At 39.1% G+C, this 112,040-nt stretch carries 134 protein-coding genes and 1 pseudogene (1 of these 135 only partly in view); 108 read left to right on the top strand and 27 right to left on the bottom strand.

The window, feature by feature from the left end; all coding sequences use genetic code 11:
• The 3 genes from ACMGGO_RS13680 to ACMGGO_RS13670 all read left to right on the top strand — a co-directional run.
• Window positions 1-236: the final stretch of a sigma-70 family RNA polymerase sigma factor gene (locus ACMGGO_RS13680; RefSeq protein WP_048390395.1), read on the top strand. 271 nt of this gene lie to the left of the window's left edge; 236 of the gene's 507 nt are visible here — the last part of the coding sequence; its start codon lies beyond the left edge, outside the window; the stop codon is at window positions 234-236.
• A complete protein-coding gene (locus ACMGGO_RS13675) occupies window positions 229-1,419 on the top strand; it encodes a hypothetical protein (protein ID WP_374805986.1) in 1,191 nt (396 codons plus the stop codon). The genes ACMGGO_RS13680 and ACMGGO_RS13675 overlap by 8 nt, the downstream gene beginning before the upstream one ends.
• A 221-nt stretch (window positions 1,420-1,640) precedes the next feature.
• Window positions 1,641-3,089, top strand: coding sequence for a tetratricopeptide repeat-containing diguanylate cyclase (locus ACMGGO_RS13670; RefSeq protein WP_066037457.1), 1,449 nt, complete (start codon window positions 1,641-1,643; stop codon window positions 3,087-3,089).
• A 51-nt stretch (window positions 3,090-3,140) separates the two neighbouring features.
• On the opposite strand, the gene ACMGGO_RS13665 is transcribed toward ACMGGO_RS13670, so the two are convergent.
• Window positions 3,141-3,689, bottom strand: a complete 549-nt coding sequence (locus tag ACMGGO_RS13665) for a GNAT family N-acetyltransferase (RefSeq protein WP_374805985.1) — start codon at window positions 3,687-3,689, stop codon at window positions 3,141-3,143.
• A 165-nt stretch (window positions 3,690-3,854) separates the two neighbouring features.
• Here ACMGGO_RS13665 and ACMGGO_RS13660 point away from each other — a divergent pair, with 165 nt between their 5' ends.
• The 9 genes from ACMGGO_RS13660 (at window position 3,855) to ACMGGO_RS13620 (ending at window position 12,011) form a co-directional block, all read left to right on the top strand.
• On the top strand, window positions 3,855-4,325 hold the full coding sequence (locus ACMGGO_RS13660) for a DUF2975 domain-containing protein (RefSeq protein ID WP_374805984.1): 471 nt from the start codon (window positions 3,855-3,857) through the stop codon (window positions 4,323-4,325).
• Between the two features lie 10 nt (window positions 4,326-4,335).
• Window positions 4,336-4,557 (top strand): helix-turn-helix domain-containing protein, encoded by a 222-nt coding sequence (locus tag ACMGGO_RS13655; protein ID WP_004229042.1) that lies wholly within the window; start codon window positions 4,336-4,338, stop codon window positions 4,555-4,557.
• Window positions 4,558-4,676: 119 nt separating this feature from the next.
• A complete protein-coding gene (locus ACMGGO_RS13650; RefSeq protein WP_048390403.1) occupies window positions 4,677-5,327 on the top strand; it encodes a TetR/AcrR family transcriptional regulator in 651 nt (216 codons plus the stop codon).
• Window positions 5,328-5,383: 56 nt separating this feature from the next.
• Window positions 5,384-7,702 (top strand): ABC transporter permease, encoded by a 2,319-nt coding sequence (locus ACMGGO_RS13645; RefSeq protein ID WP_374805982.1) that lies wholly within the window; start codon window positions 5,384-5,386, stop codon window positions 7,700-7,702.
• 5 nt (window positions 7,703-7,707) lie between these two features.
• Entirely contained in the window at window positions 7,708-8,463 is a 756-nt protein-coding gene (locus tag ACMGGO_RS13640; protein ID WP_374805981.1) for an ABC transporter ATP-binding protein, read from the top strand.
• A gap of 103 nt (window positions 8,464-8,566) precedes the next feature.
• Window positions 8,567-9,085 carry a sigma-70 family RNA polymerase sigma factor gene (locus ACMGGO_RS13635; protein ID WP_004229035.1) on the top strand — a complete coding sequence of 173 codons (519 nt, stop codon included), beginning with the start codon at window positions 8,567-8,569 and terminating at the stop codon, window positions 9,083-9,085.
• On the top strand, window positions 9,072-9,734 hold the full coding sequence (locus tag ACMGGO_RS13630; protein ID WP_374805980.1) for a TIGR04104 family putative zinc finger protein: 663 nt from the start codon (window positions 9,072-9,074) through the stop codon (window positions 9,732-9,734). Before ACMGGO_RS13635 ends, ACMGGO_RS13630 begins: the two co-directional genes overlap by 14 nt.
• A 141-nt stretch (window positions 9,735-9,875) precedes the next feature.
• Entirely contained in the window at window positions 9,876-10,427 is a 552-nt protein-coding gene (locus ACMGGO_RS13625; protein WP_259419080.1) for a biotin transporter BioY, read from the top strand.
• Window positions 10,428-10,445: 18 nt separating this feature from the next.
• Window positions 10,446-12,011, top strand: a complete 1,566-nt coding sequence (locus tag ACMGGO_RS13620; RefSeq protein WP_319840221.1) for an amidohydrolase — start codon at window positions 10,446-10,448, stop codon at window positions 12,009-12,011.
• A 34-nt stretch (window positions 12,012-12,045) separates the two neighbouring features.
• Here the strand turns inward: ACMGGO_RS13620 and ACMGGO_RS13615 are convergent, their stop codons facing one another.
• Window positions 12,046-12,255: a hypothetical protein gene (locus tag ACMGGO_RS13615; protein ID WP_048390417.1), complete on the bottom strand. Its 210-nt coding sequence runs from the start codon at window positions 12,253-12,255 to the stop codon at window positions 12,046-12,048.
• A 212-nt stretch (window positions 12,256-12,467) separates the two neighbouring features.
• On the opposite strand from ACMGGO_RS13615, the gene ACMGGO_RS13610 reads away from it, so the two are divergent.
• The 23 genes from ACMGGO_RS13610 to ACMGGO_RS13500 all read left to right on the top strand — a co-directional run bounded on the left by ACMGGO_RS13610 (window position 12,468) and on the right by ACMGGO_RS13500 (window position 31,479).
• The gene (locus ACMGGO_RS13610) at window positions 12,468-14,237 is read left to right on the top strand and encodes a glycerophosphodiester phosphodiesterase (RefSeq protein ID WP_259419078.1); all 1,770 of its coding nucleotides are present in this window, start codon (window positions 12,468-12,470) and stop codon (window positions 14,235-14,237) included.
• Between the two features lie 216 nt (window positions 14,238-14,453).
• On the top strand, window positions 14,454-15,404 hold the full coding sequence (locus ACMGGO_RS13605) for a stalk domain-containing protein (RefSeq protein ID WP_305193788.1): 951 nt from the start codon (window positions 14,454-14,456) through the stop codon (window positions 15,402-15,404).
• Window positions 15,405-15,722: 318 nt separating this feature from the next.
• The gene (locus ACMGGO_RS13600) at window positions 15,723-16,514 is read left to right on the top strand and encodes a DeoR/GlpR family DNA-binding transcription regulator (protein ID WP_004229022.1); all 792 of its coding nucleotides are present in this window, start codon (window positions 15,723-15,725) and stop codon (window positions 16,512-16,514) included.
• A gap of 13 nt (window positions 16,515-16,527) precedes the next feature.
• Window positions 16,528-17,793 (top strand): aspartate aminotransferase family protein, encoded by a 1,266-nt coding sequence (locus ACMGGO_RS13595; protein WP_004229019.1) that lies wholly within the window; start codon window positions 16,528-16,530, stop codon window positions 17,791-17,793.
• Between the two features lie 43 nt (window positions 17,794-17,836).
• Window positions 17,837-18,856 (top strand): phosphotransferase enzyme family protein, encoded by a 1,020-nt coding sequence (locus ACMGGO_RS13590; RefSeq protein WP_269898676.1) that lies wholly within the window; start codon window positions 17,837-17,839, stop codon window positions 18,854-18,856.
• Between the two features lie 25 nt (window positions 18,857-18,881).
• The gene (gene eat / locus ACMGGO_RS13585; RefSeq protein ID WP_048390427.1) at window positions 18,882-20,288 is read left to right on the top strand and encodes an ethanolamine permease; all 1,407 of its coding nucleotides are present in this window, start codon (window positions 18,882-18,884) and stop codon (window positions 20,286-20,288) included.
• Between the two features lie 20 nt (window positions 20,289-20,308).
• On the top strand, window positions 20,309-21,052 hold the full coding sequence (locus ACMGGO_RS13580; RefSeq protein WP_004229012.1) for an HAD-IA family hydrolase: 744 nt from the start codon (window positions 20,309-20,311) through the stop codon (window positions 21,050-21,052).
• A 4-nt stretch (window positions 21,053-21,056) separates the two neighbouring features.
• A complete protein-coding gene (locus ACMGGO_RS13575) occupies window positions 21,057-21,347 on the top strand; it encodes a hypothetical protein (protein ID WP_004229009.1) in 291 nt (96 codons plus the stop codon).
• 15 nt (window positions 21,348-21,362) lie between these two features.
• Complete coding sequence (locus tag ACMGGO_RS13570; RefSeq protein WP_374805979.1) at window positions 21,363-22,844, top strand: aldehyde dehydrogenase family protein; 1,482 nt, start codon at window positions 21,363-21,365, stop codon at window positions 22,842-22,844.
• Between the two features lie 14 nt (window positions 22,845-22,858).
• Window positions 22,859-23,140, top strand: coding sequence for a BMC domain-containing protein (locus ACMGGO_RS13565; RefSeq protein ID WP_004229005.1), 282 nt, complete (start codon window positions 22,859-22,861; stop codon window positions 23,138-23,140).
• Between the two features lie 16 nt (window positions 23,141-23,156).
• Window positions 23,157-23,771, top strand: coding sequence for a phosphate propanoyltransferase (pduL, locus tag ACMGGO_RS13560; RefSeq protein WP_259419072.1), 615 nt, complete (start codon window positions 23,157-23,159; stop codon window positions 23,769-23,771).
• A gap of 5 nt (window positions 23,772-23,776) precedes the next feature.
• Window positions 23,777-24,397 (top strand): hypothetical protein, encoded by a 621-nt coding sequence (locus ACMGGO_RS13555; RefSeq protein WP_259948902.1) that lies wholly within the window; start codon window positions 23,777-23,779, stop codon window positions 24,395-24,397.
• 15 nt (window positions 24,398-24,412) lie between these two features.
• Window positions 24,413-24,700 (top strand): BMC domain-containing protein, encoded by a 288-nt coding sequence (locus ACMGGO_RS13550; protein ID WP_112117869.1) that lies wholly within the window; start codon window positions 24,413-24,415, stop codon window positions 24,698-24,700.
• Window positions 24,701-24,730: 30 nt separating this feature from the next.
• On the top strand, window positions 24,731-25,501 hold the full coding sequence (gene fabG, locus ACMGGO_RS13545; protein WP_259948904.1) for a 3-oxoacyl-ACP reductase FabG: 771 nt from the start codon (window positions 24,731-24,733) through the stop codon (window positions 25,499-25,501).
• An 18-nt stretch (window positions 25,502-25,519) separates the two neighbouring features.
• Window positions 25,520-25,795, top strand: a complete 276-nt coding sequence (locus ACMGGO_RS13540; RefSeq protein WP_326141473.1) for a BMC domain-containing protein — start codon at window positions 25,520-25,522, stop codon at window positions 25,793-25,795.
• Window positions 25,796-25,811: 16 nt separating this feature from the next.
• Window positions 25,812-26,654 (top strand): phosphate propanoyltransferase, encoded by an 843-nt coding sequence (gene pduL / locus ACMGGO_RS13535; RefSeq protein ID WP_374805978.1) that lies wholly within the window; start codon window positions 25,812-25,814, stop codon window positions 26,652-26,654.
• A gap of 6 nt (window positions 26,655-26,660) precedes the next feature.
• Window positions 26,661-26,930: a EutN/CcmL family microcompartment protein gene (locus ACMGGO_RS13530; protein ID WP_016995124.1), complete on the top strand. Its 270-nt coding sequence runs from the start codon at window positions 26,661-26,663 to the stop codon at window positions 26,928-26,930.
• Window positions 26,920-27,312: a BMC domain-containing protein gene (locus tag ACMGGO_RS13525; protein ID WP_112117870.1), complete on the top strand. Its 393-nt coding sequence runs from the start codon at window positions 26,920-26,922 to the stop codon at window positions 27,310-27,312. The genes ACMGGO_RS13530 and ACMGGO_RS13525 overlap by 11 nt, the downstream gene beginning before the upstream one ends.
• Window positions 27,313-27,346: 34 nt before the next feature.
• The gene (gene mdh / locus ACMGGO_RS13520) at window positions 27,347-28,285 is read left to right on the top strand and encodes a malate dehydrogenase (RefSeq protein WP_374805977.1); all 939 of its coding nucleotides are present in this window, start codon (window positions 27,347-27,349) and stop codon (window positions 28,283-28,285) included.
• Window positions 28,286-28,456: 171 nt separating this feature from the next.
• Entirely contained in the window at window positions 28,457-28,990 is a 534-nt protein-coding gene (locus ACMGGO_RS13515; RefSeq protein ID WP_103117891.1) for a cysteine hydrolase family protein, read from the top strand.
• Window positions 28,980-29,525, top strand: coding sequence for a GNAT family N-acetyltransferase (locus ACMGGO_RS13510; protein WP_066037479.1), 546 nt, complete (start codon window positions 28,980-28,982; stop codon window positions 29,523-29,525). Before ACMGGO_RS13515 ends, ACMGGO_RS13510 begins: the two co-directional genes overlap by 11 nt.
• Window positions 29,526-29,550: 25 nt before the next feature.
• Window positions 29,551-30,420: a DMT family transporter gene (locus ACMGGO_RS13505; RefSeq protein ID WP_374805976.1), complete on the top strand. Its 870-nt coding sequence runs from the start codon at window positions 29,551-29,553 to the stop codon at window positions 30,418-30,420.
• A gap of 636 nt (window positions 30,421-31,056) precedes the next feature.
• Window positions 31,057-31,479: a hypothetical protein gene (locus ACMGGO_RS13500; RefSeq protein ID WP_374805975.1), complete on the top strand. Its 423-nt coding sequence runs from the start codon at window positions 31,057-31,059 to the stop codon at window positions 31,477-31,479.
• Window positions 31,480-31,514: 35 nt separating this feature from the next.
• Here ACMGGO_RS13500 and ACMGGO_RS13495 read toward each other — a convergent pair whose 3' ends face one another.
• Window positions 31,515-32,588, bottom strand: coding sequence for a hypothetical protein (locus tag ACMGGO_RS13495; protein WP_054550935.1), 1,074 nt, complete (start codon window positions 32,586-32,588; stop codon window positions 31,515-31,517).
• Window positions 32,581-33,135 (bottom strand): sigma-70 family RNA polymerase sigma factor, encoded by a 555-nt coding sequence (locus ACMGGO_RS13490; protein ID WP_054550936.1) that lies wholly within the window; start codon window positions 33,133-33,135, stop codon window positions 32,581-32,583. The genes ACMGGO_RS13495 and ACMGGO_RS13490 overlap by 8 nt, the downstream gene beginning before the upstream one ends.
• A 163-nt stretch (window positions 33,136-33,298) precedes the next feature.
• Between ACMGGO_RS13490 and ACMGGO_RS13485 the strand changes: the two genes are divergently transcribed.
• The 3 genes from ACMGGO_RS13485 to ACMGGO_RS13475 all read left to right on the top strand — a co-directional run bounded on the left by ACMGGO_RS13485 (window position 33,299) and on the right by ACMGGO_RS13475 (window position 35,662).
• Window positions 33,299-33,856 carry a GNAT family N-acetyltransferase gene (locus ACMGGO_RS13485; protein WP_420281957.1) on the top strand — a complete coding sequence of 186 codons (558 nt, stop codon included), beginning with the start codon at window positions 33,299-33,301 and terminating at the stop codon, window positions 33,854-33,856.
• Window positions 33,857-34,032: 176 nt separating this feature from the next.
• The gene (locus ACMGGO_RS13480) at window positions 34,033-34,632 is read left to right on the top strand and encodes a hypothetical protein (RefSeq protein ID WP_054550937.1); all 600 of its coding nucleotides are present in this window, start codon (window positions 34,033-34,035) and stop codon (window positions 34,630-34,632) included.
• 46 nt (window positions 34,633-34,678) lie between these two features.
• Window positions 34,679-35,662 (top strand): hypothetical protein, encoded by a 984-nt coding sequence (locus ACMGGO_RS13475; RefSeq protein WP_048390459.1) that lies wholly within the window; start codon window positions 34,679-34,681, stop codon window positions 35,660-35,662.
• A gap of 251 nt (window positions 35,663-35,913) precedes the next feature.
• On the opposite strand, the gene fumC is transcribed toward ACMGGO_RS13475, so the two are convergent.
• A complete protein-coding gene (fumC, locus tag ACMGGO_RS13470; RefSeq protein WP_048390523.1) occupies window positions 35,914-37,305 on the bottom strand; it encodes a class II fumarate hydratase in 1,392 nt (463 codons plus the stop codon).
• Window positions 37,306-37,583: 278 nt separating this feature from the next.
• Window positions 37,584-37,799, bottom strand: a complete 216-nt coding sequence (locus tag ACMGGO_RS13465; protein WP_259948915.1) for a hypothetical protein — start codon at window positions 37,797-37,799, stop codon at window positions 37,584-37,586.
• Between the two features lie 310 nt (window positions 37,800-38,109).
• Between ACMGGO_RS13465 and ACMGGO_RS13460 the strand changes: the two genes are divergently transcribed.
• The 5 genes from ACMGGO_RS13460 (at window position 38,110) to ACMGGO_RS13440 (ending at window position 41,875) form a co-directional block, all read left to right on the top strand.
• On the top strand, window positions 38,110-38,322 hold the full coding sequence (locus ACMGGO_RS13460; protein WP_103119066.1) for a helix-turn-helix transcriptional regulator: 213 nt from the start codon (window positions 38,110-38,112) through the stop codon (window positions 38,320-38,322).
• Window positions 38,319-38,717, top strand: coding sequence for a hypothetical protein (locus ACMGGO_RS13455; RefSeq protein ID WP_103117896.1), 399 nt, complete (start codon window positions 38,319-38,321; stop codon window positions 38,715-38,717). The genes ACMGGO_RS13460 and ACMGGO_RS13455 overlap by 4 nt, the downstream gene beginning before the upstream one ends.
• A gap of 200 nt (window positions 38,718-38,917) precedes the next feature.
• A complete protein-coding gene (locus ACMGGO_RS13450; protein WP_259948919.1) occupies window positions 38,918-39,475 on the top strand; it encodes a hypothetical protein in 558 nt (185 codons plus the stop codon).
• A 448-nt stretch (window positions 39,476-39,923) separates the two neighbouring features.
• Complete coding sequence (locus ACMGGO_RS13445) at window positions 39,924-40,655, top strand: AAA family ATPase (RefSeq protein WP_048390527.1); 732 nt, start codon at window positions 39,924-39,926, stop codon at window positions 40,653-40,655.
• A complete protein-coding gene (locus ACMGGO_RS13440; RefSeq protein ID WP_259419067.1) occupies window positions 40,652-41,875 on the top strand; it encodes a GNAT family N-acetyltransferase in 1,224 nt (407 codons plus the stop codon). Before ACMGGO_RS13445 ends, ACMGGO_RS13440 begins: the two co-directional genes overlap by 4 nt.
• Window positions 41,876-41,905: 30 nt before the next feature.
• Here ACMGGO_RS13440 and ACMGGO_RS13435 read toward each other — a convergent pair whose 3' ends face one another.
• On the bottom strand, window positions 41,906-43,288 hold the full coding sequence (locus tag ACMGGO_RS13435) for a PLP-dependent aminotransferase family protein (protein ID WP_259419066.1): 1,383 nt from the start codon (window positions 43,286-43,288) through the stop codon (window positions 41,906-41,908).
• Between the two features lie 110 nt (window positions 43,289-43,398).
• On the opposite strand from ACMGGO_RS13435, the gene ACMGGO_RS13430 reads away from it, so the two are divergent.
• Window positions 43,399-43,839, top strand: a complete 441-nt coding sequence (locus ACMGGO_RS13430) for a GNAT family N-acetyltransferase (RefSeq protein ID WP_374806171.1) — start codon at window positions 43,399-43,401, stop codon at window positions 43,837-43,839.
• 104 nt (window positions 43,840-43,943) lie between these two features.
• Here ACMGGO_RS13430 and ACMGGO_RS13425 read toward each other — a convergent pair whose 3' ends face one another.
• Window positions 43,944-44,636 (bottom strand): class I SAM-dependent methyltransferase, encoded by a 693-nt coding sequence (locus ACMGGO_RS13425; protein ID WP_305193777.1) that lies wholly within the window; start codon window positions 44,634-44,636, stop codon window positions 43,944-43,946.
• Window positions 44,637-44,867: 231 nt separating this feature from the next.
• Between ACMGGO_RS13425 and ACMGGO_RS13420 the strand changes: the two genes are divergently transcribed.
• From ACMGGO_RS13420 to ACMGGO_RS13395, 6 genes are all read left to right on the top strand, one after another.
• On the top strand, window positions 44,868-45,470 hold the full coding sequence (locus ACMGGO_RS13420) for a CPBP family intramembrane glutamic endopeptidase (RefSeq protein ID WP_103117899.1): 603 nt from the start codon (window positions 44,868-44,870) through the stop codon (window positions 45,468-45,470).
• 72 nt (window positions 45,471-45,542) lie between these two features.
• A complete protein-coding gene (locus tag ACMGGO_RS13415) occupies window positions 45,543-45,728 on the top strand; it encodes a hypothetical protein (protein ID WP_048390683.1) in 186 nt (61 codons plus the stop codon).
• On the top strand, window positions 45,721-45,888 hold the full coding sequence (locus ACMGGO_RS13410) for a hypothetical protein (RefSeq protein WP_016993359.1): 168 nt from the start codon (window positions 45,721-45,723) through the stop codon (window positions 45,886-45,888). The genes ACMGGO_RS13415 and ACMGGO_RS13410 overlap by 8 nt, the downstream gene beginning before the upstream one ends.
• Window positions 45,889-45,896: 8 nt before the next feature.
• Window positions 45,897-46,529 carry a hypothetical protein gene (locus tag ACMGGO_RS13405; protein WP_103117900.1) on the top strand — a complete coding sequence of 211 codons (633 nt, stop codon included), beginning with the start codon at window positions 45,897-45,899 and terminating at the stop codon, window positions 46,527-46,529.
• Window positions 46,530-46,610: 81 nt separating this feature from the next.
• Complete coding sequence (locus ACMGGO_RS13400) at window positions 46,611-47,597, top strand: helix-turn-helix transcriptional regulator (protein ID WP_374806170.1); 987 nt, start codon at window positions 46,611-46,613, stop codon at window positions 47,595-47,597.
• A gap of 45 nt (window positions 47,598-47,642) precedes the next feature.
• Window positions 47,643-48,272, top strand: coding sequence for a type 1 glutamine amidotransferase family protein (locus tag ACMGGO_RS13395; protein WP_066037491.1), 630 nt, complete (start codon window positions 47,643-47,645; stop codon window positions 48,270-48,272).
• A 54-nt stretch (window positions 48,273-48,326) separates the two neighbouring features.
• On the opposite strand, the gene ACMGGO_RS13390 is transcribed toward ACMGGO_RS13395, so the two are convergent.
• Window positions 48,327-48,824 carry a hypothetical protein gene (locus tag ACMGGO_RS13390; RefSeq protein ID WP_066037492.1) on the bottom strand — a complete coding sequence of 166 codons (498 nt, stop codon included), beginning with the start codon at window positions 48,822-48,824 and terminating at the stop codon, window positions 48,327-48,329.
• 93 nt (window positions 48,825-48,917) lie between these two features.
• On the opposite strand from ACMGGO_RS13390, the gene ACMGGO_RS13385 reads away from it, so the two are divergent.
• On the top strand, window positions 48,918-49,658 hold the full coding sequence (locus ACMGGO_RS13385; protein WP_420281955.1) for a sulfite exporter TauE/SafE family protein: 741 nt from the start codon (window positions 48,918-48,920) through the stop codon (window positions 49,656-49,658).
• 12 nt (window positions 49,659-49,670) lie between these two features.
• Window positions 49,671-50,627 carry a PD-(D/E)XK nuclease family protein gene (locus ACMGGO_RS13380; RefSeq protein WP_420282327.1) on the top strand — a complete coding sequence of 319 codons (957 nt, stop codon included), beginning with the start codon at window positions 49,671-49,673 and terminating at the stop codon, window positions 50,625-50,627.
• On the opposite strand, the pseudogene ACMGGO_RS13375 reads toward ACMGGO_RS13380, so the two are convergent.
• The 3 genes and pseudogenes from ACMGGO_RS13375 to ACMGGO_RS13365 all read right to left on the bottom strand — a co-directional run.
• Window positions 50,581-50,868 (bottom strand): annotated as a pseudogene (locus ACMGGO_RS13375) (tyrosine-type recombinase/integrase); the annotation flags it as partial. The gene ACMGGO_RS13380 and the pseudogene ACMGGO_RS13375 sit on opposite strands and share 47 nt — an antisense overlap.
• 98 nt (window positions 50,869-50,966) lie before the next feature.
• Window positions 50,967-51,290, bottom strand: a complete 324-nt coding sequence (locus ACMGGO_RS13370; protein ID WP_066037494.1) for a tyrosine-type recombinase/integrase — start codon at window positions 51,288-51,290, stop codon at window positions 50,967-50,969.
• 189 nt (window positions 51,291-51,479) lie between these two features.
• A complete protein-coding gene (locus ACMGGO_RS13365; RefSeq protein WP_066037495.1) occupies window positions 51,480-51,665 on the bottom strand; it encodes a hypothetical protein in 186 nt (61 codons plus the stop codon).
• A 1,393-nt stretch (window positions 51,666-53,058) separates the two neighbouring features.
• Between ACMGGO_RS13365 and ACMGGO_RS13360 the strand changes: the two genes are divergently transcribed.
• Together ACMGGO_RS13360 and ACMGGO_RS13355 are read left to right on the top strand one after the other, a co-directional pair.
• Window positions 53,059-53,691 (top strand): hypothetical protein, encoded by a 633-nt coding sequence (locus ACMGGO_RS13360; RefSeq protein WP_258859267.1) that lies wholly within the window; start codon window positions 53,059-53,061, stop codon window positions 53,689-53,691.
• Window positions 53,692-53,742: 51 nt separating this feature from the next.
• Window positions 53,743-54,285: a hypothetical protein gene (locus ACMGGO_RS13355; protein ID WP_225340902.1), complete on the top strand. Its 543-nt coding sequence runs from the start codon at window positions 53,743-53,745 to the stop codon at window positions 54,283-54,285.
• Between the two features lie 186 nt (window positions 54,286-54,471).
• Here ACMGGO_RS13355 and ACMGGO_RS13350 read toward each other — a convergent pair whose 3' ends face one another.
• Window positions 54,472-54,705, bottom strand: a complete 234-nt coding sequence (locus ACMGGO_RS13350) for a DUF3923 family protein (RefSeq protein ID WP_420282326.1) — start codon at window positions 54,703-54,705, stop codon at window positions 54,472-54,474.
• Between the two features lie 224 nt (window positions 54,706-54,929).
• On the opposite strand from ACMGGO_RS13350, the gene ACMGGO_RS13345 reads away from it, so the two are divergent.
• The 3 genes from ACMGGO_RS13345 to ACMGGO_RS13335 all read left to right on the top strand — a co-directional run bounded on the left by ACMGGO_RS13345 (window position 54,930) and on the right by ACMGGO_RS13335 (window position 57,201).
• On the top strand, window positions 54,930-55,583 hold the full coding sequence (locus ACMGGO_RS13345) for a hypothetical protein (RefSeq protein WP_420281954.1): 654 nt from the start codon (window positions 54,930-54,932) through the stop codon (window positions 55,581-55,583).
• 125 nt (window positions 55,584-55,708) lie between these two features.
• On the top strand, window positions 55,709-55,861 hold the full coding sequence (locus ACMGGO_RS13340; protein ID WP_167444836.1) for a hypothetical protein: 153 nt from the start codon (window positions 55,709-55,711) through the stop codon (window positions 55,859-55,861).
• A 179-nt stretch (window positions 55,862-56,040) separates the two neighbouring features.
• Window positions 56,041-57,201: an MFS transporter gene (locus ACMGGO_RS13335; protein ID WP_048390548.1), complete on the top strand. Its 1,161-nt coding sequence runs from the start codon at window positions 56,041-56,043 to the stop codon at window positions 57,199-57,201.
• A gap of 68 nt (window positions 57,202-57,269) precedes the next feature.
• Here ACMGGO_RS13335 and ACMGGO_RS13330 read toward each other — a convergent pair whose 3' ends face one another.
• The 4 genes from ACMGGO_RS13330 to ACMGGO_RS13315 all read right to left on the bottom strand — a co-directional run bounded on the left by ACMGGO_RS13330 (window position 57,270) and on the right by ACMGGO_RS13315 (window position 60,326).
• Window positions 57,270-57,617: a VOC family protein gene (locus tag ACMGGO_RS13330; protein ID WP_048390551.1), complete on the bottom strand. Its 348-nt coding sequence runs from the start codon at window positions 57,615-57,617 to the stop codon at window positions 57,270-57,272.
• 107 nt (window positions 57,618-57,724) lie between these two features.
• Window positions 57,725-58,891 carry a Ger(x)C family spore germination protein gene (locus ACMGGO_RS13325; RefSeq protein WP_288580574.1) on the bottom strand — a complete coding sequence of 389 codons (1,167 nt, stop codon included), beginning with the start codon at window positions 58,889-58,891 and terminating at the stop codon, window positions 57,725-57,727.
• Between the two features lie 130 nt (window positions 58,892-59,021).
• Window positions 59,022-59,267 carry a YkuS family protein gene (locus ACMGGO_RS13320; RefSeq protein ID WP_004228871.1) on the bottom strand — a complete coding sequence of 82 codons (246 nt, stop codon included), beginning with the start codon at window positions 59,265-59,267 and terminating at the stop codon, window positions 59,022-59,024.
• Window positions 59,268-59,348: 81 nt separating this feature from the next.
• Window positions 59,349-60,326, bottom strand: coding sequence for a dimethylarginine dimethylaminohydrolase family protein (locus tag ACMGGO_RS13315; protein ID WP_288580581.1), 978 nt, complete (start codon window positions 60,324-60,326; stop codon window positions 59,349-59,351).
• A 118-nt stretch (window positions 60,327-60,444) separates the two neighbouring features.
• Here ACMGGO_RS13315 and ACMGGO_RS13310 point away from each other — a divergent pair, with 118 nt between their 5' ends.
• On the top strand, window positions 60,445-60,642 hold the full coding sequence (locus ACMGGO_RS13310; protein WP_054548795.1) for a transmembrane Fragile-X-F protein: 198 nt from the start codon (window positions 60,445-60,447) through the stop codon (window positions 60,640-60,642).
• Window positions 60,643-60,685: 43 nt separating this feature from the next.
• Here the strand turns inward: ACMGGO_RS13310 and ACMGGO_RS13305 are convergent, their stop codons facing one another.
• On the bottom strand, window positions 60,686-61,261 hold the full coding sequence (locus ACMGGO_RS13305) for a TIGR00730 family Rossman fold protein (protein ID WP_054548794.1): 576 nt from the start codon (window positions 61,259-61,261) through the stop codon (window positions 60,686-60,688).
• Window positions 61,262-61,340: 79 nt separating this feature from the next.
• Here ACMGGO_RS13305 and ACMGGO_RS13300 point away from each other — a divergent pair, with 79 nt between their 5' ends.
• Window positions 61,341-61,658 carry a MazG nucleotide pyrophosphohydrolase domain-containing protein gene (locus ACMGGO_RS13300; protein WP_054548807.1) on the top strand — a complete coding sequence of 106 codons (318 nt, stop codon included), beginning with the start codon at window positions 61,341-61,343 and terminating at the stop codon, window positions 61,656-61,658.
• Between the two features lie 10 nt (window positions 61,659-61,668).
• Window positions 61,669-62,112, top strand: a complete 444-nt coding sequence (locus ACMGGO_RS13295) for a GNAT family N-acetyltransferase (protein WP_288580590.1) — start codon at window positions 61,669-61,671, stop codon at window positions 62,110-62,112.
• A 33-nt stretch (window positions 62,113-62,145) separates the two neighbouring features.
• Here the strand turns inward: ACMGGO_RS13295 and ACMGGO_RS13290 are convergent, their stop codons facing one another.
• Window positions 62,146-62,598, bottom strand: coding sequence for an NUDIX domain-containing protein (locus ACMGGO_RS13290; RefSeq protein WP_288580593.1), 453 nt, complete (start codon window positions 62,596-62,598; stop codon window positions 62,146-62,148).
• Window positions 62,599-62,693: 95 nt separating this feature from the next.
• Here ACMGGO_RS13290 and ACMGGO_RS13285 point away from each other — a divergent pair, with 95 nt between their 5' ends.
• Window positions 62,694-63,194, top strand: coding sequence for a hypothetical protein (locus ACMGGO_RS13285; RefSeq protein WP_231595564.1), 501 nt, complete (start codon window positions 62,694-62,696; stop codon window positions 63,192-63,194).
• Window positions 63,195-63,464: 270 nt separating this feature from the next.
• On the opposite strand, the gene ACMGGO_RS13280 is transcribed toward ACMGGO_RS13285, so the two are convergent.
• The 3 genes from ACMGGO_RS13280 to ACMGGO_RS13270 form a co-directional block, all read right to left on the bottom strand.
• Window positions 63,465-64,169, bottom strand: coding sequence for a Fic/DOC family protein (locus ACMGGO_RS13280; protein ID WP_048390571.1), 705 nt, complete (start codon window positions 64,167-64,169; stop codon window positions 63,465-63,467).
• A gap of 3 nt (window positions 64,170-64,172) precedes the next feature.
• Entirely contained in the window at window positions 64,173-64,358 is a 186-nt protein-coding gene (locus ACMGGO_RS13275; protein WP_288580595.1) for an antitoxin VbhA family protein, read from the bottom strand.
• Window positions 64,359-64,662: 304 nt separating this feature from the next.
• Window positions 64,663-65,835 (bottom strand): multidrug effflux MFS transporter, encoded by a 1,173-nt coding sequence (locus tag ACMGGO_RS13270; protein ID WP_181574682.1) that lies wholly within the window; start codon window positions 65,833-65,835, stop codon window positions 64,663-64,665.
• A gap of 276 nt (window positions 65,836-66,111) precedes the next feature.
• Here ACMGGO_RS13270 and ACMGGO_RS13265 point away from each other — a divergent pair, with 276 nt between their 5' ends.
• The 4 genes from ACMGGO_RS13265 (at window position 66,112) to ACMGGO_RS13250 (ending at window position 68,892) form a co-directional block, all read left to right on the top strand.
• Window positions 66,112-66,963 (top strand): GNAT family N-acetyltransferase, encoded by an 852-nt coding sequence (locus tag ACMGGO_RS13265; protein WP_420281953.1) that lies wholly within the window; start codon window positions 66,112-66,114, stop codon window positions 66,961-66,963.
• A gap of 103 nt (window positions 66,964-67,066) precedes the next feature.
• Window positions 67,067-67,600, top strand: coding sequence for a GNAT family N-acetyltransferase (locus ACMGGO_RS13260; protein ID WP_066037504.1), 534 nt, complete (start codon window positions 67,067-67,069; stop codon window positions 67,598-67,600).
• A gap of 160 nt (window positions 67,601-67,760) precedes the next feature.
• Window positions 67,761-67,976: a hypothetical protein gene (locus ACMGGO_RS13255; protein WP_054548789.1), complete on the top strand. Its 216-nt coding sequence runs from the start codon at window positions 67,761-67,763 to the stop codon at window positions 67,974-67,976.
• Window positions 67,977-68,112: 136 nt separating this feature from the next.
• Window positions 68,113-68,892 carry a class I SAM-dependent methyltransferase gene (locus ACMGGO_RS13250; protein WP_374806165.1) on the top strand — a complete coding sequence of 260 codons (780 nt, stop codon included), beginning with the start codon at window positions 68,113-68,115 and terminating at the stop codon, window positions 68,890-68,892.
• Window positions 68,893-69,101: 209 nt separating this feature from the next.
• On the opposite strand, the gene ACMGGO_RS13245 is transcribed toward ACMGGO_RS13250, so the two are convergent.
• Complete coding sequence (locus tag ACMGGO_RS13245; RefSeq protein ID WP_048390581.1) at window positions 69,102-69,497, bottom strand: hypothetical protein; 396 nt, start codon at window positions 69,495-69,497, stop codon at window positions 69,102-69,104.
• A gap of 192 nt (window positions 69,498-69,689) precedes the next feature.
• Between ACMGGO_RS13245 and nagZ the strand changes: the two genes are divergently transcribed.
• The 8 genes from nagZ to ACMGGO_RS13205 all read left to right on the top strand — a co-directional run bounded on the left by nagZ (window position 69,690) and on the right by ACMGGO_RS13205 (window position 77,920).
• Window positions 69,690-71,378, top strand: a complete 1,689-nt coding sequence (gene nagZ, locus ACMGGO_RS13240; RefSeq protein WP_374806164.1) for a beta-N-acetylhexosaminidase — start codon at window positions 69,690-69,692, stop codon at window positions 71,376-71,378.
• Between the two features lie 66 nt (window positions 71,379-71,444).
• Window positions 71,445-72,242: a helix-turn-helix domain-containing protein gene (locus ACMGGO_RS13235; RefSeq protein WP_374806163.1), complete on the top strand. Its 798-nt coding sequence runs from the start codon at window positions 71,445-71,447 to the stop codon at window positions 72,240-72,242.
• A gap of 24 nt (window positions 72,243-72,266) precedes the next feature.
• Window positions 72,267-72,881 carry a hypothetical protein gene (locus ACMGGO_RS13230; protein WP_374806162.1) on the top strand — a complete coding sequence of 205 codons (615 nt, stop codon included), beginning with the start codon at window positions 72,267-72,269 and terminating at the stop codon, window positions 72,879-72,881.
• Between the two features lie 203 nt (window positions 72,882-73,084).
• Entirely contained in the window at window positions 73,085-73,792 is a 708-nt protein-coding gene (gene deoD / locus ACMGGO_RS13225) for a purine-nucleoside phosphorylase (protein ID WP_374806161.1), read from the top strand.
• A gap of 62 nt (window positions 73,793-73,854) precedes the next feature.
• The gene (locus tag ACMGGO_RS13220) at window positions 73,855-75,036 is read left to right on the top strand and encodes a NupC/NupG family nucleoside CNT transporter (RefSeq protein ID WP_036081191.1); all 1,182 of its coding nucleotides are present in this window, start codon (window positions 73,855-73,857) and stop codon (window positions 75,034-75,036) included.
• Between the two features lie 170 nt (window positions 75,037-75,206).
• Window positions 75,207-75,635 (top strand): hypothetical protein, encoded by a 429-nt coding sequence (locus ACMGGO_RS13215; protein ID WP_054548783.1) that lies wholly within the window; start codon window positions 75,207-75,209, stop codon window positions 75,633-75,635.
• 165 nt (window positions 75,636-75,800) lie between these two features.
• Window positions 75,801-76,739 carry a rhodanese-related sulfurtransferase gene (locus ACMGGO_RS13210; RefSeq protein WP_374806160.1) on the top strand — a complete coding sequence of 313 codons (939 nt, stop codon included), beginning with the start codon at window positions 75,801-75,803 and terminating at the stop codon, window positions 76,737-76,739.
• Window positions 76,740-77,026: 287 nt separating this feature from the next.
• Window positions 77,027-77,920, top strand: coding sequence for an SDR family oxidoreductase (locus ACMGGO_RS13205; RefSeq protein WP_054548781.1), 894 nt, complete (start codon window positions 77,027-77,029; stop codon window positions 77,918-77,920).
• 166 nt (window positions 77,921-78,086) lie between these two features.
• Here the strand turns inward: ACMGGO_RS13205 and ACMGGO_RS13200 are convergent, their stop codons facing one another.
• Window positions 78,087-78,578, bottom strand: a complete 492-nt coding sequence (locus ACMGGO_RS13200; RefSeq protein ID WP_288580617.1) for a DinB family protein — start codon at window positions 78,576-78,578, stop codon at window positions 78,087-78,089.
• Between the two features lie 227 nt (window positions 78,579-78,805).
• Between ACMGGO_RS13200 and ACMGGO_RS13195 the strand changes: the two genes are divergently transcribed.
• The 16 genes from ACMGGO_RS13195 to ACMGGO_RS13120 all read left to right on the top strand — a co-directional run bounded on the left by ACMGGO_RS13195 (window position 78,806) and on the right by ACMGGO_RS13120 (window position 92,102).
• Window positions 78,806-79,021: a helix-turn-helix transcriptional regulator gene (locus tag ACMGGO_RS13195; RefSeq protein WP_279494689.1), complete on the top strand. Its 216-nt coding sequence runs from the start codon at window positions 78,806-78,808 to the stop codon at window positions 79,019-79,021.
• A complete protein-coding gene (locus ACMGGO_RS13190) occupies window positions 79,011-79,502 on the top strand; it encodes a hypothetical protein (protein ID WP_279494690.1) in 492 nt (163 codons plus the stop codon). Before ACMGGO_RS13195 ends, ACMGGO_RS13190 begins: the two co-directional genes overlap by 11 nt.
• A 164-nt stretch (window positions 79,503-79,666) precedes the next feature.
• Window positions 79,667-80,260: a VanZ family protein gene (locus ACMGGO_RS13185; protein ID WP_281216586.1), complete on the top strand. Its 594-nt coding sequence runs from the start codon at window positions 79,667-79,669 to the stop codon at window positions 80,258-80,260.
• A 155-nt stretch (window positions 80,261-80,415) separates the two neighbouring features.
• Entirely contained in the window at window positions 80,416-80,727 is a 312-nt protein-coding gene (locus tag ACMGGO_RS13180) for a hypothetical protein (RefSeq protein WP_054548778.1), read from the top strand.
• Window positions 80,728-81,248: 521 nt separating this feature from the next.
• A complete protein-coding gene (tnpA, locus tag ACMGGO_RS13175) occupies window positions 81,249-81,725 on the top strand; it encodes an IS200/IS605 family transposase (RefSeq protein ID WP_115673398.1) in 477 nt (158 codons plus the stop codon).
• A 185-nt stretch (window positions 81,726-81,910) separates the two neighbouring features.
• Entirely contained in the window at window positions 81,911-82,060 is a 150-nt protein-coding gene (locus ACMGGO_RS13170) for a hypothetical protein (protein WP_158651944.1), read from the top strand.
• 361 nt (window positions 82,061-82,421) lie between these two features.
• A complete protein-coding gene (locus tag ACMGGO_RS13165) occupies window positions 82,422-82,652 on the top strand; it encodes a hypothetical protein (RefSeq protein ID WP_374806159.1) in 231 nt (76 codons plus the stop codon).
• A gap of 90 nt (window positions 82,653-82,742) precedes the next feature.
• Window positions 82,743-83,249, top strand: coding sequence for a GNAT family N-acetyltransferase (locus ACMGGO_RS13160; protein ID WP_374806158.1), 507 nt, complete (start codon window positions 82,743-82,745; stop codon window positions 83,247-83,249).
• Window positions 83,250-83,387: 138 nt separating this feature from the next.
• Window positions 83,388-83,891, top strand: coding sequence for a hypothetical protein (locus ACMGGO_RS13155; RefSeq protein ID WP_374806157.1), 504 nt, complete (start codon window positions 83,388-83,390; stop codon window positions 83,889-83,891).
• A 243-nt stretch (window positions 83,892-84,134) separates the two neighbouring features.
• Window positions 84,135-84,632 carry an RNA polymerase sigma factor gene (locus ACMGGO_RS13150; RefSeq protein WP_016994968.1) on the top strand — a complete coding sequence of 166 codons (498 nt, stop codon included), beginning with the start codon at window positions 84,135-84,137 and terminating at the stop codon, window positions 84,630-84,632.
• Window positions 84,619-85,734: a hypothetical protein gene (locus ACMGGO_RS13145; protein ID WP_374806156.1), complete on the top strand. Its 1,116-nt coding sequence runs from the start codon at window positions 84,619-84,621 to the stop codon at window positions 85,732-85,734. Before ACMGGO_RS13150 ends, ACMGGO_RS13145 begins: the two co-directional genes overlap by 14 nt.
• Before the next feature lie 213 nt (window positions 85,735-85,947).
• The gene (locus ACMGGO_RS13140) at window positions 85,948-86,772 is read left to right on the top strand and encodes a copper amine oxidase N-terminal domain-containing protein (RefSeq protein ID WP_319840457.1); all 825 of its coding nucleotides are present in this window, start codon (window positions 85,948-85,950) and stop codon (window positions 86,770-86,772) included.
• 147 nt (window positions 86,773-86,919) lie between these two features.
• The gene (locus ACMGGO_RS13135) at window positions 86,920-87,237 is read left to right on the top strand and encodes a hypothetical protein (RefSeq protein ID WP_374806155.1); all 318 of its coding nucleotides are present in this window, start codon (window positions 86,920-86,922) and stop codon (window positions 87,235-87,237) included.
• Between the two features lie 521 nt (window positions 87,238-87,758).
• Entirely contained in the window at window positions 87,759-88,859 is a 1,101-nt protein-coding gene (locus ACMGGO_RS13130) for an alpha/beta hydrolase (protein ID WP_374806154.1), read from the top strand.
• Between the two features lie 160 nt (window positions 88,860-89,019).
• Complete coding sequence (gene topB / locus ACMGGO_RS13125) at window positions 89,020-91,149, top strand: type IA DNA topoisomerase (protein ID WP_374806153.1); 2,130 nt, start codon at window positions 89,020-89,022, stop codon at window positions 91,147-91,149.
• A gap of 107 nt (window positions 91,150-91,256) precedes the next feature.
• Window positions 91,257-92,102 (top strand): nucleotidyltransferase, encoded by an 846-nt coding sequence (locus tag ACMGGO_RS13120; protein ID WP_374806151.1) that lies wholly within the window; start codon window positions 91,257-91,259, stop codon window positions 92,100-92,102.
• A gap of 80 nt (window positions 92,103-92,182) precedes the next feature.
• On the opposite strand, the gene ACMGGO_RS13115 is transcribed toward ACMGGO_RS13120, so the two are convergent.
• A complete protein-coding gene (locus ACMGGO_RS13115; RefSeq protein WP_009371039.1) occupies window positions 92,183-92,794 on the bottom strand; it encodes a TetR/AcrR family transcriptional regulator in 612 nt (203 codons plus the stop codon).
• A 202-nt stretch (window positions 92,795-92,996) separates the two neighbouring features.
• Between ACMGGO_RS13115 and ACMGGO_RS13110 the strand changes: the two genes are divergently transcribed.
• The 19 genes from ACMGGO_RS13110 to ACMGGO_RS13020 all read left to right on the top strand — a co-directional run bounded on the left by ACMGGO_RS13110 (window position 92,997) and on the right by ACMGGO_RS13020 (window position 110,099).
• Window positions 92,997-93,749, top strand: a complete 753-nt coding sequence (locus ACMGGO_RS13110) for a glucose 1-dehydrogenase (RefSeq protein WP_374806148.1) — start codon at window positions 92,997-92,999, stop codon at window positions 93,747-93,749.
• Window positions 93,750-94,212: 463 nt separating this feature from the next.
• Window positions 94,213-95,571: an aspartate kinase gene (locus ACMGGO_RS13105; protein WP_066038516.1), complete on the top strand. Its 1,359-nt coding sequence runs from the start codon at window positions 94,213-94,215 to the stop codon at window positions 95,569-95,571.
• Window positions 95,572-95,675: 104 nt separating this feature from the next.
• On the top strand, window positions 95,676-95,861 hold the full coding sequence (locus ACMGGO_RS13100; protein WP_048390624.1) for a hypothetical protein: 186 nt from the start codon (window positions 95,676-95,678) through the stop codon (window positions 95,859-95,861).
• Between the two features lie 204 nt (window positions 95,862-96,065).
• Window positions 96,066-96,749, top strand: coding sequence for an adenosylcobinamide amidohydrolase (locus ACMGGO_RS13095; protein ID WP_420281952.1), 684 nt, complete (start codon window positions 96,066-96,068; stop codon window positions 96,747-96,749).
• Window positions 96,746-97,702, top strand: a complete 957-nt coding sequence (cbiB, locus tag ACMGGO_RS13090) for an adenosylcobinamide-phosphate synthase CbiB (RefSeq protein WP_048390628.1) — start codon at window positions 96,746-96,748, stop codon at window positions 97,700-97,702. Before ACMGGO_RS13095 ends, cbiB begins: the two co-directional genes overlap by 4 nt.
• Window positions 97,689-98,783 carry a pyridoxal phosphate-dependent aminotransferase gene (locus ACMGGO_RS13085; protein ID WP_374806145.1) on the top strand — a complete coding sequence of 365 codons (1,095 nt, stop codon included), beginning with the start codon at window positions 97,689-97,691 and terminating at the stop codon, window positions 98,781-98,783. Before cbiB ends, ACMGGO_RS13085 begins: the two co-directional genes overlap by 14 nt.
• Entirely contained in the window at window positions 98,780-99,388 is a 609-nt protein-coding gene (locus ACMGGO_RS13080) for a histidine phosphatase family protein (RefSeq protein WP_374806144.1), read from the top strand. The genes ACMGGO_RS13085 and ACMGGO_RS13080 overlap by 4 nt, the downstream gene beginning before the upstream one ends.
• Before the next feature lie 12 nt (window positions 99,389-99,400).
• Window positions 99,401-99,976 (top strand): bifunctional adenosylcobinamide kinase/adenosylcobinamide-phosphate guanylyltransferase, encoded by a 576-nt coding sequence (locus ACMGGO_RS13075; RefSeq protein WP_313872037.1) that lies wholly within the window; start codon window positions 99,401-99,403, stop codon window positions 99,974-99,976.
• 20 nt (window positions 99,977-99,996) lie between these two features.
• On the top strand, window positions 99,997-100,773 hold the full coding sequence (cobS, locus tag ACMGGO_RS13070; protein ID WP_103119072.1) for an adenosylcobinamide-GDP ribazoletransferase: 777 nt from the start codon (window positions 99,997-99,999) through the stop codon (window positions 100,771-100,773).
• Window positions 100,746-101,342 carry a histidine phosphatase family protein gene (locus ACMGGO_RS13065; RefSeq protein WP_374806143.1) on the top strand — a complete coding sequence of 199 codons (597 nt, stop codon included), beginning with the start codon at window positions 100,746-100,748 and terminating at the stop codon, window positions 101,340-101,342. Before cobS ends, ACMGGO_RS13065 begins: the two co-directional genes overlap by 28 nt.
• Window positions 101,294-101,686 (top strand): bifunctional adenosylcobinamide kinase/adenosylcobinamide-phosphate guanylyltransferase, encoded by a 393-nt coding sequence (locus ACMGGO_RS13060; RefSeq protein ID WP_103117932.1) that lies wholly within the window; start codon window positions 101,294-101,296, stop codon window positions 101,684-101,686. The genes ACMGGO_RS13065 and ACMGGO_RS13060 overlap by 49 nt, the downstream gene beginning before the upstream one ends.
• 31 nt (window positions 101,687-101,717) lie before the next feature.
• Complete coding sequence (locus ACMGGO_RS13055) at window positions 101,718-102,212, top strand: ECF transporter S component (protein ID WP_349531526.1); 495 nt, start codon at window positions 101,718-101,720, stop codon at window positions 102,210-102,212.
• Window positions 102,209-102,895, top strand: a complete 687-nt coding sequence (locus tag ACMGGO_RS13050) for a hypothetical protein (RefSeq protein WP_374806142.1) — start codon at window positions 102,209-102,211, stop codon at window positions 102,893-102,895. Before ACMGGO_RS13055 ends, ACMGGO_RS13050 begins: the two co-directional genes overlap by 4 nt.
• A 435-nt stretch (window positions 102,896-103,330) precedes the next feature.
• A complete protein-coding gene (locus ACMGGO_RS13045) occupies window positions 103,331-105,064 on the top strand; it encodes an ABC transporter ATP-binding protein (protein WP_420281951.1) in 1,734 nt (577 codons plus the stop codon).
• On the top strand, window positions 105,061-106,872 hold the full coding sequence (locus tag ACMGGO_RS13040; RefSeq protein WP_374806141.1) for an ABC transporter ATP-binding protein: 1,812 nt from the start codon (window positions 105,061-105,063) through the stop codon (window positions 106,870-106,872). The genes ACMGGO_RS13045 and ACMGGO_RS13040 overlap by 4 nt, the downstream gene beginning before the upstream one ends.
• A gap of 41 nt (window positions 106,873-106,913) precedes the next feature.
• Window positions 106,914-107,333: a DUF1801 domain-containing protein gene (locus tag ACMGGO_RS13035; protein WP_004228761.1), complete on the top strand. Its 420-nt coding sequence runs from the start codon at window positions 106,914-106,916 to the stop codon at window positions 107,331-107,333.
• Between the two features lie 125 nt (window positions 107,334-107,458).
• Window positions 107,459-108,442, top strand: coding sequence for an alpha/beta hydrolase (locus ACMGGO_RS13030; RefSeq protein WP_374806140.1), 984 nt, complete (start codon window positions 107,459-107,461; stop codon window positions 108,440-108,442).
• 2 nt (window positions 108,443-108,444) lie between these two features.
• Window positions 108,445-109,116 (top strand): response regulator transcription factor, encoded by a 672-nt coding sequence (locus ACMGGO_RS13025; RefSeq protein ID WP_066038510.1) that lies wholly within the window; start codon window positions 108,445-108,447, stop codon window positions 109,114-109,116.
• Complete coding sequence (locus ACMGGO_RS13020; protein ID WP_374806139.1) at window positions 109,113-110,099, top strand: sensor histidine kinase; 987 nt, start codon at window positions 109,113-109,115, stop codon at window positions 110,097-110,099. Before ACMGGO_RS13025 ends, ACMGGO_RS13020 begins: the two co-directional genes overlap by 4 nt.
• A 37-nt stretch (window positions 110,100-110,136) precedes the next feature.
• Here ACMGGO_RS13020 and ACMGGO_RS13015 read toward each other — a convergent pair whose 3' ends face one another.
• Together ACMGGO_RS13015 and ACMGGO_RS13010 are read right to left on the bottom strand one after the other, a co-directional pair.
• The gene (locus ACMGGO_RS13015; protein WP_054548760.1) at window positions 110,137-111,006 is read right to left on the bottom strand and encodes a DMT family transporter; all 870 of its coding nucleotides are present in this window, start codon (window positions 111,004-111,006) and stop codon (window positions 110,137-110,139) included.
• Between the two features lie 109 nt (window positions 111,007-111,115).
• Window positions 111,116-111,973 (bottom strand): LysR family transcriptional regulator, encoded by an 858-nt coding sequence (locus ACMGGO_RS13010; RefSeq protein WP_054548759.1) that lies wholly within the window; start codon window positions 111,971-111,973, stop codon window positions 111,116-111,118.
• Window positions 111,974-112,040 lie beyond the last annotated feature (67 nt).

Genomic DNA, 112,040 nt, shown 5'->3' with positions numbered 1-112,040 from the left:
GAGATGAACTCGTGGCAGCAGAGGAACGGTCTCACATTGGGGCAGCTATTTTAAAGCTTTCACTTACCTATCGGGAGCCTATTATCCTTTATTATTTTGAAGAAATGAAAATTCGTGATATTGCCCAGCTACTTGGCATTGCGGAGAATACGGTGAAAACAAGACTGAAGCGGGCAAGAGAAGCATTAAAGCCTCATCTAAAGCAGGAGGAATGGGAGGTGCTTAGACATGAATGAGATACAGAAGGAATTACTCAAAGTCGCTGGTGATATGACAGCAAGCAAAGAACGAGTCAAAAAACAAGTACTACAACAGTCTATCAATAGAAGGAAGCCATTTCGTTTCACTCTATTAACTATCCTACTGACACTTTGTGTGGTGGGGTTTATGATGGTGCAGCTTCTTACGAACGAAACAGAGCAAACAACCTCACTATTTCATGAAAGACAGCTTGAGCATTTCGAACGTATTAATCGGCTAATGTGGCCAGGGAAAGAGCAGGAATTTTATAAAGAGGAAGCCTATCTATCGTATGAGAAGCTCGTTGCCGCCTACTATTTTGCGAAATCATTAGGAATTGATTATTCTAAGGCAGAGTTAGAGGAGGAGAGAAAGAAGCAGGTAGAACAGTTGGAAATGCTTTATCAAGCATCTGAATACGAGGCACTATTTCAGGGATTAGCACCGAAACAGTATGTTGAAACATATCTCGAGCCCCTACTGCCGATGTATACAACGCGAACAAAGCTATATGCCTTCTATAAAGAAAAATATCCAACTTTTTATGCTTACCAAGAAGTAGCCAATATTGATGCCAAACGATATTTCCAAGCGCATTCTACTGATCAGGCAACAGCCTTTCAAGAGGAGCATAACATCGTCATACGGACCAGTTCACATGGCTCTTCAATGGTTGGAACAGTTGCAGAGGTTGAATCGAATGTTTTCTTATTTATTGAAGGAGTGATTCCCGAGGACCTTGATCATATGACGGAAGAACAGCTTGCTGAAAAATATGAACAGGCCAATTGGTATCCTGTGCTGGATGATTTTCCTGTCAAGCAGGGGGATTATATTACTTTAACTTCTATGGGAACAGGCAGTATAGAGGAAAACGGGGTCGTAAGAAATTATGGTTTATTATCTAAACTGGAAAAGCTAGAGCAAACCATTACAAAAAAGCTTGAGCTAGAAAATGACAAAGAGGTCGCTCAGTTTTTACAGGATATCCCTTGGCAGCCCGCAAATTATATGAAAAGGCCACCCGAATATTCATTTGAAGTAGAAGGCGTCCGTATTGAAATGTGGAAGGGCTATGGCGGTTCAATTTATCTCCAAAAGGCTGGAAGCGGAGAAATTCACCTTAGTGCCAACAGAGCGAAGGCATTAATAGCCATCCTAGGCATAGAAGAATCTTAACAAGTCTCTTGAAAGAGGCTTGTTTTTTGTTTAGGGGAAAATTATAGTGAAAGTACCATGTTAAAATAACCTTTAATTGAATGTAGGAAAAAATACACAGTGATTTTCTTTATTAGGCTGAATTACTTAATGTCGAAAAAATAAATGAGTCCAAAGAATTGTAATATTTTAAGGTCAAAGGTAGTATTAAAGAAGTAAGGATGAAGAAAAGGAGGGGCGGTATGAACGCACAAGAATTTGAAGAACTATGGATTACGCTTAATGAGTTATATAATGCGGATCGTTTTTTAGAATATATAGAAATAAGTAGTGCCGCAATTGAAAGTGCCATTAAGCTTGAAATGTATGATAAGGCTATCCTTCTATTACGTTATAGCTGTGCCAGTTATTTTCAAACGGGTGATTTACAGCTTTCTATAAGTGTCCTTGAACAATATCGTGAGTTAACCTTTCAACATGGCAACGATATTGATGTAATTCAATATTACAATTTAGCAGCCATTTATTGGGGAACATTTGGTCATTTAAAGAAATCAGAAGAGTTGATGCTGAAAGGCTTAAAAATTGCAGAAGCAATCCAGCACGTGGAGAGCATGGGGAAAATCTATAACAATCTGAGCGACTTAGAAATATCCATGGGAAGCTATCGAACAGCTAAGGAATTTGCCTTAAAGAGTTTATATTATGCGAATGCGTTTGAAATGAAGCATAAAGAGCCTTATACAGGGATTATCCATCCGAAGACAAACCTAGCTGTTGCACTTATTTGGCTTGAAGAATTTGAGGAAGCCAATACGATATTACAAGAATTAATGGCAACGATTCATCATCCACCCTATTCGAAAGTACAACTTGAGGTACTCAATGCCTATGCCTTCCTGTGTGAAAGACAGGGACGTATAAGTGAGGCCATAGATTTATATCAAAAGACAAAGCATTATGCTTTACAAAACAATGACCTTTCTCTACTTCAACTAATTTATAATTCTTTAGTGAAGCTAATTGAGGAGCAAGGCAATAAAATTGTATTATGTGCGATACAAAAGGAATATATAAATATTTTGTTAGAAATCCAGCGTGAAAACTATTCACATGTATTGTTTGAAATGGAATATAACGATCATAAGAAGCAGTTTGAAAAAAATGCCTATATTGATCCTCTGACGAATATTTACAATCGTCGCTATTTTGATGAACAGGCCAAAAAGATGGTCGAAAAGGCGACTGAAAATCATCAGCAATTGGCCTTGATGATGGTGGATTTAGACCATTTTAAAGAAATCAATGACATGAATGGCCATTTATTTGGCGATGATGCTTTGACGAATACAGCCAAAACCTTACAGGATTATTTTCAGCCCTTTGAGTCCATTGTTGCCCGTTTTGGTGGGGATGAATTCATTGTGTTGAGTCAAGTAAAGGAAGGTGAATCGGTGCAAACATTGGCTGACAACCTGTATCAAACCTTAACGGCACTGTCACTAACAGTGAATAATCAAACGGTTCAGTTGGAATTTAGTATTGGTGTCAGTACGAATGATCATGGCAAAATTCAGAAAGTAGAAGAGCTTATCCAGCATGCGGATGAAGCGCTCTATAAATCAAAGCGTAACGGCCGCAACCAAATTACGCACTATAATCATTATTGCGATGTGGGAAATGGTATTTAAAAGAGAGAGAGGCATATCTACGAGGGAAGTGCCTCTTTCGTAAACGTGTTGCTAGTGTGATGGATTAAGCAAGCCATAAAACACAATATCTTCAAAAGTACCGTTTTTATAAATATGATCCTTTAATGTTCCCTCATAGCGCATGCCACATTTCTCCATAATTTTCCCAGAGGCGGGATTGGAATGGAAATACCGGGCATAAATACGATGATACTGTTTCTCCTGAAAGGCAAATTCAATCATCGCTTGAGCAGCTTCTGTTCCGTAGCCATTACCCCAATAGGGCTCTCCAATCCAATAAGCGATTTCTCCTCTTTGATGTTGGGATTGATTTGACAGTCCTATCGCTCCATATAATTGTCCACTTTGTTTGTCTGTTATCGCAAATTCGTAACTTCGATTTTCCTCAAAGTTTTGTTGATGCGTGGAAATCCATGATAATGCACATTCTAATGTATAAGGATAAGGTAAACTCAATGTGCTTTTATAGATCGCATAATTGTTACATAAAACACTTACTTCCTGTGCATCTGCTTGCGTAAAAAGTCGAAGTATTAAACGTGTCGTTTCTATCGTCTTTTCGGATGGCGAATAAATCATCGAATACCCCCTTTTCAATGGTTGGATTGATTATAGCACAATAAAAAGTAAAGTAAACCAAATAATGGGTGTTATAAAGTATCTTGAATTGGAATAAAAATTTATTGAAAAACGATAAATTATATGATAAATTAAACAGGAGAATAAATAAAAGAGGTGCGTAAGATGAAACGAGAAACGCTCTTTTTAAAGATAGCTGTTTTTCTAATAGGTATACCCGTTCTTGCCTTATGTGTATGGGTGGTGCCTCGTATTGCTTTGAATACAGTGGAGCATTCTCCCATTTTAACCATTGTTGCTTTAATTGGCGTCTATGCAACGGCTATTGCTTATTTTGTTGCGCTATTTACGACGATCAAACTATTAAGCTATATTGACCAAAACATTGCATTTTCAGAGCTGTCTGTCAAAGCTTTAATCAAGATCAAATATTGTGCAATTATTATTAGTAGTGTTTACGTGGTTGGCATGCCACTGATATACTATGCTGCGGAAGTAGACGATGCCCCAGGTCTTATCCTTATCGGAATGGTCATTATTTTTGCTTCCTTTGTCGTGGCAGTATTTGCTGCTGTGCTGCAAAAGCTTCTAAAAAATGCCATCGATATCAAATCAGAAAATGATCTAACGGTTTGAGGTGAATACTATGGCAATGATCATTAACATTGATGTAATGCTGGCGAAACGAAAAATGAGTGTTACAGAGCTTTCAGAAAAAGTTGGCATCACGATGGCGAACCTTTCGATTTTAAAAAACGGCAAGGCCAAAGCCATCCGCTTTTCAACATTAGAGGCTATTTGTGAGGCATTGGATTGCCAGCCTGGCGATATTTTGGAATATCGAAAGAACGAGGAACTACAAAAATAAGGATCTGCGTAAAGCAGATTCTTTTTTTTGTAGAAATTATTGCCAACAGAAGTAGTCCTATGCTAGGATAAAGAAAAGATATATCGACAGGCAGTCGGTCAATTGTAAGGAGTTGTCTTATGAGAGAAATAAAAAAAGCGGAAGAACGCAGAAATGAAATATTAGATGCAGCGGATGAATTATTTGCACAGAAGGGATTTGATGGCACTAGTACGAGTAATATTTTGGAAAAAGTAGGCATTGCTCGAGGCACCCTCTATTATCACTTTAAATCTAAGGAAGACATTATGGATGCGCTCATTGAGCGTTATACAAGCACAATGCTCGCAAAGGCGAAAACCGTTGCAGCAGACAAGACTATAGCTGTAAATGAGCGGATATTGCGCGTTGTCATGGCATTGAATATGCAAAATGAACAGGGTGGACAGGAAATGATGGAGCATGTTCATAGACCGCAAAATGCCTTGATGCACCGTAAAATACAGCAAGTGGTCATCAATCAAGTGCCACCAATCCTTACTGCCATTATTCGGGAGGGCATTGAGCAAGGTATTTACCAAACGCCTTATCCCTATGAGTGTATGGAAATGATTATCGCTTATACCAATACGGTATTCGATGATGATCTCGTGTTGATGACAGATGAGGAAAGAGCTGCTCGTATTCCGGCATTAATTTTTAATATTGAACGAATGCTAGGGGTGGAAAGTGGTAGCTTATTGTATATGATGCGAATGTTTGGAAATAAAGGAGAAGGCAGTCCGAACTAAATATTTTAGGTCTTGTTAGATTTGATGGCGATTAACAATATACAAAGAGGTGACTTATGTATTGGAAAATTGTGCGAAATGATATGGCAAATAGTAAGCTAATTACAGGTATGACCATGCTATTTGTGGCGGTAGCAGCTTTACTTGTCACACTATCAGCAGTACTTATGGTCCATTTGACAAGCGCAATTGACACACTGATGAAACAAGCAGAAACGTCTCATTTTCTTCAGATGCATGCAGGGGAAATCGATCAAGTGCGGCTTTCTGAATTTGCAGAGCAAAATAAATATGTAGATGAATATCAAATGAATGAATTTTTAAATGTGGAGGGCTCGAAGATCAATATTGCGGGTACCACCTTGGCACATAGTGTGCAGGACAATGGTTTCAGCACACAAAGTGAGAAATTTGATTATTTACTTGATCTTGATGGTCATGTGATTGAAGTGGCAAATGGTGATATTTATGTACCTGTAAGCTATTGGAAGGACGGCATCGCTGACTTGGGGGATACTGTCATCGTTCATGATCAAACCTTTACAATAGCAGGATTTCTAAGGGATTCACAGATGAACTCAATGCTGGCTTCCTCCAAACGCTTTCTTGTCAGTGAACAAGATTATGCAGCAATCCAGGAAGCGGGAACAGTTGAATATTTAATTGAGTTTCGTTTGAAAAATTTGGCGGATTTGAAGAATTTTGAAGAAGCCTATACAAGTGCAGGGTTAGAAGCAAATGGACCAACCATTACCTATAAGCTTTTTCAAATGCTGAATGCCATATCAGATGGGCTTATGATTGCTGTTATCTTGCTCATCAGTGTCCTTGTAGTCGCTATTGCGTTTATGTGTATTCGATTTACATTGCTCACTAAAATTGAAGAGGATACTCGAGAAATCGGTGTGATGAAAGCAATTGGCCTACGAGTGGCAGATATTCAGAAAATGTATCTAGCCAAATATGGCGTTATAGCTGTGATTGGTTGTATGCTCGGTTTTGCCTGTTCCTTCTTCCTTCGAGATATTCTATTAGAAAATATCCGTCTGTTCATGGGAGAAACGGACAATGTTTCACTCATTTGGTTGTTCACAGGTTTGGGGTTGTTGCTCGTGTTTATCGTGATTATGGGCTATGTACAATCGGTACTGAAACAGTTTCGCAAGCTATCAGCCACGCAGGCTCTGCGCTTTGGCACAATGCAAGGAAAAGGGCAACATGCAAAATTATTGAACCTCAGCGCCAATAAAAGGCTACCGATTAATCTTTTCCTTGGCATAAAGGATGTGCTATCACGAAAAACACTTTATGCGACAATGCTTGCAGTATTAGTATTGGCAACATTTATTATCATCGTCCCTCAAAACTTACACAACACAATTGCAGCTAAAAGCTTTATTACGTATATGGGTATTGGGAACAGTGACATCCGAATTGATATCCCACAAGGCAAGCAAAATGAACAACAGGTGGCAGCGGTGATGGATAGGCTTGAGCATGACACAGCCATTAAGAATTACACTGTTTTGACAACAAAAAAATTCACAACGATTGCCGAGGACGGAACAGCGCAAAACCTAAAAATAGAGCTGGGTGACCATACGATTTTTCCCTTAGAATATGCACACGGAGAGGCTCCGGTTGCTCCTAATGAAGTGGCACTTTCGGTGCTCAATGCAGAGGAGCTTCAAAAAAAGGTTGGCGATAGTTTAGCAGTGGTCATTAATGGACAGAAGAAAAATTTGAGGATCAGCGGTATTTATTCAGATATTACCAATGGAGGCAAGACTGCGAAGGCAGCTTTCTCTGACCATTCTACGGATAGCATGTGGAGTGTCGTCTATAGTACGATGGCAGATCCATCTCTTGTTGCAGATAAAAGGGCGGAATATGCAAAAACCTTCTCATTTGCCAAAGTGTCAGGTATTGATGATTATATTTATCAAACTTTTGGTACGACGATTCATGCCATCGAAAAGGCAGCTCGTGCAGCACTCGTCATTGCCTTATTGCTGTGTGTGCTCGTGACATTATTATTTATGAATATGCTGATTGCGAAGGATCAAGCGCCCATCGCTATCATGAAGGCATTGGGATTCACGAATGTCGATATAGCTACACAATATGCTGCACGTTCGATTTTTGTATTACTGCTTGCTATCTCGATGGGGACGTTGCTCGCAAACACGTTAGGTGAATATTTAACTAGTACGGTCATTGCCTCATTCGGGGCGGCTTCCTTTGATTTTATGATTAATCCACTAGCAGCGTATGTTTTTTGCCCACTAGCGCTTACAAGCGTTGTTCTGCTAGCTACGCTATTTGGTACGTCAAGGGCAGGGCAGGTAAAAATTATTGAGCATATAAAGGAGTAGAACCTATGAATATCGTAAGTGGTGAGCAAATAGCAAAGACGTTTCAGGTAGGCAAAGAACAGCATCCCGTTTTACTGGATGTATCAGTTGCCATCAATCAAGGGGAGTTTATTTCCATCATGGGCCCATCAGGCTGTGGTAAATCGACACTGTTGTATGCCCTTAGCGGAATGGACAGTATTGATCAAGGTCTGGTCATCTTTGATGGAATGGACTTAACGACATTAAGTGACAAAGAACTGGCTGATTTGCGTAGAACGAAAATGGGCTTTGTCTTTCAGCAGCCGACCTTTCTAAAAAGCTTAAATATCCTCGATAATATCCTGTTACCTGCGATGCGTGATGAGCGAAAAAATGTCAGGGCCTTGACAGAAAGGGCACTACAGATCATGAACAAAATGGGGATTGCAGACTTGGCAAAGCGAGATATTACACAAGTGTCTGGTGGGCAGCTTCAACGGGCAGGCATCTGCCGGGCCTTGATTAGCAACCCGCAGGTGATCTTTGGAGATGAACCCACAGGCGCATTGAATTCAACGTCTGCTCAGGAAATCATGGATTTATTAGCCTCCATCAATAGTGAAGGCACAACGGTGATGCTTGTGACCCATGATCCAAAGATTGCCGCAAGAACAGAGCGTATCCTTTTTATGTCTGATGGTGCTATCGTGAATGAATTGAGATTGCCTCGATTCACAGGCGCCGATTTAGACGATCGAATGCTCAAAGTTGTCTCTACTATGCAAAAAATAGGTATTTAGCTTGAAGAAATCCGTAATGATTTAAAAATTACGGATTTTTTTTGATAAAATGAATCGCATTCGTTATGGCGACCGTCAGTAGTGTAGAAAGTAGGTGAGGGCAATGATGGCTATTGAACAGATAATCGAGGAGCACGGTGATTACTTACTAAAGGTCGCTTATCTATATGTAAAAAATAAGGCAACGGCGGAGGACATCGTGCAGGATGTGTTCATCGCCTTTTATCAAAAGCAGGGACAGTTTCGTCAGGAAGCATCCTTACGTACATATTTAGTGAAAATGACGGTTAATCGAAGTCACGATTATTTACGAAGTTGGAAAAGTAAACGACTGACATTGTTTGAAAAGATCACGGGGCGCACAACAGCTATGACACCTGAAAAGGAGATGCTAGAGAAAACTGTAAAAAAAGAGCTGGTAGAGGCATTGTTTACATTATCAGTTGCCTATCGAGAGGTCTTGATTTTGTATTATTTTGAGGAGATGTCGACAGTGGAAATTGCACAGCTTGTACACTGTCCAGAAGCAACGATTCGCACAAGATTACAGCGAGCTCGTAAACAATTAGCAACAGCAATGGGTGACTTTGATTGGGAGGTGCTACGCCATGAATCAATTTAAAGAGGAACTATTAAAGGAGCTACAAGATGTCAAGCTCTCACAGCAGCGCAAACAAGTAATCGCGGAAAAAGCACGACGAAAAGTTCAACGTAAAGCAGATGGTCAATGGACGTATCGCATCGTGTTCGCAACCTTTACTATTTTTGTTATCGGTTTTAGCTATATCCTGACACAACAGAAGGGGCAACAGGGTTCAGGCCATCAGGCGGCTAGCCTACAGTCCGATAATTGGCATTGGTGGTCACTATTTGCTTCGGATTATGTAAGAGGAATGATTTTACTGAGCATTTTTATAGGCGCTACATTTATTGTCAAATGCTATCTATTGAAAAAGGGGTATGGTTTACCTGTTTGTATTGAATGTGGGGAGAGTTGGTCTGAGAAGGATGCACGTAAATTATATCGCAAAAATAGTGAAATTGTGTGCCCTCATTGTGGACAAAAACAATATCGCACAAAAAAATCCATGCAAATCAGTGGTGTAATGACGATGCCAGTGCCACTGCTGATTATGCTACAGCATGTTTTCCATCATTTTGTTATCGGTCTCATTTTCTTTTTAGTGGGCATGTTCTTCTACCATTATCAAATTGCGCCATATGTGTTTAAGCTACAAGAGAAAGACCCGATGAATGAACCTTTATGGTAATGATTTTGGCAAGAAATTGCTAGGCTAATCTAGCAATTTCTTTTTTTATTCTAAAATAGATTGACAATGGTTTTCATTTGCTTTATCTTTGTGTTAACTTATTTTTATTATTAGTTAACGCACAAGGGGAGGCTTTTTACATTGAAAAAAGGAAGTACATATCAATATGTGTTAGCAGCATTTGGGGCAGCAATAATCGCAGTTTTAGCACAGGTAACAATCCCACTACCACTTATCCCGATTACAGGTCAAACGTTAGCGGTTGGAATTATCGTGACGATTTTAGGGACAAGATTAGGCACGTTATCTGTTCTATTATATATTTTACTAGGGGCAGCAGGTTTACCTGTATTTAGCGGTATGTCAGGTGGACTAGGAATTTTAGTTGGTCCAACAGGTGGATATATTGTAGGCTTCCTTGCCACAGCCTTTATTATGGGCTTATACTTAGATAAATTTGGTATTACATTTACTCAAGCTATTATTGCGAATATCATTGGGATGATTGTTACATTAGCGTTTGGGACAGTGTGGTTAAAAATTGTAGCAGATTATACATGGACAGCTGCCTTTATGGGTGGTGTTGCACCATTTATCGTGGTTGGTATCGTCAAAGCGGTACTTGCAGCATGGATTGGTGTGATCGTTCGACGTCGCTTAGAAAGAGCGCACTTAATTGAAGCAATAGCATAGGACATGGGAGGAATTGTTTTGGCAACATTATGGACAGGTGGTAAGATTTACACGATGGCTCAGGTTGGTGAAACAGTGGATGCAGTCCTTGTTGAAGATGGAAAAATTGTGGCGACAGGCTCAGTGGAGAGCTTGTCGCCACTAGCTGCTTCTATCCAACATTTAGAGGGCAATATCATGTATCCAGGCTTTGTCGACAGCCATTTACATATTATTGGCTACGGAGAAAAACTCAAGCATCTTGATGTATCGGCAGTTACGAGTAAAGAGGCGTTACTTGTGAAGCTTCAGGAGCGAATGGCTGAGGCGTCAGCACATGAATGGGTCATTGCGATTGGACTAAATGAAAACCAATTTGAGGAGCCCGTTTTTCCGACCTTAGCAGAGCTAGATGCCCTTGGAGATGCTCATTTAATCATTAAACGGAGCTGTCATCATTTGATTCTAGCCAATTCCAAGGCACTCGCTTTTGCAGGAATTACAAATAGGACTCCTTCGCCAGAGGGGGGTGTCATTGACAAAGTAGATGGTCAGCTCACAGGGATCCTAAAGGATGCTGCCTTGTATTTAATTGTTAACCAGATGCCACATATTACACCTGCGTATATTGAGGATGCACTGACAAAGGCGGTGACCTCATTGCAATCCTATGGTTTAGTAGGGGGACATTCAGAGGATTTAAGCTATTATGGACCGCCAAGCCAGCCGATTCAGGCTTATCGCAAAATAGTAGAGGCACAGCAATCCTTTAAGGTGCATGTATTACAGCATCATACAGTCTTTGAAGAGGTTGCGAAGATGGATTTAGCTTCCTCACCATTTTTGGAGTTTGGTGCGATGAAAATTTTTATTGATGGAGCCTTTGGAGGTCGTACGGCTGCACTACGTCAGCCTTACTGCGATGATTCGGACAATGCAGGGATGCTTATTCATACAACTGAGCAATTAACAAGCTATGTTCAGCTGGCGCGTCAATATGGACAAACCGTTGCCGTGCATGCCATTGGGGATTTAGCAATCGACACGATTTTAGACGTTTTTGCGGCATATCCTCCTCAGGAAGGTCAGCTTGATCGCGTAATTCACTGTAGCTTAGTCGATGAGGAACTATTAGCCAAGCTAGCTGCATTACCAGTGGCAGTGGATATGCAGCCGCAGTTTGTACAGGGAGAATACCAAGCAGAGCTATCGAGACTTGGAGAGGAGCGCGCACAGGGCTTACATCCTTTAAAATCGCTTCTTGACAGAGGGCTGATTGTCGCAGGCGGCAGTGATGCGCCAATTGAAGTGCCAAACCCGTTGCATGGTATTTATGCGGCTGTCACTAGAAGAAATTTTGGGGAAACACATGATGGCTATAACCCTCATGAGAAAATTTCCCGATTTGAGGCAGTCCGTTTGTATACAGTAGGAGCGGCTGAAATCATTGGACAGCAATTGATGCGTGGCAAAATTGCAGAAGGCTTTGCTGCAGACTTTACGATTTTACAAGAAGACGTTTTTACGGTAGAGATGGAGCAGCTTCCATACATTCAAGTCGCATGTACGGTTGTGAATGGTCAGATAGTATATGAAAATCGCTGAGAAGGTTATCCTTCCCAGCGATTTTTTTATGGGACTATTGTTTGTCAGTTAATTGTTTTACTTGTTGTTCTAGGGTCGACACACGTTTTGATAAGTCCTCTACTTGCTGTTGCATGGTTGGTGGAGGAGACACAGGGGCAGTGGATTTCATTTTTTTGATCATATGGATCATTACGAAAAAGATCGCTAGAAACATACATAAAAGAACGGTTGTACTAATGATATCACCAAGGTTGAATTTCATGTTTGCGCTCCTTTCTGTAGCGGGTATCTAGTTATATACAGGGTGGCCTGCTAAAAAGTTTCAAAAAAATGGTGAATGTCACGATTAATACAAAAATTGACGCCTACTTTGGTGTAGAGGAGTGCTATTTTATTGGCTTCGAGGAATGGGTCATAGCAGTCAAAACATACGTTAGTAGTGAGCGATTTTAACAGCATGATAGGGGTGAGTATGTGCACAAGGCAGGACAAGTAATGCGACAGGCTGTCCATAATATTTATGTTTATCGATTCGATTATGTACAGGTTTTTGCATTAATTAGAATCTTTCAGTTTTTATTAATGATCCCTGTAACCTCTATCGTTTTGAAGCTCATGCTACGAGTAACAGGGTTTACACATATTACTGAGCAAAATTGGCAAAGCTTTGTGACGCATCCCTTTGTGATGATAATGATTTGTCTATTAATTTTGCTGTTTTTATTATTTGTATATTATGAGATGGGCTTTCTATTTCTCATGGCCTTTCATCAGCAACGAGGACTTCGTTACCGATTTCTTCCTTTATGGCAACAATTAAATCGCAAGGTTGTCTATTTTTTTAGTGTGCAAGTTCTATTTCTCATCGTCTATTTAGCACTATTAATGCCACTAGCTTCCTTTATGCTACCCCTTACATTGACTCAATCCATCTCCCTACCACATTTTCTAACTGAAGAAATCATGAGTAGTCAAGCGGGTAGGCTAGCATATGCTGCGGTGGCAAGCATCATCGTGATGATAGGTATTCGAAGCATCTTAACGTTACCTATCTTTACAATCCAGCCGAACATCTCTATTTTGCGTTCTTTTAAGCAAAGCTGGCGATTTTCCAAGCGTGGTTTATTTGAACTAGTCGTGCTACTAGCTATGCTTTTAACAGGTCATCTGTTGATGATGCTTGGTATCACAGTGGTCGCTACGTTTCCCCTCTATTTAATTGAACGTTTAATGCCAAGTGCAGCCTTGGTTACGGCTGGGCTGACACTAGCCTTTTTAGAAATGGTCTTTGTGGTGCTATTTAGTTTATTACAGGCGATGTTTTCACAAGTTATGGTCGCCATCACGTATAATACGCTAGTTATAGGAAAAGTGAGCGGAACTACACATCGGAAGCGGCACTATAAGCCATTACTATTGATCAGTGGCATTGTGTTTCTCGTATTAAGTATGATGAATATCAATTCATTAGAGAAAAGTGTCTATGCGCCAGATACCAAAATTATTGCCCACCGCGGCTATGTAGCAGGCAATGTAGAAAATACAATTAGTGGATTGGTGAGTGCAGCCAATGCGGGGGCAGATTTAATTGAAATCGACATTCAACAAACGGTGGATGGGGAATTCGTCGTCTTCCATGATCGAACATTACGAAGGTTAGCAGGTAAAAATGGTGTTATTGCGAATATGACCCTGAGCGAACTAAAAACGTTAACCATTCATCAAAATGGCTTTAGCGATAAAATTGCTTCATTAGATGATTGTATTGAAATTGCCAAAGCGTTAGATGTGGCGCTTCTAATCGAATTAAAGGTGCATGGTCAAGAAACAGAAGATGTTTTACCTAAATTAGTAGAGAAGCTACGAAAATACAAGGTGCTAGATTCCTATTATGTGCAATCCGCTGATGGACAGAAAATGACGCAATTAAAAAAATTGGTGCCGAATTTGCGAGTCGGTATTGTCTATGCACTCAATATTGGACCGATGGAGGAAAATGTTGATTTTATCGCATTGGAGGAATCCTGGGTAACGGAGCAGCTTATCGAAGAATTGAAGCAACATCCGACCGATTTATTTGTTTGGACACTCAATGACGACCGCTCCCTGCAAACTTTTATCGAAAAAAATGTCAGCGGCGTCATCACTGACCACCCCGACGTCGCCCGTGAGCTAAGAACCCAGCAAAGCGAAAACCAGTATTTCTTACAGCGCATCCTGAATCGTCTGAGATTTATCTTTTGATCGGGGGAGAATAAAATTGCGAAGAAGCGAATATCCGCGAAAGCAAAGCACCGCCATCTAGTAAATCGAATATTCAAGAGAAGTCGCTCGCAAATCGCTATCGCTCAAAATGAGGAAGCAAAGCTCTAGCCATAAAAATGGAGACAGTTTGTAACCTTTTTCGTGTGAACACGACTACTTTATTGAATTCGGGAAAATGAAGGAGATGCTTTTTGTATGAAAATGACGAAAGTCGTACCATTTGCTATGTCAGCATTATTATTAGGGGGCGCGATTGGAGCTCCAACTGCATCAGCGAACGAAGGAGAGGCTACTGTGATTAACGCAGAAACTTCGGAGCAACAAGTGCAGTCTATTTTTATTAAAGTGACAGGTACAGTTGAAAACGTAGAAGTACGTGAAAATGCCACATACTATACAGTGGTTGATGGTGACAATACAAATATTGTGATTGCCAATAAAGACTCATTAGTTTTTGACAATATGGGAAAAGAAGCCAAGCTTCAAAAAGGAGATAAGGTGTCAGCTTACTCATATGCCAAGAAGCCGATGCTTGCGATTTATCCACCACAATACAACCCAGAAGTAATCATTGTAGAAACAGAAGAAATGGGTAGCGTGGAAGTGGATTTCTTCAATAAAGATTTAGTGGATACTGAAAATAACCTCAAGTTAAATGTTGGGGAAGACACGAAGCTAGCAAGTGCTACTGGCAAAGCTGTGAAAGTGGACGATTTAAAAGAGCAACATTTAGTGGTGTTCTACACAATCGCAACGATGAGCATCCCTGCTCAAACACCGCCATCAAAAGTGATAGTATTAGATACAATTGAGAAGGAAGAGCCTGTTGAAGTGGATCCAGTTCCAACACCAGAACCAGCTCCAGTTGATTCAGCGGTTCAAGAAATTATCAATAAAGACTTTTACGAAGTAGATGGGACAAAAATGGTGCCGCTACGCTTAATCGCTGAAAAGCTAGGCTTTAAAGTAGAAGTAACGCCAAAAGGTGCCATTGTTTCAAAAGGAGCCCTTTCGTATACAATTACGCGAGGTCAAAAAGAATATGGTTATAATAAAGCGCTTCGCCAATTTAAAGTAGCCCCTGCTTTATTAGAATCTGGCAAAACATACGTACCTGTTGAATTTGTAGAGGAATTAACAAAATAATCTCGTCATCTCCCTTTATGGTTTCTACCATGAAGGGGGATTTTTTATGGGAAAAAATAGTTGTAGAAAAATATTTTAAAAAAGGTTTTAGAGAGCAGTTGGAGACAACTGAAATTGGTTTTTTGTGGAGTTTTCATTTTACGCTTAAGAGAAATAAGTGGCTTTAGAGAGAAAAAATCATACAGAAAATAAGATTCAGAGTATTGACAATTGTTAAACTATTATTTAAAATTCAAAACAAATCCACATAAATACAGAAATAAAGTGTTGGATTTGTGGATTTTGTTGGATTTAACTTTGTGTTTGGAGTGATGATGTATGTCTCTTTCGTTTGAGGAACGTAAAAAAGTGATTTTAGATATTTTAGATTTAGAAGGAAAAGTGAAGGTAAGTGATGCAGAGCAGCTATTAAATGTATCAGGCGAGACTATACGTAGAGATATGGATCGATTGGAGAAGGAAGGGCTTCTACACAAAGTCTATGGGGGGGCTGTGAAGGCAAAGGAAAAGTATGAGAGGACCTTTGAACAGAAAACGTCACTTAACAATATAGAGAAGAGAAGGATTTGTAAGGCTGCTGCAAGTATTGTGGAAGACGGTGATGTTATTTTTATCGGTCATGGTACAACAGCCTATGAAATCGTTCGTTATTTAGGTGATAAGCCCAACGTCATTGTCGTCACAAATTCACTCCCAGTTCTATCATTAGCCGCAGAATGCTTTCAAGGGAAGGTGCTCTTTGCGGGAGGAGAATATGAACATCGACAAAAATTTATGGGAGGTCCATTAGCTGATTTATTTTTTAATCAACTAAAGGCAAATAAAGCCTTTGTTGCTGCAGGCGGAATTTCGTTAGCAGATGGTATTACCGACTATGATATTACGGGCGCAGCGATTTCAAAGAAATTAATAGAGCGGGCAGAAAATACGATTATTTTAGCAGACCATACGAAATTTGGTGTCTCTACATTTGCGCATATTTGTCATTTAGAGGACGTTTCGATGGTGATTACAGATCAAAAGAGCTCCACACAATGGCAGGAACGATTACAGCAGAAAAAAGTGGAATTATTCATTGCAGGTGAAATGTTGGATGACGTCAATGTATAGGAAGGTGGAAACTATGGACTATTTTGCAAATAAACAGGCAACCTTACAAAAATCAATTGACTGGTGGAATCCAGGAAAAACGAAACAGTGGCAAATCGATGGTGTCGATGTCGTTATCGGGAAACGAGAGGGCTATTATTTCTACGATGTGGATGGCAAAAAATTAATGAATGCGCATCTCAATGGCGGAACATATAACCTTGGCCATCGTAATCCAGAAGTCATTGCTGCATTAGTGGAAGGAACCAATTATTTTGACATTGGTAATCATCATTTTCCATCTACTGCACGTGCACAGTTAGCTGAAAAATTAGCAGCCTGCACACCAGAAGGCTTAACATATTCTATTTTCTCTAGTGGTGGAAGTGAAGCAATTGATGTGGCTCTAAAGTGTGCGCGTTATGCTACAAAACGTAAAAAAACGATTTCCATTAAAAATGGATATCATGGACACACAGGTCTTGCGGTTTCGCTTGGCAATGAACGCTATTCAAAACCATTTTTAAGTGAGGGCAGTCCCCATGAATTTGTGCACGTACCATTCAATGATCTTGCGGCAATGGAACGAGAGCTTGCTAGAGGGGATGTAGCTAGCGTAATTATCGAGACTATTCCTGCGACATATGGTTTCCCCTTGCCCACAGCTAATTACTTGGCTGATGTCAAATCACTTTGTGAACGATACGGGGCATTATATATTGCAGATGAGGTGCAAACGGGCTTAATGAGAACAGGTAAGCTGTGGGGAATTGAGCATTATGGGGTGAAACCGGATATTCTGGTGACAGCAAAGGGTCTAAGTGGCGGTATCTATCCAATTGCAGCTACAGTGGTCAATGAACGAGCAGGCGGCTGGATGGAAGAAGATGGACTAGCTCATATTTCTACATTTGGTGGAGCAGAACTAGGTTGTGTAGTGGCGATGAAAGTATTAGAAATCTCCCAACGTCCTGAAGTAGTAAAGAATGTAGAATATGTTGCTCGTTATCTACGAAGTGGTTTAGAGCGTATTCAACAACAATATCCTGATTTCTTTGTGGGCATTCGTCAGCTTGGCGTTGTTATGGGCCTAGAGTTTAATCATCCTGAAGGGGCTAAATATGTGATGAGCTCCTTGTACAAACATGGTGTATGGGCCATTTATTCAATGCTGGATACACGTGTGTTGCAATTTAAGCCAGGGCTATTATGTGATAAAGCATACTGTGATGAATTGCTTGAAAAATGTGAGGCGGGCATTAAAGAAGCAGCGCAGCTTGTAAAATTTGCACGCTATTAAAGGAAAGAAAGCTTGTCAATTTAGTAAACAGGGGGTTTTCTAGATGGGTCAAATGGATTTCATAGATTTAGAATTGGTCCTTTCCAACTTTCATCAAGCAGCAAATGATGCATTAAAGGAGTTTAGTTGTTTACTAGAAGCATCTTGTAAAATGATTGATTATTCCGAAAATGCGACGTATCTCGTAGAAGATGGGCAGGGCAAAAAATATATTCTGAGGATCAGCCGACCAAATTACCATAAAAAAGAGGAGATCGAAGCGGAGATTGCCTGGTTAAACTCGCTCCATGAGCAATCTCCTATTGATGTATCACTACCGATGCGAGCAGATGACGGTGACTACGTACATGCTCATTCGTATAATGACACGATCTATTATAGCACATTATTTACATTTTTGGAGGGCAATGCTCCTGATGAGAATAATGAAGATGACTTAATTCAGCAATTTGAAACATTAGGCGAAATTACAGCCATGTTCCATAAACACACAATCGAGCAGCATGATTATTACCAAGCCTTTCAGCGCATGACATGGGACTATGACACGATTCTAGGTCAATCTCCAAAATGGGCGAGATGGCAGGATGGACTAGGAATGACCCCTGCACGAATCGCTTTATATGAGGAAGCATCACATATCATTCAAAAGAAGCTTGAGGCATTTGGGAAAGAGAAAACACGATTTGGTCTTATCCATGCGGATTTACGCTTAGCTAATTTACTCATCTATGGAGACGAAATTAAAGTGATTGATTTTGATGATTGTGGTTTTGGGTGGTTTTTATATGATTTAGCCACATCGGTGAGCTTTATTGAGCACATGCCGTATCTTGATGAGTTGATCGCTTCATGGCTTAAGGGCTACAGCAAAATTCGATTATTAACAGACGAAGAAAAAGAAATGATTCCAACTTTTATATTAATGAGAAGACTACAGCTTATTTCGTGGATTGGAAGTCGTGATAATGAGACAACGCGCTTACTTGGTGAAAATTACACGCTTCAGAGTGATGATTTAGTGAAAGCTTATGTAGAAAAGTATCAAGACTGTACCAACTAAATAACGATAAAAGGTGGCGAATAACATGTCTTCGAAAAAGGATGAAATCATCGTATTAAAGAAAGCCCTTACACCCATCCATTTATGGACAATTGGCGTCGGCATTGTGATTTCTGGTAACTACTTTGGCTGGAATTTTGGTTTAAGTCAATCTGGTTTTTTAGGAATGCTCATTGCCACATTATTTATGGCGATTATGTATTTAACGATGACCTTAGGTATTTCTGAATTATCGACGATGTTACCTTATGCAGGAGGACCTTACTCCTTTGCTCGACGGGCGATGGGGCGTTATATCGGTTTTATTACAGGAGTTGGTGTCGTGCTGCAATATGTCATTGCCGCACCAATTATCGCGATTGGTATTGGGGGCTATATCAGCTTTTTGTTTCCAGCCGTACCGACAGTGGTGGCAGCTGCCTTTATGTATGCTCTGTTCATGGGGGTTCATATTATTGGCATTAAAGAATATGCCACGATCGAAATGGTGCTTGTTTTTATCGCTTTAGGCTTACTAGTCTTAATGTATTTCGTTGGTTTACCGCAAATTAATGTGGGCCATTTATTCCCTGAGAATGGCGATCTTATACCAGGTGGATTTAAAGGAATCTGGTCAGCATTGCCCTATGCGATGTGGCTATTCCTAGCAATCGAGATGTTGCCTATGTTATCGGAGGAGACGAGAGATGTGCAGAAGGACATGCCGAAGGGGTTAATTTCAGGTATGGTGACTTTGCTGATTTTATCCATTTTGACAACAACTGTTGCCATTGGGCTAGCTGGTATCGATGTCATGACGGTTGCTGAAGATCCATTGCCAGCAGCGATTGCCGCTGTTTTTGGAAATACGTATTGGTTGGCGCAGATTTTAGCATCTGTTGGCTTAGTAGGACTAATTGCAAGCTTTTCAGGTGTGATTTTGGCTTACTCTCGTCAGGTCTATGCTTTATCACGTGCAGGCTATTTGCCAAGCATGTTATCGAAGATGCATAAAAAGCGTCAGACACCATATATGGCCATTATTTTGCCAGGCTTTATCGGGTTAGTGTTAGTCATTTTATTTAATCCAGATGATTTAATTTTAATTTCTACATTTGGGGCATTAGTATCGTATATTACGATGAATTTATCGGTGTTGATTTTGCGTAAAAAAGAACCTCATTTAGTACGTACCTTTAAGACACCGCTGTATCCATTTACGCCTATTGTCTCACTTGTGCTAGCCGTCATTGCTATCTTTGCGAGCTTCTTTGCGAATTTGACTTTTTTCATCGTTTGTTTGGCTGTTTTTGCTGTGGCAACGATCTATTATTGGGTGTGGGCAAGACACCATATTAACGAGGATGCACCAGAGGAACGCTTTGCGAAGGACGCTACAGTGCAGGTAGAGGTGCAAGCACCAGTATCGCCAATAGAGGCTATACGAGAATAAATAAAGGGATGGGTTTTTCTATGACAAAAGTGGAATGGGTCATTTTTGATAAGGATGGAACAATCATAGAAATGGATTCTTTATGGATTGCCTGGGCCAAAAATTTATATGCTAATTTAACTGAAAATTCAGACTTAGAGATCTATTTTTCCTTACAAACTTTTTTAAGAAACATAGGGGTTAATGACAATGGAACAACGATTGACCCAACGAGTCCTCTAGCTATTGGAAGTATACAAGAAGCTGAGACGATCGTAGCGTTCTTACTCTATCAGCAGGGAATCCCATGGAGCAGAGGGGTAACACTTGCGAGAGCAGCTTCCAACTTAGCCACATCGCAGCAGGAAAATAGCAAGGTACAGGCATTACCAGGTATTCGTAATCTCTTAATAACCTTAAAAAATAAAGGGATGAAATTAGGGGTGATTACAGCTGATCAAACGGCACGAGCCAAATCACATTTACAACAGCTAGAGTTATTAGCTTTGTTTGATTTCGTTCTAGGAAGTGACCAAGCTACATCCAGTAAGCCCTTCCCAGACTTAGCATATGTGGCAAAGGAACAATTTCAAGTATCGCTTGAGAAAGCCGTGATGATTGGCGATTCGAATGCAGATATGCTCTTTGCTAAAAATGCTGGCATGTGCTTTTCAATTGGCATCATTCCTAGTGCCACATACCCAAAGGATTATTTACCTGATGCAACCGCAATTATTGAAGCGTATGACGAATCTGTTCTCACCATGCTAATCGAAAAGGAGTGAGCATATGGACAATCAGCTAATTGCCAAGATTACTGAATTGGTATTGGAAAAACTAACGCAAGGCTCTCAGCCTGAACAAGCTTCTAAAACGTTATCAAATGAGGAATTACAGGAATGGCAATCATTTCGATTAATAAAAGAAAACCAACATCAGACGCAGCAAACAACTGCCCCTGCATATGTAGCATTATCTACGCATGAATTACAGCATTGGCAAAGTCTGCACCAGCAATCATCAGGCACTGTCTCTGTAGCTAATTCGAGCGACTTAATTGCCCTAAAAAAATTTACATGACGGGAGGTTCGTCATATGGTGAGAGACCAAGATTTGGTTTCGATACAAGAGGCAAGAGACGGAATAGCAGCCGCTTCGATTGCGCAAAAAATGTATGCCAGCTTTACGCAAGAGCAGGTCGATCGAATTGTAGAGACCATTGCCCAAGCTGCTTATAAACAGGCAGAAAATCTTGCTGTATTAGCTGTTACGGAAACAAAGATGGGCATTATTGAACATAAAAAAATAAAAAATGAGTTGGCTTCTCAAGGTGTCTATGAAGCCATTCGGCATGAAAAGACAATCGGCATTATACATGAGGATAGGGTAGCAAGGCAGGTGGAAATTGCTTATCCATTCGGTGTTATTGCGGCAATTACACCTGTCACGAACCCGACTGCTACAGCCATTTTTAAAACGCTAATTGCCTTAAAGTCGCAAAATGCCATTGTCTTTAGTCCTCATCCAACAGCAGTCAACTGCACCATCGAGGCATTGAAAATTTGTCAGCAGGCAGCCGTTCGTGCAGGGGCGCCAGAGGGACTTATTCAATGGATTAGCCATCCAACAATAAAAGGAACAGAGGAACTTATGCATCATCGTGATGTACAGCTAATTTTAGCAACTGGTGGAGCAGGGCTTGTCAAAGCTGCCTATAGCTCAGGGAAACCAGCCTATGGTGTTGGCCCTGGGAATGTTCCTGTCTATATTGATCGCACAGCAAATGTGAACGAGGCAATGAAGCAAATTATCGATAGTAAATCATTTGATAATAGTACGATCTGTGCCACAGAACAAGCTATTGTCGTACATCAGGAGGTCAAAGCACAGGTGATGGCTGCTTTAGCAGAAAATGGGGCCATCCTTCTAAGTGGGCAGGACAAGGAAAAATTAGCAAAGGTGATTTCACCAGTAGCTCGTACATTAAATAGCCAAATTGTCGGGAAGCCAGCAACCGTAATAGCCCAAATGGCTAATATTGATGTCCCTCGACATACACGCGTATTAGTCGCGGAGGAACATCAGATTGGGAAGGAGTATCCATTTTCCATGGAGAAGCTTTCTCCCATCCTAGGTCTTTATACGGCTCGTTCGCAGGAAGAAGCCGTAAAGATTTGCCGTCGCTTGCTTGACGTTGGAGGGAGAGGACATAGCCTGGCTATTCATGCACAGGACGAACATTTTGTTAAGCAGTTTGCCGCTCAAATGCCCGTGTCCAGAATAGTAGTCAATACTTTAGCATCTGTTGGGGCTGCAGGCGGTACGACAAGTTTAACGCCTTCCTTTACATTGGGCTGTGGGGCCTATGGGGGAAATATTACGAGTGATAATATTTCTGCACATCATTTATTAAATAAAAAAAGAGTGGCCTATGGTGTGAAGGCACTAACGATTCCACCCCCAAAGCATCCACAAAATATACAGGCTCCAGCGATGCAAGCAATTGAAGGGGTGTCTATTGACAGGTTGTCCATTGAAAAGATTGTAGAGGAAGTACTCACAAAGCTAAGTAATTAGAGGAGGAAAAGGAAATGAGCGTAGAGATAAATGGAGCTTTAGGCATGATTGAAACAAGAGGCTTAATCGGATCAATTGAGGCGGCAGATGCCATGGTAAAGGCAGCAAACGTCAATATTGTAGGGAAAGTACATGTTGGTGGCGGCATTGTGACGGTGCTGGTGACAGGTGATGTCGGGGCAGTCAAGGCAGCGACGGATGCAGGCTCTGAGGCCGCACGTCGGGTAGGTGAGCTATTATCGGTACATGTTATTCCACGCCCTCATTCAGAATTATACGCAATTTTACCTAAGTGAAAAGTGAGGGATTGTGATGACAAACAATCAAATACATGCCACTGAAGTTACAAATCAAAGTATCCCGATTGCGATTTCTGCCCGTCATTGTCATGTTAATGAGGAGGATTTCTATTATTTATTTGGTAGAGACGCAGCTTTACAGAAATGGAAGGAACTTTCCCAGCCAGGTCAATTTGCTTCACAGCATGTTCTAACGATTAAGGGACCCAAAGGCCAAATTGACAAGGTTCGGGTTTTAGGCCCATTTCGCACTGCAACCCAAGTCGAAATCAGTCAAACGGATGCCATCAAGCTTGGTGTAACACCACCGATTCGTATGTCAGGCGACTTAGAAAAATCTGAATCAATCACATTGATTGGACCTCATGGAACTCTCCATAAAACACAAGGATTGATTATTGCACAAGCACATATTCATATGGCTGTATCCAATGCTGCTGCCTTCAATGTCCAAGATAAGGAAATCGTGACGGTTGAAATCTGTGGGGATGGACGTCAGCTCCGATTAATGAATGTGGTTGTGCGTGTCTCCTCAGCATTCGTCCTTGAGATGCATGTAGATACAGATGAAGCGAATGCCGCCGCTCTTCAACAGCATACAATTGGCAAGCTTATCAAAATGGAGTGACAGGTATGGATATAAAAGAATTACAGAGAATCATCGAAGAAGTAGTCATATCGATGATGGATAAAAAGCATAAAAGACTTTTGCTTGTCCATTCTCATACGACCATTTCTAAGAAACAGGTGGACTTATTACAAAGCTATTGCCATGTTGAGGAGTGGCAGGCAAATGAAACCACAAGTCCCACTCAGCTATTCTACGATGCTATTGTTTTTCTCGAAGTGGATCAAGCATTTATCGTCAGCAGTGCCCAAGGCTTGCCTACTACACCGGCAGCCTTGTACCTGTCTGAGTTGCTGGTTAGCAATCAAACAGCAATTTTAATTCCAAATGAAAAATTATCTGCTGTTGTCACAGCAAAGGAACCGAATCCTTACATGAAAATGTTGCTGCATCATATAGAGCGCTTAAAGGAGTTTGGCTGTGACATTCAGTTATTTGCACAGCTTATTCGATTTTTAAAGCAGCAAGAGGAACCGGCTCGTTCGACTATAGTGGCAAACTATTTGACAGCAGAGATGCTTCAATCGTACAAGGGGCAACGGCTGACACTACCTGCCCACACAAAACTTACAGCACTAGCACAAGAAATGATTCAGGAAAAAGGGATGACGATACAAAGATATTAGCAGGAGTGTTGTTACATGAAATCGATTGGTATTGTGGAGACAAGAGGACTTGCGATTTCAATACGAATCGCAGATGCTATGCTTAAAGCAGCGGATATTCGAATACTTCGACAAGAAACCATCGATTTGGCTCTAGTAACCATTGCCATTGAAGGGGACACAGCGGCCATTCAGGAAGCGATAGCCATTGGTACACAACTAGCTAAAGCAGCCAACCAATGGATTGCCTCTTCAACTATTTTAAGGCCAGATATCGCGGTGAATGGATTAGTAACAGAAATTGCGAAAAAGCCAAGTACTTAAAATGAATAAAAGGAAAGGTGGAGGAACGAGTTGAAGGTCGATTTAACGGGGAAGGTTGTCATAGTTACTGGTGGTAGTAAAGGAATTGGGAAGGGGATTGCTACCGTATTTGCTGAACAGGGTGCTCATGTGGTGATTGCAGCAAGAGGTATGGAAGCTGCCACAGATGTAGCAAATCAATTACAAGCGCAAGGATTCTCCGCTTCTGCTGCCACTGTTGATGTTGAAAACTATGAATCTGTTGAAAGCATGGCTACGGAGGTTGCTAGCTCTTTTGGTTCCATCGATATTTTATGTGCCAATGCTGGTATTTTTCCCTCGATGAAACTAGAGGACATGACGACGGACCATTGGGATCAGGTATTAAATGTCAATGCCAGAGGAACGATGTTTGCTGTCAAGGCTTGCGTGCCCCATTTAAAGAAAGCGAATGCTGGCAGGGTCATTATTACCTCGTCGATAACGGGTCCGGTGACTGGCTATGCTGGATGGACACATTATGCCGCAAGTAAGGCAGCTCAATTAGGGTTTATGCGGACTGCGGCTCTTGAATTAGCACCTTATAATATTACGGTCAATGCCGTGTTGCCAGGAAATATTGCAACAGAAGGCTTAGATGGGCTTGGTGAAACCTATCTACAGAAGATGGCGAAGGCGATTCCCTTTGGCAGTCTTGGTCGTGTGGAGGATATAGCGTATGCTGCATTGTTCCTTAGTAGTAAGGAGGCAGGCTTTATTACGGGTCAATCGATCATTATTGATGGTGGCCAAACATTACCTGAAGATGCAGAGGCATTTTAAGAGAAGGAGGGATACATGATGAATTTAGGCGCATTAGGAATGATTGAAACTAAGGGCTTAGTGGGCTCTATTGAAGCGGCCGATGCAATGGTCAAGGCTGCCAATGTGAATATTGTTGGTAAAGTTCATGTGGGTGGCGGTATTGTCACGGTGCTTGTTCGTGGGGATGTAGGGGCTGTGAAAGCCGCAACAGATGCAGGAGCAGCAGCTGCACAACGTGTTGGAGAGCTATTATCGGTACATGTGATTCCGCGACCACATGCAGAATTGGAAGCGATTTTGAAAGTGCAATAATGAGTGAGGTGGCTATATGAATGAACAAGCAATAATAAAAATTGTTAATGATGTCATAGCCGAATTACAACCTAAAAAAGAAGCAGCTCCTACACCTAATGAAATTCCTATAGGTATCTCAGCAAGGCATATTCATTTACAACAAGAGCATGTCGAGCAGCTATTTGGCAAGGGTGCTACGCTGAGTGTGAAAAAAATGCTAGCTCAACCCGGTCAGTTTGCAGCACATGAAACGCTACAGGTGGTGGGCCAAAAAGGAAGCATCCCAAATGTACGTGTATTAGGTCCAGCTCGCACCTTCACACAAATTGAAATTAGTCATACTGATGCCATTGCCCTAGGAATTCAACCACCTTTGCGTGAATCGGGAGAAATTGCTGGCTCAGCTAGCTGTATCCTGGTAGGACCTAGGGGAAGTTTGATTTTAGAAGAAGGGGTCATTATAGCACAAGCACATATTCATATGGCACCTGCTGATGCACAGCAGTTAGGGGTTCAGAACGGTCAATACGTCTCCGTTAAGGTGCAAGGGCGACGTCCCATTACCTTTGAGCAAGTGAAAATTCGTGTGGCTGATCACTATCATTTAGAAATGCATATTGATACAGATGAAGCAAACGCAGGCTTCATCCAACAGGGTGAAACGGGTACAATTATAACAGGCAAGATGGCAGGAGAGCCTTACAATAACTTCGTCAGTCCTCCAATTGAAATTAACCACAAGATTATAACGGCAAATGATGTAAGCCGTTATCAAGGTGAGACAGTGATAGTCCCCAAAGAGGCAAGGTTGACGGCACTGGCGAAGGAGGCCGTGGAAAAATTAGAAATTGAACTTCAGTTTCACGAAAAAGGATGAGGATGCATGCGGATAGGAACAGTGGTCGGAAATATCTGGGCAACACGTAAAGAGGAAGGGCTACAGGGATTGAAATTACTCATTATCCAGCCAATAAAGCTGGATGGTCAACTGAGTGATGAACAAATTGTTGCGGCAGATCGTATAGGTGCAGGTGTGGGAGATAACGTCATTTTAACAATGGGCAGTGCTGCTGTACGAAGTTTTTCTACGTCCAGTATTTGTCCAATTGATGCCATTGTTGTTGGCATTATAGATGGCACAGATGAATCGTGAGGTGAGCACAGTGACAGAAGCGATAGGAATGATCGAAACGTATGGCTTGATTGGCTCCATTGAAGCTGCGGACGCCATGCTAAAGGCAGCCAATGTCCAATTAGTGAAACAGGAGCTAGTAGACGGTGGTATCGTAACCATTATTGTCGAGGGAGATGTTGGTGCAGTACAGGCTGCGGTTGATGCTGGTAAAGCGGCAGCAACGCGAACGAGCAAGCTACTAAGCGCACATGTAATTCCACGAGCAGCCAATGAAGTATTCACAGCGATTATTGATGAAACACAGCCGATAAAAGCGACGGAGGCAGCAGCCAAAAAAACAAGCACTCGCCAGAAGCCTCAACAAACAAAACTTGTAGAGGATGAGCAGGCAGATAAGTAGTCGATGAATCTATGTTGTTAGGAGGGGGAGGCAGATGAGCTTTAGGCGACCCAAAATCGCCATCATTGGCGCTGGACATACAGGTGCAACCGTAGCGTTAATGGTCGCACAGAAACAGATCGGGGATATTGTGCTTATCGATTTACCAGACTTCGAAAATGCAGCGAAAGGGAAGGCATTAGATATTCTCCAAGCTGGACCAATAGAAAGATTTAACGTACAGGTGACGGCTACTTCAAAGTATCAGGAAATAGCTCATGCTGATATTGTGGTTATCACGGCAGGTATTGCAAGAAAGCCTGGCATGACACGGCAGGATTTAATTCATACAAATGCGGCAATCATCCGCACGGTAAGCGAACAAATCAAACGTTATGCGCCAACTAGCTATATTATCGTCTTAAGTAACCCTGTCGATGCCATGACCTATGTTTGTCTGGAAACAACGGGTTTTCCCAAAAATCGTGTCATGGGACAATCAGGTGTTTTAGATACAGCGCGCTTTAATACCTTTATCGCACAGGCTCTTCAGCTTGCTGTCGAGGATATATCGAGCTTCGTCTTGGGTGGACATGGCGATGAAATGGTGCCACTCGTTCGCTATACGTATGTCGGAGGAATACCATTAGAAAAATTAATGCCACAAGCACAGATTGAGCAATTAGTGGAGCGAACGCGAAAAGGTGGAGGCGAAATTGTCGCCCTACTTGGCAATGGCAGTGCTTACTATGCCCCAGCTGCCGCCATTGTCCAAATGATTGAAGCGATTGTGAAGGATCAACGGAGAGTAATGCCCATCATTACGTATTTACAGGGCGAATATCAAGTAGACAATGCCTGCATCGGTGTCCCAGTTGTTTTAGGGGGAGCTGGTATTGAAAGTGTAATTGAATTGCATTTAAACGAAGTGGAACAGCAAGCATTTAATCATTCGCTTCACCAAGTTTATCAAACATTAGCCTATATCAAATGATGCAAGCGCATGACACCATCTAATAGTGGCATGTATTAGATGGTACTGTACATAGTTGAGGCACCTTACGATGTTGTAAAGGTGCTTTTTGTTGTGCAAAATTTTCTTTTAATGGAAGATCGTTTTCTGTACAATTAAAAAAGTTACTACTGATGCACAAAGGAGGATACGATGAAACAAGCACTCATCATTATCGATATACAGGAGGCTTTCTTTCTAGATGGCCAGCAAAATCTTTGGAACAGTGAAGCTATTATCAAAAATATTAATGCCTCCATTACATGGGCACGGCGCAACGAAGTACCCGTTATTTTTATTCAGCATACAGACGCAGATGATGTGGATTTTGCATTAGGTCAACCAGGCTGGGAACTGTATCATGGATTACTTAGACAGGCGGAGGATCAAGTGATTCAAAAAACAACGTGGGACGCTTTCTATCAAACGGAGCTTGCAGCTTATTTACAAGCGCATCACATCGACCAATTGATTTTCGCGGGTGCTCAAACAGAGTTTTGTCTTGATACAACAATCCGTAGTGCTTTTAGTCATGGCTACCATCATAATATTTTAATAGAAGATGCACATAGCACCTTAGATAGTAATGTACTGGCAGCACCACAAATTATTCAACATCACGAATCCATTTGGCATAATCGTTTTGTGCGGATTCAGTCAATTGGAGGATTCCAACATGCTGATTGATCAGAAAGAGCTCCAGATAAAAGAGCTATCCTATACAATTCGCTGTGCCCGACGCGAAGATGCCCAAGCCTTATCAGATTTACGCTTGCAATTAGACGGTGAAACGGAAAACTTCGATCGTGAACAGGGCGAGGCATTGATTGATCGAGCAGGCTTTGAGCAGCTTATTCAACAGGATAGCGAAAGCTCAAAAAATTTATGTTTAGTAGCGGTTGTCGGTGATCGGATCGTTGGGTTCTCAAGATGTGAGGGCTCTCCACTCAAAAGGCTTGCCCATAAAGTAACCTTTGGTGTTGGAGTCAGTAAAGAGTTTTGGGGCTATGGCATAGGAAAAGCCTTGCTGCAAGAATCCATTGATTGGGCAGATGCCAATGGTATTCGCAAAATAGCACTAGAAGTGTTAGAAACCAATGAGAAAGCGATACAGCTCTATAAAAAAATGGGCTTTTTAGTGGAAGGCATTCTGAAAAATGATAAATGCCTTGCAGATGGCAGGTTCTATCACACGATCATTATGGGAAGATGGCAGGAATAGCATCGGAGAAGGAATTTAAAACAGCATGACAAATTTTATGTATATCTTTTGTTTGATTGTCTGGGGTCTTAATTTTATTGCAGTCAAAATTCAAGGAACGCCAGTCAGTTTAGAATTATCTTTAACCTATCGTTTAGTCATGACAGCCCTTTTGTTTCTCATCCTTGCTTGGTTCTTGAAGCCACAGGGTAAACCACAACAGGGCGACGTACCTTTTATCATCGTTTTTGGCGTTTGTAATTTTGCATTCAGCTATTTTGCGCTGTATTATGCGACGATATGGAGCTCGGCTGCTATTGTCACATTAATTTTTTCATTAAAAGTCATACTAACACCCATCGCCCTACGGATATTTCTCAAGGAGCCATTGCATCGTCGTGTTTTAATTGGCGGTATTTTAGGCGTCATCGGCGTGGGGGTGCTGATTTATCCATCTTTACATAATATGGAGTTAAAAGGAGTGTTAATTGCCTTCGTAGGGACTGTCCTAACAGCCATTGGGGATGCAAGCTCTGCCCGAAATGCTAAGCATCAAATCAACCCGATTTATGCGAATGCCATTGGTTTTGCAGTGGGTAGTACAGTCATGTGTACCATTGTTTGGCTACAGGGACAAACAGTCGTAATACCCAAATCCTTTACCTACTTATCAGCTCTCTTGTATTTAACGCTTATTGCATCCTTTTTCGCATGGTTATTTTACTTAAAACTAGTCGAACGAATTGGAGGGGCAAAAAGTGGCTATATGGTTGCATTATTCCCTGTGATTGGTGGTATTGCGTCTGTTGTCATCGGCGAATCAACACTCAGTATTTATTTAATCTTAGGCTGTCTATTTAGCTGCATTGGAGCTGCGATTGCCTTAGGCTTTAAAATTAAGCCTATTTTACGATGAACGAAAACCCCTTTCCCTTCATAAACTAGAGAAGAACGCTTGAAAAGGGTGAGGGACAAAATGTCATTCGTTCCATTGAATGCAATGGGTATCAGGAGAGAAAAAGATGAGGATCACTGGGACATTGATCGCTGGGAAAATGATGGTGGCAGAAGCCTAGAGGCGTAAGGGAGACAGAAATTTGTCTCCCTTTAAATATTTTTGAAACCTTTTGATCAATTGCTCGTATGATAAGTAGACAAGTTTTCATTGTCAGCTATAAAAAAGGGAGAAATGATTTTTTTGAACCATTGAACAAAACGATTACTATTCATTATTTACGTGATTGTCATTGCGGATGCGTATTACACAACGCTCTATATTGAACCAAAAACACCGCCGCAACACCAAACCATCAAAGCAACAGCCATCACGGTAGACCAACTACGGTAGCAAGCCTCACAAAAGGAAGCGGACAACCCGTCGTTTGAAGCCTTTTTGCTTCAAGCAATTTCTTCAAAGCGTGGTCCAGGAATTGGTGATGCAAGAAATATTCGTAGAAGCACGAACTCCAAAGCGTGTCTATTTACATTATCAACAGCTACGTTGCTGACACCCTGTACATTTACAGGGTTTTTTTAATAGGAGGAGCAAAATATGAGTATGACAACCTATATAGGCTTCAATTTTCCAGTTGAAATACAGGATGACTATACAGAAAATGAAGTTGACATAAATTATTTTTTCTCGGTAAAAGAGAATCGCCAAATTGTACAGGCAAAGCATTTTACAACACCCTATGTATATGAAATCGAAACAAAGGGAGAGCCCATTTGGCAAATGCATAACGAAAATAAAGTGTATTCCCCCCATAACTATGAAAAAGCCAAAAGAACTTTTCAGCATGTATGTGACTTTCTAAAAAAATTCCTTCCCAAAGGAGATTATTGCGAAATCTACATTTGCTGGATAGGAGAAGAAGGAGAGGAACATGAGAAAAAACTGGCACTTCTGTTAGACCAACTGTCAGTAGATGAGGTAGAAATAGTTGAGAAATGTTTGCTGATGTTGAGAAATTAAAATCTTCATAAAGTAAAAGATTGAAGCAATAAGCCTCAATCTTTTTTCTGTTTGCTAGGAAGCTGATAGCCCTCTAAGTCTGGAATAAATTCTTGTGGGTCAATAGATACATTCACTTCAAGCCTTTCTGGATGAACATAGCTTGTCAGCTCACCATTTTGGTCATATGTTTCACTTTTAACGAGAATCCCAGTATCTTTATCCACCCAAAAACGAAACGCTTCTGTCGTGCCTTTTAAATTTTCACTATTTGTCACCGTTTCATCCATTTTCCCAGCTAATACGATTGTATTATGACCTAACAACGCTTCATTTTGTTTTTCAATCTCCCAATGCTCCATATTTCTTAAATAACTAGCAGCTTTCTCATAAGCGAATAACGACATACTTGAACTTCCAAATGAAGGTCTTTCTCTCAATTTATTATATGAAATAGGCGGATATTTCAAGTCAATACTAAAAGCTTGCTCAGGAGTAACTACGTCTCGTTTTGATTTCTGTTTCGTTTCACTAACTGTATAAACTTTTTGTCCATAAAGTGCTGTATATTTTAACCAGCTCTTTCTGTTGTTATAAAAGTACTCCTGTGTATCGTTCTTGATTCCCGTCGTGTTATCATCTAAAGCGATTATTTTTTCATAGCCTCCAACTTCTTTTTTGGTACTTACTTTATAAGTAACACCCAATGTTCTAGTGGAACCGTCTTGAGAAATTTTATGTTCTTCAAATTTTCCAGCTGCTGAGTGAAAATAATCAATCGAATTTAATAATTTACTCACGACATCCTCTTTCGTCATATCCCCGTAAAATTCTTCTTGGATCGGGGGATGATAAAGAGTAGTTTCCATTATAGGTTCTTGTGAACGGTCTCCCTTATCAACTGGTTGTACTGTCAGCTCCGTGACCATAAAATAGCTAGCTCCTATAAGAAAAAAACCAATGACTGCTATAGGTAACAAATGATTGAAAATGGATTGGAATTGGGGCTGTTTCTTGTAATCTTTTCGAAGCCTCTGCCTTACTTTTTCTTTATGTTTCTCATTAAAATGAATGTCCTGGAATGCCGTGTCATCCAATGCCTTGCCTATATTTTTAAACATATCATTCATTTATCTTGCACCCTTCCATTGATTTTTTGAGCATAAGTCGAGCCCTATGAAGTCGAGACTTAATGGTTTGTAAACGCAAATCTAACAAATCAGCTATTTGGTTATAGGACAGCTCTTCATAATAATAGAAAATAATGAGTTCTCGGTATCTTATTGGTAGAGCAAGGATTTTTTCAGAAAGTAATCGTTTATCCTCCTGTCCGACTAATTCCAACTCAGGGGATTGACTAGTACTCTTAATTTTTGAGAAAAATTCTGTCAGAACAATATTTCTATAAGACCAGCTTTTTAATTTATCTTTACATAGATTGACAGTAATTCGATATAACCATGTTTTATAGGAAGATTCATTCCTGAAATTATCTAAATGCTCATAGCACTTTATAAACACTTCTTGCGCAATATCTTCCGAAAGCTGCTTGTGCTTCATATACGTAAAGGCAAGACGTGCTATGTCATCTCCGTATGCCTTCATCAACCATTCAAGCCTCTCCTCCTTACTGCATTCACCGCTAACTTCTATTGATGTTCTCACATGTTCAAGCATCTTCCACACCCTTTCAATTATTAGACGGAGTTGGTGCCATTTGGTTGTAATCAATTTACTATAATAACGAGTGATTTGTAATAGCAGTAAAAGAGAGTATGAGAGATTTTTGTGTTATTATTCAATAGTAAAATGCTAATAAATGGTGAAAAAGGGGAGTAGTATGCATACACAATTCGAATTTACGGTTTTTCCTCAATTGGAAACAGAGCGTTTTATTTTACGAAAAGGGATAATGGATGATGGCCAAGATATTTTGAGACTTTATTCTAATGAAAATGTAGTGAAGTACCTGCCATTACCATTGTTTGCTTCAGTTGAAGATGCTATTGATGAAATCAATTGGTATGAGAAAATTTTTAAAGAACAAAAAGGCTTAAGATGGGTAATCGAGGAAATTCAGACCAACAAGATGATTGGCACATGTGGCTATTTGAATTATGAAAAAGAGCATAATCGTATAGAAATTGGCTATGATTTAAACCCTGACTATTGGGGGAAGGGTGTGATGCAAGAGGCTTTAAGTTCGATCATCCACTTTGCCTTTACATCCATGGGAATCAATAAAATCGAAGCAAAAATAGAGCCAGAAAACACAGCATCTATCAAACTATTGGAAAAATTAAACTTTTCTCAAGAAGGTCTTTTGAGGCAACATGAATTTGAAAAAGGGAAGTATGTGGATCTCGCTATCTTTTCCCTATTGAAAAGTGAATATTAGGAGGTTAGGAAAGTCGCTCTCATCATGAGGGTGGCTTTTAATTTTGCTATTACTGCGAGATACATAGAGAATCAGCCATGTTAAACGTAACTTTTAAATGGAAAATATTATAAAAATTAACTAGTGTAAGGTATTATTATAATAAATGGCTAACCTTCTAAAGAGGAGTGAGAGAGATGAAGCTCGTAAATGTTGTATTGACAGGACTATTGATAAGTGGATTGTTAATAGGTTGTACCGAGGAAGGAGAAACGAAAGGGGAACAGGTAAAAACAGAAGAAACAACAATCAAACACGTAGCAGCAGTAAACCCTTCGAAAATCTGGAATGATGTATCAACCCCTGAAGGCTTCAATAACTATGAGATTGAACCAACGTTGGAAGCTTGGATTGCCTATCATGCCCAAGATATTAACAAAACAACAGACGTAGACGAATATTATCTAAGGGCAGATCGTCTCACGAAGGAAATGATATATTTTAGGGTTCAAGGGGAAGACCTTCAAAAGGATTTTGAAAATTTAAATGTACTGCAGATTTTGATGGGACATCTGGATTATGTAATATCGGTTGAGAAACAGCAAGGTCTTGATACAGCTGAGTCCTATGGAGAATTAACTAAGTGTTTTACGTATTTCACTGAATTACTTCACGATCTCAACGTAATCATCAATAACGATGGCAAGGGTGAAACATATGGGCTCACACACCAATTAGACGGGAGCAAGGTGGACGAACTCGAAAAACTTCTTTATACAGAAGCCAGAAAGGAGTAAAAGCTCAAAGTGAAATATTTATTAGCTATATTGAAGGGGGATATTTTTGAATAATAAACAACTAATTCCTACAAATGAAATTAAAGAAGAGTTTGAGGCTATTTTATTAGAACATGCTAGTATTGCGCATTGTGAGATTAATTTAAAAAACGGCACGATCAAAAATATACAACGATTAGACACCCGCTATGACGAATTTGCTTTGGATATTATGAATAATGAATTTTGTTTTAGTCTAAAAGAAAAAAATAACATAAACTTTTATAGAATTAATCTTGAAACATTTAATCAAATACATGCTATCACATTAAATTTAAATAATTATTTTTCTTCTGAAGAAATTAAGGATGAAAGCTATTATTCCAAGTTAATTTATCTTAATCCTCAATATTTATTGTATTTTATTACGAAAAGAGAAATTAACTATGGACATCCCTTTTATCAATGTATTTTTTTAGTAAACACTTCAACAGGAGAGATAAAACGATTAAATCCATTACTTCCAAACGGAGATAATTTACTTAGATTAGATACTTCCAAAAACATCTATCTAAGCAATCATAATCACTTATTACTATTAAAAACCGGGAGAATAAGACCCTTTGAGAAACAAGCAATGTATAATGGAGTAGATATTGAAAATCCTTATCATGACCACCTAGAATCGATTTACTTAATGGAGATTTCATCTTTAACTAACCAACAGAATTTTAATAATGCGACATTACTATCTTTATTAAATTATTCAGGTGCCTCTGAAAACTTACGATATGAGAACAATGTTCTTTCATACGTAGTATCTGATTTTACGAACAACACTAAAGAGTTAATAAAATATGATTTGCTAGACGGGGATGTTTCAAAATTTCAAGATGACCAATTAATACGAGATTATTTAAATTATGATTTTGAAATATTACCAAACTACTATCATTATATCTCTAAATTATCTAAGCAAGATAAAGCTGATACGTTTAGTCTAATTGACGATGAATTGTCGTTTAATGTAAAGCTGGATAAAATAAGCTGAGAGAATTTTAACTAGTTATAAGCATCTGTAATGGAGTATGGATTACATAGGAGGCAGAATAAACCACTCTCCGATGAAGTGACTGCATAGGATAGATACAATTATTTTCATTAGGAAGCTATTTGGCATGGATTCGATAGTCTATCGAGATTCATGTCTTTTAATTTTGCTTCCATCCATGCTAAAAATATTTCTCATAAACAAAAAAAGATTGAAGCACATTAGCCTCAATCTTTTTATGGTCGCTTTCATTATTTTACGTTGGGATAAATCATTGTTGCTGGGTCTACATATTCATCGAACTGTTCTTCTGTAAGTAAGCCACTTGCGATGGCTGCTGCCTTTAAGGTCGTGCCTTCTTTGTGGGCCTGTTTTGCGATTTTTGCTGCGTTTTCATAGCCAATATATGGGTTTAACGCTGTTACAAGCATTAATGAATTTTGTAAATTATGATCGAGTACCTCTTTGTTTGGCTCAATGCCTACTGCACAATGGTCGTTAAATGATTTCATTGTATCCGCTAATAGGCGAGTTGATTGTAAGAAGTTGTAAATAATGACTGGTTTAAAGACGTTTAGTTCAAAGTTACCTTGAGAAGCGGCGAAGGCAATCGTTGCGTCATTTCCAACTACTTGTGTAACAACCATTGTCATTGCTTCACTTTGGGTAGGGTTTACTTTACCTGGCATAATGGAAGAGCCTGGTTCGTTTTCTGGGATCGTAATTTCCCCAATACCTGAACGAGGGCCACTTGCTAGCCAGCGAACGTCATTGGCAATTTTCATTAAATCAGCCGCTAAAGCCTTTAATGCACCGTGTGCTACAACTGCTTCATCATGACTCGTTAGGGCATGGAATTTATTTGCAGCTGATGTAAATTGTTTGCCTGTTAGCTCACTAATTTCCTCAGCCACACGATCACCAAATTCAGGGTGAGCATTGATTCCTGTACCGACTGCTGTTCCACCAATTGCAAGCTCCTTCATATAGTCAATATTTTGGATAATCATATGCTCTGATTTTGAGAGCATGGCTGCCCAGCCACTAATTTCTTGACCTAATGTGAGAGGTGTCGCGTCCTGTAAATGCGTACGACCAATTTTAATAATGTCTTTAAATTGAGCTGCTTTATCTTCCAAAGTTGCTTTTAGTAAACGTAGTCTTGGTAATAAATAATCTTCCACTTTTAAAACAGCCGCAATATGCAATGCTGTTGGGAATGTATCATTTGAGCTTTGTGATTTATTGACATCATCATTTGGATGAATACGGTCCGCTTCACCAGCATCCTCTAATAGTTGATTCGCACGGTGAGCAATGACTTCATTCACATTCATATTGGATTGTGTACCACTACCAGTTTGCCAAACCACAAGAGGAAATTGATCGTCCCATTGACCATTTAAAATTTCATCTGCAGCCTGCACGATGGCATTTGCTTTAATATCAGAAAGTTTGCCTAGTTTATTATTCGCAATCGCCGCACTTTTCTTTAGGATTGTCATAGCTTGCACAAGCTCGATTGGCATTTGTTCTGTACCAATTTGGAAATTTTCTTTACTGCGCTGTGTTTGCGCGCCCCAAATTTTATTAGCAGGTACTTTAATTTCACCCATAGTGTCTTTTTCAATACGATAATCCATGTCAAAACAGCTCCTTTAGTATGTAAAGTTCTCCTCATGTACAGATAAAAACGGATACTCTTAGTCTGATGTAAGAATATCCGTTTGATACATGCTTATTCAAAAAAGAGGGGGATTCTGAATGAAGCAATTTGGAGAAAGAAATAATCTATTGATAATGATAATTGTTATCAATTAAAAAGTCAACGGTTTTGCTTGAAGAAATTTAAAGTGAATGATTCGCAATCATTACCTATTTTATTCCCGAAAATTAAGGGAATAAACCATGTTTTAGTTGATTATCTCTTTTTCTTTCCAAGCTCTTTAAGAGGCTGCTTTTTAGGGATTTTTTCGAATAATATCTTCACATGAAAATTGTTGTCATCAACTTGAAGTACCTCCAACACCTTTGCCTTGCGCCCTTTAATGCGAATATCTTCATCCACAGTAGGTAGCTTGACGAGCAATTGACTTAAAACAGACGTCTTGTTTTCGTAGTAATGCGTCACAAACATCGCGATTCTCCTTCTGACTTTTGATTGTTACTCAATTTATGAGCGAGGGATAATAGTTAGAACTTTGGAGATGGTGAGCAAAGAATGAAGAACAAGGAATAGATGCTTAAGATAATTAAAAATTGAAAGGTGTCTGTACAGTTTTTTAAAACTGAAGTATTTTGGTTCACTACATAGAAAATACATAAAACTATGTGATAAGAGCTAATAAAATAATTGGGTGTAAAATATGTTTGACACCTTATTTGTCTTACATTAATATTATGGTGTAAAAGATCTTTTACAAGCCAGGAGCGGAGTGGTGTTAGAAATGGAAAATAAAATAAGGGTATATCGTGAAAAAAATAGCCTCTCACAAGGTAAATTAGCGGAGTTATGCAATGTGACAAGGCAGACCATTAATGCCATTGAAAATAATAAATATGATCCAAGTTTGGAATTGGCTTTTACTTTGTCCTATATTTTAAGTACTCCTATAGAAGAATTATTTATTTTTACATATGGAAGGAATGAGAAAAAGTGACGATTACAAAAAAGGTAAGTTTAATCGGTTCTTTAGTTATTATTGTTTCTATTGGTAGTTACGGTGTATATGAATGGATAACGAAAGAAATGATTGAGGCAGCGACAATTTTCTTTGTATTCTTAGGAATAGGTCTTTTATTTCAGTCCATTACTTGGGGAGAAATGAACGGAGTAAATGAAGGAAAAAAAGATGAGTTAGAAAAACATATAACACTTGTTAGTTCAAAAATTAGTTACTATCTTTTACTGTTATTTATGGTTATTGTTTTAGTGATCTCAGAAAGAGTAACCGCTTTAAATGATATTAAGAATATTCCACTTGTTATTGTCATAGGACTTGCTTGGATTACTATGCCAATTACTGAGTTTGTGGTTTCTAAAAAATATAGTTAAATAAATTGTTCTTTGTAAAGAAGGCTGATTTATTTTGATGAAATTTAATTTTAGATCAACTTACCTCGATAGATTGATTAAGAGGTGAGTTGATTTTTTTGTTGGATATTTATGTTAAAATAACTATGGAATTTTATGACAGGTTATTGTTATTAGACTACCATGACAAAAAAATTTAGAAAAAGGGGCGAGTAAGTAGAATGACAAATAATATCATTGAACAAGCAAAACGAGGGTTGGAGGGTTTTGCTATTGGGGGTTATCATACTAGCGGAAATTTTAGTAAGTATCGGGAGGATTACTATAAATATTTTGGAGATCCAGATGATGAAACAAGAAAATACGCTATAGCTGCATTTACTTGTATGCTGGGTACTTGGGAAACGGGTTCTCTTCAGATATTTCAGCCCATACAAGAGTGGGAGGAAAATAAAAAATGGAGCTTCAATCCATTAGACCAGAAGCGATTTTATCGTTTTAAAGATTATCTTTATGCACTGTTAGCACATCATGAGCAGATAGAGAAAGAATTCCCCTATATGTATGAAGATATTGTTTTATTTTTAATAAAAATAGAATTAAATCAAGGGATCAGATATGAGGAATGGTTTCCAGAGCATAACCCGAATTTGTTTCAGCGATTAAGAGAAGAAATTTTAATACCTAAACAACATTTGGTAGATAAAAGAAGTCATCGGAAATTCTTATTAAAAGAAATAGGTATTGAACCTTTTTTCGAATCGGATCAATTTAGGTAATGAAAGTAATCCAAAAGTGGATGGAATCGCTCAGAAAGGGTTCCAAGGTAATCGAAAAGAGAGACACCCCGCTTATTAGAGACAATCATTCAGCAAGCCACTGCGAAATAAAATTGCAATGGAAAACACTACTGCATGTTGCAGGGAAATCATTCACTTAATCAGTTAGAGAGGAGGTCAATGTCCACTTTTTTTATAAAAAAATCAAAAATATGACATGATACTACAGGTAGTAATTGCAACTTTCGACATGTTTTTTATTTATTTCTCGGGAAATATCTCATAGCGAGTTGTGAAAATGGTAGGGACTTCGTCAGCTGTTTTAGGCTATTTATGTTGGGCTGGCTTGGGTGGATACATAAAAAGGTAACATTTCAATCAAACAGGTAGGTGGATTACGTTTCAGCTTGAGGGATGTTCGCTATAATAAGAGTAAGGAGGAAATGAAATGTATTTAAAGTCATGTAAGGTGTTACAGGATACGATTCCCAATAAACAGGAGTATCCTTTTAATATTCCAAGCTTGCAGGATTTGCATGAGCTGGAGTTCCCAACGAATGTGACGTTCTTTGTTGGGGAAAATGGTTCGGGGAAATCAACATTACTGGAGGCGATTGCTGATCGCTGCGATTTCAATACGGCTGGTGGCGGTCGTCAAAATTTATATGAAGTACATAAGGCGGAATCTTCATTGGGGGAATATATCCGTTTGTCGTGGCTGCCGAAAATATCGAATGGGTTTTTTCTTCGATCAGAAACATTTTATCAATTTGCCAGTCATATTGATTTGTTAGAGCGCCATCCAAACAAATATGCTGCTTTTGGTGGGAAATCACTACACCATCAATCTCATGGTGAATCATTTCTTGCGTTATTTATGAATCGTTTTAAGGGTAAAGCCATTTATTTATTGGATGAGCCTGAGGCGGCATTGTCACCAACGAGGCAGCTGAGCTTGCTGAAAATAATCAAGGACCTTGAGCATGAGGCACAATTTATTATTGCTACACACTCACCCATTTTGCTTGGCTATCCGAATGCAACGATTTATAGTTTTGATCAAGGAGAAATTGAATCCATTCGCTATGAGGATACCATTCATTATATTGTGACCAAACGTTTTTTAGATGCACCACAGTCGATATTAAGAGAGTTATTTGATGAGGAGAGGGAATCATGAATCAACGAAAAGGCTTAATCATGCGAGAAATTCGATTGGATGAAATGGCACAGTCCATTGATTTACTGAATTATGTCTTTCAAATGTCAATGTCCATTCACAAGGATCGTCGCTTTGTGAATGCTAAGAGTAGGCAATTTAATGAAGGGCATGCTATCGGGTGGTTTGATGGTTCACAGCTTGTATCGCAAATTTTAAGTTTGCCTTTTGAGGTGAATGTGCATGGCAAGATTTATGAAATGGGTGGCATCACAGCAGTTGGGACATACCCTGAATATTCGGGACATGGCTTAATGGAGAGTTTGATAATTGAAAGTCTGCAAAGTATGCGAAATGAAGGACATTATATATCCTATTTATTTCCATATTCTATCCCTTATTACCGCAAAAAGGGATGGGAAATTATGAGTGATATTGTGGAATTTCAAGTGAAGGATACACAGCTTCCACATTATGCAGGGCTTAATGGGAAAATTCGCCGAGTTGATCCGAAGCATGAGGATGTGGTGGCTATCTACGCACGCTATGCGCAGAAAACGCATGGGGTAATGGTGCGCAATAGTATTGCCTGGAACGAGAAGTTTCAGGAGGATTTCTGGGAGGAGAAATTTATAGATAGTGATGTGAACCTTCAGGCAGCGGTCTACTATGATGAAGAAGATGTGGCACAGGGCTACATGTTCTATCGTATTATGGAGGAAAATTATTACATTGATGAAATCGTCTATTTGCAGGAAGAGGCTCGTAAAGGTTTATGGAATTTCGTCTCGGCTCACAGCTCGATGGTCTACAATGTCTACGGGAAAACAACCGGTAATGAAGCGGTAGCCTTTCTATTAGAGGACAGTGAGATCATTCAAAAGGTATCGCCTTATTTCATGGCAAGAATCGTCGATGTCAAAGAATTTTTACTGCGCTATCCATTTATTGGTCAGAATTTCGAGCTTCAGCTAGCTGTCAGTGATCGCACTGTGGCGTGGAATAATGGCACCTACATCATCAAAATGAAAGATGGAAACCTTTCTGTGCAGAAGGTAAGTGAGACGTTGGACATGAATGCTGTGCATTTAACAGTGCAAACACTGGCTACTATGCTGTTAGGCTACAAACGTCCAACCTATTTAGAAAGAATTGAACGATTACAGGGACGTACAGAGGAAATTGCATTGCTCGAGGCGGTTTTACCAGTAGGTATCCCAACATTTATTGATTATTTTTAAGTGGTATGGTAAGAGCCATAACGTTGAAGGTTATGGCTGCCACGCCTCTTTTAACAGCTCGATGCCCAGCTTGATTTCTTCCAACGCTAATTTACTAAAGCCTAATTGCAGCATTGGTTCCTCATTTTTTTGATGGATAAAAAAGGGGCTTGTCGGATAAACCTTCACACCGTAAGTCGCCGCCTGTTGGATCAGCTGCTGCTCAGAAAGTGGAGACTTTATCTTCACTAATACATAGAGTCCTGATTGCTCACCTAACACGGTTATTTGCTGACCAAAATGTCGTTGTAGCTCCTGTACAAGGTGCTGCATTTTTTGTTTATAGGTCAAACGCATTCGTTTAATATGGCGTGTCCATTCCCCCTGTGCCATAAATTGGGCCATTGTGCGTTGATGGAGGGACGAAGCATTTTGTTCAAAATGAGCAAAACGCTCTTTATAGGGCTGAACAAGTGCATTTGGTAGCACCATATAGCTTAAACGCACACCTGGTAAAAACGATTTAGAGAAGGTGCCGAGATAGATTACCCTTGATGAGTCGATGGAAGCAAGGGCAGGAAATGGCTGTTGCGTATAGCGAAACTCTCCATCATAATCATCCTCTAGAATATAACCATCGACTTGTTGAGCCCATTGTATTAAGGTCTGTCGCTGCTGAATAGACATGGACACACCGTATGGGAAATGATGTGACGGGGTGACATACATTAAGCGTGATTGACAGTTTTGGAGTATGTCAAGTTGAGCTCCTGTTTCCATTACAGGTAGTGGCTCTATTTCGAAGTGATGTAACTGGAAGGCTTCCCGTGCACCATCATAGCCAGGGTCTTCCAAAAGAATGCTTGGGAAAGATTCTTTTAGTAAAAATCCAAGATACAAGAGCATTTGCTGTGTGCTACTACCAATAACGATATTGTCGCTCGTTGTATAAACCCCTCTTGCTTGCAGTAAATATTGCACAAGCTGCTCCTTTAGCACTGATTCTCCAAACAGTTCTCCATATTCGTAACAGGTTGATTCCTGTAATACTTGATTGGCAATTTGGCGCCATGTTTTCATGGGAAAATGTTGCTGATCGACAGCCCCAGCGCGAAAATCTACAAGATAGGATGCAGCCTTCTTTTTTGGCTGTGTCATAGGGGACTGTTCCTGCTCCTTTAGAAAAACCTGCTCTAGTGCATTGACGAAATAGCCTTTTCGTCCCTCCCCACGTATATATCCTTCTGCTACAAGCTGTTCATAAGCGGTTAATGTAGTATTACGACTGACCTGTAAAGTATCTGCAAGTTTTCGTATAGAGGGCAGGGAATCATCTGTTTGAAGTGAACCTTGCATAATAAGTGCTTTAATTTGCTGGTACACTTGCTTATATTTTGCCTCTTTTTCTGTTAATAGAAAGATAAAATCGTCCATAAGGCACCACCTTGACATGTTAAAATGTTTGGAACTGTTTCTTTTGAAATGTCAGATTATTTACTACCATCATACTAGAAGGACAATCAAAAGGAAATGGAGATTAAAATATGAAAATTTGTATGGTGACACAGCAAACGATGAGAGACGTAGTCCCATTATTTAATGCCTATCGTGAATTTTATGGACAATCATCTGATTTACAGCAAGCTGAGCAGTTTATACAGGAGCGAGTAATGGGAGCAGAGTCTATTATTTTCCTGGCATATTTGGAGGAGGAGCCAGTTGGATTTGCACAATTGTTTCCAGTCTTTTCATCCGTCGCTATGAAACGAGCGTTTCTCTTAAATGATTTATTTGTGGCGAAACAAGCCAGAAAACAAGGTGTAGCACAGGCGTTGATGGAGCAATGCTTTATCTATTGTCAGCAGGAAGATGCGCGTTACATGATGCTAGAAACTGCCAGAGATAATGTCCAAGCACAGAAGCTCTATGAAAAAATGGGCATGACGATTGATGACACTGTTTATTATTACAGTATTTATTGGTAATTTTTTTCCATGTGATGGATGTTGGTGGAGAGCCCGCTCAATACCACTATAAATCTAAGTCTCAGCCCCCACCATTGATTGTGACTATGGTGGGGGCTTTGTGGTTAGGCGTGGCTCATCCATCCTGCGAAGAGACCTGAGGAGAAAAAGCGGGTAATATTTTGAAAGCCCGCTTCACTTAATAGCTGTTGGATTTCTTGATCGGAGAGGAAGGAAATATTCATGATGCCCTTGCCCATGCTATCTACCTTTTCTTTTGTATAGCCGGCCTCTAAAAAGTAGCTTTGCCATATTTTGATGCGATTTTGTAGCTCGTCACTTTCTCGTTCTCCGTAGGCACAAGCGAGGACAAAGGGCTTTCCAGGTTTTAATTGCTTGTGAATATTTTGCAGTAGATGGAGTTTCTCCTGTCGATCTTCAATAAAATGAAGAACGAGGATACAGCTTGCCGCATCGAATTTCGGTGTTGATTGGGGTAAGCGCTCAATTGTTCCTTGTAGTAGCTGAACGCGACTTTCAATATCCAGTTGCACGGCTTTATGTTGTGCAATTTGGAGCATTTCCTCAGATGGATCAACCCCAGTGAACATCCATTTAGGGTTTGTTGGTCCCCATGCAGAAAGCTCGTTGCCCCCACCAGCTCCTACAACAAGCAGGGATGCTTCTTGTTCTCCTAAATGCATGCGGAAATAGGCTTGTGTCACGGCAAATAATGTGTCATAGGCAGGCACTGAAATTCTTGTGCTGTGCTCATATGTTTGTGCCTTTTCTAATAATTGTGTAGATAATGTACGCATTGTGATAGCCTCCAGTGTTTTATCGTCTCTATTACAGACCTTTAATATCTGTAATTGAGTATAAATGAAAGTAACTGAAAAGACAAAGGAGAAGCCCTTAGACATCGTTTTTTATTGTAAAACATTTAATAATTAACAATAAAGATAAATAATTTAATGTTTATCGTTAAATATCTATTGAAAAAAATGGCACTTTCTTCTATGCTTGTAGTAAACAGGAGGGGAAATAAGATGATGAATAGTTTAATCAGTGCCATTTTGCAAGTGATGTTATTTTCAGTGATTCCGTTTATTTGGTGGCTTTGTACAGCGAGAAAAAAACAGCCCTTTTTAACGTGGATAGGATTGCAAAAGCCTATTATTGTGCACAAGGGAAGGTATGCTATGTACATTGTACTTTCTATTTTCACGATGTTAATACCGAGCTTTGCGCTAGTCTTTTTCTATATTGATCGCTCCTTGCTAGCGGCGAATCAATTCGCGGGACTTGGAGCTGCTGCCGTCATTCCAGCACTTTTCTACGCTATTATTCAAACAGGTTTATCAGAGGAGCTATTATTTCGCGGCTTTTTATTAAAGAGATTGATGAAGATTTTTGATTTTCAAGTAGCAAATCTCTTGCAAAGTATTGTTTTTGGCTGTGTTCATGGGGCCATGCTATGGTCGGTGCTTCCGCTTCATGTAATCTTATTAGTTGTGCTTACTACAGCGCTTGCTGGCTATGTGATGGGCTGGGTGAACGAACGAATTGCTGGAGGTTCCATTGTCACTAGCTGGAGTATCCATAGTATTGTAAATTTCATAGCGGCGTGCTTGTATATGTTTAAATTTTGACTTATTTGCATTTCTTTGCTGTCACTTGCATAATAGGGCAGAGAAGATTTTTTCGTGAAGGGACGTGCAAGCATGACAGAGTGGCCTAAGGGAGTAGCAAAACCAGCAATTCGCGCATTACATGCAGCGGGCTATACAGAATTGAAGCAGCTAGAAAGAGTTGAGCTTTCTACATTAGCTCATCTTCATGGAATGGGTCCAAAAGCTTTAGCAGCGATTGAGGCGGCACTAAAGGAAAGTAGGGAACTTCGTGAATAAGCTGACATTGTTTTTACTGGCGATGGTTGTCTATTATATCCTCGTTGTAGTCGTTATTAGCAAGCTGTTTATTATTCCTATTATGAAAGTGATGGCTCTTATCTTTTTTATAGGGGCAGGCTATATCTTTTCTCGTAAAATGCGTAGGAAATTACAGTAGGAGGTAATATGAAAATTGTTAAATTAACATTCTTTTATTTAGCTATTATTTTATTGGCATTGACGCTGTCCTTAGCGGGTGTTCGTCTATCCATCTCTCTTGGGATATTTGCATTAATTGCGGTAGGGATGATTTATCGCCATATACATATTTTATATCGCACAAACAATATGGAGCAGGTGGATAAATGGGTTAAAAATCACCGAAAAGAGCCTATATTTGCTGCTCTCTATGCATCAGCTTACGGGACAAAAGAGGAACAGATTCAGGCAATCGATGTCATCATCCATCATTATAAGCAGCCAGCCATTAAGTACAATTACCTCTTTATTAAGGCCATTATGGAGGAGAATCTTGGTGCTGCTAAAGTAGCCGCAAGACAAATCGAAAAAGAGCCTTTAACTAGCTATGCACTATGCTATATTGCTGCGCTGGAAGGTCGAGCGGCCGATATGAGAAGTGATAAATTAACACAGCCGTGGATGCAACCTGCAATTGAAGCGGTCTATGCCTGTACAATAAAGGATCAGGCTAATTTCCGCCAATTCGCGGATGCCAGCATTCAACAAGCACGTGGCATACAGAAATACGGTTTAATACATAATTTTAAGCAAATGGAAGATGAATTGGTAAAGGCATAATCGAAGGGCTACTTGATAACAGTATCAGGTAGCCTGATTTTGTGTCAGAAATCATAAATTAATTCAATGAGGTGAAAATGTTTGTCTAAAATGGATCATCTGATGCAGATTTTATGGATGTTGAATTCAGGTAGGAAAATTACCGCGAAAGAAATCGCTGAAAAATTAGAGATTAATATTAGATCCGTTTACCGCTATATTAACTCACTTTCTGCCAGCGGTGTGCCGATTATAGCTGAAACAGGTCATCATGGAGGATATACCCTGTTAAATAATTTTATTAAAAGTCCTCTTATTTTTGATGTCGATGAGAAAGCGGCATTACTTCATGCTTCTATTTTTGCAAAAGAAGCTGGCTATTTTTTAGATGAGGCATTAAACAGTGCAACAGCAAAGCTTACAATGTATTCAAATCAAGAGCAAGAAAAAATGATTCAACAGCATTTACAAGGTTTCGAGATAATCGGTCCTGATGAATCCTCCTTGGAGCCACTATTAAAAAATTTAGAAGAGAGTATAGTAAAGAGAACATCTATAGAAATGGAATACCATACTAATAATGAAGAGCAATCTAAGTCTAGGGTGGTTAATCCATATGGTTTGGTTTATTGGAAACAAAACTGGTATGTCGTTGCATTTTGTCATGTAAGAAATGAAATCCGTACTTTTAAAGTAGGCCGAATTAGTAGTCTGCATCAAACAGGCATTCCTTTCCAACGACCACAATCTTTCTCTGCCAGTGATTTTTTTATGAAAAGCCTTTTTCCCCAAGCCGAACATAAACAGAACCTTGTGCCCTTCATCATTTGTGGAAAGACAAGTGCTGTGGATGCGATCAGTCAGCATTGGTTTTTAAAGTATCACCTCCAAGAACGCACCAATAAGAACGCTATATTTTTAGTAGATGAGGAAGCATTACATACCTATGTACCCTATTTACTTTTTCCCTATGGAAAATCAATCCAAGTACTAGAACCCATAAGTCTAAAGCAAAAGATAATTGACGTTCTATATGAGCTCATTCATTTTTATGAAAATGAAAACTTTACTGACGGAGAATGTCAGTAAAGTTTTTTTATACTAAGCATAGTTTCAATAAAAGGAGTGTTTATTATGCAGACAAGAAAAGTGTATCTTTATGTATTTGATACGATGGCAGATTGGGAGATAGGGTATTTAATGGCCGAATTAAATACAGGTAGATATTTTAAAAAGGGGTTAGAGCCTTTAGAGGTGATGACAGTAGGGATTGATAGAAGTCCTGTTACGACGATGGGTGGCATCACCATACTTCCAACGATGGCCGTTGCTGAATGTCACTTGAATAGCATGGATGTCTTGATTCTTCCAGGAGGCAATACATGGCTAGAATCTATTCATGAGCCTGTATTGAATAAAGTCTCAAAAGCGTTGAATGAAGATGTTTTCGTAGCTGCAATTTGTGGTGCAACGTTTGGTCTTGCAAAGGTTGGTTTGCTTGATACAAGACAACATACGAGCAACGATCTCGAATACTTGAAGATGCTTTGTCAACATTATATTGGGGATGAACATTTTAAACAGAAGCCAGCCGTAACTGAAGGGAATTTAGTAACGGCATCTGGCATTGCACCGTTGGATTTTGCCTACCATGTTTTGAGGCTGCTCGATGTTTTTACACCTGAAACATTACATGCTTGGTATAAGCTTTATGAGACGCAGGAGAAAAAATATTTTTATGAATTAATGACATCCATTGAATAATAATTAGTCTAAGAAGAGCATGTTCATTGTTAAAACATGCTCTCTTTTTTTACATTAACTTTTTTTAGCCAACAAAATGCCTCGCACAATCCCTATCATGAAGATGCCAAATAACAGCAGTAAAAATAAGTAAGCATGCCATTGTTGTAAAATACGTTCACGACCTAGAGCTACCGTCAGGTCATTGAATAGGGAGTAGGTAAAATACAATAGAATACTATTTTTGATGAGACAAAACGTAAGGATGCCATTTTGTCGCTGTTTATGGGAGAGAGGTGCTTTATTTTTACGCATCACAGGATAAGCTGCCTTTATCTCTAAATAGTGTAAAAGTAGAAAGAGCATAAGAGCGACAAAGGGTAAATAAAAAATAGCAATTTTCGGACCGAATTGGGCATGTTCACTCGTGAAGCTTTGCAAGACAGGAATCATGGCAGGGAGCTTGCCGTATTGAATGAGTGTCGCTGTAATGCCAGCTAGAAAAATAGTCGCCACAATAACCGTTAACTGGTGACAAAAGCGTGGTGTAGGTGTTTTTTGTTGTATATGCATCCTTGCTCCTCATTTCCATCATCATTGATAATAACAATCTGTTATACTGTATCATAGAATGATTGCTTTTTGTGTTAGGGAAAGAAGGATATTATGGAATACTTGTTGTTTTTACTTATTGGCATCATTGGGAATGTCATTGGTACGTTAGTTGGGGGTGGTGGCTTAATTACCTTGCCAACGATGATGCTAATGGGTGTACCCGTCCATTCGGCTATTGGCGCAAATAAAGTGTCCAATATTGTGAGTGCTTTTTCAAGCTTTTATACAATTTATCAACGTAAGGAATTAGCATGGAACGAAATGCGTTCGGTGTTACTTGTCTCTTTAATCGGAGGTACATTGGGGGGACTTTTCGCTTCATTCATGAGTAGTCAATCATTAACGTTCATTGCTATTATTTTACTTGGCTTTGCGCTTGTCATGTCCTTTATGGGGGGAGCTGATTTTGGCGACAAGGAACGTTTTACGATGAATCGAAAAAACGGTCCTATCCTTCTTGGAGTTGGCTTTTATGACGGTATGTTTGGTCCGGGCAGTAGTACATTGGCGCTTTATACATATGCACATGAGAAGATTTCCTATATTAAAGCCGTGGGGCTATCACGGGTAGGGGTATTTGCAATGTGCTCAGGAGCAGCGATTACCTATATTGCTACAGGGAAAATCGAATGGCCGTTAACGCTTATTTTAATGATTGGCTCGACGATTGGTGCACAAATTGGGCTTGTGCTAGCCAGAAAAGTGAAGGCACATCAGGTAAAGCTTTTACTGCGTATTGTAACGATTGTGCTGATTATACAGCTTGTTTATGATTTCATCCATCAGCTTTAGGAGGTGATTGTCCTGTTTGAAATTTCACCCTATCCAACCTTTTCGTGGTCGCTATCGCGTCATAAAACATTGACAAGCTGCGCCCGCAAATACGGCTATGAATATTACTTTTCACATAACGGGTGGCTCAGTTACAATGTGGAGCCATATCATCAACAGGTGTATCGCTTAAAAAAGCTGCAATCGATGCCTATTTTATTTGGGCAAATTGTCCATCGATACATTGAGCAGGCCATTAATGATTATTTACAAACAGGAAAAGCTCCAACTGTAGAGGAGCTAATTCAATTGGGGCGCGGACAGCTGAATGCAGCCTTTATTGACTCCACTCGTCGTCTTGAATTTTGGAGGCAAAAACCAAATAAGTATTATATGATGCAGGAAATCTATTATCATGGCACCCTTTCTCCTGAGCTTGTGCAAGACTATAAAGAACGTTTACGACTTGTTTTTAATCATTTTTTAATGAGTGAAACATTCCAGCAAATCACCTCACAAAAAGGCTCTCTTCGTATCGGAGTACCAGAGCAATTCCGCTCCATGAAAATAGACGATGTCCAGGTATTTGTTGTTATGGACTTTCATTATTATGATGAACTGAGGGATAAATGGATTATTGTTGACTGGAAGACCGGTGGAGAATCTGATGATGACCGTCAGCAATTAGCCCTCTACGCGTACTATGTTCAGCAAAAATACCGTGTGTCTCTAGCGCAAATCGAGGTCTATAATGAATATTTATTAACAGGCAAGCGCAAGAAATATAGTTTTACAGACATGGATATGGAGAATATTTTGTATACGTTTCAGCGCAGTGTTTTAGAAATGAAAAAGTATCAGGCAGATATTTTTTCCAACGAGCCCGTAGACATCGAGGACTTTGAACAAACACAAGAAAAATGGCATTGTCGTGGCTGTAATTTTAGGGAGCTATGTGCGCAGAAATATGATGAAAAAATGAGCAAGTGACCAAAAAGACATCGAAATGGTCGCTTGCTTCATTTTTATCCTTTTTGGTTAAATGACTATATGTGTTGATTGTCATTTTTATATCAGAGTGACCGAGTTGCTCCTGTATGATCTTAAAATTTACATACCGACTGACCATAAATGAGGCATATGAATGTCGTAAAGCGTGAAAATTCAACTTTGGTAAACTATACTTTTCAATAATTCTTCTCCAAGCAAGATTTATAGCAGCAGGTTTTGACGGATTACCATCTGATTTTTTGTAAAGTTTAAGTTTAAGGGAGTTCCATCATCATCTTTTATCAGATTCCAAGCGTCACCCATTTCATTTTTTAGTTCCTAATAGCCATCAACAAATAACTTTAGTTCACGCATCAAACTCTTTGGGACGTTAACTAATCGAGGCTTTTTGTTTTTTGGGGGTAAAATTTTTAGTTTTCTAACTTCAATATCAAATTGAAGGGTTTTGTCTACATAGATAGTATTATTTTCAAAATCAAAAGATTCCACACATAATCCTGCTATTTCTGCTAGTCGTAGTCCAACCATTGCTGCCAACTTAATCTGGAGCTTGAGTTTAGGATTTACGTTTTCTAATACTCTGAAAAGATGTTTTAACTGTTCTTCGTTGTAAAATTCTAAGTCCTTCTTTTTAGGTTCCAAACGAGAAGATTTAATGTTTGTCCATAGGATTATCTTTAATTAATTTCCATTCAATCCCTTTAGAGAAGATGCTTTTTAAAACAGTATATTGTCCTTTTGCTTCACTAGGACATCTTTCTCTCCATCTTTTTAGACATTCTACTAGATATAGGGTTTAGATGTTAGAATGTTTATAGTCACCTAAATCCTCTATAATACATTGATCAATAAAATTTGCAAATTTAATATTTTCAACTTTTCATCTTCTTTATTTAATACTTCGATTTCAAAATCTGTAATAGCTTCCTTTATTGCATATTGCACGATCAGACATGGATTTCGTACGTATGGTTTTAGTATATCTAAGTCGTTTACCAGTGTCTTCATCATACCCATGTTCAACAGTAACTTTTATTCGAGGTTCTCCTTTCTTGGTAGGTGGTAAAACTACATATAAATCCTACTTACTCTTGTACCCTTCAAGAGCTTCATCTAAAAAGTCTTCAGTTACGTTAAGAAAATCAGCTAGCTCATAACGATTCACTATTTGTAATTTATGAGCTTGTATTATTTTTGAAAAGGAAACAAGTATCATGTATCCCAATCCACGTGCTCTCAACTCTTGTGGAAACTCTGTTCCGCCACCATTTGCCGAAGCATTTGTATGAGCAAATTTACCTGAGATGTGTGCAACTAGCAGTAGATACGCAATGAATATTTGATAAATTTTGTAGAGAAGGGAGAATGGAAATGAACAACATAGTTATCCACGAATTAAGGAGGAAGTTGCAGCTATTTTAAAACAATCACCAGCAGAGCCCACATTTGAAGATACAGTTATAGAAGGAAAAGAAAGACGTTATACAATAATTAATGAGCTTGATGTTGAAAAGTATTTAAACATTGGAGAGCGACAAGAACTAGCGATTGTGTTAGTTAGGATCTCCAAAACATTAAGAATGGGATAAACCGTTGGGAAAGAGTTGCAGATTTTCCTTAGAGTTAATGAACAATATGCTATTTCTTTTCATATTTTTTACTATCCCATGCCCAATTTAAAAAAGCATAAACAATTACTGCCCATAAAGAAAAGAAGAGATTATTAAGAAAATCCCAATTACCTTTTTTGAAATAATCCGAAACAGATAAAAGTAAAAAAGTATAACGAAGTAAACAATATTCAAGTATTTTCTGATAAATGTCATTAGAATCACCTTAATATGTATTTTATGTAAATTATAACATAAAAAGTCTTAGTGATTTGTGACTTAATGCTTCTAGCCAATGATGACTACTACCAAAACCTAAAACGCATCATCAAGACTGTGGAAGACCTATACAACGAGTTAGGTGAGGATATGCATACCATTGTAGATATGCGTTACTGGATACAGATGACTGTTATGAATGCGAGGACATAGCCGATAAGCTTATATTTCAAGTCATAAGGTATTGTGTAAACGTAACATTTTAATAGATAAAACAGCAGAAAGTATTGGTTGGGTTTAAAATTTATTTCATTTCATTTGTATTTTTTAACACTACTAAAGTCATGTTTTATTATAAATTAAATATTATTATAGTAGAATCTTGATTTGAAAAAATAGATGATTCAATATAAGAACCTTCATCATTAAAGAATGGAGGTTCTTTGGCAATGAATTGGTGATTTAACACTTTATAAATTGTAACTATTTGTCATTTAATAAAAGGTAATTAAATACTATTTAAGTTTATTTTGTAAAATTATACAATTGCGGTGTACCCAGAAAAATAAAGGAGTGGAAAAATGAAGAAATTTAGCGGATTATTGATAGTTTTATTTATGACTATATTAGTAATTCCTGTAACAGCAAAAGCTAACGATGATATTTTATCGGAGTTAGTAAAAAAAGAGGCACAAGATTACTGTGGTGTTTACACTCTAAGTCCAATGGACGGTTTTGAACCTATAGAAGTGCCTGAAGGCGAAATTCCAACTGATGAAATAAACTTTGTTGAAGAGAACGAGGCAATGAAAGCAGCGTCACCGATGAAAGATCAGGTGGCAACATCATCCTCTGGTTCAAAGATTGTAATGCCAGCAGCTAAAACTAGAAATTACGGTTATTGTCATATTTATGAGTATCATATGAAGTTTTCTAAGGGGAAAATAAAATATGAAACTCAAGTAAACAATGAATGGAAATCACAATTCAAATATGCTTATTATCCAGCAAAATCTATGGATATCGCAATGGAAGTAATAAATGGAACAGACGAACTGTTAAAAGATCCTACAGTTAAAGATCGTTATACAAAAGAATTTATTTCGTTTAAAGAAGGACAAAGAGTTAGGGTTGCAATTCAAAAAGGGAGTTCATGGTCAGGGTCATATTCAAAGTATGATTGGATTATTGTATCAATGTTCCCTGTATTCTAAATGTGTGTTATAATCTATATTATGGAAATTTTTAAAGAAAGTGACTATGGTATGGAAAATAATAAAATTATACAAAATGTGAAACAAACTATTTCTGGGATTGAAATTGGGTATTTTACCACTGCCAAAAACTATATTTATGATGAGTATTTTAAATATTTTAATGATGATGATAAAGAAACTAAAAAATATGCATTATTAATTTTTACATGCATGTTAGGCAACTGGTTTAATAAGTCTACTTTTGTCTTTAAACCTGAAAAGGAACGTTTAAAATACAACAATGAAAAAGGAACAAAATTTTTTAATTTTGAGGATTATATAACTTCATTGTTAGATAACTATCAAAATATTAAACAAGAATTTCCTTATATGTTTGAGATTATTGTTGTGTATTTAATTTTGATAGAAAAGGATAAACATATGATTTATGAAGAATGGTTTCCAGAAATTAATCCGGAAATATTTCAAGAACTTAGGGAGAAAATTTTAATTCCCAACAAAAATCTGGTCGATGATTGTCATCCAATAAAATATTTATTTAGAGAAGTTGGAATTAAACCTTTTTTCAAAGGTGATTTTTTTGATGAATAAATACTAAAACCACATTTCAAATGTACAGCACCCCCTAAGTTAGGCCAAAAATCTAACTTTTAGCCTGTAGACCTCGAGGACTTTGAACAAACACAAGAAAAATGGCATTGTCGGGGCTGTAATTTTAGGGAGTTATGTGCATCAAGGTGAAAAAGAAGCGAGTGCTAATATAGACTCTCGCTTCTTTTATGTGATTTTCGTAAAGTGAGCTTTTGTGCTTTTTTTAATAAAGTAAAGAAAAATTAATTGCACAAGCACAACGATTAGAAACATGATGCCCAAAATAATGAATGACACCATTTTCACTTCAGGTGTTTGCACAATCCCTGCACCATCAACATTTCTTGCCCCAATAAATACGGCGATGCCAGAAAAAATCAATAGCCATACAATATTTACAGCCCACCAAAATATTTTCATACCCAATATGAACCCTCCTTCTTCTTGTAATCCCCCAGGGAGCTTAATTATAGCGATTTACCTTAAATTTGGAAATGCCCTATAGACGGTCCTACATCTCAGCCTACAGACGGATTGACTATTTTTAAAATAGAAGTTTTTCACAGACTTCATTCCTTGTTTAGGGTATATATGGTAAATTTAGTATGTGCATATTATGTATTACCTAAGAAAGGAGGCAGCATATGGTTAACAATAAAAAGGCGTTTATCGGGTCAATCGTTATGTTGGGTATTTGTATGTGTCTGTTTTTTCCTTATCCTTACAATGAAGCAAGTATGGCACATACTACATTCATGTCAATTCCTATCGAAACACAAGATGGATACGTGTTACTTGGCATCTTTGGCTCGATTTTATTTATAATTGCTATGATTTTACTACTTAGGAGTATCAACAAATATCATTTTCGAACATTTGTTATTGTAGTATTACTTTATTCATTTTTACCTCATTTGCTTATCATGGCGTATCAAGAAACCTTTGCTAGTGGCATTATGGCCATTTCATACAAAGGGGATGGAGAATGTCGTTTTGATATGGTGAGAAAAGACTTAATGAATGGGGAATGTACCATTGTCCTACATAATCGAAGCAATGAAGCTGTGTCCTTTGATTTACAATTTATCGATACGAATTTTTTTAAAGGCGATAAGCGGATGAATTCACTTATGAATATAGCAGGGCCATATCATGTGACCATCGAGGCCAATCGTGAAAAAGCTATTCATCTAAAGGAATTACTCCATTTAACAAATGTTCCTAATCATATAGAGGGAGGTGGCTCCTCCAAGGTGCATGTTCAATTAATAGACGGTGACAAGGAAAGAACTTTATAAATAGTCCATGCGTGGAAAATATTTTGCGTCTTATACATAGTTCAACATTGTATTTGCTTTTGTGGTAAACTTGTATTAAATTATAGTAAGCTATGAATTGATCTTGAGAGAGGAGGCAAAAAGTCATGGAAACTATTTTCAGAAGAACGGCGATTGAGGTAAAGACATTTTTACAATTAGATGATTTAGGCTCAAAGGGACCAGTCTGTGGTTTTTTAAGAAAACAGCATAGTGAAAGTAGTAACCGGAAGCTTTTTGCTTTTGTCAGTCATGTGTGAAAAATGACTTTTTAACCATACAAAGTAATTGGTAGACGCCGGTTTTATGGCGTCTTTTTTGTTGTGATAAAACGGAGAGAGGGTGAGTGAATTGCTAAAAAAACTAAGACAATTAAGGAATGTTGCAGTGTTCCAAGCGCTTCTAATTTAGAAAAATAATTAGAAGCGAGGAATTTACTATGAAAAAACAACCAATTTTTACTTCATCATTTCTTTTTCTATTCATAAGTAATTTTTTTATTTTTATAGGATTTGAAATGTTATTGCCTATTTTACCAGCCTATTTATTAAGCATAAACGCCAATCCGATGCAAGTAGGCTTGGTGACGACGGTATTTACACTAGGTGCCATTACGATAAGACCTTTTGTAGGGTACTATTTAATGGATCATAAGCGGAAAAAACTAGCGATTGTGGCAAGTATAGCCTTACTCATAATTACAATGCTGTATCCATTGCTTAACACGATTTGGATTTTCCTATTACTCCGACTTTTCCATGGAACAGCGTGGGGTGTATCCACGACAGCCAATAGTACAATGGCTGTAGATAGTATCCCTAAAGCTCGATTAGGAGAGGGAATGGGCTATTTCTCGGTATCCACAACCGTGGGAGCGATTGTTGCCCCAAGTCTCGGTATCCTTATTTACAGTACCTTTTCTTTTCACACGCTGATTTGGTCGTCAGCCTTCCTAAGCCTATTTGCGATCATAATGCTTTCCTTTGTGCATGCAACGACACCTATTCAAAATGACAAGCAGCCATTTCGGTTTATGGAAGCGATATTTGAAAAAGAAGTAAGGTTTCAAGCAGTATTGACTGTTGTGACGACGCTTGGTTTTGGCGCTATTATTACATTCTTAGTTCTTTTTGGTGAACAAAAGGGATTAAAGCATATTTTTCTATTCTTTCTTATCAACGCAATTGTTTCCACTTTAATACGTCCTTTTACAGGGAAATGGTTTGATAAGCATGGACCATGGTCGATCATTATTGTGTCAGCGATTTTCGGTTTTCTATCTTTAATCGTGTTATCCTATACTACAAATAATTTCACATTGATTATCGCCGCGATTTTATTTGGTGGAGGCTATGGCACCGTTATGCCGTGCCTACAAACCTGGGCTGTTCAAAAAGTAAGTGAAGCCAAAAGTGGTGCAGCCAATGCCACTTTTCTTTCCAGTTTTGATGTTGGAGTAGGTATGAGCGCATTTATCTTAGGAATTTTAGCTGAATGGATAAGTATAGAAATGATTTTCCGACTTGTTAGCCTTAGCTTTCTTCTTGTCGCTCTGTTAGTCTATCGGGATTACATTCTTAATAAGAAAACAAACCATTAATATAGGAAGAAGGACCAGTCTCAAGTGTCTGGTCCTTTTTTCTTTGACTTATATAACGCAAGGGTAAACTATTTTTCCCAAAGCTCAATCAGTCGTCCTTCTGGATCTTTAATCCAAATAAACTTTCCAAATTCGTTACACTCTAGAGGTTTTGCGAGTGGGACATCAAGATGTTCAAGATGCTTTATCATCTCGTTTACATCATGAACTTGGAAATTTAACATCACTTGCTGTTCTGCTGGAAAATAATTGTCCTGTTCAGTGAAAAAAGAAAAGATCGTTTCATTGCCTTCTTGGGGTTTAATGATTGTCCCATTCCAATCGTTTATTTCTAGCATCAAGGTTTCGCTATACCACTTTTTTACAGAATCTAGATTCTTTGTTCGCCAAAATATACCTCCAAAGCCTTTTATCATCGTCTCGATCTCCTGTCTGTTTAACGTTTCCTCATCTTTTCCATTACTATAGCATGACAAGATGGCCATAAGAAAGAGACCATGCTATTTTGGATGGTCTCTACCTATTATTCGGTAATCGTTTCTGCAAATGTTTTACGGCCAGGGCTTACTTTATTAATATGAATATCGATTTTACTGATGGAATCTTTGCTTAGAGGAATTTTGCCATCCTTCTCTAATCTCTTCCAAGCCTTTACATTACTACGATAGAGATATTCGGATAGACGAAAGACATCCGCATCCATTTTTAGTCCTTCCTCAAAGGTAGTTAGGATTTCTTCCTTGACGGCTTTTTCTACTTTTTTTCTTACCTGATTGGGTGTTAGCCTCCCTTTAAAACCATTTAAAATCGTATCGAATTTTAAATTTATTTCAAATGTTACGTCATTACCTTTGACAATTGGCTTGACTTTTACATCAAGCTTTTTAATATCGACAGTTAAGTAATCACTTTTTTCATTATTTTCTAATTCGACGGTAATTTCGCCTTGCTTTGTTTCATCATTCATCCACTCGATTCCACGTGCGGATTTGCCTTTTATATAGCCTTTAAAACTATCCTTTGAAAGTATACCGACACCTGCAAAAACGGTTGCAGTTTTTGAGCCATCCATTGTCTCCCAGTTTTCGTTAACGGTTACGTAAGGAATTTTCATTTCGTGGTTGGGCTCATTTAAACCAATAACGAGCTGTCTTAAATTGACAGGCTCTACAAATGACTCCTGCTTCGCTGTATTTTTAGGATTACTTAATTTGGCGGCAGTTGGTGATTTCTCTAACAATGGAGAAACTAATAAAACATCCTCGATAGGATCTTGGGTACAGTAAACCCAAATATGATATCTTGTCTCTCGAAAGCGTAGAAAAGTATCAATAACCGCAATCGCATGTTCAGCTTTCATGGCACTCTCTGAGAAGAGAAGAAAGGTCATATGTCCCCAAAATACTTCTTGGTCCATTGAACGATACAATTTGTAAATGGCTTCTTCTATTGTCTTACCCTTCGCTTGACCAATTTCGGTAGGCGCTGCATTAGGGTTAGCTGATTCTGTTTTCGCTACGTTAGCAAAGTTGATAATTTGTAAGTATGCTGTATATTCATTATCCTTGTAGTCAACCCCCACACCTTGTACGTAATACATGCGTTGCGGCTCTGTTACATCCCAACAGCCTGATAGCAGTAGTGTAGTCGTCAGCATTAAAATAACAATCGCAATTTGTTTTTGGCTCATATATCTCCCTACTTTTTGAAGTTCGTGTATATTAGTTTGTACAAGAACGCAAGGTATTATAAGTAGAGCCCATTTGTATGTAGGAAAGTGCTGCTCTCGTCAAAATGACGTAGAGACAGCACTAATGATTTTAGTGGAAATATTTTTGGACGCGTTCAACGACCTCGTTTGCCGATAGTCCATTCGCATCAATCACAGGACCTTCCATAACTGGATCACTAATTCCCATGACATCGCGATCCTGACCTGTAATAATACAAGCATCACATTTTTTCGCATCCTCTTCATTGCGAAGCTGGATGACTTCAAAGCCTTGTGCTTTTAAAGCATCTTCGATATTCGTTAATGATTGTTCCACACCAATAATTCTAGACATTTCTTGTCCACCTCCTACAAATAATGTGCCATTTCAGGTTGCTCATTATTCATACTATTTTTTAGAGGGGAGAGATAATTTCTAGAGATCCGTGCGTAATAGGGGTTGTGTACTACATCTAAAAGAACCGCCAAAGCTTCGAGAAATCGTAAAATCAACATATTCTACGGTGATACCTCTCTTCGCTAGTTGCTCGCCAATCCATGTAAATTCTTTGTCTGTAATGTAGACTTCTTCATTAATAGGTAAGCCGTTAGTAGCAAGTTTTGCGGCATTCTCTAGGGAAACGTGAATTTTATCCCAATCTTTTAGTTGTTTGGGAATACCATCAATGAGTGCTTCCTCGCAGACAATCATTAGACCCTCTCTAACGAGGCTAAGCGCACAGTCGAGATGAAGAATGGTTGGATGAAGCGGCACTTCGACCACCGTATAATCAAAGTTACTTGCTAAATTACGCAGCCACTGCACACCATTTTTATTGGAGGCTAGTCCTGAATTCCCGACGAAAACTGTTTTATCTAACACTAACACATCGCCGCCCTCTAAAAACGGGCCAGCTTCAGAATCTAAACCATCTGCCATATCAGGCTTTGGAATGGAGACATAGAAACATTGATTTTCATTTGCTTCCTGTGCTAAAAGATTACGTACTGGCAAAATTTCGTTGCGTCTATGTGGGAATCGAAGGGAGCCCTCGATTAAGAAATGGCCGATAGTGAAAAAGGGATCGCGAACGAAGAAATTGCTATAGCCATCTTCTTTTCCTACTTCTTTTTCATAGTCTGTTAAACGTCTTGGTACTTGTACTTCTACCCCGTATTTTTCTAATACTTTTTTTAAATTTGCTCGTTCCAATTCCCATTGCTGCTGTCTTTCTGGAAAGACATCTTTAAAATTTTTACCGAGTGTATCTACGCTTGCATAAAGTGCTAGTGTTTCTTCTGTTAAAAATTCATCATCTGTTGGAGCCTCCTTAGCTGGAAAAGCAAATTCCGATTGCGCCATGACAACTCGTTTTAAAGGAGCAAACTCACTTTTTACAAAAATATTCGTCATCTTACTGCCTCCTGTTGTATGATTTAGAAAAAGTAGTGAAAATTTTTCCTGTAATGTTCCTTATCGTAAGATATATAGTTACTATATAGTCAAGGATGGGCTGTAAGGTGGTGAAATGATGGGCATTGCAGAAGTGTTGACCATTGTCTTTGTCGTATTAAAGCTAACAAATGTCATTACATGGTCGTGGTGGCTGGTATTATTACCAGCGATTCTTTCATTTAGTCTGTATGCCATTATTGGGCTGGTGAAGCTTGGGATGGTATTGATTGCTGTGGTAGCAGTGAAAAGGCGGGAAAAGAAAGCAGAATTATGAAAAAGGTGAGGATAGTCCAATTAGGTCCACCCTCACCATTTTATTATTTGCTTAATTCATAAGTTTTCACAGCTGGAGGAACAAAGCTTTCACATTTATCTAATAGTGCTGCTGCGTCCTCATCAACAATAAGTGCATCACGATATTGTGCTTTTAAAAATTGTTCATTTTGCATATGGTCAAAGAAAGATATTAATAAATCAAAATAGTTTTCCATATTGAAAATAGCACAAGGTTTTTGAAGCAGCCCGATTTGATTCCACGTAAATACTTCAAAAAATTCCTCTAATGTTCCAGGTCCACCAGGAAGGGCAATAAAGCCATCTGCTAATTCCATCATTTTACTTTTACGTTCATGCATTGTCTTTACAACAATCAGCTCTGTCAGCTGTTGATGCGCAATTTCACGTTCTTCTAATAATGTCGGAATCACCCCAATGACCTTGCCGCCTTCTTCTAGCACTGTATTCGCTACTGTTGCCATGATGCCTACAGAAGCACCACCATAAATAAGAGTAATTTGTCTTTTGGCTAATTCTTTTCCTAGTAAAATCGCTCCTTGACGATAAGCATCGGAAGCGCCTAGACTGGATCCGCAAAATACGGCAATACTTTTCATAGCTGATTTCCTCCATATCTGATCGAATTCTTTTATAGTATAATTTATTTTGAAGAGGAAGGAAATGGAGGAAACTGAATTGGAACTAAATGAATTTCAACGCTGGGTAAAGGATTACTATGAAGCACGTGGCTGGTCAGAGCTTAATATTTTTACACGTATTGGCTTCTTGGCAGAAGAAACAGGTGAGGTAGCCAGGGCGATTCGAGCAATCGAGATTGGTAGAGATCGACCAGATGAAAAAACACCATCCTTTGAAGAAAATAAGCAGGAGCTAATTGAAGAGCTAGGGGATGTCTTAGGAAATCTTATAGTGATTGCCAATCAGTACGATATTCCATTAGAAGAAATATTTGCAGCTCATCAAGACAAGCTGATAAAGCGTTACCAGGAATAGGAGGATCGAGATGGAATATCAAGTAGAGGTTTTACGGGGACACCATGAGGATTTTACAAATTTTTTAAGCGAAAAAATTCGTGCCTATAATAATGAGCAATCTCCTTATCATCGCGAAAGTAGAAAGAAGGGTGCGGTTCTTCCTTTACAGTTAATCGTCACAGATCAACAGCAGCAATGGATAGGTGGTATAACAGCTGAAGTCTACTGGGGATGGATAGAAATACATAAATTTTGGTTTAGTGAAGAATATCGTGGAAAGGGAATTGGCACAAAGCTCTTAGCACAGGCAGAGTTAGTAGCCAAGGACATGGGGGCAACAAAAGCCCTACTGACAACCTACGAGTTTCAAGCGCGTACCTTTTATGAGGCACATGGCTATCAAGTAGTGGGAGAAATTAAAGATTATCCACCAGGCAGTAGCTACTATACGATGGTGAAAGTGCTTCCTTAAGAATAGGCTGTCTAAGGAGATAGACAGCCTGTTTTAATTGACATCGCCCAAATAGATTGTTGTTTGTTGTCCTCGTATAAATTTCTTTAATGGTTGGGTAAGCGCTTTGGGGTAAAGTCTATATGTATGAAGCTTTTCAATCGGTATCCATTGTGTCCCAATTTGAAGACTATCAGGATTCGTTGGTTGACAAGTTTGCGCATTTAGCTGACAGAGAAAATAATATTCTACCTGATGTACATCAGCGTCAAAGGCGGCATGCTCATGATTTTGTCCGATGTATTCACGGATAAATAACAGCTCTCCAATGTGAACGGAGGAGCCAATTTCCTCCAGGCATTCCCTTTGCAACGTCTTGTGAAAGGTCTCTCCATGCTCCTGTCCACCACCTGGACAAAGGTAAAAGTAGCCCTCTATATCTTGATTTTTTGTTAGCAATAGTTTCCCATCCACGATGATGATGGCTTTGACAGAATTTCTAATCATGGACTTCTCCTTTTAATTGTTATTTTTCGTGATCATGACTAAAACGCTTCATGAATGTCTACCTTAGTAAAAAGGGGAGATGAAGCGTGTATTCAATGTCCAATTTTAAATTACTTGTCGAAAAACAGACCGAAATTGATACCATTTATCAGAAATGTAATGATTTAATTCAATCAACTGTTACACCAAAGCTAGATGCAGAGGTCGAGCAGTTTTTAAAGCTGGTTGAACAGCATTTGACACAACAAGGCTTTACAATTACGAATACATCAACAGGGTTAATCGCCAATTATCAAGAGGCTGTCATTAATGTAGATAAACATTCAAAGCATTTGGAAGAATGCTTTTTTATCAATTTAAATAGTTATGCTGAGGATCAAGTCTCTATTGTACTCGATATCTCACCAACGATGCTACCGAAAATTTCAAACCAGCTCGATGGCTACACAGATATTATTGAGCAAATGACGGATAAGCTAAAGCAAGCAAAAAGTCTAGAGAAAGCCTGTACGAATCCCAAATTTCTTTATAAAACGCAAAGCAACAAAGTTTTTCATACCCCACAGGAAGTGTTGGATTATTATTTTCAAGGATAGGAGAAGCAGCTAGAAAAAACTAGTAGGTGTATAAAAAGTGGAAAATTGATGTTGAGGACTGACCTCAACAGTATAGACAAATAAAAAAATACACCTTCGATTGAATATGGGGTTAAAAACTAAATTTCAATTAGGAGGTGATTTTTCTAAGAGTAAAAGGTTTTAAATGAATTAATTGATCCCATTTGCGAAATATATATATAAAGGATGATGATTCAATTACAAATCACCATCCTTTTTAGCGTATTAAATCTGTAAATAAATCATTCCTTAATCCGTTTCAAAGGGCTTTTCTTTATACTTGGAAACATCATAACGCCCAATTACTTGATAATTAGACGTTTCATCGTCAGCCTTGAATTTATTGAAATCAGCTACATCCAGAGCATCTGTCATCATCTTCAATAAATATTGTGGTTCCGGAGCTTCTTCTACTGCTGCAAGAACTAGTGCATTTCGTAAATATCCTGCATACTGTGAGAGCAATTGAGCATTGAAGTCTAGCCTATTTGCTTCAGCAAAAAGCTTCATGAAAATCGATACCGTTCGTGTATTTCCTTCTCGGAAAGGATGAACACGCCAAAGTTTTGTCATAAATGAAGAAAAGTCCTCAACAAGGAGAGGATTAGAATACTTCCATTGCTTAGATTTAGACCAACTGAAAATAGTTTTTAAATCAGATACAATGTGATCTTTATCACTATAAGCAACAGATAATCCACTTAAAACATGTTCGCTTTTATAAATATTGACTGTGCGGAATTCTCCTGCCCATAAATATAGCTCATGAAAAAGGAAGTGATGAATCTTTTGGAGACTTTTATATTTTTGGAAGTCAATCTCATGCGTGATAGAAGAAATATCTATAATCCCAGCGATTAACAGTTGTGCTTCAACGTCAATCAATTGTTGTTCATCTCGAATATTTAATTTGTTGATTAAGACATTTGTATTAGGATAAATATATGGATCCATAAACTACTGTGAAGCCCTTGTATATTTTTCAACAATCGCTTGTTTCAATTGGCTGGATGATACTTGACCATTTTCATATTGGTTTAAGAGGTTCTGTGTAAATGCGCTCGGTTTTCCACCGTCAATGGCAGCCATACCAACTGCGAATTGCACTTGCTTTTTACGTTCTAAGGATGAATTTCCTTTCATAAATAACACCCCTCACTTTAATGGTATATCTATTATATCAGTTTTATGCATCAGGAGATAGTTAGATCACTGCACGATGCCTACTGACATAGTTCAATCTTTGTCATTAAGTATTTACACTTTGAGTGAGAAAATTCAATAGGTGCCAGTGGGAAAAATTTAGAGCTAGGCTATCCTATAATCAAAGTGGGTGAAATTTTACGAAGAGTAAAATTTCACCCACTTTTTCTATTCGGAGAAGAGGTTTTGTTCTAGTCTTTCATCTATCTAAAAGCGATAGCGATTGGAAGCCCGCTTTCTTCCATTATCGAATAAACTTTCTCCCGCAAAGCCACATTATCAAGGATAGACCTAAGAAATAAAGTGGCATTGTCAGTAAAGAACCGTTATGCAGTAAGCTCATACCAGATGTGATGGCACTGACGAGTAAGTAATAGCCGAGACTAAAGATAGCGCCTGCTGTGCCAATCACATCCTGAAAATCTACTAACGCTAAACTTAAGCAATTAGGAAGTGCGATGCCCGAGCCTAGCAGTGTGATAAAAATAGTAATCAGCATACCAATGGCCATCATGCTCGCGTGCAATGGCAGGGTACAAACGATGGTCAAAAGCAAAGTGCCACCAAGCATTACCAAACAGCCAACATGGATGATTTTTTGTGGCGAATGGCTGATGACGAGTCGCTTTGAAATCATAGCCCCAATTATGGAAGCAAGGGCAACGATAATGCCAAGAAATCCGTACAGGCCAGGTGACAGCTGGAAATGCTCGATGAATATAAAGGGTGCTTCGGCATAGTAGCTAAATAGAACACCATTAATGCCTCCTATTAGTAGCCCATAGACAAGCACGATGGGTGAAGCAAAAATGCGTTTGACGACAGGCCAAATCGCTGTTCTTTGTCTTGTTGCAGGATTGGTTGTTTCTGGAAGTCTGCAATAAGCATAGATAAACAACAGGATACTCATGATGACAAGGACAAAAAACACGGCTCGAAAGCCCAGTGCTTGATCCACCCAACCACCAATTAACGGCCCTATAGCTGGGGTAAAGGCAATGACGGCTGAAATTTGAGCAAACATAGCATGGCGTTGACTTCCCGTCACACTTTCACGCAAAATGGTTTGCGTAATAATGGAGCCAGTTGCAGCGCCGAATGCTTGTAGCAATCGACTTGCTAATAGAAAAGGGATTGTCTCTGCGTAAAAGCAGAGTAGGCTACCTATTCCATAAAAAATTAAACCACCTAGCATGGCAGGTCTACGGCCAATAAAATCAGAAATCCATCCCCAGCAGAAAACGCCGAACGCAAAGCCAATAAAATAGATACTTAATGTTAATTGGACAGAGCTATTGGCTACATCAAGTGCAGCGGCAATATCCGGAAGTGATGGTGTGTATATTGTTTCACTAATTTGTGGAAAAGCCACAAGAACAATCATTAATAATAAAGATGGTACTGCCTGTTTTTTCAACATATTGCCCTCCTACAAGCAAAATTCTACTTTGTTAGTTACAAGTAGATTGCGTAGCTAGGGAAACGGCGGGACCATTATAAGAATACGTTCATAGGATGTCATGTTGAAATCACCTTTATATGCTTGAAGTAGGAGTGCATAGTCTAGCAACTATTATAGGCTATTTTACAATAATTATATAGTAATAATTGCTAAAGCTAAGAGATATTGCTTGTATATGGAAGGGGGATTTTGTAAAATGGAACATATGTTCTTTTGAGAGGGTGTATCTAATTGAATTTTGATCTAACTTTATTTACTTCTAGTGATATTCAGGGATTAATCGAGCTATCAGCTTCCGTTGGATGGGATTACGATGCCTACGAAATTGAAACGATTATGGCAGCAGGTAGAATAGTTGGACATAAAAATATGGAAGGAAAAATTGTTTCCAGTGCAGCCATTATTCCCTACGACACAAATGTAGCTTCCATTGGCATGGTGATTGTGCATGAGCAATGCAGAGGTTTTGGCTTAGGTAGAATCGTTACACAAGCCTGTATCGATAGTGTTTCAGCGGAAACAGCGATTATGCTCGTAGCTACAAAAGAAGGACAACCTTTATATCAAAAAATGGGCTTCACAACTGCTGAGCATGTACATAAATATTTGGCAGACAAATATGTTGAGACGACCAGCGAAGCCGATTTTTTAGGCACCATCAAAGAATTTCAAGAACAGGATTTTGAACAGCTGGCCAAACTTGACGCAGCAGCCTTTGGGGATAGTAGAAGAATCTTTTTGCGTAAAAGAATACAGCAGTCACAGCGCTGTGTTGTTGTCAAAAATCAAGACAACCAAATGATTGGCTATGGCTTAACAATCGCGGGGCCAATTTATCTACTTTTAGGACCAATCGTCGCGCCAAGTAAAGAAATAGCACATCATATTATCAATGAATTGGCTAAGGGCTATCAGGGAAAATTACGTATCGACTGCCCATCTGTTCAAAAGGAGCTTGGTCCAATTTTACAACAAAGTGGCTTTACGATGGCTGCCACACCACCTATCATGATCCGTAATGCCAAAAAAATACCTCCAAGAAATCAAACATTATATGCTCTAGCAGCACAAGCCTTCGGATAATCAAACGTGCAAGCCTACTTTGGGGTTTGCACGTTTGTATTGTCAAAAAAGGATTTTGAAGGAAGAGTAGAGAATGATATGGATGGTAGAGGAGGGGAACAGCATGTTTCCAGAATTAGAAACAGCAAGACTTAGGTTAAGAGAACTCACAGAGGAGGATGTTCCTGCGATTTTTCGTTGCTTTTCCAATGAGGCTTTAACACGCTATTATGGGCAGGAGCCTTTTGCTGACACACAGCAGGCTGAGCAGTTAATTAAGCAATTTGCTAAAAATTTTGAGGAAAAGCGTGGGATTCGTTGGGGAATTGAACGAAAAGATTCGAATGAAGTGATTGGTACAGTTGGCTTCCATTTATGGTCGGCGGCACATCAACGAGCAGAAATTGGCTATGAAATTCATCCTGATTACTGGCGGCAGGGTTATACAAAAGAAGCTGTGCAGAAAGTAATTGCATATGGTTTTGGGGATATGAACTTAAACCGGATTGGAGCCGTTGTTTTTTTAGAGAATGAGGCATCTTCCAAGCTGTTAATTCAGCTTGGATTCCAACAGGAAGGCATATTGAGGGACTATATGTATCAAAAGGGACAAGCACATGATACATTTATCTATTCTTTGTTAAAAAAAGATGAATAACGTAGCTTTAGCGCTTTTATAGAATAATCATTTACTTGGAAATGGATAATAAATAATAATTTAGATGGAGTTTTGAGGCTGCTTTTTTCGGTTATAGTTCTTATATGAACAACAATTCATAAGTTCGTGTAAAAAAGTAACAGATGAGGGGCTGGGTGTTATGGAGCAATATAGCACAGCTTATTTTCAAAAGCTAGATTTACTGTCAAGCTTATACGCGGGACAGGCTGCTTTAAAGGATTCCCTTCCAACAGAGAAGGTCAAGCGGATGGAGCGCTATCAACAAATTGAAGCGGCGATTACAAAACTAAATAACGAAATTAGAATAATTGAACGGACCATATTAAAGTCCTCCCATCCTACTAGAAATAGTTAATGGTAGCTCAACCCATGCATATCCCAGCATGGGTTTTTCATTTGATAAGGTAAGCTTATGTATTTTTATAATAATTATAGATTTTTCTTATGGGTGATCTACTAGTACACTAAAATAAAAGGGGAAGGTGAAGAGAATGGGGATTGATTTTCATAATCAGCAACATCGTACGTCTTATACAACTAGACAGGCAGATAGCTCATGGAAGGCAGCGTTAGCGAAACATATTCCTTTTCATAGTATGGGAAGGGCAGTAGATATCGGCTGTGGCGGAGGGATTTATGCCAAGGCACTTGTCGATATGGGGGTGGCATCTGTAACAGGTGTAGACTTTTCACTAGCCATGCTAGACGGAGCGAAAGAAAATTGTCGAGCATATCCGCAAATCACATTTGTGCAAGGAAATGCTTTCAATACAGGGCTTGCAGGGGATACTTTTGATATCGTGCTTGAAAGAGCCTTAATTCATCATATGCAAGATGTCAAAGCATGCTTTCAAGAGGCATTTCGGCTTTTACAGCAAGGCGGTTATTTTATCGTACAGGATCGCACCCCAGAGGATTGCTTACTTCCAGGGGATGCTCATCATATAAGGGGCTATTTCTTTGAAAGTTTTCCTTCGCTTATTCAAAAGGAAGTAGAGCGCAGACACACTAGTCAGTTGGTGACAGAAAGCTTACAAGAAGTAGGCTTTCAAGAAATTAGTGAACTCAAACTATGGGAGACGAGACAGGTCTATGCCAATAAGGAGCAATTATTGGCTGATTTACAAGGTAGAGTGGGGCGTAGTCTATTACATGAGTTAAATGACATCCAATTATCGTCCCTTCTTGAGCATATAAGGAATGCAATTACCACTGAAGGTTCCATCATTGAAAAGGATCGATGGACGATTTGGATCGCCAAGAAAAAATAATAACCACCTTCTGGAGAGGATCAAACCTCTCCATTTTTATTCGATTGCAGCATCAAAATCTTACTCCGCTTTCTCAGAGTTATCCGTCAATTTACAGGATCTATCCGCCACTTTTAACTTTCTATCCATCACTTTAGGGTTGCTATCCACTACTTTGCACATTTTATCCGCTTTCCCAGAGAAAACCCTTATAGCATCACTATAAGGGATTATTTAGCAAGTGCTAGCAAAAATTCATCGCGGTCTGCTTCTTCCTGCATTTTACTATCGACAAGCATTGCACCTGATTGAACACTTGTGATGTCGTTGTCTACCAGAAACTGTACATTGACCTTGGCTACTTCATTGTTAACCGTGCAATCACCCTCAAACTCTACAACATCCTGTCCCTTTTGTGTTTCAAAATAGACCCAATATGGATTTTCACAGGCAGAGGCAAAGGCACTCTCCAAAGTTTTTGCGCTATTTTCATAGGAATAGTTTTTTACGTATGTAATATATTCATTGTCTGTAATATCCTTTTGTGGACCATAGAAGTACCAAAATACCGCTAAGATACCGATTGGCACAATCCACAGTATATTTCTTTTACTTAATTTCCCCATGTGTTATATCCCCCTTTATGTGAATATTTTAACATCTTCTTTTGCATTTTTGCTAGCTTACGATAATATTTTCTATTGAAGGCTGCGATTCTGTTCACAGCGTGAGCTTTGAATTCAGGTGGCAGTTATGATAACGTTAGTTGATAGATTTGTTTCGATGTCGCCAAATGGCTTGGTGAAGGAGGTTTTTACATGCATAAAAGAAGACGTGGTGTGCTGCTAGTTCTTGTGCTGATGTTAATGGGTCTAGCCTTTTTTATCGGCATGAAAGTGAGGCCAGTCACACTACCGACTAGAAATCCTGAGACAACGCCCGTTCAAGAGGATGCGTCCGAACAGGAAGGTGGTTCAGACAATATAGAGGTCCTCATTCAGGATATTGCTCAATTCGCGCGAGAAGGAAAAGTACCTGATGTGCCATTTGCAGCAGGAGATACAGAACAACAAGCGGTTCGTGAGCAATGGGGAGAACCGCAGCAGGTTACTGAATCCGCCAATGGACAATATGAAAATTACGAGGATGTGACGATTGGTTATCGAGGTTCACTGGCCTTCGATATCCGTTCATCGAAAGAGAATATCAAAAGCATTCGTTTAGCAGATATTAAAAATAAGTTGGGTGAACCTGATGAAGTTCGTTACTATCAGGATCCTTCAACCGATCAAATTATTCTTGTCTACCAAGTAAATGCCAGCTATCAATTAAAGTGGATTTTACCGAAACCGATTGACAGTGATGCCAATCCTACTGTTCATCATATTTCGGTCTATACGGAACTGAAGCCACAAGCGCCAGATACGGTGGAACAAATGACATTGGACGAGAAAATCGGTCAAATGATGTTTGCAGGTGTTTCAGGTACGACGCTTCAGCAGGAGACAATAAGCCTTATTCAAAAGGCTAAAGTAGGTGGTTTAATTCTTTATGGCAATAATCTTGAAACACCCCAGCAAACGGTCACATTGATGAATGACTTAATGGCTGCCAATTCGAATAATCAGCTACCACTTTTCCTTGGCACTGACCAAGAGGGTGGCAAAGTAGTCAGATTACCAGGCGCTTTAAAAAATTTCCCAACGAACCGAAAAATTGGGGACATTAACCAATCCAAGTTTTCATTTGAAGTAGGCCAATTATTAGGGGAGCAATTAAAGGCATTTGGCTTCAATCTGGACTTTGCGCCTGTATTAGATGTAAATAGCAATCCGAATAATCCAATTATCGGGGATCGTTCGTTTTCCAATGATCCAGCTATCGTCAGCAAATTGGGCATTCAAACAATGAAGGGTCTGGAGTCGGAGCAGGTTATTCCTGTCGTGAAGCATTTCCCTGGGCATGGTGACACATCTGTGGATTCCCACTTAGAATTGCCAAAGGTGACAAAAAGCTTGAACGACTTGAATCAGCTAGAGCTTGTCCCATTTAAAGAGGCCATTAACAATGGTGCAGATGTCGTCATGGTCGCACATATTTTATTGCCAAAAATTGATCCACAGTATCCTTCCTCCATGTCGAAGGAAATTATCACGGGTATGCTAAGAAAGCAACTGGGCTTTGACGGTGTTGTGATGACTGATGATATGACGATGAAGGCCATCACGAATCATTATGCGATCGGGCAAGCAGCTGTCGATTCAATCAAGGCTGGTAGTGATATTATTTTAATCGCTCATGAATATGCCAATATTACAGCAGCGATAGAAGCGGTGAAGGTAGCCGTCAGCAATGGGGAAATAACAGAGGAACGCATCAATGAAAGTGTCCAAAGAATCCTAAAACTAAAAGAAAAATATCAGCTTGTCAATCAGCCCGTGCCAGCAGTTGATATCAACAAGCTTAATACGGACATCGAAAAAGTTTTGAATACGTATATGAAATAAACGCAAAAAGGGACATACAGCTACCAGTGTATGTTCCTTTTTGTGAATGATGGATAGGGTGAGAACGTGGATAAGGAATTCAAATTAGCTAGTCAATTATTACTGTTACTAGATTCTGAACAAAGATGGTTTACTTTAGGGGAGGTTGAAAAAAGCTTACATATTTCAGATAAGACCATACGGAAGCTCGTAGAAGAGATCAATCGGCAATTACCAGCAGCAATGACGATTGACGTATCTAGAGGAAAGGGAATTTTTCTACAACGAGATGGGCGAAGTACAACCGTTAGTGAAGTGCTTTCGAGCATGTTCAGGCAAACCATCTTCTATCGCTTCATGCACTTATTGTTTATCAATGGGCAACCTTATTCGATGGAGGAGCTAGCAGAGGCGATGTTTATGAGCACTTCCTCGTTGAAGAAGCTGATTACGCAACTAAATAATCATGATTTGAAGCCGTATAAGCTACGCATTACATACTCGACGCCCGCCGTAAAGGGAAATGAATTGAATATCCGCTATTTTTATTGGAAATTATATGGTGATGCCTATGAGTATACAGGATGGCCATTTACCAATAGTGACTTTGATTTTATCAATCAATGCATCACGCAAATAGAGCATGAGCAAAGCATTGTTTATTTTATTAACTCCAAAAGGAAATTATCCTTTTTAGTGGCGATTGTCTTGGAAAGAGTACGAAAGGGGAACTATGTCAAAATTACGGAGGATGATTACGCTTGGGAAAGAGGAATGTTCTATTTGCCAGTAAAAGACTTTGCACAGGCACTGGAAGAAAAATTTTCGATTGAATTACCAAAGCGTGAATTGTTTTTTATGCAATCTCTATTTAGTCTAAGCTAATATCATTATTATGAAGGATCAGACATGACGCCAATGAAGGAAATCGAATTATATAAAAATAAAGAAATTGATCAAATGGCGAAGCAGTTGTTCACCTTATTGGCAAAGGCTTACCCTAATCTACATATGAATGAGCGGTTTAGCTTGGAGGTATATGAGTTTTTAGACAAGCTTTTAATCGATAATGCCATCCCTGAATGGCTGATGATTTCAAAAAGTAATTTAACAAACTATGTTCAAATTGAATGTCAGCAAATTTACCAAGATATGCAGGTCTGTATGCAAACATGGAAAAAAGCGTACCCTTCTATCCTGTATAATGACTTTCATTTAACCAAGCTTACCTTGCTTGTTCGTTCAGGGCTACGTTATAAAAGTAAACGAGCCTTCTTGGTCATTGGAGAGGAATTTTCAATCCGCCATTATATCGCCAATTTAATCAAGAATGAAATTGGGGACCAGCTGATTATTAATACCTCTATTATGAAGGGGTTAACGGATGAGATGGTGCAGCAGCATCACATTGATTTTGTCATAAGTAATTTTCCCGTTGCCTTGACGACAGTGCCGGTTGTTATTATATCTACGATTCCTACCAAAAGGGACTTAGATAATATTCGTCAAGAATTACTTCGGTAATTTGGTCAATTATTTCCCGTACACAACGTAACAATCTGGTCTAGTTTGTCAGGTTTATTAAACCTTATACTCATAGTAGTTTCTGAACAGATTTCTTGTAAAAGAAGTAGTTTTGGAAATGGCTATGGGTATTTTTTATTGGTAAATGAAAACGGTTACCTAATTGGATTGGAGATAAATGACAAGTTTTTGGAGGAATGAAAATGAGTAGACATTTAGGAGCAAAAAAGGGAGAAATAGCTGAGCGTGTCTTGCTACCTGGAGACCCTTTACGTGCAAGATTTGTAGCAGAGCATTTTTTAGAGAATGTCTATTGCTATAACGAAGTAAGAGGAATGTATGGGTATACAGGAATGTTCAAAGGTGTACCGATTTCCGTGCAGGGGACGGGCATGGGGAATCCATCGATGAGTATTTACGGTACTGAATTGGTCAACGATTATGGCGTGAAAAAATTGATTCGTATTGGCACATGTGGCGCGATGCAACAGGACATTCAAATCCGCGATATCATTCTAGCCCAAGCAGTGTCTTCAGACAGCAATTTGACGGAGAAAATTTTCTACGGCAATAATTACGCACCAATTGCGGATTTTTCCTTATTAATGAAAGCGTTTCAACTAGCGCAAGGGAAAAAAGGCAATGTGTTTGTTGGCAATATTTATAATTCAGATGAATTTTATCGCGAAACATTAGACAGGCTTCATAAGTTTATGGAATTCGGTGTTTTAGGGGTAGAAATGGAAAGCACCGCCCTCTATACGTTAGCCGCAAAATATGGAGTAAAGGCATTGTCTATTTTGACGGTAGGTAGTCAACTATTAACAAATGAAAGCTTAACGCACGAGGAAAGTGAAAAATCCTTTTTTGATATGGTGGACATTGCTCTTCATACAATCATCGATGCGTAAGAGATTGCATGGGATGGGAAGAAAAAGCATTTGAAAACATTGTTCGTTACGGAGGGGACAACATGCATTATATTATTTCGATAGTAGGTCTACTACTCGTGCTATTTTTAGCATGGCTTGCAAGTAATAATAAGAAAAAGATTAAATACCGCCCAATCATTGTGATGATTGTTATCCAGCTTGTTTTAGGGTTTCTATTACTGAAAACAGGTATTGGGGAATTTTTAATTAAAGGATTTGCTGATAGCTTTGCAAAACTACTTGAATATGCCAATGAAGGCACAAATTTTGTATTTGGTGGGATGGCGAATGAGGGTGCACATACATTTTTCCTCTATGTTTTAATGCCAATCGTATTTATGTCAGCCATCATCGGCATATTGCAACATTATAAAATTCTACCGTTTATGATTAAATATATAGGTTTCGTATTAAGTAAAATCAATGGCATGGGAAAACTAGAATCCTATAATGCGGTTGCAGCGGCAATCGTAGGGCAAAATGAAGTATTCATTTCAGTGAAAAATCAAATTGGCTTTTTACCAAAGCATCGGCTTTATACCTTATGTGCTTCTGCGATGTCAACGGTATCGATGTCCATTGTGGGCTCCTATATGACGATGCTAGAGCCAAAGTATGTAGTGGCAGCTCTCATATTAAACTTGTTTGGTGGTTTTATCGTGGCCTCAATCATTAACCCGTATGAAGTACAAGCGGAGGAAGATATAATCGAAGTGCAAGAAGGTGAAAAGCAAACGTTTTTTGAAATGCTAGGCGAATACATTATGGACGGTTTTAAGGTAGCCATCATCGTCGGGGTTATGTTAGTAGGCTTTGTTGGGTTAATTGCCCTCATTAATGGTGTGTTTAATGGCATTTTCGGTATCACATTCCAAGGTTTCCTAGGCTATGTCTTTGCCCCAATTGCGTTTGTCATGGGTGTACCTTGGCATGAAGCTGTGAATGCAGGGAGTATCATGGCGACAAAGCTTGTGGCAAATGAATTCGTTGCCATGCTGGACTTCGTTAAAATCCAAGATAGCTTCAGTGAGCGTACAGCAGCGATTGTCTCTGTATTCCTCATATCCTTTGCTAACTTTGGCTCAATTGGTACCATTGTAGGTGCCGTAAAAGGGTTAAATGAAAAGCAAGGCAATGTAGTGGCACGCTTTGGATTAAAATTGCTATACGGTGCCTCACTTGTAAGTGTTCTATCAGCCATCATTATTGGGATTGTGTTTTAAAGAGAAGAAATGAGAGGTGCATATTTTAGGCGTATCAATCCCTAAAATATGCTTTTTTTTTGATCTTTTGTCAGGTGAGAAGCATTGTAACTTTCTTCCATGATTTTCGTTGGATCTATTAAGAGGTTGAATTGTACCAATAGTAAAAATTTATAAGGGGAAGGATAAGAATGAAAACTTTCTATCATTGTTTAATCATGTGGATACCTTTTATAGTGCTGTTTGCCTTAGCTGGATTTGGCTTAGAAGTTTTAGAAGGAAGAAAAATCAGGACATCAGAATATATGACGGGATTTCGTGATTTAGGCGTTGGTTATATGTTCTTAATGAGCTCTTTTGCTTTTATTCTCTATCCGATTTCGTTTTTACCGTTAACATTTATTGTGAGTCATTTTATGAAAAATTGGCTGTTCAAAGTGGTTACCTTCACTTTATTTGGTGGGGCAATAGGGGCTTTTTCTTTCGTAATCATTTATGATTCGCGATTTATAGAAGAATATAATTTAAGTATTATCAATTCGATGCTTATTTTTGGTATTGCGAGTTTACTCTATGCTTTAGTAGAAAATGCGGTGAAGAAAAATATAAAATTTGTTTAACGAATGAATGTGTCTTTTTTTATCTAGCGGCATATGGAAAATTATTTCTACTCATTTCAGTCTAATTACCGATAGCATATTAACGGATTATCCTTTATGGTTAATAGGTCGTAAAAGACACTATCAGGAATATCCTGCAAATATTGAAATGATAGGTGGAAAACAATGGATTATCGAGTTTTATTATATTACCATTACACGAAGATTGAAGACCCAGAGACGTTTTCAGCAACGCACTTAGAAATGTGTAAAGAAATCGGTTTAAAAGGTCGTATTTTAGTAGCCAATGAGGGCATTAACGGGACTGTTTCGGGGACGATTGAGCAAACAGAGCAATATATGGCAAACATGCAAGCAGACCCATTATTCGAAGGCATTGTCTTTAAAATTGATGCGGCAGAAGGACATGCATTCAAAAAAATGCACGTTCGCCCACGTCCTGAGTTAGTCAACTTAGGCTTAGAAGAAGACGTCAACCCACATGAATTAACAGGTCGCTACCTGTCACCAGAACAATTCCTTGCTGAAATGCAAGATGAAAATACAGTAGTATTAGATGTGCGTAACACGTATGAATACGATGTCGGCCATTTTCGTGGCGCGATTCGACCAGAGGTAAAAAATTTCCGTGATACACCAGAATGGGTCCGTGCAAACCGTGAGCTCTTTGAAGGGAAAAATGTTTTAACATATTGCACGGGTGGTATTCGTTGTGAGAAGTTTTCGGGTTGGATGAAACGTGAAGGCTTTGGCAATGTCGGTCAATTACATGGTGGTGTAGCAACATATGGAAAAGATCCTGTGGCGAAAGGTCAATTATGGGATGGGCAAATGTACGTTTTCGATGAGCGTTTAACGGTGCCAATCAATCAAGTAGAGCATGTGATTGTCGGTCGTGATCACTATGACGGTGAACCTTGTGAACGCTACATTAACTGTGCAAATCCTGAATGTAACAAGCAAATTATCGCATCTGAAGAAAATGAAGCAAAGCATTTAGGTGGCTGTACAATCGAATGTACACAGCATGCGCGCAATCGCTACATCGTGCGTCACAATTTAACAGAAGAGCAAGTAGCTCAAGCAATTGAGGCGTTAATTTAAACAAACAAAGCGTTATTAAATATCTTTCATAACCTACTTTATAGAGGTTCTTAAAACACTCAATGTAAGTGTTCAAACTATCCATTTCAACAGTGGACTAGTCTGCTCGCTTATATAGGGTGTTTTTTCTTTTGTAAGGAAAATGTAAATGACTCCATCATTGGTGGAAGGGCGGAAGAAATCTGATGCTGTTTAAAGTAAATGTTCAGAGGGTATTCAACAAAATGTAACAGTGTAAGCACACAAAGTGTTTGTCACTAATTAATCAAAATAGGAGATGATAGCTGATGGGAAACCCACATCTAACCGATCCACGTAAAAAATTTCATACCGAAAAATTCCCAAATCAGGAACAGAACACGCCAGCGCTACAGCATGGAATGATCCCCAAACCTGACTGCGGAGAAGAATCATATAAAGGATACAATCGTTTAGAAGGGCGCAATGCCTTAATTACAGGAGGCGATTCTGGGATTGGCCGTGCTGCCGCTATTGCCTATGCACGTGAAGGAGCCAATGTAGCCATCCAATTCTTCCCTGGTGAAGAGGAAGATGCCAACGTCGTTAAAGAATTAATTGAAAAAGCAGGAAGAAAAGCATTACTGCTACCGTATGACTTGCGAGAAGACGGCACAGCGACAGAGATTGTTACAAAAACCGTAGAAGCCTTTGGCGGATTGGACATTCTTGTATTAAATGCTGCGCAACAGATCGCACAGCCATCCCTAAGTGACTTAACAATTAAACAAGTGCAAGACACTTTCAAAGTAAACATCATCAGCATGTTCGAGACCGTAAAAGCTGCTGAAGAACATTTGGAGCCAGGAAGTGCAATTATCACCACCACATCGGTTCAATCTTTCGATCCATCCTCATCTTTAATGGATTATGCCGCGACAAAAGGTGCAATAAGCAACTTTATGGTATCCCTATCCTCGTACTTTGCTTCTAAAGGTGTTCGTGTCAATGGTGTTGCACCTGGCCCGATTTGGACGCCGCTTCAGCTAGATAACGGGAAATTAGAAGGAGAGATTCCTGAGTTTGGCCAAAATACGCCCCTCGGCCGTGCAGGACAGCCAGTAGAGCTTGCACCCGTTTATGTTCTTTTGGCCTCGGATGAAGGAAGTTATATCACGGGTCAGATTTATGGAGTGACAGGTGGTAAGCCGATAGACTTGTAAACTTACTAAAACCACTCTCGACATTAGTGATGTTCCACTGATTATGGTAGAAAAACAGCTTAAGATGGATAATGAAAACGAATTAAATGATATGCCCCCTATAGTTAGTAGTTTGTCTCTAACTTGAGGGGGCATCTGCTTTTCAATCACCAATTGGAATCATCGTTTATAAGTAGGAGCGCTTAGCAGGCCATGAACCTTGTAGTTTACGAAGTTGAACAATTTGTCCTGTATGGTAAGCGTCGTGCAAAAGGATATTTAGATATTGTTGCCAAACTGGAAGAGCGGGACTAGGTTGATCTAATGCCTCTTCTTGCAAGGATGCTAATGAAGATTGTAGGGCATCATGTACGTGAAGGGTTCGATTCACTGTTTCTTGCCAAGCATCTTCATCATGAGCACCGCCTTGGACAAACGTTTCATCATTATTTTGTGGAGCAACAAATGTCTCCTCTTTATGTAAGCGAGAAAGTAAGCGCTCTTTAAAGATTAATAAATGGTTTACATTTTCCCAAATCGTATTAGCAGCATTTCCTTCTGGTTGCCAACTAGCTTGCGCAGCAGTGAGATTCTTTAATGCTTCTGATAACGGTGGGTACCATTCCTCTTCGTAAAAAACCTGATTGACTCCATTTTGCAAGAGCTCTTTTTTACTCATTTGAATAACCTCCTTTTTGTAACGCTCAAAACATTCCTTACTATTAATTTATCAAATTTTCCGAAAATAGTACATAGTAATAGAATTTTGTTGTTCTTTACTCGACATTGCCATATCATCTAACTAAAAATCAAATTGTAAAGTTTGCTTGACATACGAAGTGATGTAAAGTAAACTTTACTTAACATTAAATGTATAGTTTGCTTTACATTTATAAAGGAGGCATTATGAAAAACAGAATTCGAGAATTACGAAAATTGAACAAGATTACGCAGGAAGAATTGTCGAAACAAGTTGGCGTTTCACGGCAATCGATCATTGCTATTGAATCAGGCAAATTCAATCCATCCTTAGAGCTTGCCTACAACATTTCCAAAGCGTTCAATAGCACAATTGAAGAAGTGTTTATATTTGAAGAGGGGAGAATGAATAATGGAGATTAATATCTGGGGTATGATTGGATTGTATGGGGGAGTGATTGGTGGACTTCTTGGATGGTGGTTCGGGCGACAGAAAGCTAGAAAAAAAAGAGGTTTAGACGAGCTGTACTATCATATTTGGCAAAAGGCGAGATCCTATTCATGGTATGTGACATTAGGAGCGCTGTATGTTTTCTTTACGTTACTCAATTTTGGAATTGAATTAAGCACTGCTATGGTTTTAGGTATCCTTTTATTAACACACGTAGCGAGTTGGGGAATCATTGGGATTATTTTGACCATCAATATGTCCAGCGCAGCCCCGTTACAGCCCTCGCGTGTGAAGGTGGGCCTATTCGTCTTCATTACGTCCATTATTGTATTCACGATCATCTCGATCCTGACGACAAACTGGCTATTTTTATTATTTAGTATTCCACCTAATTTAATTGCACTTTTTACTGCACTTACTCCGAAGCGAAAAGATTCCGAGGTAACCTACTAAACTTCATACTAATATCGTACCGTTTTTTCCCCTATAGATATGGTGGTCTATGGGGGTGTTTTTTTATATATGACATTAAAAGCATCTAAATGGAAAAATGGTTTTGACTAACATTGTTAAAATAAGTAAAATGATAGTTGTTACAGAATTTGGGAGGTGTTTACTTGCATACAAACTATGTTCTATATAATATTGTTCCTTTCGGATTTTTAGTGTTGTTGGTCTATATTTTTATAGATGTATTTCTTGATTACTTTAGAAAAGAAATCAAGCCTAATCAAAGACGCGTTACTTTATATAGCTTTTTCTTCTATTTACTATGTTTACTTCAAATTAAAGTAGGGGGAATAACACTTTTACCTCTAAATCCAGCAGACAAAAGTAGGAGTTTTATTACAGCTAATGATTGGTTTGGAATTTTTGATAGTATCCACTTCAATATGTATTTGTGGAGCTATTCAGCTATAGTTTATAATTTTTTATTATTACTTCCTTTAGGGATATTTTTATGCGTTCTTTTCCATTTTAAAAATAGAAATAAAGCCATTTTTCTAGTGATATTGTGTTGTTTAGGTATAGAGCTTTTACGTCTACTATTAGGGTCGTTTAGTTTAGTTCCTAGGAACATTGGATCTGTAGATGGTATCTACTTGTTATGTAATATACTTGGTGGAATAATTGGTATATTAATAGTGAAAATATTTACGCATATACAAATGAAGCGAAAAGATAAAGTTTATAATGGTAGTTTTAATTGAATAATAGTTTTCGGCAATTGGGCGCGTTTATTTATCAACGTGTCTTTTTCTTTTAAATGGCAATATTGTTGAATAATACAGTTATTTGAAACCTTTCCTACAATTTACCGTTAAGTATTGTTAAACGGCAATACAAATAGAAAGAGGGATTCGTTATGATTGGTTGGCTTAATATTGGCAGTCTCTTACTAGGAATAATCGCTTGGATACTTCCGGTTATTTATCTAATGGGAAATAAAAAACATGAACATTCTAATTGGGGCATCCTTGCCGTTCTCAGCATCAGTGCCTGCGCTATTTCAATTAGTTTTCAGATGTTTTATAATTATCATTTAGTAAAAATTGAGGATTGGACGGCACTCATGGACACGACACGTGCAGTCGTGATAGCCACAGCAGTTCTTCTCATTTTTACATTGCTATTAAATGGCCTTACTTTTATTGTATATCAAAAGAACAAAAAGTAAGATATTCGTTGCCTGTTCGTATGATTGAAATATATTTTTGGTTTTCAGAGAGTGTAATGAAGAGAATGGTAATTTTTGGGCCTTTTTACAATCGGGCGCTTTATTTAGCGAAAATCTACTCTTTCTCGTGAGATGGCTAGAACAAAGGCTATGAAAAAAATAGTATCAATTATTTTTACGAACAGAAAGCTACCGGTTGATGAGAGGTGCATGTAAAACGAGTGAGAATTCATCTTGGAGCTCTGTACCGAAAAGATCATACACCCGTAATCATGTGCGAGAGTATCGTCAAATGACCGTACTTCTTAAGGTAAGTAATGTGAATTGCTTATAAATTAAAGGTGGTAACACGAGTTGAATCGTCCTTTTGGTTAATCCAAAAGGGCGTTTTTTTGTATATTTTGAAAACCCCTTGCTATGCGAGGGGTTCCAAAGAGCTTCTAGCTATGGACAAGAAAAAAACCCCAGCCGTACAATGAAATCAGGTCTGGTCAACCGACTTCGTACGAAAGGGGCTCCAAATGGATAATAAAAGTTTAGCACACACGACATGGAATTGTAAGTATCACATCGTCTTTGCGCCAAAATATAGAAGGCAGATTATTTATGGACAAATCAAAGCAGATATAGGTAGAATTCTTCGCCAGTTATGTGAAAGAAAAGGAGTAGAAATCATTGAAGCCACAGCCTGTCCTGATCACATTCATATGTTGGTGAGTATTCCACCAAAAATAAGTGTTTCATCGTTTGTGGGTTATTTGAAAGGGAAGAGTAGTTTAATGATATTCGATCGGCATGCGAACCTGAAATACAAATATGGAAATAGGAAGTTTTGGTGTCGCGGATATTATGTAGATACAGTAGGACGAAACAGAAAAATCATACAGGAATATATAAAAAATCAATTGCAAGAGGATATTCTTGAGGATCAAATGACCATGAAAGAATTCATTGATCCATTTACAGGAGAAGAAATACAAGCAAAAAAGCGAAAATAATAAAACCACTTTAGTGGTAGCGTGAAAACGGAGTGCGGTTGGCGGACCTTTCAGTGTGTCTTTAGACATGGGCCAGTACCCCAGCGTTTCACGCGTAGAGCAAACCACCAGTTAGACTGGTGGTTCTGATTTATTCCTTTTTTGAACAAGTATTTGAAAATCTAAACGTATGAGGAGTAAGCATTATGAAAGATAATCATCAAGATTCACAACTAAAGCGGGAATTAAGTAAGCGTCACATGCAATTAATTGCACTTGGCGGATCCATTGGGTCGGTTTATTTTATGACTCTAGTTCAACCACTCAAATGGCAGAGCAGGCAAAGTGAGGAATAGGCTCTAAAGTAGCGGTTAAAACATGAAAAGTAGCGGATACAACGTGAAAAGTGATGGATAGAGCAGGCAAAGTGAGGGATAGGGCCATCTATTTTGCTCCTTTTCATTTAAGGGTCATATTGTTGAGTAAAGCAATACATCTTACATTTGCGTGTTTATCTTAACATTGGGTCCAATTGTTGAATAACATTCTTTTAAGTAAAGTTTCCAAACAAAGCTTCTGGCACTTTAAGTTTCAGCATTTTAATACATGATATACTTAAACGCACTTGAATTAACACAAGGTATATTGTGATCTTTGTAGAATCTAATTATTATAATAAATTGCGGTGAAATTCAATTCTATAAAGGGAGTGTAAAGGTGGACCTACTACTTTGGGTAACTATTGGTTTTATAATAATTGGATTTGTTGTGCTCGCTTCTATGAAAAAAGATATGGAAAGTAAGGTCGCTTTTATAAAATTGAATATGGAAGAAGAGGGAAATTCATCAAAAGCAAGATCTGTAGTTTGGTGGATATGGAGTACCACTGCTTGGGGGATAGTAAGTCTGTTTCTTATTGTTTGGTGTGTCCATCATTACTTTGGGTAAAATTTTGGCTTCAAATGGGTAAAAACAGGTACTGCACATTTCTAAATGAAATATTGTAGCAAAATATATTAAAAGCAAAGGGTGGGTATTTTGAAGATAATCGAGACGGAACGATTATACCTTAGAGCGTTAAAAATGGACGATCATCATGAATTATCAAAAGTGCTTTCCGACCCCGAATCTATGCAATATTACCCTCATCCCTTTAATCAAGAAGAGGTTAAAAATTGGATCAGATGGAATGAGAAAAATTATAAGCAATATAATCACGGACTATGGGCAGTTGTTTTAAAAGAAGGAGATCTATTTATCGGTGATTGTGGAATAACCATGCAGAACATTGACGGTGTATGGTTACCTGAAATCGGTTTTCACATTATTAAAGCGTATTGGAATAAGGGGTATGCGACAGAAGCGGCATCTGCTTGTAAGGAATATGCATGGAATGTTCTGGGCTATTCTGAAATATTTTCATACACGACCTTAAAAAATATCCCATCCCAAAAAGTTGCGGAAAAAATCGGGATGGAAAAATATAAGATTTTTGAGAAGAATGGTGAACAACAAATCGTTCAAGTTGCCTACAAAAGTTTATGAATAGTTAGTAACTCATTTTTTATTCCAGAAAAGGGCGCGTTAATATAGGAACGTGTCTTTTTCTTTAAAGAGTTGAATAGCATTCTTTTTGGGAATTAGATATTTATTTTATAGAAGGAATGTTATAAGGGGGATTGAATGAAGAAATATATAAAAGGTTTAGTGCCTTGCATTTATTTGATGTTGTCGTTCTTTGTACTATCTGGCTGCAATGCTCAAAAAAGTGGTAATACTTATTATTTATTATTGATGGGTGAAAGTGAAAGCTGGAATCTAACTGGGTATGAGATTGTTATAACACCAGAAGACTTTAAAGCAGGATTTGGGACCTTAAAAATGAAAAACGTCAATACGTATATGACAGATTTCTTCCACTTTGAAACGCATGTGGTTATCGAGAGTGATGATTCAGTAGTTCATACTGATTCAGTTACTGGTGAGACGAATATAGCAGAATATACAACTGGTGCTATTGCAGGGCCATACATCAATAAAAATGGTGACTTTATTACACTGAAAGATATACATGAGATTTATGTGGTCGTTGAATGGTGGGATACTAGTAAGAATCAAAGTATAAAAGAAAGAATAGATTTATTTAACAAATCGAAAAAAGAACAGTCCTTCTTGAACGAACTATAGGTAAAGTTGAATAACGATCTTCTCGGACGCTTTTCTGAAATAATAGGAAAGCGTCTTTCTTCATGAAAAGGGCCATTATCAGTAAGCCCATCTAATACATAGGTACTGTTGCATCATCTAGAAGTGCATTGCATACTACTGCAATCTTGATAAAAAGGCTATTCTAAAATATTTCCAGGAGATTGAACAATTTTTTAGAAAACGAGCGTCTAAGTAGTAGGATTGAAACGAGGTGAGTTGTTGTTGGAACAAATCGTAGAACAATATGGTGAATATTTGTATCATCTTAGCTATTTATATATGAAGGATTTTCAGCTTGCAGAGGAGATTACACAGGACGTACTCATGAAGTACTTATTACATAAAGACGATTTTAGAAAAGATGCTTCATTGAAAACGTATTTAACCCGTATCGCTATTAATTGCTGTCACGATGAACTACGTAAACAAAAGAGAAAATCATTTATTTCAAAGCTTTTACCACTAGGTAGAACTGAACCCTCCGTAGAGCAAACATATATAGCAACTGAAGATTTTGCAACTTTAAAGCAAATTGTCTTTGCATTACCACTTCATTATAGGGAAGTCATTGTACTGTTTTATTATGAAGAATTTGATGTTTCTGAAATTGCTAGTTTATTAAACGTCTCACAAAACACCGTTCGTACAAGGATTCGTCGAGCGAGAGAATTGTTGAAAACAAATCCGGAACTGGAGGCAATATTTTATGAAGGAATTTAAAGACAAGCTAAAAGAAGAATTGCGACAAGATGCCCCATTTACAAACGACATCAAGCAACGTATATTGCAAAAGAAACCCATAAAAAGAAAGTTTAACTGGCAGGTTGTCACCGTATCTATTGCAGCTTGTTTCATTATTGGGTTAATGCTATTCGTTGAGTTTTCTCAAAAGAATAACCTACAAACCGCAAGTCAGCAAAATGAGCTACTACCGATTGTCGATGATGTTTCTTCGTTAGACATCATTCAACCTAAATATGCCCATCTACTTGGAAAACAATGGATGCTGCATTTTTTACCCATGATTATCGATAAGGAAGCCCCTATTACGTATGGAGATTATATTGCTTTTTATGGAACGGATGGGCTTGTCGTTTCAACTGTATTAGGATTAGGGAATGATCATGTAACAATGAAGCAAGGGCAAATTTTAGTAGAGGATACCCCATTAAAAGTACATGGATTAAATGAGCAAATAAAAAAAGAGGATATCAATGACCCATTGAAAAACCCTTATTTTTTTCATAACTTTGGAACAAGACCAGCGCCATTCAATGACAAATCGATTTCTGCGAAAGAAAAAGAAATGGTTGTTTATGATAGTGACGAAGGCCATACGATTATGAAAATTAGTGAGGGGCAATTAGTCGGTAAGGTCGTAGGCTTCCAAAATTTTGAACTAACATTTGAATTGTCTGAACAGGAGCAGCAAGTTTTTGATGCCTTTAAAGCGGATTATAATATGGAAAAGTTAAAAAATATGACACCCCAAGCGATTACTAAAATGTTTTTATTGAGTGATATTGAAAAAGATTATGAAACATATGAAGCATTGTTTACAACAAATAAGAACGAAGAAACAGAAAGTGTTCGAAGATATTATGAGAAAACGAAAATCGTACGTCAGGAGTTGTTTACAAAGGAAATAAATCGCCTTATTATTGCAAACCTCTTTGCTGGGCTAGAACATGCGGAGTTTGAGCAACAAACAGATACAACAGGTGTTGTAAAATTTATTTCACTTGAAGGACCAACAGAGCTAGGTATGGAGAAAAATGCCCAAGGAATTTGGCAGCCAGCCTTTAGTAGGGGAATTTATTAGGTTTTTAGAAAGGACATCAACTCTAATTTTCACCAGTATCTTTATCTAACAATCGGACGCGTTTATTTCGAAACGCGTCTTCTTTTATAGGTCATGTAGATTGAATAAAGAGCAGGATAGTTTAACGATATAGGTGGATTTTTATGGTAAAATATTTTAGTGGAATGTATTTTTGGGGAGAATAGTGAGTTTTAAGAAAAGGAGTGTTCAATGTTGAAAAAAGTGTTCTCAGGAATTTTTCTTGGGTTGATTCTAATCATGACTTCGTCACCGGCATATGCAGCCGATTTTCAAATAAAAGTTGACGGTGTTACAATTGCATCTGATGTAAATCCAGAAGTTAAAAGTAATCGGACAATGGTTCCTTTACGTGTAATTAGTGAAAATTTAGGGGTAAATGTTGTATGGACGGATGCCCAAATCACCCTTACTAAAAACGATATACAGGTAACACTAAAACTTAATCGTAATCAAGTGGTGAAAAACGGTAAAACAGAAACGCTTGATGTAAAGCCATATATGAAGAATAATCGTACTTTTGTTCCGATGCGTTTTCTTGCCGAAACATTTGGCAGCAATATCACTTACAAAAACGGTACAGTAACGGTTGAGACACAGCCTCTCTTTATTGATGGTATAAAAGTAAAAGCATTGCAATACGAATATCATATGACATTAGGCGGAGTCGTACAGCAAATCAATGGGAATGGTTATAACGAAGCTATTTATCATACTTTTATAAAAAATAATGGAAGTAAAATCGAAGCACCTACTTATAATCCTTGGGATTCTCATCCCATTCCAGTAGGAGACTATGATAAAACTGCGCAATTTGATTTTTTAGACCAAGACTCGAACAGTATCAAACGGTTTGATATTTATTTTTCCACGGGGGACTTGGGCGGAGTTTTGGTGCATGATACTACTGCAAATCATTGGTATGTCTACAGTGATACCGCAAGACTGGGAATACTTCAATTAATTGATACAGCCTCGTTGAACGGCTTTGTGACGGTTATGAGTAATACAGTTCCTTAAGGTGGATAATAGTGTTTTACTATTGTTTTAACGGACTTACTTTAATATGGAGTAGAGCCTTTTTCTACTTAAACAACATTGCAACTTTGTTTGTACCATTACGCAGGTTTATATTTTCATGTTGTCAGAAGAAATGAGGTAATTTATTTGGATGAATGGAAGAAAGTTGTACTTAGTTTACTCGAAATCATTGTAATTCTATCGATTGGTTTACTTTTTACAACTTATATTTTAAGACCTATATACGAGAATTTTGGAATTCAATTTACAGGTAACGTATGGGTAAACTGGTTTGGATTATCGTATATTTTATTCGTCTTATACTCGTTGATTGTCGGTATTTTTATTTTTCAGGAAAGTAATATCTTTAAACAGCGACGTACATCCGTACTCTTTTGGCTCATTTTTATTGGTTCAATTTATGTAGTTTTTATTCCTTTTATAAAAGGTGAAAATCCATTTTAAGACTTCTATTATAGTTCATTATTTCAACAATCCCAAAATCTATTACCGACACAAAGTAGGATAAAAATCAAAAACTGCATCCATTTAGATGCAGTTTTATTTTTTTCTAATCAGTGTTTCACCAAGTGGGATTCCAACCACAACAACCAAAACAGTTAAAATTAACAGTGCTCTAAAAATAAAATATGCAGCTTCATCAAACATCGTATCCCTCCTTCTTTTTTACAATACCTAACTCATATTCCGAAAGAATTATTGTTGTGTTTTTATAGTTTACGTCATTACAAGGTACGTATGCAGTTTTTAAAAAATTTGTGGCATTTTTTTAGTAAGGAATGCGTCATGCTTCCTCTAAAGGGTCACTTTAATCCTTTAGAAAATGGAAGAATACAACCTTGTATTGATGCTATACAAGATCTTCAATCGTTATTTGCTAAAGAATGAGCTAAAGGTTAATAATCCTTTACCCGAGATAATAAATAGTAAACGATACATAAGTAAATTTAATGGGGGTTATGATGATGAAGGTAGCGAAGAAAATAGCCAAAATAGCAGGAATCCTTCTAGTTATACTGACTTTGTTTATGGGGGTTGGATACGCTATTCTTGTGATTAATCCGTTAGGAAATAAACCAGGCAAGCCAGTTGCGGATATTGAAGACAAGGTGGAGATTTGGGGAGAAGAAGTGGCAGGTAATCATTCGGGAAGTAAACTTGACGATATGAATATTAAGGGCAATCCTAACAGACTTTTGGCGACATTCAAATTTTCCACTGGCATTGTGGGAGAAGACTATAAAGACAATGAAGCGGCCATTGATACCTTTACCTATGTCTATGAAATTGAAGGGGGCTATGAAAAATCAACCTATGAAGATAAGCCCTATCTGATTCCTTATACGGTAGCGAACAGTGACAGTGCCGTCATTATTATGCCAGGTGGTGGTTATGGCTTTAAGGAAATGGATGGAGGAACAGCGGAAGGAAAGGAAGTAGCTGCATCATTAAATAAAGCAGGTATTAATGCATTCGTTCTCCACTATCGTTCCAATCCCTATGAGTGGCCTATTCCACAGCTAGATGTTCAGCGTGCCGTCCGATTTCTACGTTATCATGCCAATGATTATGGTCTCCATCCAGATCGAATTGGTTTAATAGGTTTTAGTGCTGGAGGCTATCAAACGGGTAGCTTTATTAACCTTATTCAGGGAGAAAATCTGTTTCCTGCTAGTTATCAGCCTGATGCCATTGATGCTGTTGATGATCAAGTAGCATCTGCTGCTATGATTTACCCTGCATTGACGTATCGCTATAATGTGCCCATGCTCTTTGCTTCTTTTAATGATGAAGATGTCAGAAATCCAGAAAAACGTGAAGAGCTCTTGCAGCAGACAGATTTATCTACGCATTTCAGAACAGCTCATATACCTCAGTTTATAGCTTATGGGACAAAGGATTTAGCAATCGGGGTAAAAGGTCCACAGGAATATATCCAATCTGCACGAAACGCAGACGCGGATGTGACTGTGATAGTAGCAGAGGACCAGAATCATGGCTTTAAGCAGGAATACTATATGCGAGCGTATCTTGAATGGGTAAAGAAAATTTTTGCTTCTTTATAATTTGCTTAAGAGGTCAAAGATTTTAGTAAGTGCTATTTTATATGGTTTAAAGTAAAATAGTAGTAAGGTATTTCACTATCAACTCAACTAATCTGATTAGTTGAGTTTTATGTTTTTATAGAAAAGCTACTAAAATATTGTAAAGAAGATGTGATGATTAATGGGGAAAATTGCTATATTAGCAGAGAAACCATCTCAAGCAAGAGCATATGCAGACGCCTTTAAAGTGAAGCAAAAAGAGAAAACCTTTATTGAACTGGAACCTTGTGCTACTTTTCCTCATGGTGCAGTTATTACCTGGGCGGTTGGTCATCTTGTTGAATTAAAGGAGCCGAAAGAATATCAAAAGGAATGGGAGAAGTGGTCGCTTGCTTCATTACCGATCATTCCGCAAAAATTTGAAGATAAAGTGGTCTCTAAAATGTATCCACAATTCAATGCAGTCAAAAAAATCTTTAGTGATCCCCAAGTAACAATGATTTATAACTGCTGTGATAGTGAACGTGAGGGTTCAAATATCTTCTACTCCCTTTTGAAAATGACAAAAGTAAATAAGCCAGTTAAACGATTATGGATCAATTCATTAGAAGTGGAGGAAATCCGAAAAGGTTTTAATCATATGCAAGGTAATGAGCGTGATTTGCTTATGTACCAAGAAGCTAAAACGCGTCAAATTAGCGATTGGCTAGTAGGTATGAACTGTAGTCGCCTCTATACGCTACTGTTGCAGAAAAAGGGCTTCAAGGGCAGTATCTCCATCGGACGAGTACAATCGCCAACCGTCTATTTAATTTATAAAAGACAGCAGGAAATTGAACAGTTCAAGCCTGAAAAATTTTATGAAATCGAAGGGGTATTTAAAGCTCAACATGGTGTATATAAAGGGAAGGCAAAGCTAAAGACAAAAGAGCGGGCTGAGGCAGTGCAGTTATTGCAACAGCATGGGATTGAACCGAATGATACAGGTCTCATTACAAGTGTCACGAACAAAACGAAGCGGATGGCACCGCCTAAACTACATGCGCTATCAACTTTACAAGCGGCTGCCAATAAACGTTGGAAATACAGTCCATCACATGTGTTGAAACTTACGCAATCACTTTATGAGAAAAAGCTCGTTTCTTACCCACGTACCGATTCACAGCTCATTACACATAATGAGTTTGCTTATTTAAATGAATCATTAGGAAACTATCAGCAGCTTGTGGGAAAAGCATTTCAGCCAATCAATAGAGGGAAGAACAAGCGCTATGTCGACAGTGCCAATGTTGGGGAGCACTATGCGATAATTCCAACGAAAAAAATACCGACCGCCAAAGCGTTGCAATCCATGAATGCTGATGAACGAAATATTTATTTTGAAATCCTCAATACGACACTCGCTATGTTTCATCAGGATTATGAATACGATGAAAAAACGATTATCACGAATGTCAAAAATGTAGAGTTTAAAACAGTAGGGAAAACAGAGCTTGTCAAAGGCTGGAAAGAATTATTTTCAAATGAGACAGGGGTGCAGGCGCGTGAGGAGTCTTTACCTGTTGTCTTCCAAGATGAGCTGGTACAAAGTAAGATTGCTATTTTAGAAGGCACGACAACACCTCCGAAGCCCTATACAGAAGGTCAACTCATTACGATGATGAAAACCTGTGGTAAATCGGTTGAGGATGAAGAGGAAATCGAGGTGCTGAAATCGATTGAAGGGATTGGGACGGAAGCAACTCGAAGTGGCATTATCGAGACGATTAAGAAGCATGGATTTATTGAAGTACGAAAAAATATCGTGAGCATTACACCGAAAGGACAGCTTTTATGTCAGGCAATTGAAGGAACATTACTGTCAAGTCCTTCCATGACGGCTAAATGGGAAATTTACTTACATAAAATTGGTAAGGGGGAAGGCTCTGCCAAGCATTTTATTGAGAGCATAGGCAAGTTTATTCATCAACTAATAGCAGAGGTGCCTAAACAGTTAGAGTCACTGACAATTGAAACAGAGCAGTTTAAACCAGCCGTGGTCAAAGATATTGCCATGTGCCCAGCATGCAAGGAAGGGAAAATAGGCTTGCGTAAAAGCTTTTACGGATGTTCGAATTATAAAAATGGTTGTAAGCAAACGTTCCCACAAAGGCTATTAGGAAAAAAACTAACGGAAAAAAACATCCATGATTTATGTAAGAGTGGGAAAACTGCTATGATGAAAGGCTTTAAATCAAAGAATGGCAAACAATTTAATGCAGCCCTCCGTTTGGTAGAAGGAAAAATTGAATTTGAATTTAAAGAAAAGTAAATGCTGATAGTTTCAAAGGACTTCCAACATGAAAGTAGGATAGTGTGTTTGTATAGGACATGCTATCCTATTTTTAAGTAAATCAGTCACCTAAAAGGAGCGATGTAATGACGACTATAAAAGAAATTGGCAGCTTATGTCTGACAGATAGTGATGGATACATTATTAATCATGCAGATTGGAATAAAATCAACCCTATTTTTCTTGCTGTCATCAACGATGTGGTTCATACCTATCGCACCCTTCTCCAAGATGACTTACATAGCATTTATATAAGGGGATCGATTCCAAAGGGTATAGGTATTGAAGGAGTAGCTGACTTAGACACAATAGCGGTCACGAAGCATAAGCCTAAAAAACAGCAGGTAAAGCGGATAAAAGAAGTAGAACAAGCGTTAACTCAAAACCATCATTGTGTAGATGGGATTGAGCTAAGTGTATTCGGTAAAGAAGATATTTTAAATACGACATCTTTTTCAATCATTAGTTTCATCCTCCAAACCCATAGTATATGTGTCTTTGGAGAGGATTTAATACCTCGATTACCAAGATATAAAGCGAACGAGGCTTTAGCGAATGACCACCTTATTCATTTGCAGGGGCAAATAAAAAATGCCTGTGATGATCTTCAAGATAATTCGGATAGAGAGGATATTAAAGATTGTTGTAAGTGGATTATGAAAATTATAGTAAGAGCAGGACTTGCACTTGTCATAACGAAGGAAAACACCTATACAAGGGATTTATTCCCCGCCTACAAACGGTTCTCAGAATATTTCCCTGACAAGGAAAGCGACATGAGAAGGGCACTTGAATATGCAATAACACCCATAATCGATACGAACGTTTTGTTATTGTTTTTAAATGAATTTGGAACGTGGATGGTTAGTGAAGCGGATAAATGGTTACAATTCTATAACCCTACTAGAGAATTAAACATGAAAATCGTATAACTTTCGAGACAAATAGAGAAAGGTAATCACATTTGCGTTGTGATTACCTTTTGTTGTTAATTGAAATTTGGTGTTCTGCTTTATCTTTCAAAAGGGTTGTCAATATAAGGGCCTTTAATGGTAATACGCATTAACTGGGTCGCCATAAATTTGGGGGTATAGGGCATATCATTTTCTAACCACCAGACGATTACTTCAAGAAAGGCGGCTGCATAAAAACGGACGGCCATTTCGCGCGGCACGGTCAGCTTTTGGTCGTCAGGCTCCATCATTTGAATGCCGCTCGAGACAAAATTGATAATAATGTCTTTAAGACCATCGGAGAAATAAGGGATATTTTTTTCTGTGAGATAGACCTTGTATAGCTTACTATTCAGCGCTATTTGTTCAAATAAATGCATAAATGTCTCATGTGGCTGGTCATAATTTGGTAATAAATCAAAATCCTTCTTCTCTTCGAAGGGTGGATGGATACTACTTACAAGCTCATGCAAGGCTTCTTCTGAGCTTTGATAGAGAAGGTCTAATTTATCACGGTAATGTAAATAAAAAGTGGCACGGTTTAATGTAGCCCGTTGTGTAATATCTTGTACCGTAATCTTTTCATAGCCTTGTTCATCAATTAATGCCACTAGTGCATCTCTTAATAATTGGCGCGTTCTGATGACGCGAGGGTCCATTTTTTTCGACATTTTGAAGCTCCTTGTATTAAATTTTCTATTTAAACAACAGTCCGATTGCAAGTGTTGTGAAAGCATCATTATGGGCTTTGGTGTTGTTTGCCCTTTTTCAATTGCGCGTTATAATTATATTAACGACACCGTGTCGATAATACAACTAGTTGTTAACGTGTTCACGAATTGTTCATTTATATAGAAGAAAGGGAGTTTTATGATGGGTCGTTTAAATGGGAAAGTAGCAATTATTACAGGAGCAGCAATGGGAATGGGCGCTTCTGAGGCAAAACTATTTGCACAAGAAGGCGCAAAGGTCATTGCAACAGATGTACAAATCGAGCCCTTGAATAATTTAGTAAAAGAAATTAAAGAAAATGGTGGGGACATTATTGGTCTTCAACATAATGTTACTTCTGAGGATGAGTGGAAAGCAGTGATTGCCGAGGCTGTAAAGGCATATGGCAAAGTGGATATCCTCGTCAACAATGCGGGCGTTTCATCACCTAAAACAATTGCCAACATGGAAATGGCTGAATGGAATAAAATTATGGATATTAACCTGAATGGTTGTATCATTGGCATGAAATATGTGATTCCTAAAATGCAAAAAGCTGGCGGTGGTTCAATTATCAATATTTCTTCGATCGGTGGAATCGTGGGAATGGCTGGTACAAGCCCTTATACAGCAGCAAAAGGAGCGCTTCGTGTGCTTTCTAAATCGGCTGCGATTGAATATGGTAAAGATAAAATTCGTGTGAATTCTGTTCATCCAGGCATTATTGTAACACCAATGACAGCGCCTACGATGGAAGAGGGCGGTGCATTGCCATACTATCAAGCTTACACGCAATTACCATACTTCGGTGAACCTGAAGATGTAGCTTATGGCGTAGTGTTCTTAGCATCAGACGAATCCCGCTTTATGACAGGCGCAGAGCTCGTAATCGATGGCGGCTGGACAGCCATTTAATCCAATAGCAAAATCAAAACTAGGCATCACTCGACGTGAGCCTAGTTTTTTATATCCACAGTCACTCCATAAAGGCCTCAGGAACGAGCGAAAAACCTCATAAATAAAAGAAAAAGCCTTGCTGAAGGAATCCTTGATACATACAAAAATAGCACAGACATAGTGGATATTTGTGCATATCATAAATGGAGTAAGCGTTTTCTTCATTTATATAGAAGAAAGTCAAAACCGAAAATTTCACGATTATGTGAACGTCACGAAAAAAAATTCACAAAAACCTTAACTATTTCATGTGAAATCCGTATAATAAATCAAACAGTACGAAAATTGTCCATATTTCTCGAAAAATTGCGTGAATTTTTTAAATTGTATTGACGTAGGAAACGATAATTTGTACACTGTGTACAGTCAATTGTTTTGTGGAGGAATACAATTAATTTGAAAAAGTTAGGATTTGATAGATATGATCGTGTGTAAATTTGGTGGAACATCTGTAGCAAGTGCAGAACAAATACAAAAAGTAGCAAACATTGTAAAATCTAATCCGGCGCGTAAGATTGTTGCCGTTTCAGCACCAGGGAAACGTTCTGGTGACGATATAAAAGTAACTGACCTATTAATACAATTAGCAAATGCAGCGTTACTACAAGAGAATACAGAGGAAAAATTGCAAACTGTTGTGGATCGTTTTAGAGCGATTGCTGATGGTTTGGGGCTAGATAATGCCATTTGTGACGTAATCGCAGAAGATTTACGTGAACGTGTACAAGGTGACAAAACAAATGTGGAATTATTCATCGATAGTATTAAAGCAGCAGGTGAAGATAATAACGCCAAGCTTATTGCAGCTTACTTTAATACCATTGGTATGCCCGCACGCTATGTCAGTCCTAAAGAAGGTTTAGTGGTCAATGATTTACCAGAAAGAACCTTTGCATTACCTGAAGCGTATGCTAATTTAGCCCCTTTAAAAGACACAAAAGAAATTATTGTGTTCCCAGGGTTCTTCGGTTACACTAAAGCGGGCGTATTGCGAACATTTGACCGCGGTGGCTCTGATATTACAGGCTCTATTTTAGCAGCAGCCGTTGAAGCGGAGCTGTATGAAAACTTTACGGATGTGGATTGTGTGTTCTCCGCGAATCCGAAAGTCGTCAACGATCCAGTGGAAATTAAAGAAATTACGTATCGCGAAATGCGCGAATTATCATATGCAGGCTTTTCAGTGTTCCATGATGAAGCGTTAATGCCTGTCTACAAGATTGGGGTGCCCGTTAACATAAAAAATACAAATAATCCATCAGCCCCAGGTACACGTATTGTACCAAGCCGTCCTGCAACAGGTCGTCCAGTTACAGGTATTTCGGCAGACAGTGGCTTTTCAACTTTATATGTCTCTAAATATTTGATGAATCGTGAGGTAGGCTTTGGACGTAAGCTACTCCAAATTTTAGAAGATGAAAATATTTCTTATGAACACACACCATCTGGTTTAGACGATATTTCTGTCATCATGCGTTCGAATCAACTAACACCAGAAAATGAAGCACGCATTCTTAGTCGTGTGAAAGAAGAGCTACATGCAGAGTATGTAGAAATGCGTCACGGTTTTTCCATGATCGTGATTGTGGGCGAAGGGATGCGTCATAACACAGGATTAGCTGCCCGTGCTGCCACAGCGATTTCAAAAACTGGCGCAAATATTGAAATGATCAATCAAGGTTCTTCTGAAGTGAGCCTCGTGTTTGGTGTCCTTCAGGAATATGAAAACCGCATTTTACAAGCGTTATATGAAGAGTTTTTTGCCCATGCAAAAGCATAATGACACAATCGTCACTAATCCAAGTGTTTCTTGCTTGGATTAGTGTTTTCTTTTTGCCGAGAATACGGTAAAATCGAGGGCGTACATAGTTGGGAGGGTTATTCGTGAAGAATTTAACAATCGGTATGCTTTTTTCAATCATCGGGATACTTTTTGTCTGTTTAACGATTATGGATATTTTACCGTCATCGACAAAAACAATGAAAATTGTTTACATAGGCATTGGGTGGGTCTTTATTATCGTCGGCTCTGTCATCCGCTTTAAGAATCTCAAACAAAAGCAGCAATAACACTTTGAAAATGGAATTGTGACAATAGCCAAAGTTATGATACAATTTCAAAGAAAATAAATAATTTGAGTATTATGAAGTTGTTATTCTGTACAAATGTTCAGAAGGTTCAAATTTTAATAAAGAATCGACCGTACAAATTCTTCTTTGTAAGAATTTGTTTTTTTATGTTCCGTCATAACTTTATCGCGAGGAGGCGATTGATTGCCTATACTTACTAAGGATTGCATTGATATTTTTGACAATTATGTTGCCCTTCAAACAGCTTCAGCCATGAAGGTTGTATCCTCAGCCATGCATAACCCAGGCTTCGGTCATTATACGCATCTGATGAATCGAACGGTGCCTATTACCTATGATGAACGACAGCCACATCAGGAATTGCTGCAGTTTTTGCAGGCACAGCATTTCCCGCATGACAATACAGTGGCTATGATGACGGCTGTCCAAGCCAAGTTTGCGACTATTCGTGACTTTACATATGAGGGAATCCACCTTGTCATTATGATTACCGCAGGGCTTGGCAATGCGGTGGATATTACCCGTGCTTTTCAACGAGAGGAGCAGTACCATGCAGGCACCATTAATACTTGGGTACTGATCAATGGGAAGCTGTCTGATGAGGCACTTTTTCAGGCAATGATTTCAACTACGGAAGCCAAGGTCAAGGCTTTAGTAGATGAGGGTGTTACAGATCCTACGACAGGCACGCTAGCTACAGGTACATCTACTGATAGCTTGCTTATTGCCTCGACAGAAGAAGGGGACTTCCATCAATATGCAGGTCCCATCACTATGCTTGGTAAGGTCATTGGCTATGGTGTTTATGAAACGTTGTGTGAGGCGGTTAGAAAATACAAAAAAGATAAAGAGGAGAGGTCTAAATGATTGCTATCGTGATTGCCTGCATCATAGGGCTTATTTTTGATTTAGTAGTAGGGGACCCTCCGAAGCTTCCTCATCCTGTACGCTGGATTGGACACTTGATTCAATCGCAAACAGCTTTATGGAATAAGGGCAAATGGCGCAAGCTACGTGGGACAGTGATGGCACTTGCTGTTGTTGGCACGACCATGTTTGTGGTGACGCTAATTCTATTACTAAGCTATCAGGTGAGTATCATTTTTGGCATCCTTGTAGAGGGTCTGCTGATTGGTATAGGACTGGCACAGCGGAGCTTGAAGGAGGCGGCGATGGCTGTCTATGAGCCGCTTGTCAAAGGGGATTTTTCCGAAGCACGTGTTAAGCTGTCTTGGATTGTCGGACGTGATACCGATAAACTAGGTGAGGATGAAATTGTGCGTGGTGTGGTAGAAACGGTTTCTGAGAATACAAGTGATGGTGTGACAGCTCCACTCTTTTATGCCTTTCTATTTGGGGCAATTGGTTTATGGGGCTATAAGGCTGTCAATACCTTAGATTCGATGGTGGGCTATAAAAATGAAAAATATAAAGACTTTGGTATGTTTTCAGCCAAGCTTGATGATGTCCTGAATTTTATTCCAAGTCGCATTACAGGCTTACTGATCGTGCTTGGTACGAAAAATGAAACAGATCGTTCGCTTGGCAAGCGCTTAAAGCGTTGGGTACAGGACGCTAAGAAGCATCCTAGTCCAAATAGTGGCTATTTAGAGGCAGCGACTGCAGTGCAGCTTGGTGTACAGCTAGGAGGAAAAAATACGTATCAGGGCGTTGTTTCTCATCGAGCAATTATGGGGGAAAAATTAGTGCCATTAACGAAAGAGCATATTGCAACGTCCATTATTCATATGCGTATTGCCACAGTGCTGTTTGCGCTTGTTATGTTAGCAGTGGAGGTGTTAATTTATGCGGTTACCTAATCACGGAGCAAATCCGCAAAATGTTTATCAGCAATTAGGCTTAACGATGCCTGAGGTGGTGTATGATTTCAGCGAAAATGTCAATGCGGCAGGACCACCAGCCTTTGTGGAGGCACGTTGGCGTACTTTTTATCCACTAATTCAGCGCTATCCAGATCCAGATGGGGAGCCTTTTTTAACGAAGGTCGCTGCTTTTCATCAAGTAGCAAAGAATACGATTTTACTAGGCAATGGGGCTTCAGAGCTTTTTAGTGTACTAGCAAGACGCTATGCCAATAAGCGTGTTATCATTGTGCATCCAACTTTTTCAGAGTATGAGCGAACATTGCGTGCTGCAGGTGCTACGATCGTTCCTATTGTCGTGACAGATTTTATCAATTACACATTGCCATTAGAGCAGCTACAGCAGGAAATGTTGACGGCAGATGCTGTTTATCTTTGTACACCTAATAATCCAACTGGCGTATTGCCAAATAAGGGAGATTTACTCGCCTTAATCGCACACGGAGCAATCGTTAACTGTGAGCTTGTTATCGATGAGGCATTTATGGATTGGGTAGATGAGGCGCATTCGCTGATTCAGTTTAGTGCACAAAACCCACATGTTATTGTCGTTCGTTCGATGACTAAAATGTATGCGATTCCAGGTTTACGACTTGGGTATTTGGTTGCGCATGCTACAATTGTGAGCGCCTTAAAAGAAATGCTACCGCATTGGAATTTAAATGCCTTTGCGCTTGTAATTGGGGCAAGCTGTTTAGACGAGCAGCACTATTGTCAGCAGGCAATTACCTATGCCGCAGCGCAAAGGGAATGGCTGCATCGTTACTTACAGGACAATGGCTGCCAAGTAACGAATAGTGTGACGAATTATGTGTGCTTCTCCTTACCGAAAACACAGCAAGCGGACGCCTTTTTCACCTATTGTCTTGCACAGGGTGTTGTGCTGCGTCACACAAAAAACTTTCAAGGTATGCAGGGTGAGTGGTTCCGTATTGGCATAAAAGACATTGCAGCCATGACATCTTTACATAATTGTCTACAAACGTGGTTTAACCTAAATAAGGGGAGAGAAAAGTGACAACTTTTTATCTAGTAAGACATGGGGAAACACAATGGAATCAGGAGCATCGACTACAGGGGTGGCTGGATTCTCCATTAACGGAAAACGGTAGAGCAGCGGCTGAAAAACTTCACAAGCAACTGCAACAGATTCCTTTTACCGCTGCTTATTGTAGTTCAAGTGGTCGTGCAAGAGAGACGATGGCTATTTTGATGGCCAATCGCAAGCTGCCTATTGCCTATGAAGATGATTTACGGGAGATCTTTTTAGGGAAATGGCAGGGGCAGACAATCGACGATATACTGGCGACACATAAGCTTGATTATGAGCTATATACGAACTACCCTGCGCAGTTTGTGGCGAGTCATACAGAAAGCTTTGGAGCCGTGACAGAAAGAGCGATGTTTACATTAAAAAAAATAGCAGCCGAACATCACAATGAAACGATCCTCATCGTCTCCCACGCTGTAACGATTAAATGCATTATCAATGCTATTTTACAGCGCAGTATTAGTGAGCTATGGGCGGCCCCATATATTCATGGGACAAGTGTGACAGTGATTGAACGGCAAGGTCAACAATGGCTTGTGAAGGATATTGGTAATCTACATCATTTACAATAGGAGGTGTCCTACATGGCGCTTATTTTTATTACAGGTGGTGTACGTAGTGGTAAATCCCATTTTGCCGAGCAAGCAGCGCTTCAGCATTATGAGGCACAGGCATGTACAGCGAAACGCTTGCTCTATTTGGCCTCGGGTATTGCCTTAGATCTTGAAATGGAAAAAAGAATCTTACGGCATCAGGCAGATCGCCAGGCACAGCCTGTACAATGGCTGACAGTGGAGGCTCCCTATGCAATTTCTGAAGTATTTGAGACACTTCAGGATGGAGATGTGGTGCTGTGGGATTGCGTGACAACTTGGCTGACCAATGCTTTTTACGAAGGCTATGACAAGGGGACACCCTGTTTACAACAGCCTGGTTGTTTAGCTAAGAAGCTACAGGCCGTCAAGCAGGCGATCCAATCACTACTGAAGAAGGATTTGACTTTTTTTGTGGTATCCAATGAACTGTTTGATGAACCTCCTTATGCTAGTGATGAAGTAGAATTATACCGACGAACGCTCGGACAGTTCCATCAATGGTTGGTTTCTATGGCACAGGAGGCCTATGAAATGAACTATGGCATTGTAAAGAGATGGAAATAATCAAGAAGGAAGGCAAGAGGATGAAAAATTTTTGGCATAGCCTCCTACTGGCATTTCAATTTTTTACGGTATTGCCAGTACATAAAGAGCTTCCGCTAACAAGGTCCACCATCACAGGCATGTTTGCTTGCTTACCGTGGATAGGTGCTTTAATGGGAACAACGGTGGCAGCTGTGCTTTATAGTCTTATGCAGTGGACAGCCAGCAGTGAAGTGATGCTAGCTTTCACTGTGATAGGGCTATTTGCTTTATGGACAGGTGGTTTGCACTTAGACGGCTTTATTGATATGGGCGATGCCTATTTTTCCTATCGAGATCGAGAAAAACGATTGGAGATTTTAGATGACCCCCGTGTGGGAGCGTTCGGAGTATTGGCTGTGGTGTTTTTATTAATGGGGAAATTTGTTATTCTACATGAGCTTTTTGTGCAGCAGAAGTTCGACTTGTGGATGGTACTATTCGTTCCATTTCTAACAAGGGTGGGCATGAGCTTTTATTTTATGTCACTCCAGTGCTCAAAGGAAAAAGGTCTTGCTTATTTTTTTAAGTCTCATATGAATGCTAATCGATTAAAAGTGATCATGCTGTTATCGCTCGTATTGGCGATGACGTTTGTTTTTATCAGCACGCAGTTCTTACTTCTTCCTGTTGTCCTAGTCGTCGTTTTAGCCATTGCACTTTTTATTTTTCGACAATTTACGTTGCGTAATTTTGGTGGAGTATCTGGCGATTTATTGGGTGCCTCCATTGAAGGGATGGAGGTTGTGCTATGGGTGACATTGTTACTGTGTGCTTAATACGGCATGCGCCTACAAAAGAGAATCTTGAAAAGCGTTACCTTGGGTGGACGGACGCACCATTAGCAGATACAGCCAAGCTTGCTGTTGTGGATGCAATGGTTAAAAAGGTATATGGCAGTGATCTAAAGCGCTGTCGACAAACGGCTGCTCATTATTTTCCCAATGCTAGCTACCAGGCAGAGGCATCCCTTCGAGAGACGAACTTTGGTGCATTCGAAGGGAAAACCTATGAGGAGCTAAAAATGGATGCTCACTATCGGGCATGGATAGATGATCCAATCCGTACACCCCCTCCACAAGGTGAGGCATTCGATGATTTTATGAAACGTGTTGTAGATGGATTTCATTATTTACCGAAAAATGAGGATAGCTATTATTTAGTGGTTCATGGTGGGGTTATTCGTGCCTTACTTGTTGTCTTTGCGCCAACAGAACAGCCCTTTTGGTCCTATCAAGTGCCACATGATAAACAATTTGTTTTAACATTTACTAGAAAGGCTTGGGAGGAGGGAGCACGATGCATGTCTTTATCGGAGGTGCCTATAACGGCAAAACCGACTATGTGAGGCGCTTGTATGAACCGCAACAGATGGTTATGATTGCTGGCGAACTACCTGAGGTAGCGCCCGCCTGTGATGTCCTTGTCCTAAAGAACTTAGAAAAATGGCTTGTGACACAAAACTTGGAGGAAGATGAACAAATCGTACAAAAGGTGCTAGCCACATTACAAGAGCTTGAACACCATTGTACACTCGTACTTATTGTGACGGATATGGGGCGTGGGGTTGTGCCAATGGAAAAACAAGCCCGACAGCTACGCGATACCTGTGGTCGACTATATCAAGCTTTGTTCAAGGAAGCGGAGCAAGTTGTACGGATTTGGTATGGAATAGCTGAGCCATTGAAGTAAAGTAGACATTCAACAGAAAAGAGGGAATGAAATGGAACGACAAAAATTAAGAAAATTGATTTTGACGGCGATGGTAGCGGCCATCTGTGCAGTAGGAGCAATGATTAAGGTACCAGCGTTTATTTCAACGGCTGCACTGGATTCGGCTCCTGCCTTTTTAGGTGTTGTCTTTCTATCCCCCATCTTAGCAGGGGTTGCTGGATTGATCGGTCATTTTATTACAGCCTTAACGTCTGGCTTCCCATTAGGGCCATTACATATTATTATTGCGGTAGAAATGTTGATTGTCGTATGGGTCTTCGGGATGATGCATAAAAAAGGCATGCACTTTTGGAAATGGCCAGTTGTCTTAGTATTAAATGGTATTGTTGCACCACTACCATTTTATTTTATTATTAGTCCAGCATTTTTCTGGGGTGCTTTAGGTAGTATTCTAATGGCAACGGTGATCAATTTAATCATTGTTGCGGTAGTAATGCCCGTCCTATCAAAGGTTTTTGTTCGTAAGGAAGGTCGTGCACAGTGAGAAATGCGATGAAAGTAGGGGCATTCATTGCGACCATGGATAATGCCGCAGCCATTGGACAAAAACCGCAAGATGTTGTGTCGGCACCAGACCAATTGACAGCCTATATGACAGCACGTGTGACCTTTTTAGAACAGCTTGCTGCACAGGCACTACCTGTTCAAGTTCTACTTGCGAATTTTTCCGGAGATGCCGCATGGTCTCGCTATGAAAAAGGTATACAGCAAGTGTTTGCAGAAGCAGGTCTTACATGCCCAGCCATTACGGGGAGTACGGAATCCAATATGCCCACATTGCAGTCAGGCTTAGCTGTTACAATGCTTGGAGAAATTCAGCAGCAGCGTCGAGCATTTGACCACGATCAGCTTAGTTGGTACACCTATGGCCTGCCGCTTGTGGGTGAAGAGGTGTTGGCACAGCCTGAAGATGTGGCGCAGTTGCTGCCTGTTTTCAAGGCATGGCAGTCAGAAATTGTTCAGCAAGTATGGCCAGTCGGATCAAGGGGGCTGCAAGGAGAATTTGCCCGTCTGTTTGGGGAGCGACATGTGGAATGCGCTCTTGATGGTGCAAAATCAGCAGGCCCCTGTACAGTCATTTTGCTAGGCATTGCTCCAGACAATGAGTCACAGGCACAAAAAATTTTCCTGCGAAATTTTGAGAAACTACGCATTTTTGAAAAGTGATGGGCTTGTTTTGATCAAATGATCGCAGCTTGGGACAGGGCTAGATAATCCAGAGCAAGTGTTATTTTACTTCGATATGATTCTTGCTCTGGGTATTTCCTTACTTATTGACAGGATGACGCTGAATCTAAAGTAGCTGGCTGTTGCTTGTAAAGGAATAGGCCCGCTCTGTAGTGTGAGGAAGTCGCTCTTAAGCAGGGCAAACCCGCTCCAAAGTAAATGAAAGCCGCTCCTAAGAAGTGGAACTTCGCTCTAAAAAGTCACCACCCTCCAAAATCTGCTTAGAAATTAGATTTTTTCTCCTTATGAAGACACTACACCACAATCAAACCACTCCAATAATATTACGAGACCCGAAAAATTATTTATCAAATGGGAATGATTTTCAGTTATAATAAGGAACGAATGGGATTTAAATAGAACGGAGTCGAATGTATGCAGGCAGTTAAACAATTAGGGCAGTATTTGGGGCCTTATAAATTTTTCACGCTGATTGCACCGTTATTGATGGTGCTAGAGGTGACGAAGGATTTAATTCAGCCGACCATCATGCAACATATGATTGATACGGGGATTGCCAATGGGGATAATCGTTACGTATTGAATATGTTTGTGTGGATGCTTGGCAGTGCAGTGCTCGGACTTATTGGTGGGGTTGGTTGCTCGTATTATAGCTCGAAGGCGGCGATTCATTTTGCCTCGGATATTCGACAGGCTCTTTATGAGAAGATGATGACTTACTCAGCCAAGGAGCGAGATGCTTTTACAACGGGGAAGCTGATTACGATTTTAACGAGTGATGTGGAAAGTATTCAGCGGGCCTTTATGATGACGCTGCGTATTTTTGTGCGTGGGCCTTTGCTCTTTATCGGCGCAGTGATTATTGTGTTTGTCACAGCACGTGAGCTTTTTTCCATATTGCTCATTATCGTACCATTGTTGGTTATAGCGATGTATTTTTTTACGAAGTATTCGGGTGTATTGTATCGTCGTGTTCAGGAGGCCATTGATGCCGTCAATACGAAGCTACAGGAAAATTTGGCGGGTATTCGTGTAGTTAAAGCCTTTCGCCGTGAAACACAACAGGTAGCACAGTTTGGAGAATTAAATGAGGCGCTGACGAAACGTTTTATTACAGCTGAGCAAATTGTCGGCGTGCTTGTACCCTTTACGATGTTTGTTGTCAATCTAGGGATTGTAGCCGCGCTTTGGCTTGGAGCCATTAAGGTAGACGCGGGTACACTGCAAGTTGGCGTTATTCTTGCGTTCATCAATTATTTAACGATTATTTTAAATGGACTGATGTCCTCTAGTATGGTGCTGATGCAAATAGCGCGAGCCTTGCCTTCAGGAGAACGCATTGTGGACGTGTTAAACAAAGAGATTGCTGTTAAGGAAGCGGAACATGCGCTGACCGATCCAATAAAAGGGGCCATTGACTTTGATCAGGTGAGCTATCGTTACTATGAAACAGCTGAGGATGTCCTCAAAAAGATTTCATTTTCGGTGAAACCAGGGCAAACGGTCGGCATTATTGGGAAAACAGGTAGTGGTAAATCGACGCTGGTGAAGCTATTACCTCGCTTATTTGATCCCTCTGGTGGCGAAATACGCATAGACGGAAAACCGCTAAAATCCTACTCACTCGCAACCCTACGTGAGCATATCGGATTTACCTCACAGAAAGCATTATTGTTCTCAGGACCGATTGAAAAAAATATTCGTCTCGGTAAGGATGATGCTACAGCTGAGGACATACAGCAGGCATTAGAGGCGTCCTGCGCCAGTGAATTTGTAGAGCGACTTGATAAGGGCTTAGCACATGAATTATCACAGGGTGCTACGAATCTTTCGGGTGGGCAGAAGCAGCGGCTTGCATTAAGTCGTGCGTTTATTCGAAAGCCTGCCATTTTGGTGCTGGACGATACAACGTCAGCGCTCGATAGTGCATCAGAACAACAAGTGCAGCGAGCTATTGCCACCTATTATCAAGACACAACGACCTTCATCGTAGCGTCGAAAATTGCCTCCATTCAGCAGGCAGATGTTATTTTGGTACTAGAGGATGGCGACATTGTTGGGCAAGGAACCCATCAGCAGCTTCTACAATCAAATGCGCATTATCAAGCAATTTATGCGTCACAGCAAAAGGCTGGTGAACAAGGATGAGTCAAGGTCAACCAAAGCAAATGAATTTTGGACGTGGACCGCGTATGGGGGGACCAGCTGAGAAGGCGAAAAATCAAAGAGAGACATTGTCACGTGTGTGGCATTATGTCAAGCAACAAAAAATAGGGCTGTTTTTCTCTATCTTTTTTGTCATTGCCTCGACCTTTTTAAGCCTTGCGGGGCCCTATATGATTGGGCATATTATTGATGATTACATTATGAAAAAGGATATCGACGGAACGATTCGTTTAGGCATCCTGTTGGCCGTTATTTTTTCAGTAGCCTCTATTCTGACATGGCTGCAAACCTATGTCATGATTCATGTGGCGATGAAAACCATTCGGACATTGCGTCTGGAACTATTTCAAAAACTTCAGACACTGACATTACGTTTCTTTGATCAGCGTGCACTTGGGGATTTAATGAGCCGTGTGACCAACGATATTGATAATTTAAATACCGCACTTGTGCAAAGTGTTACGCAAATCGTGTCGTCCATTTTAACTGTAATCGGTGTCAGTATCGCCATGTTTACATTAAGCTGGCAATTAGCTATCGTGACATTGATTATTATTCCGCTAATCGTTTTCACAACCAAGCAAATCATTAAACGCAGCAGTAAAAATTATGCAGCACGACAACGGGATCTTGGGAAGCTGAACGGCTATATTGAGGAAATGATTACAGGTTCGGAGGTACTTACGCTTTTTGGTAGGGAGCAGCAAACGATTGATACGTTCCATCAGCAAAATGAAAATCTACGAAACTCTGCTCAACGAGCAGAAATTACCTCTGGCTTACTAGGTCCGATTAATAACTTTATGAATAATTTAGGCCTTGCCATCGTCATCGGAACAGGTGCCTTTTTAGCAGTAAAGAGTATTGTTACAGTGGGGATTATTGCCGCCTTTGTGACCTATACACGGCAATTTTTCCGTCCGCTTAATCAGCTATCTAATCTATTAAACACCTTCCAGTCTGCTATTGCTGGGGCAGAGCGTGTTTTTGAGATACTAGATGAACCCTCAGAGGTAGCCGACAAGCCTAATGCTATCAAGACGGCATCGCTCAAGGGGGATGTTGTTTTCAAGCAAGTATCATTTAGCTATGAGCCAAATAAGCCTGTGTTAAAAAACATTGACTTCCATGCTAAGGCAGGAGAGACATTTGCTCTTGTTGGCCCTACAGGCTCAGGCAAAACAACGATTATCAATTTATTAACACGTTTTTATGACGTCGATCAAGGTGAGATTTTAATTGATGGGCATAATATTGAACACTATCAGATGGCGACGATTCGCCAAAGAGTTGGTGTGGTTTTACAGGACACCTATTTGTTCTCGGGAACGATTCGTGAAAATATTCGCTTTGGTAAGCTAGATGCGATAGATGAAGAGGTTGTGGAAGCGGCAAAAATTGCGAATGCCCATCATTTTATAAAATATTTACCTGCCCAATACGAAACACCTGTGCAGGCAGGAGGAGCCAATTTAAGTCAGGGGCAGCGTCAGCTTATTGCGATCGCCCGTGCAATTTTAGAGAATGCCGATATTTTAATTTTGGATGAAGCGACATCCAGCGTGGATACCCAAACAGAGGTCGATATTCAAAAAGGCTTACAGCATTTAATGCAGGGACGCACAAGCTTTGTCATTGCCCATCGTCTGAAAACAATCGAAAATGCCGATCAAATCCTCGTGATTCAGCAGGGAGAAATTGTCGAGCAGGGCAATCACCAAGAGCTGATGCAGCAGCAGGGGATCTATCGTCACCTTCAACAAAAACTATTGTTAGAGCAGGTAGAATAGGGAATAATGAAGGTACATCTTCCAGAAGGCGAGGGATTGACATGTATGAATTAAAGACCAAAGAAACCGATGTAAGTGTCATTGAATTTATTGAAAGTGTAGACCATCCAAAAAAGCGAGAAGACGCCTATCGATTATTGGACATTTTTACAGAGGTCACAGGCTATGAAGCCAAAATGTGGGGACCGAGTATTATAGGCTTTGGTAAATATCATTACAAATATCAAACAGGCCATGAAGGGGATGCCCCACTAGCTGCCTATTCCCCTCGCAAAGCGAAAATTAGCTTATATTTTGCTCCAGGGGATGAACGAGAGCAACTATTACAACAATTTGGTAAACACACAACAGGAAAAGCCTGCGTTTATATTAATAAGCTAGCTGATGTGAATGAAGACATCTTAAAAGCCCTTATACAACAAACCATCGATTTTTTACGAAAAACCTATCCAGATGCTTAATCAAGAGAGCTGCCTATTAGTAGGTAGCTTTTTTGTATGAAATTTATCTATTTTCTCCAAAAGTTTAGTAGAAATTTATTTTTACCGTGTATCCTTGCAAGTATCAACGAAAAAAGGAGATACGTATGAAAAAGAAAGCAAAGAAAATGATTGTCTATATGGGGGCATTGATTGTGCTTGGAATGGTGATAATTTGTATTTATCACTATAGCTTAATACAGAAGGAGTCAGCTATTTTACAACCTAACGGCACATTAAACAATGTAGATGGTCAAAATCTCCATGTTTATCAGGAGGGGGCTGGCGAGGATACATATATTTTTATGGCTGGCTCAGGTATCGCAGCACCCGTATATGAGCTAAAAGGGCTGTATCGTAAGTTTTCACAACATCATCAAATTGCAGTAGTGGATCGAGCTGGCTATGGCTATAGCGACGTAGCCCATGATGATAGAGGAATCGATACGATTTTAGCGCAAACACGACAGGCACTTCTGCAAAGTGGGCTTGAACCGCCCTATGTCCTTGTGCCACATTCCATTTCAGGGCTAGAGGCCATTTACTGGGCGCAAAAATACCCAGAGGAAGTAAAGGGCATCATCGCGCTAGACATTGGCCTACCTAGTCAATATGTAAAGCATAAAATGGGGACGGTCGATCGTTGGATGGTGAGAGGCATGCACCTCGCTACTAAACTCGGCTTACATCGACTTTTGCCAACACAGGTCTATAATCCGCAAGTACTTCAAATGTCGTTTTTAACAGCACAGGAAAAGGAAATCTATCAGGCGTTGTCCTTTAAGCAATTTTTTAATGAAGATATGCAAAATGAGCTGTTGCAGGTCTACGAAAATAGTTTACAATCAGAACAGCTCAAAAAGCCGCAAGACACGCCTATCTTACTGATTGATGCGATTGCGGAAGAAAATAAACATTCGAAATATACGAAGCAAAATCGGCAGGATTATGCTGACTTTGCAAAGCAATTCACTAATGCACAGGTGAAAGAGGTCAGTGGGACACATAGTATTTATCTCTATCAGCCAGATGAAATCTATCAACTGGCAATGGAATTTATGAAAATAACGGGTGATGAGAAAGGTCGATAAGTATGAAAGGATTTAGAATCTTAATTATAGAAGACGATCACATGATTGGTGATCTACTGCAAAAAATAGTACAGCGTGAGGGCTATGAGGCAATCTGGAAAACAGATGGCAAGGATATGATGGCGTTAATTCAGCAGGTGGATTTAGTCATAATGGATATTATGCTGCCAGGAGAGGATGGCTATCAATTGAGCAAAAATATTAAACGATTAGGCTTAAATATTCCAATCATTTTTCTATCGGCACGTAATGATATTGAAAGTAAGCTAGAGGGGTTGATGGTTGGAGAGGATTACCTGACAAAGCCATTTGATCCGCGAGAGCTGTTGCTAAGAATGCAAAAAATGCTAGCCCAACAGTATGGTACACTTACGCAAATTCAGCATTTATTGATCGATGGAGAGCGCCGTCAAGTATTTCATCATAGCATCCATGATGAAATCGCCCTAACAGCGATTGAGCGAAAAATTTTCTTTTATTTATTTGACAATCGAGATCGAGTATTAACAAAGGAACATTTTTTTGATTATCTTTGGCCGCTCGATGAACGCAATCATAATATTTTGAATGTCCATATTAAAAAAATTCGAACAAAGCTACAAGACCCAGCAGGCACTATTGTGCAAAATATTTATGGAGAAGGGTATCGTTTAAATACCTATAATAAAAAATGACCTTAAAAACAAAATACCGTACTTTGTTATTTGTAGCCATTGGGAGTGTGCCTGTTGTACTATTAGGCATTAGTGTGGCCATGTCAATTTTGTATGACAAGGCCTTTAAAATAAAAAATGACGGCATTCCGTTTCATGAGTCCTATGCCTATCCTGTGATGCTGATTGCGTTTGTGCTAGCGTTAGGAATGCTCGCATGGCTATTTTCCACATCAATTCATTCGTTACTATCCAAAATTACACTACTGAATAAAACAATACGAGAACTAGCAAGTAATGAGCGAATACCTGACACGTTAACGATAAAAAGTGAGGATGAGATTGGACAGCTTAGCCAATCTGTCAATCTTTTAATTGAGCGTACAACATACCGAGAATTAGAGCTTGCCCAGCAGCAGGAGCTTCAAAAAGAGCTGCTACAAAAGTTGCGACATGACATTCATACGCCGTTAACGGCTATCCGTTTGCAGCTGTTTTATCTAGAGGATCAGCTACAGGGGCAGCCCAAATTGGTGGAATCCTTACATGCACAAATTCAATATATCACGAATTTAACTAATGCATTTCAGTTACAGTCCTTTGATACGAGTGAACAGTCCTATGTCATGCAGGAGGAGGTTCAACTTGTCCCATTGTTACAAATGATGATAAAGAAGTGGCAGTATCTATATCGCATGCAGAATATTACGCTGCATTTTCAGCACGATGATTTACAAGCAGCTTGGCTTAGCAATGAATTGTGGCTACAGCGTTTATTCGATAATGTCTTTCAAAATACATTAAAGCATGCCCAAGCATCCAAGCTAGAGGTGACGATCAAGGACGGGCAAGTTGTCATGTGTGATGATGGTATTGGCTTCACGACTGAAGATGAGCATGGCGGACTTGGGCTTAAAATCATTCAGGATATTGCTAAAACATTGAATATCGAAGCTTCCTTACAATCAAACAAAAATGGCACGACCTTCTACTTTACACACTAATAAAAAACAACGGCAGCCTTTGCCGTTGTTTTTTCTTTTACACTGATTTTCGTTGCTGTAGTAAGAACAGGGCAAGTCCTAGTAAAATGACCACAATACCGATCCCCTGTTGAACGGAAATCATCTCATCTAAAATAAAATAAGCTAATATACATGTGCCGATTGTTTCGCCTAAAATACTCATGGAAATCACCGTTGTACTTAACCATTTCAATAGCCAATTAAAAATGGTTTGCCCGAAAATCGTTGCAATGACAGCCAGCCCTACAAGGGACCACCAGGTGGAGGCTGAATAATCGAAAAACGATTCTTTCATAAAGAGGGCATAAACGGCTAAAAAGATCGAGCTACTGCCATAGCCGATAATAGAATAGGGAATGAGCGATAAATCCTTGCGCACTGATTGCCCAATAAAAAAGTAGGCTGTAATAATACCTGCCGCAATAAAGGCAAGAATATCGCCATAAAGGGCTTGTCCACTAATTTGGAAATCTTGCCAGCCAATAATGAAGCAGCCGATGATCGCTACGAAGCAGCCAACAATCGCTCCTTTTGAAAATCGCTCCTTAAATAAAAAATAGCTGCCTACTAAAGAGAATAGTGGCTGAAGTGTCACAATGACGGTTGAACTAGCCACAGATGTGTAGTTTAATGATTCAAACCATAACACATAATGACAGGACAAAAATAAGCCTGATAAAATGCCGAGTCCCCATTGTTTTTTCGTGAGACTTGTAAGCTCCTGCCGCAAGCTCTTCTGTGCCAATAAAAATGGAAGAAGTACTAGCATCGCAAAAAATAGTCGATAAAAGGCTGTAATCGCTGGTGGTGCATCAGCTAGCTTAACAAAGATTGCTGAGGTAGATAATGCAAATACTGCAAAAAATAACGAGATGTAATAAAACATGATGTACTCCTAAGCATTTACAAGATTAATAATGACAAACCTATTATAGTGTAGTCCGCATGAATAATATAGGGTTTTTAGAATATTAGCACAAAATAAGTTTATGGAGCTAATTCTGCTCAAGCAAGGATTCAATGACCTGTTTTAATTGCAGGATGAAGGGCTGCTTACTGTCATCTTTTTTATAGATATAAACTGTTTCGATCACACTGTGAAGCCCATCTAAATCATAAAAATGCAGGTCGGGACAAGGATAAAGTGCTAGTAATTTGGTATTTAATACAGCCAATGTATGCTCGATTTCAAGAAAATCTAAAATACTACTAACTGATTTAATTTCCTTCATTGTAAAAGGTACCTGCTTGTCAGTGAGCCATTGTGCTAATGCATGGGTATACATGCAGCCCTTACTTAACACAAGCAATGTGACAGGTGTTCGTTGTTCAAAGTCGATGATATGAGCGGAGCTTGAGATAACTTCAAATGTCTCTGTGGCTAGTACATCATAGTGTAGCTCGCTATAATGCTTGATTGGATTACTTGTCAATGCACAATCTATTTCCGCCAGATGAACTTTGTGATTTAAGGCTGTACTTGATTCCACGGTGAAATCAACATCTATCGGACTTCGACTAGTTTGCAGTGCGTTCATGATGGATGGACCATAAATTTTAATGGTTGTATGAGATGTACCAACCAAAATGCTCGTTTGTGTAGGGCCGATGGTATGTAAAAAGTCTTCATACTGCTCGGCAACTTTCTTTAAAAACTGTAAATAATGTTGACCTACCTCTGTCAGCTTTAAGCCTTGGGGTGTTCGTTTAAAGACGTCCTGCCCAATTTCACGCTCCATTTTTTTCACCTTTGCTGTTAAGGCAGATTGTGTATAATTGGTGATTTCAGCCGATTTACTCAAGTTTTGCCTCTCTAAAAGCTCCATTTTTAAGGCAATTTCTTCAATGTTCATGTTGTTCCTCACATACCTATAGATTTTTTTTATAGCCGCTATCATTTTCCTCCATTTTACGTTCGCT

Source organism: Lysinibacillus sp. BNK-21, assembly GCF_048684915.1.
GTDB lineage: Bacteria > Bacillota > Bacilli > Bacillales_A > Planococcaceae > Lysinibacillus > Lysinibacillus capsici.
Note: the sequence above shows the minus strand (reverse complement) of the source record. Positions and strands in the feature narration are given on the sequence as shown.

Excerpts from the sequence above, each read along its gene's own strand:
- ACMGGO_RS13190 (WP_279494690.1), top strand. The coding sequence starts at position 79,011 with ATGGAGATTAATATCTGGGGTATGATTGGATTGTATGGGGGAGTGATT.
- fumC (WP_048390523.1), bottom strand. The coding sequence starts at position 37,305 with ATGGATTATCGTATTGAAAAAGACACTATGGGTGAAATTAAAGTACCT.
- ACMGGO_RS13480 (WP_054550937.1), top strand. The coding sequence starts at position 34,033 with ATGAAGCTCGTAAATGTTGTATTGACAGGACTATTGATAAGTGGATTG.
- ACMGGO_RS13285 (WP_231595564.1), top strand. The coding sequence starts at position 62,694 with ATGTCCAATTTTAAATTACTTGTCGAAAAACAGACCGAAATTGATACC.
- ACMGGO_RS13155 (WP_374806157.1), top strand. The coding sequence starts at position 83,388 with ATGAAGAAATATATAAAAGGTTTAGTGCCTTGCATTTATTTGATGTTG.
- ACMGGO_RS13430 (WP_374806171.1), top strand. The coding sequence starts at position 43,399 with ATGAAAATTTGTATGGTGACACAGCAAACGATGAGAGACGTAGTCCCA.
- topB (WP_374806153.1), top strand. The coding sequence starts at position 89,020 with ATGGGGAAAATTGCTATATTAGCAGAGAAACCATCTCAAGCAAGAGCA.
- ACMGGO_RS13450 (WP_259948919.1), top strand. The coding sequence starts at position 38,918 with ATGACAAATAATATCATTGAACAAGCAAAACGAGGGTTGGAGGGTTTT.
- ACMGGO_RS13030 (WP_374806140.1), top strand. The coding sequence starts at position 107,459 with ATGAAAAAGAAAGCAAAGAAAATGATTGTCTATATGGGGGCATTGATT.
- ACMGGO_RS13550 (WP_112117869.1), top strand. The coding sequence starts at position 24,413 with ATGAAATCGATTGGTATTGTGGAGACAAGAGGACTTGCGATTTCAATA.
- ACMGGO_RS13435 (WP_259419066.1), bottom strand. The coding sequence starts at position 43,288 with ATGGACGATTTTATCTTTCTATTAACAGAAAAAGAGGCAAAATATAAG.
- ACMGGO_RS13490 (WP_054550936.1), bottom strand. The coding sequence starts at position 33,135 with ATGCTTGAACATGTGAGAACATCAATAGAAGTTAGCGGTGAATGCAGT.
- ACMGGO_RS13670 (WP_066037457.1), top strand. The coding sequence starts at position 1,641 with ATGAACGCACAAGAATTTGAAGAACTATGGATTACGCTTAATGAGTTA.
- ACMGGO_RS13260 (WP_066037504.1), top strand. The coding sequence starts at position 67,067 with ATGTTTCCAGAATTAGAAACAGCAAGACTTAGGTTAAGAGAACTCACA.
- ACMGGO_RS13595 (WP_004229019.1), top strand. The coding sequence starts at position 16,528 with ATGGACTATTTTGCAAATAAACAGGCAACCTTACAAAAATCAATTGAC.
- ACMGGO_RS13515 (WP_103117891.1), top strand. The coding sequence starts at position 28,457 with ATGAAACAAGCACTCATCATTATCGATATACAGGAGGCTTTCTTTCTA.
- ACMGGO_RS13110 (WP_374806148.1), top strand. The coding sequence starts at position 92,997 with ATGGGTCGTTTAAATGGGAAAGTAGCAATTATTACAGGAGCAGCAATG.
- ACMGGO_RS13660 (WP_374805984.1), top strand. The coding sequence starts at position 3,855 with ATGAAACGAGAAACGCTCTTTTTAAAGATAGCTGTTTTTCTAATAGGT.
- ACMGGO_RS13340 (WP_167444836.1), top strand. The coding sequence starts at position 55,709 with ATGGAAACTATTTTCAGAAGAACGGCGATTGAGGTAAAGACATTTTTA.
- ACMGGO_RS13405 (WP_103117900.1), top strand. The coding sequence starts at position 45,897 with ATGAAAATTGTTAAATTAACATTCTTTTATTTAGCTATTATTTTATTG.
- ACMGGO_RS13060 (WP_103117932.1), top strand. The coding sequence starts at position 101,294 with ATGCATGTCTTTATCGGAGGTGCCTATAACGGCAAAACCGACTATGTG.
- ACMGGO_RS13495 (WP_054550935.1), bottom strand. The coding sequence starts at position 32,588 with ATGAATGATATGTTTAAAAATATAGGCAAGGCATTGGATGACACGGCA.
- ACMGGO_RS13580 (WP_004229012.1), top strand. The coding sequence starts at position 20,309 with ATGACAAAAGTGGAATGGGTCATTTTTGATAAGGATGGAACAATCATA.
- ACMGGO_RS13245 (WP_048390581.1), bottom strand. The coding sequence starts at position 69,497 with ATGGGGAAATTAAGTAAAAGAAATATACTGTGGATTGTGCCAATCGGT.
- ACMGGO_RS13665 (WP_374805985.1), bottom strand. The coding sequence starts at position 3,689 with ATGATTTATTCGCCATCCGAAAAGACGATAGAAACGACACGTTTAATA.
- ACMGGO_RS13065 (WP_374806143.1), top strand. The coding sequence starts at position 100,746 with ATGGGTGACATTGTTACTGTGTGCTTAATACGGCATGCGCCTACAAAA.
- ACMGGO_RS13345 (WP_420281954.1), top strand. The coding sequence starts at position 54,930 with ATGGTTAACAATAAAAAGGCGTTTATCGGGTCAATCGTTATGTTGGGT.
- ACMGGO_RS13440 (WP_259419067.1), top strand. The coding sequence starts at position 40,652 with ATGAATCAACGAAAAGGCTTAATCATGCGAGAAATTCGATTGGATGAA.
- cbiB (WP_048390628.1), top strand. The coding sequence starts at position 96,746 with ATGATTGCTATCGTGATTGCCTGCATCATAGGGCTTATTTTTGATTTA.
- ACMGGO_RS13465 (WP_259948915.1), bottom strand. The coding sequence starts at position 37,799 with ATGTTTGTGACGCATTACTACGAAAACAAGACGTCTGTTTTAAGTCAA.
- deoD (WP_374806161.1), top strand. The coding sequence starts at position 73,085 with ATGAGTAGACATTTAGGAGCAAAAAAGGGAGAAATAGCTGAGCGTGTC.
- ACMGGO_RS13200 (WP_288580617.1), bottom strand. The coding sequence starts at position 78,578 with ATGAGTAAAAAAGAGCTCTTGCAAAATGGAGTCAATCAGGTTTTTTAC.
- ACMGGO_RS13485 (WP_420281957.1), top strand. The coding sequence starts at position 33,299 with ATGCATACACAATTCGAATTTACGGTTTTTCCTCAATTGGAAACAGAG.
- ACMGGO_RS13010 (WP_054548759.1), bottom strand. The coding sequence starts at position 111,973 with ATGAACATTGAAGAAATTGCCTTAAAAATGGAGCTTTTAGAGAGGCAA.
- ACMGGO_RS13355 (WP_225340902.1), top strand. The coding sequence starts at position 53,743 with ATGGAAAATAATAAAATTATACAAAATGTGAAACAAACTATTTCTGGG.
- ACMGGO_RS13505 (WP_374805976.1), top strand. The coding sequence starts at position 29,551 with ATGACAAATTTTATGTATATCTTTTGTTTGATTGTCTGGGGTCTTAAT.
- ACMGGO_RS13325 (WP_288580574.1), bottom strand. The coding sequence starts at position 58,891 with ATGAGCCAAAAACAAATTGCGATTGTTATTTTAATGCTGACGACTACA.
- ACMGGO_RS13085 (WP_374806145.1), top strand. The coding sequence starts at position 97,689 with ATGCGGTTACCTAATCACGGAGCAAATCCGCAAAATGTTTATCAGCAA.
- ACMGGO_RS13540 (WP_326141473.1), top strand. The coding sequence starts at position 25,520 with ATGAATTTAGGCGCATTAGGAATGATTGAAACTAAGGGCTTAGTGGGC.
- mdh (WP_374805977.1), top strand. The coding sequence starts at position 27,347 with ATGAGCTTTAGGCGACCCAAAATCGCCATCATTGGCGCTGGACATACA.
- nagZ (WP_374806164.1), top strand. The coding sequence starts at position 69,690 with ATGCATAAAAGAAGACGTGGTGTGCTGCTAGTTCTTGTGCTGATGTTA.
- ACMGGO_RS13220 (WP_036081191.1), top strand. The coding sequence starts at position 73,855 with ATGCATTATATTATTTCGATAGTAGGTCTACTACTCGTGCTATTTTTA.
- ACMGGO_RS13045 (WP_420281951.1), top strand. The coding sequence starts at position 103,331 with ATGCAGGCAGTTAAACAATTAGGGCAGTATTTGGGGCCTTATAAATTT.
- ACMGGO_RS13630 (WP_374805980.1), top strand. The coding sequence starts at position 9,072 with ATGAATCAATTTAAAGAGGAACTATTAAAGGAGCTACAAGATGTCAAG.
- ACMGGO_RS13320 (WP_004228871.1), bottom strand. The coding sequence starts at position 59,267 with ATGTCTAGAATTATTGGTGTGGAACAATCATTAACGAATATCGAAGAT.
- ACMGGO_RS13525 (WP_112117870.1), top strand. The coding sequence starts at position 26,920 with ATGAATCGTGAGGTGAGCACAGTGACAGAAGCGATAGGAATGATCGAA.
- ACMGGO_RS13335 (WP_048390548.1), top strand. The coding sequence starts at position 56,041 with ATGAAAAAACAACCAATTTTTACTTCATCATTTCTTTTTCTATTCATA.
- ACMGGO_RS13115 (WP_009371039.1), bottom strand. The coding sequence starts at position 92,794 with ATGTCGAAAAAAATGGACCCTCGCGTCATCAGAACGCGCCAATTATTA.
- ACMGGO_RS13575 (WP_004229009.1), top strand. The coding sequence starts at position 21,057 with ATGGACAATCAGCTAATTGCCAAGATTACTGAATTGGTATTGGAAAAA.
- ACMGGO_RS13020 (WP_374806139.1), top strand. The coding sequence starts at position 109,113 with ATGACCTTAAAAACAAAATACCGTACTTTGTTATTTGTAGCCATTGGG.
- ACMGGO_RS13315 (WP_288580581.1), bottom strand. The coding sequence starts at position 60,326 with ATGACGAATATTTTTGTAAAAAGTGAGTTTGCTCCTTTAAAACGAGTT.
- ACMGGO_RS13180 (WP_054548778.1), top strand. The coding sequence starts at position 80,416 with ATGATTGGTTGGCTTAATATTGGCAGTCTCTTACTAGGAATAATCGCT.
- ACMGGO_RS13385 (WP_420281955.1), top strand. The coding sequence starts at position 48,918 with ATGGAATACTTGTTGTTTTTACTTATTGGCATCATTGGGAATGTCATT.
- ACMGGO_RS13635 (WP_004229035.1), top strand. The coding sequence starts at position 8,567 with ATGATGGCTATTGAACAGATAATCGAGGAGCACGGTGATTACTTACTA.
- ACMGGO_RS13055 (WP_349531526.1), top strand. The coding sequence starts at position 101,718 with ATGGAACGACAAAAATTAAGAAAATTGATTTTGACGGCGATGGTAGCG.
- tnpA (WP_115673398.1), top strand. The coding sequence starts at position 81,249 with ATGGATAATAAAAGTTTAGCACACACGACATGGAATTGTAAGTATCAC.
- ACMGGO_RS13365 (WP_066037495.1), bottom strand. The coding sequence starts at position 51,665 with ATGGGTATGATGAAGACACTGGTAAACGACTTAGATATACTAAAACCA.
- ACMGGO_RS13500 (WP_374805975.1), top strand. The coding sequence starts at position 31,057 with ATGAGTATGACAACCTATATAGGCTTCAATTTTCCAGTTGAAATACAG.
- ACMGGO_RS13250 (WP_374806165.1), top strand. The coding sequence starts at position 68,113 with ATGGGGATTGATTTTCATAATCAGCAACATCGTACGTCTTATACAACT.
- ACMGGO_RS13645 (WP_374805982.1), top strand. The coding sequence starts at position 5,384 with ATGTATTGGAAAATTGTGCGAAATGATATGGCAAATAGTAAGCTAATT.
- ACMGGO_RS13530 (WP_016995124.1), top strand. The coding sequence starts at position 26,661 with ATGCGGATAGGAACAGTGGTCGGAAATATCTGGGCAACACGTAAAGAG.
- ACMGGO_RS13145 (WP_374806156.1), top strand. The coding sequence starts at position 84,619 with ATGAAGGAATTTAAAGACAAGCTAAAAGAAGAATTGCGACAAGATGCC.
- ACMGGO_RS13590 (WP_269898676.1), top strand. The coding sequence starts at position 17,837 with ATGGGTCAAATGGATTTCATAGATTTAGAATTGGTCCTTTCCAACTTT.
- pduL (WP_374805978.1), top strand. The coding sequence starts at position 25,812 with ATGAATGAACAAGCAATAATAAAAATTGTTAATGATGTCATAGCCGAA.
- ACMGGO_RS13360 (WP_258859267.1), top strand. The coding sequence starts at position 53,059 with ATGAAGAAATTTAGCGGATTATTGATAGTTTTATTTATGACTATATTA.
- ACMGGO_RS13555 (WP_259948902.1), top strand. The coding sequence starts at position 23,777 with ATGGATATAAAAGAATTACAGAGAATCATCGAAGAAGTAGTCATATCG.
- ACMGGO_RS13295 (WP_288580590.1), top strand. The coding sequence starts at position 61,669 with ATGGAATATCAAGTAGAGGTTTTACGGGGACACCATGAGGATTTTACA.
- ACMGGO_RS13570 (WP_374805979.1), top strand. The coding sequence starts at position 21,363 with ATGGTGAGAGACCAAGATTTGGTTTCGATACAAGAGGCAAGAGACGGA.
- ACMGGO_RS13040 (WP_374806141.1), top strand. The coding sequence starts at position 105,061 with ATGAGTCAAGGTCAACCAAAGCAAATGAATTTTGGACGTGGACCGCGT.
- ACMGGO_RS13600 (WP_004229022.1), top strand. The coding sequence starts at position 15,723 with ATGTCTCTTTCGTTTGAGGAACGTAAAAAAGTGATTTTAGATATTTTA.
- ACMGGO_RS13280 (WP_048390571.1), bottom strand. The coding sequence starts at position 64,169 with ATGGATCCATATATTTATCCTAATACAAATGTCTTAATCAACAAATTA.
- ACMGGO_RS13015 (WP_054548760.1), bottom strand. The coding sequence starts at position 111,006 with ATGTTTTATTACATCTCGTTATTTTTTGCAGTATTTGCATTATCTACC.
- ACMGGO_RS13310 (WP_054548795.1), top strand. The coding sequence starts at position 60,445 with ATGGGCATTGCAGAAGTGTTGACCATTGTCTTTGTCGTATTAAAGCTA.
- ACMGGO_RS13230 (WP_374806162.1), top strand. The coding sequence starts at position 72,267 with ATGACGCCAATGAAGGAAATCGAATTATATAAAAATAAAGAAATTGAT.
- ACMGGO_RS13460 (WP_103119066.1), top strand. The coding sequence starts at position 38,110 with ATGGAAAATAAAATAAGGGTATATCGTGAAAAAAATAGCCTCTCACAA.
- ACMGGO_RS13170 (WP_158651944.1), top strand. The coding sequence starts at position 81,911 with ATGAAAGATAATCATCAAGATTCACAACTAAAGCGGGAATTAAGTAAG.
- ACMGGO_RS13640 (WP_374805981.1), top strand. The coding sequence starts at position 7,708 with ATGAATATCGTAAGTGGTGAGCAAATAGCAAAGACGTTTCAGGTAGGC.
- ACMGGO_RS13605 (WP_305193788.1), top strand. The coding sequence starts at position 14,454 with ATGAAAATGACGAAAGTCGTACCATTTGCTATGTCAGCATTATTATTA.
- eat (WP_048390427.1), top strand. The coding sequence starts at position 18,882 with ATGTCTTCGAAAAAGGATGAAATCATCGTATTAAAGAAAGCCCTTACA.
- cobS (WP_103119072.1), top strand. The coding sequence starts at position 99,997 with ATGAAAAATTTTTGGCATAGCCTCCTACTGGCATTTCAATTTTTTACG.
- ACMGGO_RS13425 (WP_305193777.1), bottom strand. The coding sequence starts at position 44,636 with ATGCGTACATTATCTACACAATTATTAGAAAAGGCACAAACATATGAG.
- ACMGGO_RS13390 (WP_066037492.1), bottom strand. The coding sequence starts at position 48,824 with ATGCATATACAACAAAAAACACCTACACCACGCTTTTGTCACCAGTTA.
- ACMGGO_RS13275 (WP_288580595.1), bottom strand. The coding sequence starts at position 64,358 with ATGAAAGGAAATTCATCCTTAGAACGTAAAAAGCAAGTGCAATTCGCA.
- ACMGGO_RS13205 (WP_054548781.1), top strand. The coding sequence starts at position 77,027 with ATGGGAAACCCACATCTAACCGATCCACGTAAAAAATTTCATACCGAA.
- ACMGGO_RS13210 (WP_374806160.1), top strand. The coding sequence starts at position 75,801 with ATGGATTATCGAGTTTTATTATATTACCATTACACGAAGATTGAAGAC.
- pduL (WP_259419072.1), top strand. The coding sequence starts at position 23,157 with ATGACAAACAATCAAATACATGCCACTGAAGTTACAAATCAAAGTATC.
- ACMGGO_RS13120 (WP_374806151.1), top strand. The coding sequence starts at position 91,257 with ATGACGACTATAAAAGAAATTGGCAGCTTATGTCTGACAGATAGTGAT.
- ACMGGO_RS13255 (WP_054548789.1), top strand. The coding sequence starts at position 67,761 with ATGGAGCAATATAGCACAGCTTATTTTCAAAAGCTAGATTTACTGTCA.
- ACMGGO_RS13305 (WP_054548794.1), bottom strand. The coding sequence starts at position 61,261 with ATGAAAAGTATTGCCGTATTTTGCGGATCCAGTCTAGGCGCTTCCGAT.
- ACMGGO_RS13105 (WP_066038516.1), top strand. The coding sequence starts at position 94,213 with ATGATCGTGTGTAAATTTGGTGGAACATCTGTAGCAAGTGCAGAACAA.
- ACMGGO_RS13035 (WP_004228761.1), top strand. The coding sequence starts at position 106,914 with ATGTATGAATTAAAGACCAAAGAAACCGATGTAAGTGTCATTGAATTT.
- ACMGGO_RS13290 (WP_288580593.1), bottom strand. The coding sequence starts at position 62,598 with ATGATTAGAAATTCTGTCAAAGCCATCATCATCGTGGATGGGAAACTA.
- ACMGGO_RS13650 (WP_048390403.1), top strand. The coding sequence starts at position 4,677 with ATGAGAGAAATAAAAAAAGCGGAAGAACGCAGAAATGAAATATTAGAT.
- ACMGGO_RS13615 (WP_048390417.1), bottom strand. The coding sequence starts at position 12,255 with ATGAAATTCAACCTTGGTGATATCATTAGTACAACCGTTCTTTTATGT.
- ACMGGO_RS13675 (WP_374805986.1), top strand. The coding sequence starts at position 229 with ATGAATGAGATACAGAAGGAATTACTCAAAGTCGCTGGTGATATGACA.
- ACMGGO_RS13415 (WP_048390683.1), top strand. The coding sequence starts at position 45,543 with ATGACAGAGTGGCCTAAGGGAGTAGCAAAACCAGCAATTCGCGCATTA.
- ACMGGO_RS13215 (WP_054548783.1), top strand. The coding sequence starts at position 75,207 with ATGAAAACTTTCTATCATTGTTTAATCATGTGGATACCTTTTATAGTG.
- ACMGGO_RS13420 (WP_103117899.1), top strand. The coding sequence starts at position 44,868 with ATGATGAATAGTTTAATCAGTGCCATTTTGCAAGTGATGTTATTTTCA.
- ACMGGO_RS13195 (WP_279494689.1), top strand. The coding sequence starts at position 78,806 with ATGAAAAACAGAATTCGAGAATTACGAAAATTGAACAAGATTACGCAG.
- ACMGGO_RS13445 (WP_048390527.1), top strand. The coding sequence starts at position 39,924 with ATGTATTTAAAGTCATGTAAGGTGTTACAGGATACGATTCCCAATAAA.
- ACMGGO_RS13330 (WP_048390551.1), bottom strand. The coding sequence starts at position 57,617 with ATGATAAAAGGCTTTGGAGGTATATTTTGGCGAACAAAGAATCTAGAT.
- ACMGGO_RS13395 (WP_066037491.1), top strand. The coding sequence starts at position 47,643 with ATGCAGACAAGAAAAGTGTATCTTTATGTATTTGATACGATGGCAGAT.
- ACMGGO_RS13350 (WP_420282326.1), bottom strand. The coding sequence starts at position 54,705 with ATGAAAATATTTTGGTGGGCTGTAAATATTGTATGGCTATTGATTTTT.
- ACMGGO_RS13565 (WP_004229005.1), top strand. The coding sequence starts at position 22,859 with ATGAGCGTAGAGATAAATGGAGCTTTAGGCATGATTGAAACAAGAGGC.
- ACMGGO_RS13655 (WP_004229042.1), top strand. The coding sequence starts at position 4,336 with ATGGCAATGATCATTAACATTGATGTAATGCTGGCGAAACGAAAAATG.
- ACMGGO_RS13025 (WP_066038510.1), top strand. The coding sequence starts at position 108,445 with ATGAAAGGATTTAGAATCTTAATTATAGAAGACGATCACATGATTGGT.
- ACMGGO_RS13510 (WP_066037479.1), top strand. The coding sequence starts at position 28,980 with ATGCTGATTGATCAGAAAGAGCTCCAGATAAAAGAGCTATCCTATACA.
- ACMGGO_RS13130 (WP_374806154.1), top strand. The coding sequence starts at position 87,759 with ATGAAGGTAGCGAAGAAAATAGCCAAAATAGCAGGAATCCTTCTAGTT.
- ACMGGO_RS13075 (WP_313872037.1), top strand. The coding sequence starts at position 99,401 with ATGGCGCTTATTTTTATTACAGGTGGTGTACGTAGTGGTAAATCCCAT.